This window comes from Pseudacidovorax sp. RU35E (assembly GCF_900156165.1).
In the GTDB taxonomy this organism is placed as follows: Bacteria; Pseudomonadota; Gammaproteobacteria; order Burkholderiales; family Burkholderiaceae_C; genus Xenophilus.
This window is the reverse complement of the sequence record NZ_FTMY01000008.1, coordinates 57,672-167,239: the sequence shown is the minus strand read 5'-3', so window position 1 is coordinate 167,239 and position 109,568 is coordinate 57,672. Positions and strand designations below refer to the sequence as shown.

The following is a 109,568-nucleotide window of genomic DNA, read 5'->3' as shown; positions in this document are numbered from 1 at the left end:
GCGTAAGCCGAAAGATCCCAGCCTCACCGGGGGCTGATGTCTCGCAAGCAGTACGTAAGACCGGTTGCTGCGTCCATCTTTGATCTGTCCCCAATTATGGTCCGGTAAGAAATGGCCGACGTCGAAATGGAGTCTGACCCCAATTAAAACGTTTGGCATTCTTCGTGCAAGTCCCTATGCTCCCCGAATTCCCCACGATATCTCCGAGGAGCGTGCCATGACCCTGGCAGCAGAAATCGAACACCTCCAACAAAAAGGCCTGTACGCCACCGCCAACGAGCACGACGCCTGTGGCGTGGGTTTCGTGGCCCACATCAAGGGTGAGAAGCGCCACGACATCGTCACCCAGGCGCTGAAGATCCTCGAGAACATCGACCACCGCGGCGCCGTCGGCGCCGACAAGCTGATGGGCGACGGCGCGGGCATCCTGATCCAGATCCCCGACGCGCTCTACCGCGAAGAAATGGCGAAGCAGGGCGTCACCCTGCCGCCGGCCGGCGAGTACGGCGTCGGCATGATCTTCCTGCCCAAGGAACACGCCTCGCGCCTGGCCTGCGAACAGGAGATGGAGCGCGCCATCAAGGCCGAAGGCCAAGTGCTGCTGGGCTGGCGCGACGTGCCGGTCAACCGCGAGATGCCCATGTCGCCCACCGTGCGCGACAAGGAGCCGGTGATGCGCCAGGTCTTCATCGGCCGTGGCGCCGATGTGATCGTGCAGGACGCGCTGGAGCGCAAGCTCTACGTCATCCGCAAGACGGCCAGCGCCAACATCCAGGCGCTCAAGCTCAAGCACAGCAAGGAATACTACGTTCCGAGCATGAGCAGCCGCACGGTGGTCTACAAGGGCCTGCTGCTGGCCGACCAGGTCGGCACCTACTACCTCGACCTGCAGGACGCCCGCTGCATCTCGGCCATCGGCCTGGTGCACCAGCGCTTCTCCACCAACACCTTCCCCGAGTGGCCGCTGGCTCACCCCTACCGCTACGTCGCCCACAACGGCGAGATCAACACGGTCAAGGGCAACTACAACTGGATGCGCGCCCGCGAAGGCGTGATGAGCTCGCCCGTGCTGGGCGCCGACCTGGCCAAGCTCTACCCGATCAGCTTCGCCGGCCAGTCCGACACCGCCACCTTCGACAACTGCCTCGAGCTGCTGACGATGGCCGGCTACCCGATCAGCCAGGCCGTGATGATGATGATCCCGGAGCCCTGGGAGCAGCACGCCACCATGGATCCGCGCCGCCGCGCCTTCTATGAGTACCACGCCGCCATGCTGGAGCCCTGGGACGGCCCGGCCGCCGTGGTGTTCACCGACGGCAAGCAGATCGGCGCCACGCTGGACCGCAACGGCCTGCGCCCCGCGCGCTACTGCGTGACCGACGACGACATGGTCATCATGGGTTCCGAGGCCGGCGTGCTGCCGATCCCCGAAGCCAAGATCGTGCGCAAGTGGCGCCTGCAGCCCGGCAAGATGTTCCTGATCGACCTCGACCAGGGCCGCATGATCGACGACGAGGAGGTCAAGGCCACCCTCGCCCACAGCAAGCCCTACAAGCAGTGGATCGAGAACCTGCGCATCAAGCTCGACGACGTCGAGGGCGCGGGCGAGGCCCCGGCCAGCCCCGTGTCGCTGCTGGACCGCCAGCAGGCCTTCGGCTACACGCAGGAAGACATCAAGTTCCTGATGAGCCCGATGGCCGTGGCCGGCGAGGAAGGCATCGGCTCCATGGGCAACGACAGCCCGCTGGCCGTGCTCTCCAGCAAGAACAAGCCGCTGTACAACTACTTCAAGCAGCTGTTCGCCCAGGTGACCAACCCGCCGATCGACCCGATCCGCGAGGCCATCGTCATGTCGCTGGTCAGCTTCGTGGGCCCCAAGCCCAACCTGCTCGACATCAACCAGGTCAACCCGCCCATGCGTCTCGAAGTGAGCCAGCCCGTGCTCGACTTCAACGACATGGCCAAGCTGCGCGACATCGGCACCTTCACGCAGGGCAAATTCAAGAGCTACACGCTCGACATCACCTACCCGCTCGCCTGGGGCGAAGAGGGCGTGGAAGCCAAGCTGGCCTCGCTGTGTGCGGAGGCGGTGGACGCCATCAAGGGCGGCCACAACATCCTGATCGTGAGCGACCGCGCCATGAGCGCCGAGCAACTGCCGATCCCGGCCGTGCTGGCCCTGTCGGCCATCCATCAGCATCTGATCCGCGAAGGCGTGCGCACCAGCGCCGGCCTGGTGGTGGAGACCGGCTCGGCCCGCGAGGTGCACCACTTCGCCGTGCTGGCCGGCTACGGCGCCGAGGCCGTGCACCCCTATCTGGCCATGGAGACCCTGGCCGCGATGCACCAGGACCTGCCGGTCGACATGTCGGCCGAGAAGGCCATCTACAACTACGTCAAGGCGATCGGCAAGGGCCTGTCTAAGATCATGTCCAAGATGGGCGTGAGCACGTACATGAGCTACTGCGGCGCCCAACTGTTCGAGGCCATCGGCCTGAACACCGAGACGGTGAACAAGTACTTCACCGGCACCGCCAGCCGCGTGGAAGGCATCGGCGTGTTCGAGATCGCGCAGGAAGCCATCCGCATGCACAAGGCCGCCTTCGGCGACGACCCGGTGCTCGACTCGATGCTGGACGCCGGCGGCGAATACGCCTGGCGCACCCGCGGCGAAGACCACATGTGGACGCCCGACGCCATCGCCAAGCTGCAGCATTCCACCCGCGCGAACAACTTCAACACCTACAAGGAATACGCGCAGATCATCAACGACCAGAGCCGCCGCCACCTCACGCTGCGCGGCCTGTTCGAGTTCAAGTTCGACACCGCGAAGGCGATTCCCGTCGACGAGGTCGAGTCCGCGGCCGAGATCGTCAAGCGCTTCGCCACGGGCGCCATGTCGCTCGGCTCGATCAGCACCGAGGCCCACTCGACGCTGGCCATTGCCATGAACCGCATCGGCGGCAAGAGCAACACCGGCGAGGGCGGTGAGGACCCGGCGCGCTATCGCAACGAGCTCAAGGGCATCCCGATCAAGCAGGGCGCCACGCTCAAGAGCGAGATCGGCGCGCAGAACGTCGAGGTCGACCTGCCCCTGAAGGAAGGCGATTCGCTTCGCTCGCGCATCAAGCAGGTGGCCTCGGGCCGCTTCGGCGTGACGGCGGAGTACCTGTCCTCGTCCGACCAGATCCAGATCAAGATGGCCCAGGGCGCCAAGCCGGGCGAGGGCGGCCAGCTGCCCGGCGGCAAGGTCACCGAGTACATCGGCAAGCAGCGCTATTCGGTGCCCGGCGTGGGCCTGATCAGCCCGCCGCCGCACCACGACATCTACTCCATCGAGGACCTGGCCCAGCTGATCCACGATCTGAAGAACGTGGCGCCGCACGCCTCCATCAGCGTCAAGCTGGTGTCGGAGATCGGCGTGGGCACCATCGCGGCTGGCGTGGCCAAGTGCAAGAGCGACCACGTCGTGATCGCCGGCCATGACGGCGGCACGGGCGCCTCGCCTTGGTCGTCCATCAAGCATGCCGGCAGCCCGTGGGAAATCGGCCTGGCCGAGACCCAGCAGACGCTGGTGCTCAACCGCCTGCGCGGCCGCATCCGCGTGCAGGCCGACGGCCAGATGAAGACCGGCCGCGACGTCGTGATCGGCGCGCTGCTGGGCGCCGACGAATTCGGCTTCGCCACCGCGCCGCTGGTGGTCGAGGGCTGCATCATGATGCGCAAGTGCCACCTCAACACCTGCCCGGTGGGCGTGGCCACGCAGGACCCGGTGCTGCGCCAGAAGTTCGCCGGCAAGCCCGAGCATGTCGTCAACTACTTCTTCTTCGTCGCCGAGGAAGTGCGCCAGATCATGGCCCAGTTGGGCCTGCGCAAGTTCGACGAGCTGATCGGCCGCGCCGACCTGCTCGACATGCGCAAGGGCATCGCCCACTGGAAGGCCCGCGGCCTGGACTTCAGCCGCCTGTTCGCGCAGCCCCAGGTGCCGGCCGAAGTGCCGCGCCTGCATGTCGACAGCCAGGAGCACGGCCTCGAGAAGAGCCTGGACAACAAGCTGATCGAGAAGTCGCGCCCGGCCATCGACCGCGGCGAGAAGGTGCAGTTCATCGAGACGGTGCGCAACGTCAATCGCTCGGTGGGCGCCATGCTCTCCGGCGCGCTGACCAAGGTGCACCCCGAAGGCCTGCCCGACGACTCGGTCCGCATCCAGCTGGAAGGCACGGGCGGCCAGTCCTTCGGCGCCTTCCTGGCGCGTGGCATCACGCTGTACCTGATCGGCGAGGCCAACGACTACACCGGCAAGGGCCTGTCGGGCGGCCGTGTGGTGGTGCGCCCCAGCCTGGACTTCCGCGGCGAGGCGGCGCGCAACATCATCGTGGGCAACACGGCGCTGTACGGTGCCACCACGGGCGAGGCCTTCCTGGCCGGCGTGGCGGGCGAGCGCTTCGCGGTGCGCCTGTCGGGCGCCACGGCGGTGGTCGAAGGCACGGGTGACCACGGCTGCGAATACATGACCGGCGGCACGGTGGTCGTGCTGGGCAAGACGGGCCGCAACTTCGCGGCCGGCATGAGCGGCGGCGTCGCCTTCGTCTATGACGAGGACGGCCAGTTCGCCTCGCGCTGCAACCTGGCCATGGTCACGCTCGACAAGGTGTTGACCACCGGCGAGCAGACCGCCGGCGTCGACCGCAAGTTCTGGCACAACGCCCAGACCGACGAGGCCCAACTGCGCAAGCTGCTCGAAGAGCACCACCGCTGGACCGGCAGCAAGCGCGCCCGCGACCTGCTGGACGACTGGGCCCTGTCGCGCACGAAGTTCGTGAAGGTCTTCCCGAACGAATACAAGCGCGCCCTGGGCGAGATCCACGACCGCAGGATGATGCTAGCCAGCACCGGCAACGATGCCAAGGCCGGCCTGGAGCCGCATGCCGTCTCCGCCGCCGCAGCGGGCTGAGCCGACGCGCCACGAACGAGAACGAGGAACACACGATGGGAAAAGTCACCGGCTTCATGGAATTCGAGCGGCTCGAGGAGGGCTACCGCCCGGTCGATGAGCGTCTGAAGCACTACAAGGAATTCGTCGTCGCGCTCGACGACGAGCAGGCCAAGGTGCAGGGCGCGCGCTGCATGGACTGCGGCACGCCCTTCTGCAACAACGGCTGCCCGGTCAACAACATCATTCCGGACTTCAACGACCTGGTGTACCGCCAGGACTGGAAGAACGCCTTCGCGGTGCTGGATTCGACCAACAACTTCCCCGAGTTCACCGGCCGCATCTGCCCCGCGCCCTGCGAGGCGGCCTGCGTGCTGAACGTGAACGACGACGCGGTCGGCATCAAGTCGCTGGAGCACGCGATCATCGACCGCGCCTGGGCCGAAGGCTGGGTCAAGCCCCGCCCGGCCAAGCACAAGACCGGCAAGAAGGTCGCCGTTGTCGGCGCCGGTCCGGCCGGCCTGGCCGCGGCGCAGCAACTGGCGCGCGCCGGCCACGACGTCACGCTGTTCGAGAAGAACGACCGTGTCGGCGGCCTGCTGCGCTACGGCATCCCCGACTTCAAGATGGAGAAGTCGCACATCGACCGCCGCGTCGAGCAGATGAAGGCCGAAGGCGTGGTCTTCCGCACCGGCGTGGTCGTCGGTGCCGCCAAGGACACGCTGGGCAAGGGCTCCAAGGTCACCAACCTGGCCAAGGAGACCGTCACGCCCGAGCAGCTGCAGGGCGAGTTCGATGCCGTGCTGCTGACCGGCGGCGCCGAGCAGTCGCGCGACCTGCCCGCGCCCGGCCGCGATCTGGACGGCATCCATTTCGCGATGGAGTTCCTCCCGCAGCAGAACCGCGTGAACGCCGGCGACAAGGTCAAGGGCCAGTTGCGCGCGGACGGCAAGCACGTCATCGTGATCGGCGGCGGCGACACCGGCTCCGACTGCGTGGGCACCAGCAACCGCCATGGCGCGGCCAGCGTGACCCAGTTCGAGCTGATGCCCATGCCGCCCGAAGCGGAGAACAAGCCGCTGGTCTGGCCCTACTGGCCGTACAAGCTGCGCACCTCCTCCAGCCACGAGGAAGGCTGCGAGCGCGAGTTCGCCATCTCGACCAAGGAATTCATCGGCGAGAAGGGCAAGGTCACCGGCCTGAAGACGGCGCAGGTGGAATTCAAGGACGGCAAGTTCGTCGAGGTGCCCGGCACCGAGAAGATCCACAAGGCCGACCTGGTGCTGCTGGCCATGGGCTTCGTGAGTCCGGTCTCGCCGGTGCTCGAGGCCTTCGGCATCGAGAAGGACGCGCGCGGCAACGCCAAGGCCACCGTCGACTTCAACGGCGGCTACGCCACCAACGTGCCCAAGGTGTTCGCCGCGGGCGACATGCGCCGCGGCCAGTCGCTGGTGGTGTGGGCCATCCGCGAGGGCCGACAGGCCGCGCGGGCGGTGGACGAATTCCTGATGGGATTCAGCGACCTGCCCCGCTGAAGAAAAGGTACACCCCCCATGCCGCTTCGCGGCTCCCCCCTCCCTTGCGCCTTCGGCTTGGAGGGGGGCGCACCCGCAGGCCTGGCGGAGCCAGTTCCCGGGGTGCCCTGGCGTGGCCTGATCCGCGGCCATTCGATCTTTGATGCTGTGCCGGTTTTCCGGCGTGACCGCCTGCCGGGCGCGGGCCTGGGCGCCGACAACGCCGCGTACGTGCTTTCCCTTATCATCGGTCGCCCAAGCCGGGATGCCAGTCAGGCGCCCGGCTTGCTCTTTTTTTGAGAATCCAGCTCTTCCCTGCCTTACCGACCCATCCATCTTGTCCACCGCCGACACCGCCCCTTTCGTCGAGTTCCGTGATGTGCGCTTCGGCTACGGCGAGCGCGCCATCCTGGACGGCGTCTCCTTCGCCGTGCCGCGTGGACGGGTGACGGCGCTGATGGGCGCCTCGGGCGGAGGCAAGACCACGGTGCTGCGCCTGATCGGCGGGCAGGTGCGGTCCAGCGCGGGTGAGGTGCGCTTCGACGGCCAGGACGTCGGCCACATGGATTCCGCCGCGCTGTACGGCGCGCGGCGTCGCATGGGCATGTTGTTCCAGTTCGGCGCGCTCTTCACCGACATGACGGTGTTCGACAACGTCGCGTTCCCGCTGCGTGAGCACACGCAGTTGGCCGAGGCGCTGATTCGCGACATCGTGCTCATGAAGCTGGATGCGGTCGGCCTGCGCGGTGCGCGGGGGCTGATGCCCAGCGAGGTGTCGGGTGGCATGGCGCGCCGGGTGGCGCTGGCGCGGGCCATCGCACTCGACCCCGAGCTCGTCATGTACGACGAGCCCTTCGCCGGGCTCGATCCGATCTCCCTGGGCACGTCCGCGCGCCTGATCCGCCGCCTCAACGATGCGCTGGGGCTCACCAGCGTGATCGTCTCGCACGATCTGGACGAAACCTTCCGTATCGCCGACCACGTGGTCATCCTCGCCAACGGCAAGGTGGCGGCGCAGGGCACGCCGGACGAAGTGCGCGCCAGCACCGATCCACTCGTGCACCAGTTCGTCAACGCGGAGGCGGAAGGCCCGGTGCGCTTCCACTATCCCGGTCCATCGGTCGACGAGGACTTCGGCCACATGCAGGGAGGCCGGCCATGAGGTGGTGGCATCCGTCGGACGTCGGCTTCGCCGCGCGTCGCAAGCTGGCAGACCTCGGACACGGCGCCCGCCTGTTCGTGCGCCTGGTGGCCGATCTGGGCGCCTGTCTGCGCCGCTTCGGGCTCGTGCGCGACCAGATTCACTTCCTGGGCAACTATTCGCTCGCGATCATCGCGGTGTCCGGTCTGTTCGTGGGTTTCGTGCTGGGCCTGCAGGGCTACTACACGTTGCAACGCTACGGTGCCTCCGATGCCCTGGGGTTGCTGGTCACCCTCTCCCTGGTGCGCGAACTGGGGCCCGTGGTTGCGGCGCTGCTGTTCGCCGGCCGTGCGGGCACTTCCCTCACGGCCGAGGTCGGCCTGATGAAGGCCGGCGAGCAGCTCAGCGCCATGGAAATGATGGCCGTGGATCCGGTGCGTCGGGTTCTTGCGCCGCGCTTCTGGGCCGGCGTGATCACGCTGCCGCTGCTGTCGGCCGTGTTCAGCGCAGTCGGCGTGCTGGGCGGCTGGGTGGTCGGCGTGCTGATGCTCGGCGTGGATTCCGGCGCCTTCTGGGGGCAGATGCAGAGCGGCGTCGACGTGCTTCGCGACGTCGGCAATGGTGTGATCAAGAGCGTGGTCTTCGGCTTCACCGTGAGCTTCGTCGCGCTGCTCCAGGGTTTCGAGGCCCTGCCGACGCCAGAGGGCGTCTCCCGCGCCACCACACGCACGGTGGTGGTCGCTTCATTGGCGGTGCTGGGACTCGACTTCCTGCTCACCGCCATGATGTTCAGCCTCTGAGGTAAACCAATGCAACGTTCCCGCAGCGATCTCTGGGTCGGCCTGTTCGTGCTCATCGGCGCGGCAGCACTGCTCTTCCTGGCCCTGCAATCGGCCAATCTGCTGAGCCTGAATTTCCAGAAGACCTACAAGGTCACCGCCCGCTTCGACAACATCGGCGGACTCAAGCCGCAGACGGCCGTCAAGAGCGCTGGGGTGGTGGTGGGCCGGGTCGAGTCCATCGGCTTCGACGACAAGAGCTTCCAGGCCCGCGTGACGCTCGCGCTTCAGGATCGCTATCACTTCCCCAAGGACAGCTCGCTGAAGATCCTGACGAGCGGCCTGCTGGGCGAGCAGTACATCGGCATCGAGGCGGGTGCGGACGACAAGAACCTCGAGGCAGGCGACACCATCTCGTCGACCCAGTCCGCCGTCGTGCTCGAGAACCTCATCAGCCAGTTCCTCTACAGCAAGGCCTCGGACGGCAATTCGTCCAGCGGCGATTCGAACAAGTCAGCAGAAGGGAGCAAAAAATGAAGACCGATCTCGTGGTGATGGCCAGGCCGTTGCGCATCTGGATGTTGGCGGGGAGCCTGACCGCCTTCAGTGCCTGCGCGCTGGCCCAGGCCCCCACCGACACGTCGCCCGCATCGACCACCGGACGCAGCGCCGACAGCAGCATGGCCGGGCCTGCGCCCGTGGCGCGCAACCCGGTCGATCCCTTCGAACCGTTCAATCGTGGGGTGTTCCGCTTCAACAAGGCGGTGGACGACGCCGTCCTCAAGCCCGTGGCCACCACCTATCGCGATGTGGTGCCTTCGCTCATGCGAAGCGGCGTGACGAACTTCTTCAGCAACCTCGGTGATGTCTGGAACTTTGCCAACAACGTCCTGCAGCTGAAGGGGCAGAACAGCGCCGAGACCTTCATGCGGCTCAACGTCAACACCTTCTTCGGATTGGGAGGGTTGCTGGATGTGGCGAGTGACCTGGGCATCGAGCGGCACAGCGCGGATTTCGGCCAGACCTTGGGTTACTGGGGCGTGCCGGCCGGGCCTTATGTGATGCTGCCCCTGCTGGGGCCCTCGACCGTGCGCGACACGGCAGCCCTGCCGCTCGACTGGAAGGGCGACCCCGTGTCGTACGTCGATGACTCCGGCGCGGGCGTCGCCTTGTCCGGCTTGCGCATCGTCGACAAGCGTGCACGCTATCTGCGCACCACCAGCCTGCTCGAGGATGCGGCGCTCGATCCGTACAGCTTCGTTCGCGATGCCTACCTGCAGCGCCGCAAGGCGGAGATCGGCGGCGTCCGCGGCCGACAGGACGACGAAGAATGACGTCTCGCCCGCCGGACTTGCAGTTGGTTGCATGTGCCTAGCGGGCATCGGAACCGGTGTGCTGCCGGCATCTCCAACGGCGATCTGCGGACGCCGCACAATGATTGAAGGGAACCTCATGACTTTCGCCATTCAACGACGCACCTTGGGCCGCTGGGCCAGCCTCGGTGCCTTCGTGTTCGCATTGGGTGCCGCCAGCGTGCCGGCCATGGCCGCGGACGAAGCGCCGGACGCGCTCGTCAAGCGTCTGTCCACCGAAGTGCTCGACACCATCAAGGCCGACAGCTCCATCAAGGCCGGCGACATTCCGAAGATCATGGCCTTGGTCGACGCCAAGATCATGCCCAACGTGAACTTCCAGCGCATGACGGCTTCGGCCGTGGGGCCTGCCTGGCGTCAGGCGACACCCGAGCAGCGCAACCGCCTCCAGCAGGAATTCAAGACCTTGCTGGTGCGTACGTATGCGGGCGCGCTGGACCAGGTGAGCGACCAGACCGTCAACATCAAGCCTCTGCGTGGGTCGCCGGACGACAAGGAAGTGCTGGTCCGTACCGAGGTGCGCGGCTCGGGCGACCCGGTGCAGATCGACTACCGCCTGGAGAAGACGCCCGGCGAAGGGTACGGCTGGAAGGTCTTCAACCTGAATGTGATGGGTGTGTGGCTGGTCGACACCTACCGCACCCAGTTCGCTCAGGAAATCAATGCCAAGGGCATCGACGGGCTGATCGCGACGCTGGCCGCGCGCAACAAGTCCAACGCCCGCAGCTGAGTCGCTGCCGATGGCGCTCGATGCCCTCACTCTGATGTTGCCGCCGCGGCTGACGCATGACGAGGCGCCTGCCTGCATGCGGATGCTGCAGCAGGGACTGACGGCGCAGGTTGGCTCGTCGGCGGTCGTGGATGCCAGTGCCTTGAGCCAGTTCGACTCGTCAGCGCTCGCGGTTCTGCTGGAGTGCCGCCGGGAGGCGGCTGCCCTGGGTCGCGGCTTCGCGGTCAAGGGGCTGCCGGCTCGCCTGCGGGAGCTGGCGATGCTGTACGGCGTCGCGGGCCTTCTGCCGTCGGCGCCCTGAGCGCGCAGGGCCGGGCCCGCCAGTTTTGTCGCCGGCCGGCGTAGCGGGCCGATGCCCTGCCTGGGGCAGGTGCCAAGGGCAAGCACCTAGAATCCCGTCCCCCATGGCCGCCGTCTCCTTCCAATCCGTCTCCAAGACTTACCCCGCCTCGCGTTCTCAGCGGGCCCACGGCCAATCGGGGCTTCGGGCGCTGGAAGATGTCAGCTTCGACATCGAGGAAGGCGAATTCTTTGGCCTCCTGGGCCCCAATGGCGCGGGCAAGACCACCCTCATCAGCATCCTCGCGGGCCTGTCGCGCGCCACCGCGGGGCAGGTGAGCGTGCATGGTTTCGACGTGCACACGCACTTTGCCGAAGCCCGCCGCCAGTTGGGAATCGTGCCGCAGGAGCTGGTCTTCGATCCGTTCTTCAACGTGCGCGAGACACTGCGGCTGCAGTCCGGCTACTTCGGCATCGCCCGAAATGACGACTGGATCGACGAGCTGCTCACCAGCCTGGGTCTGGCCGACAAGGCCGATGCCAACATGCGCCAGCTCTCCGGCGGCATGAAGCGCCGCGTGCTGGTGGCGCAGGCGCTGGTTCATAAGCCGCCGGTGATCGTGCTCGACGAGCCCACCGCCGGCGTGGACGTGGAGCTGCGCCAGACCCTGTGGCAGTTCGTCGCGCGTCTCAACCGTGAAGGCAGCACCGTGCTGCTGACCACCCACTATCTCGAAGAAGCCGAGGCGCTGTGCAACCGCATCGCGATGCTCAAGAAGGGCAGAGTGGTGGCACTCGACCGCACCAGTGAGCTCCTCAAGGCAGCAGCCAGCAATGTGCTGCGCTTCAAGACCGATGCCGAGCTGCCCTGGGAACTGGCCCGCCATGCGCGTATCACGGGCCGGATCGTCCAGTTGCCCGCGCAGAACGCGCTGGAGGTGGAGCAGCTTCTGTCCAACCTGCGCGAGGCCGGCGTGCCCGTCGAGGACGTCGAAATGCGCAAGGCCGACCTGGAGGACGTCTTCATCGACCTGATGGCCGGCGAGCAGACGCCGCTGGAGGTGGCGCGATGAGAGAGATGCTGCTGTCGCGCGCCATGGGCTGGCGCGCCTTGCTGGCCAAGGAGGTGCTGCGCTTCTGGAAGGTCGCCGGCCAGACCGTCGGGGCGCCGGTGCTGACCTCGGTGCTCTACCTCATGGTCTTCGGCCATGTGCTGGAGGACCACGTCCAGGTCTACGGCCGCTTCAGCTACACCGCCTTCCTGATTCCCGGTTTGGTGATGATGAGCGTGCTGCAGAACGCCTTCGCGAACAGCTCCTCGTCCATCATCCAGAGCAAGATCATGGGCAACCTGGTCTTCGTGCTGCTCACGCCGCTGTCGCACTGGGGCTGGTTTTTCGCCTACGTGGGCTCGTCGGTGGTGCGCGGGCTGGTGGTCGGCACGGGGGTGCTGTTGGTCACCCTGTTCTTCGCTGTGCCGCCTTTCGTGCATCCGCTGTGGATCGTGCTCTTCGCCCTGATGGGCGCCGGCCTCCTGGGCACGCTGGGTCTCATTGCCGGCCTCTGGGCCGAGAAGTTCGACCAGATGGCCGTGTTCCAGAACTTCCTGATCATGCCCATGACCTTCCTGTCGGGCGTGTTCTATTCCATCGGCTCGCTGCCGCCCTTCTGGCAGGCGGTGAGCCACCTCAATCCCTTCTTCTACATGATCGACGGCTTCCGCTATGGCTTCTTCGGCATGTCGGACGTGTCGCCGTGGCTGAGCCTGGGCGTCGTGGCCGGCGCGCTGGCGTTGACGAGCACCGTGGCGGTGCACCTGCTGCGCACCGGCTACAAGATCCGAGGCTGAAGAAGGCCTGCCACTTCGCGGTTGCGACTGCCCTGCAGGCCACCGCCGCACCCAACGACAGCTCCGCGCAACCATGATGACCGCCCAAGAACTCCAGGCTCTGATCGAGGCCGGCCTGCCCTGCCAGTACATCACGGTGGAGGGTGACGGCCGCCACTGGTTCGCCACCATCGCCTCGGCCGAGTTCGAGGGCAAGCGTCTCATCCAACGCCACCAGCGGGTCTACGCCACCCTCGGTGAGAAAATGCACACCGACGAGGTGCATGCGCTGTCGATGAAGACCTACACGCCTGCCGAGTGGGCCAAGCAGAGCGCCTGACCCGTTGACCGAACGGCGAGGCCGCCGTTCCAAGGAATCTTGATGGACAAACTCCTCATTCGCGGCGGGCGCCAGCTCGGCGGCGAAGTCACCATTTCTGGCGCCAAGAACGCGGCGTTGCCGCAACTGTGCGCCGCGCTGCTGACCACCGACCCGGTGGTCGTTCACAACGTGCCGCGCCTGCAGGACGTCTCCACCATGCTCAAGCTGGTGCGTCACATGGGCGTGACCGCCGAGCGCGACGACAACGGCACGGTGAGCCTCAACGCCGCCGACCTCACGCAGCCCGAGGCGCCCTACGAACTGGTCAAGACCATGCGCGCCTCCGTGCTGGCGCTCGGCCCGCTGGTGGCGCGCTTCGGCCATGCCAAGGTGTCGCTGCCGGGCGGCTGCGGCATCGGCTCGCGGCCGGTGGATCAGCACATCAAGGGCCTTCGTGCCATGGGCGCAGAGATCGACGTCGAGCACGGCTACATGATGGCCCGGCTGCAGCCCGGCCTCACGCGGCTGCGCGGCGCGCGCATCACCACCGACATGGTCACCGTGACCGGCACCGAGAACCTCCTGATGGCCGCCGCGCTGGCCGAAGGCGAGACGGTGCTCGAGAACGCGGCGCAAGAGCCGGAGATCCCCGACCTGGCCGAGATGCTCATCAAGATGGGCGCGAGGATCGAAGGCCATGGCACCAGCCGCATCCGCATCCAGGGCGTGGAACGCCTGCACGGCTGCGAGCATGCGACGGTGGCCGACCGCATCGAGGCCGGCACCTTCCTGTGCGCCGTGGCCGCGACCGGGGGCGACGTGCTGCTTCGCGGTGCCCGGGCCGACCATCTGGATGCCGTGGTCGAGAAGCTGCGCGACGCCGGGGCGCAGATCACCGAGGAGCCCGCCGGCCTGCGCATCCGTTCGCAGGGCCGCCTCAAGGGCCAGAGCTTCCGCACCACCGAATACCCGGGCTTCCCGACCGACATGCAGGCGCAGTTCATGGCGCTGAACGTGATCTCGGAAGGTGCCTCGACGGTGACCGAGACCATCTTCGAGAACCGCATGATGCACGTCAACGAGCTGCTGCGGCTCGGTGCCCGCATCCAGACCGACGGCCGCACGGCCGTGATCGAGGGCGTGCCGCGCCTGTCGGGCGCCTCGGTGATGGCGACGGACCTGCGCGCTTCGGCGTGCCTGGTCATCGCCGGCCTGGTGGCCGAGGGCGAGACGCTGGTGGACCGCATCTACCACCTGGACCGCGGCTACGACCGCATCGAACGCAAGCTCGGCAGCCTGGGCGCCGACATCGAACGCATTTCCACCGGAGCCGCCGCGTGATCACGCTCGCCTTGTCCAAGGGACGCATCTTCGAAGAGACCCTGCCGCTGCTGGCCGCCGCTGGCATCGAGGTGACCGAGGACCCCGAGAAGTCGCGCAAGCTGATCCTGCCGACGACGCGGCCCGATGTTCGCGTGGTGCTGGTGCGTGCATCGGACGTGCCCACCTATGTGCAGTACGGCGGTGCCGACCTCGGCGTGACCGGCCTGGACGTGCTGCTGGAGCACGGCAGCGAAGGCCTGTACCAGCCGCTGGACCTGCGAATCGCCAAGTGCCGTCTGAGTGTGGCCGTGCGCGCCGACTACGACTATGCCCACGCGGTGCGCCAGGGCGCGCGGCTGGCCGTGGCCACCAAGTACGTGGGCCTGGCCCGCGAGTTCTTCGCCCGCAAGGGCGTGCACGTGGACCTGATCAAGCTCTACGGCAGCATGGAACTGGCGCCGCTCACCGGCCTGGCCGATGCCATCGTCGACTTGGTTTCCACCGGCAACACGCTGCGTGCCAACCATCTGGTGGAGGTCGAGCGCATCATGGACATCAGCGCCCGTCTGGTCGTCAACCAGGCCGCGCTCAAGCTCAAGCGCGAGCCCATCCGCCGCATCATCGACGCCTTCGCGTCGGCCCTTCCGCAGAACTGACCGATCCCTTCCCACCCCGCCGCTGCCATGACCCTGCAAGCCACCCCCCTGCGTCTCGCCACCTCCGCGCCCGATTTCGAGGCCGCGTTCAAGGCGCGTCTGCATTGGGCGGCGGAAACCGATGCGGCCATCGAGCAGCGTGTGGCGGACATCCTGGCCGACGTGCAGCAGCGCGGTGATGCGGCGGTGCTGGAATACACGCGCCGCTTCGACGGCCTGGAAGCGGACTCGCTGGCCGCGCTGGCGCTGGACCCGGTGGAACTCAAGGCCGCCTTCGACGCGCTGCCGGATGCGCAGCGCCGAGCCCTCGAAGCCGCTGCCCGCCGGGTGCGCAGCTACCACGAGGCCCAGAAGAAGGCCAGTGGCGAGAGCTGGACCTACCGCGACGAGGACGGCACGCTGCTGGGCCAGAAGGTCACGCCGTTGGACCGCGTCGGCATCTATGTGCCGGGCGGCAAGGCGGCCTATCCGTCCAGCGTGCTGATGAACGCCATTCCCGCCCATGTGGCCGGCGTCGGCGAGATCGTGATGGTCGTGCCCACGCCGCGCGGCGAGAAGAACCCGCTGGTGCTCGCCGCCGCGCACGTGGCCGGCGTCACGCGCGCCTTCACCATCGGGGGCGCACAGGCCGTGGCCGCGCTGGCCTACGGCACCGCCACCGTGCCGGCCGTGGACAAGATCACCGGCCCCGGCAATGCCTACGTGGCCGCCGCCAAGCGCCGCGTGTTCGGCACCGTGGGCATCGACATGATCGCGGGCCCCAGCGAGATCCTGGTGCTGGCCGATGGCACGACGCCGCCCGACTGGGTGGCCATGGATCTGTTCAGCCAGGCCGAGCACGACGAGCTGGCCCAGAGCATCCTGCTGTGCCCCGACGCCGCCTACATCGACGCCGTGCAGCGCGAGATCGACCGCCTGCTGCCCACCATGCCGCGGCGCGAGATCATCGCGGCCAGCCTGAACGGTCGCGGCGCGCTGATCCACACGCGCGACATGGAAGAAGCCTGTGCCATCAGCAACCGCATCGCGCCCGAGCACCTGGAGGTGTCCAGCCGCGAGCCGCAACGTTGGGAGCCGTTGCTCAAGCACGCCGGCGCCATCTTCCTGGGCGCCTTCACCAGCGAGAGCCTGGGCGACTACTGCGCGGGGCCCAACCACGTGCTGCCCACCTCGGGCACGGCCCGTTTCTCGTCGCCACTGGGCGTGTACGACTTCCAAAAGCGCAGCAGCCTGATCGAGGTGAGCGAGGCCGGTGCGCGCGCGCTCGGCCCCATTGCCGCCGAGCTGGCCTATGGCGAGGGCCTGCAGGCGCATGCGCGCGCTGCCGAACTGCGGCTGGAAGGCCGATCGTGACCGCGCTGCGGCGGTCGTTGATCGCGCTGGCGCTGCTGGTCGCTGCCACGGCGGCGCCAGCCATGAGCCTTCGCGAGTTCCGCACGCTGGAGGCCGCCGGCAAAGAGGGGCCCAACTACGCCAGCTACTACCTGGTCGGCGTGGTCGAGGGCCTGCGCGAATCCGCCGAGGCGACCCAGCGCAGCGGCCAGAAGCCACCCTTCTGCGTCGCGGGCCGGCGGCTGGAGCCTGCGATGGCGCGTTCGCTGTTCCAGGGCGAACTGGCGCGCAACGCCCAGCTCTACGAGGCCGACATGCCGGTGCAACTGGTGCTGTCGGCGGCGCTGCAGAGCGCCTACCGCTGCGCGCCCTGAGCGACGAAAGGCGCCCCACTCATGACCATGCCCCCGATGTCCGACTTGACCCGCCGCGCCCTCGAGCGCATCCGCCCCGATGTCCGCGACATGCATGCCTACGTCGTGCAGTCCGCCGAAGGCCTGCTCAAGCTCGACGCGATGGAGAACCCCTACGGCTTGCCGCCCGCGCTGCAAGCCGAACTGGGCGCCCGCCTCGGGGCGCTGGCCGTCAATCGCTATCCTGGCGACGAGGCGCAGCGGCTCAAGGCGGCCATCACCGCCCATGTGGACCTGCCCGCGGGCCAGTCGCTGGTTCTGGGCAACGGCTCCGACGAGCTGATCTCGCTGCTGGCCATCGCCTGCGATCAGCCGGGCGCCACCATCCTGGCGCCCCTGCCCGGCTTCGTGATGTACGCGCTCAGCGCGCAGCTCCAGGGCTTGAAATTCGTCGGCGTGCCGCTGGATGCCGATTTCCAGCTCGACGAGGCCGCCATGCTCGCCGCCATCGCCGAGCACAAGCCGGCGCTGCTGTACCTGGCCTATCCCAACAACCCGACCGCCAACCTGTTCGACGCCGCCGTCATGCGCCGGCTCATCGCCGCCCAGGGCGAGCAGGGCGGCCTGGTGGTGATCGACGAGGCCTACCAGCCCTTCGCCGCCCACAGCTGGCTGGACGAGATCCGCCGTGACCCGACCGCGCACGGCCATGTCGTGCTGATGCGCACCCTGAGCAAGTTCGGCCTGGCCGGCGTGCGCCTCGGCTACCTGCTGGCGCCCGAGGCGCTGGCCGCCGAGATCGACAAGGTGCGCCCGCCTTACAACATCAGCGTGCTCAATGCCGAATGCGCGCTCTTCGCGCTCGCGCATGCTGAAGTATTCGAGGCGCAGGCCCGCGCGATCCGCGACGAGCGCAGGCGGCTGATGGATGCGCTCGTGGCGCTGCCCGGCGTGAAGGTGTGGCCCAGCGAAGCCAACATGGTCCTGCTGCGCGTGCCCGATGCCGACGGCGCCTTCGCAGGCATGAAGGCGCGCGGGGTCCTGATCAAGAACGTTTCTAGAATGCACCCGCTGCTGGCGAACTGCCTGCGTCTGACGGTCGGCACCCCCGACGACAACGCGCGCATGCTGGCGGCCCTCCAAGCCTCCCTATGAACACCCCCACGGCTCCCGACGCCATCGTTGCCGCCGCCAGCGGCGCTACGCCCCCGGCGCGCATCGCCGAGGTCGCCCGCAACACGGCCGAGACGAAGATCCGCGTGCGCGTCGACCTCGACGGCAGTGGCAAGGCCCAACTGGCCACCGGCATCGGCTTCTTCGACCACATGCTCGACCAGATTGCCCGCCACGGCCTGATCGACCTGGACGTGCAGTGCGAGGGCGACCTCCACATCGACGGCCACCACACGGTGGAAGACGTCGGCATCACTCTGGGCCAGGCCGTCGCCCGCGCCGTGGGCGACAAGAAGGGCATCCGCCGTTACGGCCATGCCTACGTGCCGTTGGACGAGGCGCTGTCGCGCGTGGTGGTCGACTTCTCGGGCCGCCCGGGTCTGCACATGGACGTGCGCTTCACCAGCGGCATGGTCGGCGGCTTCGACACCCAGCTGGCCTTCGAGTTCTTCCAGGGCTTCGTCAACCATGCCGGCGTGACGCTGCACATCGACAACCTCAAGGGCGTCAATGCGCACCACCAGTGCGAGACGATCTTCAAGGCCTTCGCCCGCGCCGTTCGCGCCGCGCTCGAGCTCGACCCGCGCTCGGCGGGCGTGATTCCCTCTACCAAGGGCTCCCTGTAAAACTCCTGGCGCACCGTCGCCCGACCGGTCCTATCCGACCCGAATGACTCCGATGAAGAACAGCGTCGCCGTGGTGGACTACGGCATGGGCAACCTGTGGTCCGTGTCGCAGGCCGTGCGTCATGCGGCCGATGCCGCGGGCGTGGAGGTGCACGTGACGGCCGACCCCGATGTCGTGCGTGCCGCCACCCGTGTGGTGCTGCCCGGCCAGGGTGCCATGCCCGACTGCATGCGCGAGCTGCGCGAGTCGGGCCTGCTGGCCTCGGTGCTCGAAGCCGCGGCCAGCAAACCGCTGTTCGGCGTGTGCGTCGGCATGCAGATGCTGCTGGGGCGCAGCGAGGAAGGGCCCAGCAACGGCCTGGACCTGATTCCCGGCGAGGTGCTGCGCTTCCAGCTGGCCGGCCGCCTTCAGCCCGACGGCAGCCATTTCAAGGTGCCGCAGATGGGCTGGAACCAAGTGCAGCAGGCGCGGCCGCATGCGATGTGGCAAGGCATTCCCGACAACGAATGGTTCTATTTCGTCCACAGCTTCTACGCCCGGCCGCAGGATGCGGCGCACAGTGTGGGCGAGGCGGACTATGGGGGCCGCTTTACCGCTGCGGTGGCCCGCGATAACATTTTTGCGACCCAATTTCACCCGGAGAAGAGCGCCGACCACGGTCTGCAGCTCTACCGGAACTTCCTCCACTGGACTCCCTGAGACGGCCAAGCCCACTGCCCCGGTTGCGGTGCGCGACTGCGTGCTCTGCATCGCAGTCCCCGGCGGCCGGATCGAAGCCGATCGCTTCCGCCTCTCTTCTCGTTTGTTCCCGGCACTCCTCAGCGCCTCATCATGCTCCTCATTCCCGCCATCGATCTCAAGGACGGCCATTGCGTTCGGCTCAAGCAGGGCGACATGGACCAATCGACCGTCTTCAGCGAAGACCCCGCGGCCATGGCGCGCAAATGGGTGGAGGCCGGCGCCCGCCGCCTGCACCTGGTCGACCTGAACGGCGCCTTCGCCGGCAAGCCGCAGAACCATGCGGCCATCAAGGCGATCCTGCGCGAGGTCGGTGATGACATCCCGGTGCAGCTGGGCGGCGGCATCCGCGACCTGGACACCATCGAGCGCTACATCGACGACGGCCTGCGCTACGTGATCATCGGCACGGCGGCGGTGAAGAACCCCGGCTTTCTCAAGGACGCCTGCGTGGCCTTCGGCGGCCACATCATCGTGGGCCTGGACGCCAAGGACGGCAAGGTGGCCACCGACGGCTGGAGCAAGCTCACCGGCCACGAGGTGGTGGACCTGGGCAAGAAGTTCGAAGACTACGGCGTCGAGTCCATCATCTACACCGACATCGGCCGCGACGGCATGCTTTCGGGCATCAACATCGACGCGACAGTGCGACTGGCGCAGGCGCTGACCATTCCGGTGATCGCGTCGGGCGGTCTGTCCAACATGGCCGACATCGAGCAGCTGTGCGCGGTCGAAGGCGAGGGCGTCGAAGGCGTGATCTGCGGTCGCGCGATCTACTCTGGCGATCTGGATTTCGCGCGGGCGCAGGCACGCGCCGACGAGCTGGCCAATGCGGCCTAAGGCTACGGCGCTTTCCACCTCCGTCACGGCAGCCCGCCTCAGGATCGTCGGATGAGCCTGCGCGAGATCACCGTTCACGGCCAGCCGGCCATCGAGCTGTTGGCGGCCACGGGAGACCAGGTGACCGTGGCGCTGCATGGCGGCCATGTGCTGTCGTGGCGCAGCGCGGACGGCACGGAGCGGCTCTATCTGAGTCCCAGGGCGGTGTTCGATAGCCATGCCGCCATCCGCGGCGGCGTACCGGTCTGTTTTCCGCAATTCAATCAACGCGGTCCACTGGTCAAGCATGGCTTCGCGCGCAACCTGCCCTGGCAGGTGCTCCCCGACGCGGCCCCCGACACCGTCGTCGTTGGCCTCACGGACAGCGACCAAACCCGGGCCGCGTGGCCGCAGCGCTTCGCGCTGCGCCTGAGCGTGCATGTGCCCGAGGCCAACGTCCTGCGCATCGAGCTGCAGGTGCACAACACCGGTACGACGCCCTGGTCCTTCACGGTGGCGCTCCACAGCTACCTGCAGGTGGACGACCTGGCGGACGTGCATCTCCGAGGGCTGCAGGGCGCCGCCCGGTGGGACGCCGTGCGAGACGAGCATTCGACCGAATCCCGCGAAGCACTGCGCTTCGGCGACGAATTCGACAGCGTCTATGCGGCGCCTGTCCATCCCCTGGTGCTCCACACGCCGACCGGCGATCTGCAGATTTCTTCATCGTCCTCCTGTCCCGAAACAGTGGTGTGGAATCCCGGCCCGGAACTGTGCGCGCGCCTGGCGGACATGCCGGCCGATGGTTGGCGCCACATGCTCTGCGTCGAGGCTGCGGCCATCGACACGCCCGTCGAACTCGCGCCCGGCACCGAAGTGCGGCTGTGGCAGCAACTCGACGCCCGGCCTTCCTCCTCCTCTTCGATTTCCTGATCCCGCCATGCTCGCCAAACGCATCATTCCCTGCCTGGACGTCACCGGGGGCCGGGTGGTCAAGGGCGTCAATTTCCTGGAACTGCGCGACGCGGGCGATCCGGTGGAAATCGCCGCGCGCTACAACGCGCAGGGCGCCGACGAGCTGACCTTCCTGGACATCACGGCCACCAGCGACGGCCGCGACCTGATCCTGCCGATCATCGAAGCCGTGGCTTCGCAGGTCTTCATTCCGCTGACGGTGGGCGGCGGCGTGCGCACGGTGGAAGACGTGCGCCGGCTGCTCAATGCCGGTGCCGACAAGACCAGCTTCAATTCCGCCGCCATCGCCAATCCCCAGGTGATCGAGGATGCCTCGACCAAATACGGCGCCCAGTGCATCGTGGTGGCCATCGACGCCAAGCGGCGGACGCCCGAAGAAGCGGCGAAGCGCGGCGATGGCTGGGACGTCTACAGCCACGGCGGGCGCAAGAACACCGGCCTGGACGCGGTGCAGTGGGCCACCGAGATGGCACGTCGTGGCGCGGGCGAAATCCTTCTGACCAGCATGGACCGCGACGGCACCAAGAGCGGCTTCGACCTCGCACTCACCCGCGCCGTGAGCGATGCGGTCAGCGTGCCGGTGATTGCTTCCGGCGGCGTCGGCTCGCTGGCGGATCTCGCCGACGGCGTACAGCAGGGTGGTGCCGACGCAGTGCTCGCCGCCAGCATCTTCCATTACGGCCAGCACACGGTTGACGAGGCCAAGGCGCATATGGCCGGGCGGGGCATCGTTGTGCGTCGTTGACATTTTGGCGTCGTTGCCGTTTCAAAGCCGAATATCATCGGTCGCCAGCCTTGCGCCCTGCCGCACGCTGGCGCGTGTGCGGTCTTTGCGGCCTGTCGAAGGCCGCCTCCATTGATCCATTTAGGGTAGTTGACTTGAAATTTCCAGCGAATGTGCCGGCCTGGACGGTGTTGGCGGCTGCCGCAGCTCTCCAGGGTTGCACGGTGATCCCAGGGCCGGGATCGGTGGGTCCTTACTCGGACCAGAGCGAGCTGCCGCCGAAGTTCCAGTACGTGCCCGATGAAGCGCCGGAAGGTCGCATCACCCCGATCACGACGGCGCTGGTGCGCACACTGCAGCAGCTCACGCCCACCGGCGTGCCCTCTGACGTCCGCGCCCTGTTCGGCAAGCCGGATCCCTACACGATCGGGCCGGGCGATGTGATCGGCGTCATCGTGTACGACCACCCGGAACTGCTGCCCAATGCGGGCGCCGTGATCACGCAGTCGGTCGATCCGACGGGTGTGAGCGTGGCGCCGGGCTTCATCGTCGGCGCCAATGGCGAAATCTCTTTTCCCTATGTGGGGCGCGTCAAGATCGAGGGCATGACCGAGTCGGAAGCCGGCGACCTGATCGCCCGCCGTCTGGCCCGCAACATCCAGAGTCCGCAGGTCACCGTCCGCATCCAGTCCTTCCGCAGCCGCCGCGCCTACGTTGAAGGCCAGGTGCGAACACCCGGTTCGCAGATCTTCACCGACCTGCCGATGACCATGGCGGAAGCCATCAACCGTGCAGGCGGCATCACCGATGCGGGCGACCGGTCCTCGATCGTGCTGACGCGCGGTGGGCGCTCGGTGCGCGTCGACCTGCCGGCGCTTCGCGAGGCTGGCTACGACCTCAACGACATCCCCCTGCGAGCGAACGACACGATCACCGTCGGTACGCGCGAGGACACGAAGGTCTACATCATGGGCGAGGTGCTGCGGCCGACGGCGCTTGCCTTGCGCGGCTCAGGCCGCCTGACGCTCAACGAAGCGCTGGGCGAGGCAGGCGGACCGACCCTCGACACGTCCAACCCGTCCCAGATCTACGTGATCCGCAAGGGTGCGACCGGCTCGCCGGCGATCTTCCAGCTGGACGCCAAGAACCCCGCTGCCTTTGCGCTCGCCAGCCAGTTTCCGATGCGACCTCAGGACGTGATCTATATCGATCCGGTGCCGCTCGTGCGCTGGAACCGCGTGATCAGCCTCATCCTGCCGTCTGCGGCCGCCGTCAACACGGGCAGCGAAACCATCGACCGCGCTCGCGGTTGGTAAGTCGGCGGAGGCGGCGCCGAGCCGCTTCTCTTTCGCCAATGACAAGGGCCGCCCTCAGGCGGCCCTTGTCGTTTCTGCTGGCGCCAGAAGCGCCGTGGCGGCCTTGCCGCACGAGGCGGCAAGGTGATCTTCAGGACTTGTACTTGTATTCGGTGTAGCGATAGCCGCCGTAGCGGTAGCCCTGGCTGCCGTAGTGGCGACGGGTCATGTCCATGGCGTTGAACACGACGCCCGCTGGCGCGACATTGGCTTGACGCAGGCGCTTGTTGCTCTCCACCAGCTCGCCCATCTGTGTCTGATCGGCACGGGCCACCATCAGCACCACGGCAGCATGCGCTCCGGCTGCAGCCGCGTCTGCGGCCACCAGCACCGGTGGGGCGTCCATCACCACGAGATCGTATTGGGCCGACAAGGTGTCCAACAGCCGTGCGAAGGTGTCGGACATCAGCATGTCCGAAGGATTGGGCGGATAGCGGCCGGTCGTCATCACGTCCAGATTCGGCACCACCTGGGTGTGTGTCGCCTGCTCGAGCGTCAGGTCGCCCAGCAGCAGTTCGGACAGGCCGCCTTCCCGCTTGAGGCCGAACTGCTTGTTGATGTAGCCCTTGCGCATGTCGGCATCGAGCAGCAGCACCCGCTTGCCTGCGGCCGCCATGACGGCCGCGAAGTTCGCAGACACGAAGCTCTTGCCGATGCCAGGCGTTGGACCGGTGATCAGCACGCGGTTGTTGCCAGCCTCCAGCAGCGCGAACTGCAGCGCGATGCGCAGGCTGCGCACGCTTTCGACGGCGGTGCTCTCCGGGTTGGTGGTGGTGAGGACGTGCACACCCTTCTGGCCTGCCGCCATCCGCGCTTCCAGCACGCCCTGCTCGAGCGTGTATGGAATGACCGACATCACACTCATGCCGGTGTGGTTCTCGATCTCCTGGGGATTGCGGATACCGCTGAAGAACATGCTGCGCACGAAAGCCAGGGCAATGCCGGCAAGCAGCCCGAGGACGCCAGCGAGCGCCACGATCAAGCCCTTTTGGGGCTTGACCGGCAAGCGAGGCGAAGCGGCGGAGTCGAGCAGTCGGACGTTTCCGGTCTTGCCTTCCTTGACCAGCCGCAGTTGCAGCGAGTTGTTGAGCAGCGACTGGTAGAGCTGGCTGCCAACTCGTACGTCCCGCTCGAAGCGGAAGGTGTCCTGCTGGATGGTGGGCATACGGCCCACGCGGCTATTGAGGGCGTTGATGTCCTTCTGGATCAGGCCGATCTGCTGGTCGATCGTCTGGATGCGCGGGTGATTCCCGGTGTAGAGCGCAGCCAGCTCGCGGCGTTTCTGCTGCGCTTCGAGCAGCTTGCCTTGCAGTTCGACGATCTGCGTGAGCGTGGCCTTGGCCTCTTCGTCGAACGCCACGGTCGAGTTCTGGTTGCGGAAGCGCGTGTAGGCGTCCTCCGATCGCTCGAGCTGGCGCTTGAACTCGGGCAGCTGCTGGTCCAGGAAGCCCAGCGTGCGCTCGGCTTCGGCTGCCTTGCGCTCGCGGTTCTGGTCGACGTAGGTGGCGGCGATGGCGTTCAGGATTGAGGTGAGTCGCGTGCGGTTGCTGTCTTCCAGCGCCACGCTGATCACGTTCGACTGGCGGCCCTGCTCGCCAGCCTGCAGGCGGCGCTGCAGCTCTTCGATCGTGCGCAGGCGCGAGTAGCGGTGCACGACGAACTTGGCACCGGCCTCACCGTCGAGCGTGTCGATCTTGAGTTCGAGTTCGCCAAAGGGCGTCTTCTGTTCGAGCTGTTCACCCACGCGGCCGTTGATGGGCTGATCGAGGTCGGGATGCTCGACCTGAAAACGGCCCCCGCCCTGTGCGGTGATGGTGAAAGGCTTTTGGTCCTCCAGTTCAGGGGGAACAATGAAACGGCTGACGTCGATCTTTTCTGTGCCGTAGACCCGGCCACCCAGCCCGGGGAGCGACATGGGCGTGGACAGTGACTTCGCCCGGCGCGACAGCCATTCGCCCACCACGGGCACGTAGTCGGGCCGCGCATCGATGTAGAAGCGCGTGGCATCGACCGCACCGCCGATCACCAGGCGAGAGCGCAGCACCTGGATTTCGCCAGTGGCAGGCGTCTTGACCTCGAAGAGGCTGGATGCGTCGCCCAGGAAGCCCTTGGCATCCGGCGCTGCATCCTCGACCTGGATCAGCAGATTCGACTGGTAGATGGGCGTGGCGAGCAGCGCATAGGCGGCGCCGATGAGCAGTGCCAGGGCTGTGATGGTGACCACGAGCCAGCGGTTGTCCACCAGGATGTCGAAATACTCGGCCAGATGTATCTCGTCATCGTCTTTCTCTGGCGGCGGAACGTGGGCGGGGGAAGTTTGCATGGGGCTGGCCGCTGGGGCTGAAGACTTTATGAAAGTTTGCGGATCCGCTCTGCCCAGACCTGGACACCGGCGTCGATGAGCTGCAAAGCGTTCTCGAACGCATCGCGGCCTTCCTTGTAGGGGTCGGGCACGTTCACCTTGGCGGCTTCGCCGATGCGGTAGATCCGGCCTCGCGTGAAGGGGTAGCTCTGTTCGATGAAACGCTTCTGGGCGTCGTCCATGGCGAGCACGAGGTCGACCTCCTGGCACATCGCCCGGGTCACCTGCCGGGCGCGGTGCGCGGCGATGTCGATGCCGCGCTCGGCCATGAGGGTCTGCGCTATGGGATCGGCCGCATGGCCGATGAGAGCGCCGGTGCCGGCGGACCGTACCTGCACGGCCGGCAGTTCACGGGCAAGCAAGGCCTCGGCCATGGGACTGCGACAAATATTCCCGACGCAGATGACGAGGATGGACTTCATTCAGGGGCAGGGAGAAAAGGGCCGTTCGACTGCAGCGAGGCCTTTCGGTGCCATGCTGCAGAAGCGGATACGTGCCGGGACAAACCCTGGATGCTAACTGGGCGGACGGCGCTCATCGTTTGGCGTCGAAGTCCAGAATGTTGTCACCCGCCCGGGGCTTGCCATCCGGCGGAGGCCCGAAGCGGAAGGCCTCGGGATCGCGGATGTAGGTCATGTCGTAGAGCGACACGGCGCGGCCCAGTCGGGCACCACCGTCCCGCGTCAGTGGAGACCAGTTGAAGCCGATCAGCGAGCGGCTGGACCGTGGAAGCAGCGCGTCGAGCGGGATGGACAGGTAGATGCCCTTGTCGAAACTGCCCTCGCCGAACTGTGCCGACGATACGTTGGTCTTGGTGGCATAGGCGCCCACGGTGAGGCCGTTGTCGAAGCGTCGCGCAACGTCGACCGACACTCCGCGGTCCCCTGCCAGATACTGCCCGGCACTGACGCGCACCAGCACGCCGTTCCAGCCGGTGTTCCAGTACAGCGACGCGTGGCCGGTGTTCACTTGGTAATCGCGCAGTGCGAAATGCTGCGAATACTCGCGCTGGCGCACATGGTTGACGTCGATGCCGAACGCCACGCTGCTGCCCCACGGGCGGTACAGCCATTCGGCGCCCACGCCCGCGAACATCGGCTCGAGGTAGCCGCCGTACACACTGTAGAACTGGTTCTCCGTGAGCTGGCCGACGTGGGTGAGCTGCAGGTTGGGAATCGTGACCCGACTGGTCGTGAGATAGAGGCGCTGATCCGTCCGAACTCGTGGCAGGCCGCTGGGCGCGTCATAGGTGAAGCTGCCGTAATTGTCGGCCAGCCGCAGATTGACCTGCCCCTGCAGCCACGTCTGCCGGCTGATGTTGTACTGGGCGTTCGCCTTCATGCCGAGTTCGACCAGCGCGAAATTGTTCGGACCGCCGATGATCTGATTGAAGTTCGGCGAAAAACCGAAATCGAATGTGTCGGGCTGGCGTCGCCAAGGGGCGCGCGCCTCGTCCGCACTGGCGGGAGCGGCTGCAGGCGCGGAAGTGGCGGTCACTGTGCCCGGTGGCGCGGCCGTCACGGGCGGCAGGTCGGCCTCCGCCACATCATTGGGCGCATAGTCGCTGCGCGTCACGTCACGAGCCAAGTGGGGCGGCAAGGGCTGGGCTCTGGCGCGCACCCACTCGTCGCGAACGAAGGCCTGCGCATGCAGCGGCAGGCCATGTTCCTCGTAATGGATCACGAATGAGCGAATTTCGGCAGGCGCCGTCGCATGCAGCACGGCGACCGCGCGTTCGGTCCGTGTCGTCCGGTAGACCGTGTTGGCGCCGGTCACCCACAGATGAAGCACATCGTCTTTGGGAGCGATGCGCAGCACGCGCCAGCCGGTCTGCATTTCGATCTGGGCGGCGGTGTCGCGCCACCCGGGCGGCGTCGATGGGGCGTCGGGGATGAAGTTGGGCTGCGGGGGATCCAACAGCTTCGGCATCTGGGCAGTGGACAGATTGCCGCCCACCGTGAAGCCCACCATGAATTTTTCACCGCGCTCCACGCCGGCGGACAAAGTGACACCCGGGGTGAGCCGGTAAGCCAGTCCCACGTTGATGGGCGAGCGTCGGGGCAGGGGATTGGCGAGCGGCTCGTTCTGGTAATTGTTGCCGTCGAATTCGATCTTCAGCGTCAGAGGATCCCAGGGCGTTCTCCATTGGATGCCGCCGAACAGCGCCGCAGGGCCACGGAAGTAGCTACTGAAGTTGGCGTTGCCCGTGCTGTCCGATGTGGGGCGCGTGGCAAAGCGGCTTCCCAGCAGCCGGAAGGGATTGCTGATGTTGCCACTGGCGCCCATGTAACCCCAGCCGATGCCAAGACTCAGGTCGAAGTCGCCAAACCGCTTGTTGGCCACGAAGTACTCGCTCGAAAACAGGCCGGTGCCACCAATGTCGCGGAAGCCGAGCGCCAACTCGGGCCAGTAGGTGGATTCGCGCAGCAGCTTGAACTTGACGTCGATGCTCTTGTCTTTGAAGCTCTGGTTCGTGAACTGCGGACCATAGTCGCGGTTGGAGATGCTGGTGTAACGAAAGCCAGCCTCCATCCATTCGAAGGGTTGGAACATGACGTTCACGCGGCTGTAGGGCCACACCGAGCTGTAGGACGCGCGTATTTCGCCGGCCGGGCTCATGCGTGCCGTGGGCGTCTGCAGAAGCCCGATTTCGCCCCAATCGTTGGCACTGATGTCCAGCGGACGAGGCGGCTTTGCTGCGACGAGAGGCAGCATGCCGTTGGTGGCGAACAGGGGGAGCCGGTCGGGTCGAGGCTCGCGAATTCCCGCTGCTGTCGCAGCCAGGTCGGGGGGCGCGGGTGGTGCCGCTCCTTGCGTGGCCAGGAAGCGGATCAGACCTTCCGACGCGGCCACCAGGTCGTCCATGGCACGCGGGGGCGCCCAGATCCAGGCGCCAGGCACGGGCTCCACCCCCTCCGTGCGGTTCCAGAGCGCCACGCCCGTCCGTGCAGTCCGGCCGTCCGGCTGCGCGATCCAGGCCCAATCCACGCCTTCCAGTGCGCCGCAGGCTCGAAGGTAGTCACCGATCCAGCGCCCGCCTTCATGGGGGACGTGGCACAAGCTGCCATCCGGTTGCACCACAACGACGTCCCTGGCGGCAGCACCAGGCAGAACGAACCGCGTCCTGTCGCCGGCGATCGGATCCTGGCCAGGGTTCACCTCCAGCCATCGCGGATCGACGTTGCCAAGGGCAACGCGTCCGGTCGCGGGTAGACCGTGCAGCCACGACAGCAGGCGCACGCGAATTGCCCGATCAGCGCCAGAGCGTTGGGCTGCAGAACGCTCCAGATGGATCAGCAATACATTGCGAAGATACTGCTGAGGCAGTTTTTCCTGCGGCACCAGCCAGGCAAGGCCAGGATCAGCCGGTGCCGTGGAACGCTGAAGCAGCCACTGGCTGAGCCGTTCGCCCTCGACGGGCGCAGGCGATGCGTCGCCTGAAGGGTCAGTCAAAGGTTGCGCCACTGCGTATCCCACCCATCCCAGGGCAAGCATGGCAGCAAGGCGAGAGGTGAGGGGGCGGAGACGGAAGGCGCAGGAGTGAAGATTCATGAGCCGGCCGCCGTGGACGGTGCGGTCGCAGTAGGCGCCTTCCAGCGTTCGAAGGTGTAGCACACGTCGGGGCTCAGACACTGTTCAGAATAAACAACAGACGCGAGGCCATTCGCGTCACGGGCGACGCCGAATCTGGCGGGGGGCAAGGCGGCAACTCCCGCGGTGCGAGCGACATCCCGTTCCTCGAACCATGCAAGGCTGTCCGGGGACCGACCCTTCAGCGCCAAGGGGTTGTAGGAGGACAGTCGAACGACCTTGACCTGTTCCTCAATGCCGAAATGGTACCCGGGCATCACATCGCGCAATCGACGGTACTGGGTCACTTCGCCGCTACGGAGCAAGGCGTCCCATGAGGGTGCATCTTGAATCCGGACTTCGCGCCAGTCCGAGGGGAGGCCGGAGGTTCCGAGGATGCGGCCATTGCCCAGGCGAATCACCTCACGCTTGCCGCTGTACCAGACCTCTACAGGCCCCCCCTGAATCGAGTCCACATAGCCGAGCACCATGTAGGCTTCCGCGTTTTCGTACGTCACGCGGAGGTAGTTATACGCAGGGTTGAACACCCGCGCGGACTCAGTGGTGCGGCCGGCAACACGCTCAAAGAGGTAGCGGGTCGTGTCGTAGGTGGCTCCGCTCCCTGTTCCTGTGCTGCATGCGGCAAGAAAGAGCGTCGTCATGACGCAACAAAGCGACCTGAGATTCAACATCAAAGGCCGCTTTGAAGCGTCGCTTCGCACCCCCCCGCCGGGGAGGATGCGCAAACTCACCGAGTGCCGGTCGTGCCAGTGGTTCCGGTGCCGGGCAACAGCACGTTGCCGTCGTTGCCACCGCCGCCGCCGCTGACAGCGGCGCCGACCACCACGATACCCAGCACACCTGCTGCCACGACGCCTGCGCTCACGCCAGCGATGCCAGCGGTCGTAGCGGCCGTGCCACCAGCGCCGCCGCCAGCAGTGGCCGCAGGAGCGGTCTGGGCACCCGCCATCAGCGGGGCAGAAACGAGAGCCGCCGCGGCGACCGAAGAGACGAGACGAGCAAAGTTCATGAAGTTCCCCTTGAAACCTGCGGCCCAGCCAGAACACCCGGCGCGAGACCAATTGGCGTTGAGTTTAATGGCGGCCCACAATAACGCAACATTTTTCTCGTGCGCCGGCTGAGTAACAATCCGCCAATGACAACTTGGTTGGACGAAGTGAGATGGGACGCCGCCGGGCTCGTTCCGGTGATCGCGCAGGAGCGAGGCAGCAACGACGTGTTGATGTTCGCCTGGATGAACCGGGACGCGCTGGCAAAGACGATCGAGACGGGGTGCGCGGTGTATTTCAGCCGCTCCCGCGGAAAACTCTGGTTCAAGGGCGAGGAATCAGGTCATGTGCAGCTGGTCCATGAGGTCCGTCTTGACTGTGACAATGATGTGATTCTTCTGGTCGTCACGCAGCAGGGCCACGATCCCGGCATCGCGTGTCACACCGGCCGCCACAGCTGCTTCTTTCAGACCTATGCCGATGGGCGCTGGGTAGCGGTCGACCCCGTGCTCAAGGATCCATCTTCCATCTACAAGTGACGACCCCCTCCCATTCCTTTGCTGTGACTGAGATCGCCTCCACTTCCGACACCTTCGCCCGTCTCGCGGCCGTGATAGAGAGCCGACGACCTGCCGAGGGTGGAGACCCCACCCGCAGCTATGTGGCCCGGCTTCTCCAGAAGGGGCCGGATGGCTTCCTCAAGAAGATCGGAGAGGAGGCGACCGAAGTGGTCATGGCGTGCAAGGATGCCGACCACGGTGGCGCGCGCGAAAAAATAGTGAACGAAGTTGCTGACCTGTGGTTCCACTGCATGGTCGCCCTTGCGCATTACGGGCTTTCCCCCGGTGATGTGGCGGTTGAACTCGCGCGCCGCGAAGGAATGAGCGGCATCGAGGAGAAGGCCCTGCGCAAGGCTGAGGCCCGCGACGCGGCAGGCGATTGACGCCCCGGGAGTTCGGGTGCCTCTGAATCCAGCAGGAGGATGCAATGAACAAGGACATCATCGAAGTAGGAAGCAGCGATTCGCTGCGCGCTGTCGGTTGGGTGAGCTATGTGCTGCACCTCATCGTCGCCATTGCTGCGGTCGTGCCGGGCGCCCAGGTGTCGGTGCTGCTGTTGCTCATTGCCCTGCTGATCGACTTCGTCAAGCGCGATGATGCTGCGGGCACCTGGCAGGCGTCACACTTCGGTTGGCGCATTCGTTCCGTGCTTTGGGCCGGCCTGCTCTATGTCCTGACTTCCTGGCTCTGGCTGCTGTTTGTCGTTCCAGGGTGGATCGCGTGGAGCCTGATCTCCCTGTGGTTCCTGTATCGCATCGTCAAAGGCATGGTCAGGATGAATGCCGGCCGCCCCATGGACACTGGCGCTGCGGTCTGATCTGCGTCAGCACCCTGAATTTCCCGACCTCCGAGACAACACCGAATGGCCGATCCCGACTGCATCTTCTGCAAGATCGTCGAGGGGAAGATCCCCTCGCGCAAGGTGTACGAAGACGACGACCTGTATGCGTTCCACGACATCGCGCCATGGGCGCCGGTGCACTTTCTGATCGTGCCGAAGCGGCACATCGCGTCGATGGCACAACTCACGCCCGAGGACGAATCGTTGATGGGCCGAATCATGACCCTGGCGCCGCGGCTGGCGCTGGAGCAGGGGTGCAGCGCCTATCCCGAGGGCGGCTTCCGCGTGGTCGTGAACACCGGCGCCGAAGGCGGGCAGGAGGTGCACCATCTCCATGTCCATGTCATGGGCGGTCCGCGCCCCTGGCTCAAGGGCTGAGCGCGTCGCCGGTCTAAAATTTCTACATTCTTAGGAGTCTTCCATGGGTTCGTTTTCCATCTGGCACTGGTTGATCGTGCTGCTCATCGTGGTCATGGTGTTCGGCACCAAGAAGTTGAAGAACATGGGTTCCGATCTCGGCGGGGCCGTCAAGGGTTTCAAGGACGGCATGAAGGACGGCTCGTCCGATGCGCCCGCCGCGGGTGGTACGCCGCCGCAGCAAGTGACCGGCCAGCCCTCCGCTGACAAGTCCACCATTGACGTCGAGGCGCGTCAGAAGTCCTGAGTGCCGCAAGCATTTCCTGAGCGAGGGGCACGACGGTGATCGATCTGGGCATTTCTAAGATGGCGCTGATTGGCGCTGTCGCACTGGTCGTGATCGGCCCCGAGAAGTTGCCGCGTGTCGCGCGCACGGTCGGCACGCTGCTGGGCAAGGCCCAGCGCTATGTCAATGACGTCAAGGCTGAAGTCAATCGCTCCATGGAGCTGGATGAACTGCGCAAGATGAAGGACAACGTCGAGGGTGCAGCGCGTGATGTCGAGCAAAGCATTCGCGAAGGAGCCCAGGACGTGCACAACGACCTCTCGGGCCTCGACACCGTCACGCCGGCAACGTCGTTCGAAGCAGCTCCGGTCTATCCGGTCTACCGCCATCCGAAGAAGAACTGGCGTCTGAAGCAGGGCGCGGTTCCGAGCTGGTACAAGGCGCGCAACAAGGTCCGCTCCCGCGCACAGTCCGGCGCTGCGCGAGTGGCCCGGCATCGGCCTCGGGCGGGCGGCTGAGTCGCGCGAGCGCAAACCGTCGAGACTCGGGCGCGCAGCTTTTTTCTTTTCCGTTCATTTGTGCGCCCGATCGCGGCCACGCGGTGACCTCTGATGGCTGACTCTCCCTCACACAACAACAAAGAAGACGAGCTCGCAGGCACAGAGCAGCCCTTCGTCGCCCATCTGACCGAGTTGCGCGACCGGCTTCTCTATTGCATCTACGGTATTGCGGTGGCGGGTGCGCTGCTGGCGTTCTGGCCGGGGCCAGGCGGCTTGATCGACTGGATCGCGATGCCGATCAAGGCGCACATGCCACCCGACGCCAAGCTGATCGCGGTCGGAGTGTTCTCGCCCTTCTTCGTGCCGTTGAAGGTGTTGGCCATGGCGGCTGTCCTGCTGGCGCTGCCCTGGCTCATGTATCAGGTCTGGGCCTTCGTCGCCCCGGGGCTCTACAGCCACGAGAAGCGCTTTGCCCTGCCGCTGATCATCTTTGGCAGCTTCCTGGCTTACACCGGCATTGCGTTCGTCCAGTTTTTCGTGCTGGACAAGATGTTCGCCTTCATCCAGCGCTTCACGCCGGCATCGGTGGCGGCAACGCCGGATATTTCGTCGTACGTGGAGTCGATCCTCTCGCTGTACATCGCGTTCGGTCTGGCATTCCAAGTGCCGATCGTGGTGATGCTGCTGGTGCGGTTCCAGATGGTGACGATCGAGAAGTTGCGCAGTTTCCGCGGCTATTTCATCGTGCTTTCGTTCGTGGTGGCAGCGGTGGTGACGCCGCCCGATGTCATCTCGCAGCTGGCGCTGGCAGTGCCGATGTGTCTGCTGTATGAGATCGGCATCGTCGCGGCGCGCTATTTTTCGAACACGACGAGAGCCCCCGAAGAGGCCGCAGCCGACGACACCAAGTCGGCTGGACATTAGGCGCCACCCTCTGCGTCGGCGTGCGCGCCACTGTCCGCTGATCCGACGGCTGCAGGGCAGAAGGTCCGATCCTCTCAACCGGGGCGCCGCCGCTCTTGGTGCAGCGCGGGTCGAGCTGTAAGGGCCGCGTCGCCTTTTGCCGGCTTCTACTCGGCCTGGCGGCGGCGAGCGGGCGTGGCCGGCCGCGTGCCAGCCGTGACGTCGAGTTCGATCCTGTCGTTGCCACGCTGCACCTGGAAGCGGCTGGCGCTGCCAGGTTTGAGTCCCGCAACGGCAGTCAGCAGTTCCTGCACGTTGCCGATGGACTTGTCCCCCACCCCGGTGATGACATCGCCCGGCCGGATGCCCGCCTGGGCTGCGGGTGCGTTCTGCAGGACGCCGGTGATGATCACGCCGGCCGTCGCCTTGACGCCGAAGGTGTCGGCCATCTCCGGGGTGAGCGTGGCGGGTTCCACGCCGATCCAGCCGCGCGTGACGCGGCCGTCCTTCACGATGCCTTCGAGAACCTGCTTGGCGGTCGAGACGGGGATGGCGAAGCCGATGCCCATGCTGCCGCCCGAGCGCGAATAGATTGCTGTGTTGATGCCCTGCAGGTTTCCTTCGGTGTCGATCAGCGCGCCGCCGGAATTGCCGGGGTTGATGGCGGCGTCGGTCTGAATGAAGTTCTCGAAGGTGTTGATGCCCAGCTGGTTGCGGCCCAGGGCGGAGACGATGCCGCTGGTCACGGTCTGTCCGACGCCAAATGGATTGCCGATGGCCAGCACCTGGTCGCCCACGAGCAATGCGTCAGAGTTGCCGAGCACGATCACCGGCAGCTTCTCCAGGCTGATGCGGATGACTGCCAGGTCGGTATCGGGGTCGGTGCCGATCAGGCGGCCACTTGCGTGACGGCCGTCGTTGAGCGTCACCTCGATCTCGTCGGCGCCCTCGACCACATGGTTGTTGGTCAAGATGTAGCCGTCCGCACTCACGATCACGCCGCTGCCGAGGCCCACCTGCGGCTGCTCGTTGTCCTGATCCCCGAAGAAGAAGCGAAACCAGGGGTCGTTGGAGCGCGGATGCCGGGGTGCCGCCTTGCTGGTGTTGATGCTGACCACTGCAGGCGCCGCCTTCTGCGCCGCAGCGGCAAAGCTTCCGGGCGCCGGTGCGGCGGGTGCTGACGCAGGCGCCTCGATGATCGAAACCACCCCGCCCAGAGAGGTGCTGCCTCGCCGCACCCATTCGGGCTTGAGGGTGGCAACGACGAAATAGCCGGCGAGCAGAACGGTCACGGCCTGGGCAAAGAGCAGCCAGATGCGCTTCATGGAAAAGAGAGAAAGGATGCGGTGACGGAAGAAAGGCGGAAGGGTTCCGCAGGGGCGGAATTGTCTCCGAAGCGATGTAGCCGGGACTGGTGCGCCACGTCGGACAAGACCCCGTGGGCCTCGCAAACAGAGGGGAAACCCTAAAATCGCGCGTTCGGCCTATCCGGCCACCCACGAAGGCGCCTTGCGCGGCTCACCCGGTCGCCTGCGGCTCACGCCTTTCGAAGCCCCCGCTGTCTCCTTCTTTCGCGCGCTGCGTCTGTCGCGCCGGCCGGCGGCCGTCTCCGCTGTATTGCCTTTCCATGTCCTCAGCTTCACCTTCCGCCGGCCAGCAGGCCGGTCCGCGCACGCTCAACGCGCGTGACTACAAGACGCTCGCCCTGTCCGCCCTGGGTGGCACGCTCGAGTTCTACGACTTCGTGATCTACGTTTTTTTCGCCACGGTCATCGGGGCGCTGTTCTTCCCGACGGAGATGCCCGACTGGCTGCGCCAGCTGCAGACTTTCGGCATCTTTGCGGCCGGTTATCTGGCCCGTCCGGTCGGCGGCATCGTCATCGCCCATTTCGGTGACCTGCTGGGCCGTAAGCGCATGTTCTCGCTGTCGATCTTTCTGATGGCCGTGCCCACCCTCGTGATCGGCCTGCTGCCCACCTACGCCGCCATCGGCGTGGCGGCGCCGCTGCTGCTGCTGCTCATGCGTGTACTGCAGGGCGCGGCCATCGGCGGAGAGATGCCGGGCGCCTGGGTGTTCATCGGCGAGCATGTCCCGGCGCAGCGCTACGGGCTGGGTGTGGGCACACTCACGGCCGGCATCACCGGCGGCATCCTTCTTGGTTCGCTGGTGGCTGTCGCCATCAACACCCACTATGCGCCCGCCGAGGTCAGCGACTTCGCTTGGCGCATTCCTTTCATCCTGGGGGGTGTGTTCGGCCTGGTCTCGGTGTATCTGCGCCGCTTTCTGCACGAGACGCCGGTGTTCCAGGAGCTGGCCCAGCGGCGTAACGTGGCCGCCGAGCTGCCGCTCAAGACCATCGTGCGTGATCACCGAGGCCCGGTCTTCTTTGTGGCGCTGCTGACCTGGGTGCTGTCCGCTGCCATCGTGGTGGTGGTGCTGTACACGCCCACCTACCTCCAGAAGGTGCACCACATTCCCGCTGCCGTCGCGCTGGAGGCGAATGCGCTGGCAACATTGACTTTGACCCTGGGTTGCGTGGCCGTCGGCTGGGCCTGTGATCGCTTCGGCACGCGCCCGACCATGCTGGTCGGGTGGGCAGGCCTGTTCATCACGTCCTATCTGTTCTACACGGGCCTGCCGGGCACCACGGCATCGCTGTTCTGGCACTACGGCCTGGTCGGCCTGTTCGTGGGGACGATCGCTACCGTGCCGATCGCCGGGGTGCGGGCCTTTCCGGCGCCCGTGCGCTTCTCGGGCCTGTCGTTTGCCTACAACATGGCCTATGCCATCTTCGGCGGGCTGACGCCTGTGATCCTCACGCTCTGGCTGCAGCGCGACTCGATGGCCCCGGCCCACTATGTTGGCGCCCTTGCGGTGCTGGGCTTCGTACTGGCCTGGCTGCCCCTGGCGGCGCGCGGGCATGCCATGCGCCCCGCGACAATGCGCGCATGAGCATTACGCGATCCGCCCTGCTGCAGGCATTCGACCAGCTGTTGTCCCCCGAACGGTTCAAAGACTATGGTCCCAACGGCCTCCAGGTGGAAGGGCGAGGCGAGGTCCGAAAGATCGTTTCAGGCGTGACTGCCAGCCGTGCCTTCATCGAGGCGGCTGTCGCTGCGGGCGCGGATGCCTTGTTCGTCCACCACGGGCTGTTCTGGCGCGGCCAGGATGCGCGGGTCACCGGCTGGATGCGCCAGCGGCTCGGGCTGCTGATTGGTCATGATGTCAATCTGTTCGCCTACCACCTGCCGTTGGATGCCCATGCGGAACTGGGCAACAACGCGCAGCTGGGCTGGCAACTGGGCCTGGTGGTGCAGCCGCAGCGATTTGGTGAGCAGGAGTTGGGCTGGCTTGGTGGTCCCGGCGAGGGCCTGCAATTCGGGAGCGTAGAGCCGCTTGCCCGCCACGTTGAAGCGCGGCTGGGCCGGCGCGTCACGGCCATTCCCGGTGACGGCCGTCCCCTGAAGCGCATCGCCTGGTGTACCGGGGGCGCACAGGGCTTCTTCGAAGCCGCCATCGCAGCGGGTGCCGATGCCTTCATCACCGGCGAGATCTCCGAGCCCCAGGCCCATTACGCGAGAGAGTCGGGCGTGGCCTTCCTGGCCTGTGGCCACCATGCCACGGAGCGGTACGGAGCTCCCGCCGTCGCCGCCCATGTCGCCGGGCAACTCGGTCTGGTGCATGAGTTCATCGACATCGACAATCCAGCCTGAGCAGACGGCCATGGCTACGTCCGCCCCTTCTTCCGTGCTGGCGATCACCCAGGGTGACCCGGCGGGCATCGGACCGGAAATCATCGTGCGTGCCTGGCAGGAGGCGCCGGATGTGCTGCGCGATTGCTTCGTTGCCGGCGATGTCGGGGTGATGCGTCGGGCCGCCGCGTTGATGGCCGGTCCGCAGGGCATGGCCTGGCCCGTGGCACAGATCGACGGCCCGGCAGAGGCATTGGCGGTGCCGCCTCGTTGCATCCCGGTACTGCAGGTGGGCACGCCGCTGGTGCCGCCTGAGCATGGCCGCATCACGGCCGAAGCGGGTCGCAGTGCCGGCGCAGCGGTCGAATGGGCGGCGCGTGCGGCGCTGCGCCAGGAAATCGCCGCCATGGTGACGGCCCCTCTGCACAAGGAGGCGCTGTCCGCCGCCGGCTACGGTTTTCCGGGTCATACCGAACTGCTACAGGCCGAGGCCGCGGCCTTCCGCGGCGTGGGCATTGAGGAGCTTCCAGTGCGGATGATGCTAGCCAACGACGAACTGCGCACCGTGCTCGTCAGCATCCATGTGTCGCTGCGTGAAGCCATCGATCGCCTGAGCCATGTGGGTGTGCTGCAGACGCTGCGCATCACGCATGCCTCGCTGTCGCGGATGCTCGGCCGGGTGCCGCGCATTGCCGTTGCCGGGCTCAATCCGCATGCGGGGGAGGGCGGACTGTTCGGGCGGGAAGAGATCGAGCTGATCGCGCCGGCCGTGGTCGACGCGCGTGCCGAAGGGATCGAGGCGTTGGGACCTTTTGCGCCGGACACGGTCTTCATGCGGGCGCGTCGGCAGCCGGGACAGCCCGCAGGCGAATTCGACGTCGTGATCGCGATGTACCACGACCAAGGCCTCATCCCGGTCAAGTACCTTGGGGTGGAGACCGGCGTCAACGTGACGTTGGGGCTGCCGTTCGTGCGCACCAGTCCCGACCACGGGACAGCATTCGACATCGCCGGCCGGGGCATCGCGAAGGCCGACAGCCTGATCGCCGCCGTGCGCGTGGCGCGCAGCCTGGCGTGCTCCTGAGGAGGCAGCCACCTCCCGGCCTGGCCAGCCCAACGCCCCTGCGCTGTAGGGGTGGCCGGACAGCCGGGGCTCGTCAGCGACTTGCCAGGCTGTCGCGGATCTCGCGCAGCAGCACGATGTCTTCCGGCGGCGCGGCAGACGCGGCTGCGGCCGGCTCCGCTTTTTCGCGCCGCAGGCGGTTGATCTGCTTGACCATCAAGAAGATCACGAAGGCCAGGATCAGGAAATTGACGACGATCGTCAGGAAGTTGCCGTAGGCAAGCACGGGAACACCGGCTTTCTTGAGATCGGCCAAGGTATTGGCGACGCCGGCAGGTATCGTGCCGAGCACGACGTAGAGGTTGGAGAAATCGAGTCGGCCGAAGACCAGCCCCACCAGCGGCATGATGACGTCGCCGACCAGCGAATCGACGATCTTCCCGAATGCGCCCCCGATGATCACGCCCACGGCCAGATCGACCACATTGCCCTTAACCGCAAACTCGCGGAACTCGCTGAAAAAGCTCATGAACCGTTTCTCCTTTCCCATGTGTGTTAACACTTTGGATGAAAGTATAGAGAGTCGACTGCGGGCAAATACGGAGATGATCGGCGCGTGCGACCCGCTTCCGCGTCGTCGGGTGCGCCCTTGCGGGGACGCGCTCCCAGGCTTGGATATCGGGGGTGTCCCGCGTTGAAGCGTGCAAAACCCCTCCGCTAAAATTGTTTGTTGACCCGGCACAGCCCACAAGTACATCGAGGAACCCCATGAGTGATATCCCGGTCGGCCCGAAACGGGTCGATGCCAGCAAGCGGACCTGGCTGATTGCATCCGGCTGTGCCGGCGCTGTGGGTGGGGTTGCCACAGCGATCCCTTTCGTGAGCACCTTTCAGCCGTCTGAGAAAGCCAAGGCAGCCGGTGCGCCGGTCGAGGTCGACATCGGCGGCCTGCAGGTGGGCGAGAAGATCACCGTCGAATGGCGTGGCAAGCCGGTCTGGATCCTCAAGCGTTCGTCCACGCAGATCGCAGAGTTGCCCAAGCTCGATCCGCAACTCGCAGATCCGCAGTCCAAACGCAATCCTTCCGAATTCACGCCCAAGTACGCCCAGAACGAGAACCGCTCGATCAAGCCGGAAGTGCTGGTCGTGGTCGGCATCTGCACCCACCTGGGCTGCTCGCCCACCGACAAGCTGCAGGCGGGCCCGCAGCCTTCGCTGCCCGACGACTGGCAAGGCGGTTTCCTCTGTCCCTGCCACGGCTCGACCTTCGACCTGGCCGGCCGCGTTTTCAAGAACAAGCCCGCGCCCGACAACCTGCCCGTTCCTCCGCACAAGTACCTGTCGGACACGCGCCTGTTGATCGGCGAAGACGGCAACGCCTGAGCGGGAGGAGACACCATGGCCGAATTCAAGGACATCTCACCCAACGCGCCCGCGGGCGCCAAGCTGGGTAACTGGCTTCACAACCGCTTCCCGACGGCCTTCGACGCCTACCGCGTCCACATGTCGGAGTACTACGCGCCGAAGAACTTCAACTTCTGGTACATCTTCGGCTCGCTGGCGCTTCTGGTGCTCGTCATCCAGATCGTCACCGGCATCTTCCTGGTGATGCACTACAAGCCGGATGCGACGCAGGCCTTCGCCTCGGTCGAATACATCATGCGCGACGTGCCCTGGGGCTGGCTGATCCGCTACATGCACTCCACCGGCGCCTCGGCCTTCTTCGTGGTGGTGTACCTGCACATGTTCCGAGGCCTGCTCTACGGCAGCTACCGCAAGCCGCGGGAACTGGTCTGGATCTTCGGCTGCGCGATCTTCCTGTGCCTGATGGCCGAGGCCTTCATGGGCTACCTGCTGCCCTGGGGCCAGATGTCCTACTGGGGCGCGCAGGTGATCGTGAACCTGTTCTCCGCGATCCCGTTCATCGGTCCCGACCTGGCACTGTTGATCCGCGGTGACTATGTGGTGAGCGACGCCACCCTCAACCGTTTCTTCAGCTTCCACGTGATCGCCGTACCGCTGGTGCTGCTGGGCCTGGTGGTGGCCCACCTGTTGGCGCTGCATGACGTGGGTTCCAACAACCCCGACGGCATCGAGATCAAGGCCAACAAGGACGCGCAGGGCCGGCCGCTGGACGGCATCCCGTTCCACCCGTACTACACGGTGCACGACATCTTTGCGGTCGTGATGTTCCTGATCGTGTTCACGGCGGTCATCTTCTTTGCGCCGGAGATGGGCGGCTACTTCCTGGAGTACAACAACTTCATCCCGGCCGACCCGCTCAAGACGCCCAACCACATCGCCCCGGTCTGGTACTTCACGCCCTTCTATTCGATGCTGCGCGCCATCACCAGCGAGATGATGTACGCGCTCATCGCCTGCGTCGTCGGTGCCGCGGTGTTCGGCGTCTGGAAGACGCGCATGGCCCGCGTCGGCAAGATCGCCGTGGTTGTGGCCGCCGTCATCGCCTGCGCCATGATGCTGTCGATCGACGCCAAGTTCTGGGGCGTGGTCGTGATGGGCGGCGCCGTGATCATCCTGTTCTTCCTGCCCTGGTTGGACAAGAGCCCGGTCAAATCGATCCGCTATCGTCCTTCCTGGCACAAGTACCTCTATGGCGTGTTCGTCGTCGTCTTCGTGGTGCTGGCCTACCTGGGTGTGCAGCCGCCGTCTCCCATCGGCGAGCGTGTATCGCAGGTCGGTACCCTGTTCTATTTCGGCTTCTTCCTGCTCATGCCGTGGTGGACCCGCCTGGGCGAGTTCAAGCCCGTGCCCGAGCGCGTGACCTTTGCCGCGCACTGACCGAGCCGCCGGAGAAGCATCCCCATGAAGAAACTGATCCTCTCGCTGATGATGGCGCTGGGCATCGCCACGGGCGCCCTGGCGGCCGAAGGCGGCATCGCCTGGGACAAGGCGCCGGTGCGCACCAACGATCTCGCGTCACTGCAGAACGGCGCCAAGCTCTTCGTCAATTACTGCCTCAACTGCCACTCGGCTGCCTTCATGCGGTACAACCGCCTGCAGGACATCGGCCTCTCCGAACAGCAGATCAAGGACAATCTGTTGTTCTCCACCGAAAAGGTGGGTGACACGATGAAGGCCAACATCGATGCCAGACAGGCCAAGGAATGGTTCGGCGGCAATCCGCCCGACCTCACTTTGGTGGCGCGTTCGCGCGCAGGTCACAATGGCACCGGCGCCGACTACCTCTATACCTACCTGCGCACCTACTACCGCGACGACACCAAGGCAACCGGCTGGAACAACCTGGCCTTCCCGAGCGTGGGCATGCCCAACGTGCTTTGGGAACTGCAAGGCGAGCGCCGCCCGGTCTATGACAAGGTGGAGCAGCACGGTCACGAGACCGAGGTGCTCAAGGGCTGGGAGCAGGTCAAGCCGGGCAAGATGACGCCCCTGCAGTTCGATCAGGCCGTTGGCGATCTCGTCAATTACCTGCAGTGGATGGCCGAGCCCGCGCAGAACACGCGTGTACGCGTGGGGGTGTGGGTGTTGCTGTTCCTCGTGGTGTCGCTGGTCTTTGCTTGGCGTCTCAATGCGGCGTTCTGGAAAGACGTGAAGTAGAGAGAACGCGAACGGCGCTGCCCGGGCATGCCGGGTGCGTGAACGTACAGAGTGGGCTGCTGGAGCGGCCCACTCTTTTTTGATTTTTTGGAGCCTTTCGCCATGATGGTGCTGTATTCCGGAACGACCTGCCCTTTCTCCCACCGCTGCCGCTTCGTGCTGTTCGAAAAGGGCATGGACTTCGAAATCCGTGACGTCGACCTCTACAACAAGCCCGAAGACATCAGCGTGATGAATCCGTACGGCCAGGTGCCGATCCTGGTCGAGCGCGACCTGATCCTGTACGAGTCGAACATCATCAACGAGTACATCGACGAGCGCTTCCCGCATCCCCAGCTGATGCCCGGCGACCCGGTCGACCGCGCCCGTGTGCGGCTGTTCCTGCTGAACTTCGAGAAGGAACTGTTCGTCCATGTGTCCACGCTCGAGAACCGCAGTGCCAAGGGCAACGACAAGGCCATCGAGAAGGCGCGCTCGCACATCCGCGACCGCCTGACGCAACTCGCGCCCGTGTTCCTCAAGAACAAGTACATGCTGGGCGAGAACTTCTCCATGCTCGACGTGGCCATCGCGCCGCTGCTCTGGCGCCTGGACTACTACGGCATCGACCTGAGCAAGAACGCCGCGCCGCTGCTGAAGTACGCTGAGCGCATCTTCTCGCGTCCCGCGTACATCGAAGCGCTGACGCCTTCCGAGAAGGTGATGCGCAAGTAAGCGCAGCGCGGCTGGAAGAGAAAGACGCGCGATTCATGATCAGCGCCCTCGAATCCACGACGCTGCGGCCGTACCTGCTGCGTGCGCTGTACGAATGGTGTACCGATCACGGCTTCACGCCGTATATCGCCGTGGTGGTGGACGAGACCGTCCAGGTGCCGCGCGAATACGTCAAGAATGGCGAGATCGTGCTGAACATCAGCTACGACGCGACGAGTTCGCTCAAGATCGGCAACGAGTTCATCGAGTTCAAGGCCCGCTTCGCCGGCACGGCACGCGACATCATCGTGCCCCTTGGGCGCGTGGTTGCCATCTATGCGCGGGAGAACGGCCAGGGCATGGCCTTCCCGCCCCTTGACGCGCAGGCCTCCGAGGCGGGCGAGGTGGTGGCACCGACATCGGGGCAGTCCACACCGGAGCCGCGTCCTGGCATGCATCTGGTAGGCGAGGCTGCGGAGTCCGAGCCTGGGATGCTCGCGGGCGCCGAATCGCCCGACGGCGAGCCGCCACGGCCGCCGAACGGCGGTCGTCCAGCGCTCAAGCGCGTGAAGTGACCGACATCACCCTTCCGATAGAATCGCGCCCCTTGCCGCTTTAGCTCAGTTGGTAGAGCACCCGCCTTGTAAGCGGTAGGTCGTCAGTTCGATTCCGACAAGCGGCACCATTCGACCTCGGCGTACCGCCTCTCGCGGGCCGCCTTCATAAAGCCCCTGAACCGTCCCCTCGGTCAGGGGCTTTCTTCATGGTGCATCCGGATCAGCCTGCCCGATAAATGGGCAATCTGTCGCGAAGGCACGGCGGAGCATGCCTTGGCGTTGTCCTCCCCGACCTATGCCCAGGTTTATCCACAGAAAGCCGGGACAACCTGGACCCACGACAGCCGCGCATTGGTCTTCGCGCGACTTGTCGTTCGATGTGCGTAAACGCACCGACGGCGGCGACCGCGAGGCGGAGACTCCAGTCCATCGATCGCTGCACGGCCTCTCGCGCGGGATCGACTTTCCAACCCGACCCTCGAAAGGATTCGCCATGAACAAGACCGCCCTTCTCGCTGCCGCCCTGCTGACGCTCGCCGCCGGTGCCGCGTCCGCCGAGACGCAGGACGACTACATCCAGCAGAACCGCACCCCGGTGCACAGCACCCTGTCGCGTGCCGCCGCGCAGCAGCAACTCGTCGCCGCCGAGCGCAACGGCGATGTGGCCGCCATCGGCGAGGCCAGCAGCTTCGGCCAGCAGCCAGTGTTCGTCAGCGCCCGCACGCGCGCCCAAGTGCAGGCCGAGGCAGTGGCTGCGGCCCATGCCGCCAACCAGAACCTGGATCCGCGCGCCTTCGTCGACAGCCGTCTGCCCGCCAACATGCGCCGCGAACCGCAGCCGCAGCAGGCATCGGGCGGCGCACAACCCGCCCTGTGAGGCCCTCCATGTCCTACGCTTCATCCAAGACGACCGACACAGTGATCGCGCGGCATGACGACGCCGGCAAGCTGGTGCTGCGCGTTGCAGTCGGCATGCTTGTGCTGCTTCACGGCATTTCCAAACTGAGCACGGGTCCAGGCTTCATCGTGAAGATGCTGCAGGCCCACGGCCTGCCCGGGGCGATCGGTTACCTGGTCTACATCGGCGAGGTGCTGGCGCCGGCGCTGATGATTCTGGGTCTGTGGACGCGCCCGGCCGCAGCAGTGGTCGTGATCAACATGATCGTGGCCCTGCTTCTGGTGCATACCGGCCAGTTCTTTGCCATGACCAGCCAGGGTGGCTGGGCACTGGAACTGCAGGGCCTGTACCTGTTCGGCGCCCTGGCGGTGATGTTGCTGGGCGCGGGGCGCTACGCTGTCGCCGGCCCGCAGCGCGGGCTGAACTGATCGCGCGTCGCCTCAGGCGCCGCTGTCGCCCATCACCTCGGCGACCACGCGCGCCAGACGCTCGACGTCGGTGACGACGAGGGCGTCGCCGTCCTTGCGCAGCAGGCCGGCACGCACCAGCGCGTTGAGTTCCCGGGTCACCTGCTCGCGGTTGGTGCTGATGCGGCTGGCCAGCTCGGCATGGCGTGGCGCCGGCGCCAGCCGAACCTCGCCGGTGGCCGCATCGGGGCAGGCCGTGCGGGCCAGCCGGAGCAGTTCAGCGTGAAGCCGGTTCTGCACGCCCAGCGTACTCAGCTCGATCACCCGCTGCGACAGTTGGCGCACCAGGGTCGTCAGGCGCTGCATCTGACGTCGGGCCACCGTCGGTTCCTGCTGCAACAGCTCGAGGAAGGTTTCGCGCTCGAGCACCGCCACGAGGCTGTCCTCCACCGTCATCACGTCGGCCGAGCGCGGCTGACCGTCCAGGGCAGCGAGGTCGCCGACGACCTCGCCCGCCCCCAGGTCGCGGAAGGTGACCTGCCGGCCGTTGGCACCGTAGGTGGTCACCCGCACCGTGCCATCGATCACGAGGTAGACGTCGGCGCGACGCTGGCGCCGCAGCAGCAGCGGTTGCCCGGCCGTCACACGGCGCCAGCTGCAGCGCGCCGCAATGGCATCCAGCCGTGCTGGCGGCAGGTCGTCGAACAGGGCGAAGCGCCGAAGCGCAAGACTGGAGGGCCGGTCACTCATGGGCGCGCGATTATGCTCAGCCGCCCATGAGTCCGCCTCCGCCGGTCGCCGCGCCGGCCTTCCCCGTCTCGTTGTCCCTGCGCTCACGGCGCGATCTGCGTTGGGCCAGCGGCCTGGTGCTGATGGCGTACGTGACACTGCATCTGCTCAACCATGCGTTGGGGCTTGTATCGCTTCAGGTGGCCGAGGCGGTGCTGAGGCCGCTGCGTTCCTTCTGGCATTCCTGGCCCGGCACGCTGCTGCTCTATGGCGCGGTGGTCGTCCATCTGGTGCTGGCCTTCGTCGCGCTGTGGGAGCGGCGCAGCCTTCGCATGCCGCCGTCGCAGGGGCTGCGCATCGTGCTTGGCTTCGCTCTTCCGCTGCTGCTGGCTTCACACCTGGCGTCGATGCGCGGCGGCTACACGCTCTTCGGCTTGAATGGCAGCTATGCCCGTGTGGTGGAAGGCCTGTGGGGCGCGGCGGGCGGCGTCTTCCAGATCATCGCCCTGGCCGCGGCCTGGACGCACGGCTGCATGGGCCTGCACTTTGCCCTGCGCGCGAATGTGCGCTGGCGTCGGGCTCAGCCGCTGTTGCTGACTGTGGCCGTGCTGTTGCCTACGCTCGCGGCGCTGGGTTTCGTGGCCATGGGACGCGAATGGCAGGTCGCGCCCGGGCCGGTCGACGCGCCCGGTGCCGCTCAGGGGCGTCGACTCGGAGGATTGTCCGAGCATGGACAGGACCTCTACATGACTTTGCTCGCGGCCTTGTTGCTGGCTCGTTTGGCGCGCGGCCGGATGTACCGGTTTCCCGGCGTCCGGATGCTGACGCTGCGCTATCCCGACCGCAGTGTCCAGGTGCCTGTCGGCTGGAGCGTGCTGGAGGCCAGCCGGGCGCACGGCATCGCACACCTGTCGCTGTGCGGCGGGCGGGCCCGTTGTTCCACCTGTCGGATCCGCGTCGCAGGGCCGGCCGCTCACTGTCCGCCGCCCGGGCTCGACGAACAGCGTACGCTGGCCCGCGTGCGCGCGGGTGCCCAGGTGCGGCTGGCCTGCCAGTTGCGGCCGACGGGCGACCTCGAGGTCTCTCCCTTGCTGGGCGGCGGCACCGTCGCCGAAGGCCAGCGCCCGCGGCTGGAGGGCGAGCGCGAGGTTGCCGTGCTCTTCGTCGACCTGCGCCGCTGGTCAGGCCTCGCCGAGCGTCAATGGCCCTTCGACCTCGTCTACGTGCTCGACCGCTACTTTGCGCTCGTGGGGCAGGCGGTGCGGGAGTCGGGCGGCGTGCCGAACCAGTTCATCGGCGACAGTGTGATGGCGATCTTCGGCCTGGAAGAAGGCCTGGACCTGGCCTGCCGCCGGGCTTTCCAGGCGGCTGCGCTGATCAGCGCCCGTATGCGCGACTGGAGCGATGGCTTCGAGCGCGAATTCGGCCAGCCCCTCGATTTCGGCATGGGCCTGCATGCGGGCTCGGCCGCGGTCGGCGAGGTCGGTCACCTGGAGGTGCAGAGCTTCACCGCGGTCGGCGAGGTCGTGAACACTGCCAGCCGGTTGCAGGAGCAGACCAAGGCGGTGGGTGCGGCGCTCGTGGCCTCGCGCTTCGCGGCCCGGCAGGCAGGCCTCCTGCCGCTTGCCACGCAAATGCGGCGCATTGAGGTGCGGGGCCGTCGCGAGCCCCTCGACGTGGTGGCCTGGTCGGCGGAGGCACTGGCCGTGGCCGTGCAAAGCCCGGGTCCATCGCCGCTTTTGTAGAATCCGTGCAACCGAGGAGCGTTGCAGCGCCGTCAGGCGTGAGGCTCGGAATCCACTCGCAACCACGCTCACCCGCATCGCGCCGTGGTGAGTGCTTTCTTTCCCTCCCCGACGCGCAGCGGAAACCCTGAAACCCGTGTTCTGGAGCATTGCATGAGCGCCGTTCTCAAAGCCGACCTGACCGCCGATATGGCGATCGCCGACATCTCGCTGGCCGACTGGGGCCGCAAGGAAATCAAGATTGCCGAGACCGAGATGCCCGGTCTCATGGCCATCCGCGAGGAATTCGCTGCAGCGCAGCCTCTGAAGGGCGCCCGCATCACCGGTTCGCTGCACATGACCATCCAGACGGCGGTGCTGATCGAGACCCTCAAGGCCCTGGGCGCCGACGTGCGCTGGGCCTCGTGCAACATCTTCTCGACGCAGGACCACGCCGCCGCCGCCATCGCCGCGGGTGGCACGCCGGTGTTCGCCATCAAAGGCGAGTCGCTCGAAGACTACTGGGACTACACCCATCGCATCTTCGACTTCGGCCCCAAGGGCTCGAAGGGCGAGGGCCCCAACATGATCCTGGACGACGGCGGCGATGCCACGCTGTTGATGCACCTGGGCCAGCGCGCCGAGAAGGACCTGTCCGTGGTGGCCAACCCCTCCAGCGAGGAAGAGCGCATCCTCTTCGCCGCCATCAAGACCAAGATCGCGCAGGACCCGACCTGGTACAGCCGCAAGTCGGCCGAGATCATCGGCGTGACCGAAGAGACGACCACCGGCGTGCACCGCCTGAACGAGATGTCCGCCAAGGGCACGCTGCTGTTCCGCGCGATCAACGTGAACGACTCGGTGACCAAGAGCAAGTTCGACAACCTCTACGGCTGCCGTGAGTCGCTGGTGGACGGCATCAAGCGCGCCACCGACGTGATGATCGCCGGCAAGGTCGCCGTGGTGGCCGGCTACGGCGACGTGGGCAAGGGCTGTGCCCAGGCCCTGGCCGCCCTGCGCGCCCAGGTGTGGGTGACCGAGATCGACCCGATCAACGCCCTGCAGGCCGCCATGGAAGGCTTCAAGGTCGTCACCATGGAATACGCCGCCGACAAGGCCGACATCTTCGTGACCACCACCGGCAACAAGGACGTGATCCGCCACGAGCACATGCTGGCGATGAAGAACGAATCCATCGTTTGCAACATCGGCCACTTCGACAACGAGATCGACGTCGCCTCGATCGAGAAGTACCAGTGGGAAGAGGTCAAGCCCCAGGTCGATCACGTGATCTTCCCGGACGGCAAGCGCATCACGCTGCTCGCCAAGGGCCGGCTGGTCAACCTGGGCTGCGCCACGGGCCACCCCAGCTTCGTGATGTCGTCGTCCTTCGCCAACCAGACCATCGCGCAGATCGAGCTGTTCACCAAGCCGGACGCCTACGAGGCCGGCAAGGTCTACGTGCTGCCCAAGGTGCTGGACGAGAAGGTCGCGCGCCTGCACCTGAAGAAGGTCGGCGCCCAGCTCACCGAGCTGACCGACGCCCAGGCCGCCTACATCGGCGTCGCCAAGACCGGGCCCTACAAGCCCGACACCTACCGCTACTGAGCATTCGCCGGGCTTCGTGCCGCCGCCTCGGGCGCCCGTGCAGGGCGCTCGCAGGCGGCGCGCCGGAGCCGGTGGCCGCGGCGCCTCGCACGGGGCGGCCCGGCCTGCTCTCCGTCTCCTCCCATGCGCGCTGACCAGCTGCTCGTCGAACGCGGCCTGGCCGCTTCACGCTCGCAGGCGGCGCGCCTGATCGCGGGGGGCCTGCGCTGGCGCCTGCATGCCGGCCAGCCCTGGCGCTCGGCCGCCAAGAATGGCGACGAGGTGCCGCCCACCGCCGAGCTCGAACTGGCGGACGCGGCCGAGGCCCGCTACGTCTCGCGCGGCGGCCTCAAGCTCGAAGGCGCGCTCGATGCGGCGGGGCTCGATGTCGCCGGACTTCGCTGCCTGGACGTGGGCCAGTCCACCGGCGGCTTCACCGACTGCCTGCTGCAGCGCGGCGCCGCGGCGGTGGTTGGCGTGGACGTCGGCCATGGGCAGCTGCATGAACGGCTGCGGGCCGATGCGCGCGTGCAGACGCTGGAGAAGGTCAACGCGCGCCATCTGCAGACGGTGCAGTTCGCGGCGATGGGTGGCGCGGATTTCGGCCTCGTCGTCGGCGATCTGTCCTTCATCTCGCTCACCCTGGTGTTGCCGGCACTGGTGCCGCTGATGGCATCGAACGGGCGTCTGCTGATGCTGGTCAAGCCGCAGTTCGAGCTGCAGCCGGCGCAGATCGGCAAGGGCGGCATCGTCCGCGATCCGGCGCTGTACGCCGAGGTCGAGGCCCGGCTGCGGCATGGCTGTGTCGATGCCGGCCTGCGGCTGCTCCAATGGCTGGACAGCCCCATTGCCGGCGGCGATGGCAATCGCGAGTTTTTCATCCACGCGGCGCTTTCGGTGGCCGCGCACGACAACTAGACAAAGAAAGGGATTCCCGATGCGCCTTCCGATCAGTTTCGAGTTCTTCCCGCCCAAGACGCCCGAAGGCGCGGTCAAGCTGCGGGCCGTGCGGGCGCAGTTGCGTGCCCGCGCGCCGCAGTTCTGCTCGGTGACCTACGGCGCGGGCGGTTCCACCCAGGCGGGCACCTTCGCCACGGTGAAGGAGCTCCTGGAAGAAGGCACCGACGCGGCCTCGCACTTCTCGTGCATCGGCGCGACGCGCGAGACGGTGCGCGAGCAACTGCATCAGCTCAAGGCCATGGGCGTGCGCCGCCTTGTGGCACTGCGTGGCGATCTGCCCAGTGGCTACGGCATCGGCGGCGAGTTCCAGTATGCGAGCGACCTGGTGGCCTTCATTCGTACCGAGACCGGTCGTGACTTCCACCTGGAGGTGGCCTGCTACCCCGAGGTCCACCCCCAGGCACGCACGCCCCAGGCCGACATGCAGGCCTTCGCGACCAAGGTGCGTGCTGGGGCCGATTCGGCCATCACGCAGTACTTCTTCACGCCCGAGGCCTACTTCCGCTTCGTCGACGAGGCCCGCGCGGCCGGTGCCGACGTGCCGATCGTGCCGGGCATCATGCCCATCACCAGCTCCACGCAGCTGATGCGCTTCTCGGATGCCTGCGGCGCCGAGATCCCCCGTTGGGTGCGACTGCGGCTGCAGTCCTTCGGCGACGACACGGCGTCGATCAAGGCCTTCGGCCTCGACGTGGTCGCGGCCTTGTGCGAGCGGCTGGTCGCGGGCGGCGCCCCGGCGCTGCACTTCTACACGATGAACCAGGCCGCGCCCACGCTGGCGCTGCTGGATCGGCTGGGCCTGGGCGAATGAGCGTCTGGGCGACGGCGCGGGCCGCATGTGCGGCACTCGCGACGCTGCTGGCCGTGGCCTGTGCGCCGCTGCCGACGACGCCGGACGCAGGTGCCGGCGGTGCCGAGCCAACATCTGGCGCCACCGCCGTCAGCGGAGCGGCAACTTCCGCAGCCAAACCGCCGCGGCCCCATCTGCTGCCCTTGGATCGGCAGGCGCCGGCGGCTGCAGAGGCACCGCGGTCGCGCGTGGTCCAGATCTTTCCCGACCTGAGCGAAACGCCGGACGGTCCCCCCGACGATTTGCAGGTCGAGGAATTCGAACGGGGCGGGGGCTCCTGGTATGGCGTGCAGTTCCACCGTCGGCGCACCGCCAGCGGTGAGCTGTTCGACATGACCGGCTTCACCGCCGCCCACAAGACGCTGCCCTTCGGCACCAAGGTGTGCGTGCGCAGCCTGGTCAATGGGCGCGAGGTGCTGGTCTACATCAACGATCGCGGGCCTTTCACACCGGGGCGCATCATCGACTTGAGCCAGGCCGCGGCCGAGCAGATCCAGCTGACCACCATCGGCTTCAAGCAGGTGTCGCTGACGGTGATTCCGGAGGAGGGTGGCCGTTGCGCGGGCGAGCGCGTCGAAGGCGGCCTGGCTCCCATCAACATGGCGGCGGCGCCGCGCCCCGCGCCGGCGCGCCGTGCGCCAGCACGTGTAGTCAACAAGCGCCGGCGCTGAGGTGCGGACGACCACGGCGGGTGGCGCCCACCCGGCCGCAGCGGGGGTGGTCAGCCGCCGTGCTCCAGCGTGAAGGCGGCGTTGGCGTCCTGCGCCAGCACCTGCGCCATGCGGGCCAGGCTGGGCCGCAGGCGAGCGGCCAGGGTGTGCGGCGGATTGATGATGAACATGCCGCTGGCGGGCAGGCCGGGCCGGCGGCTGGTCTCGCCCGGTAGCGCAACGGCCATGCGGCTGGACTTGACCGTGAGGCTGGCATTGAGCCAAGGCTTGCCTGCCTTGGTCGCCAGGGTCCTGAGCCGGCGCGGCAGCTCGTGCGCCTCCGGCCGGGGAATGATCGGATACCAGACCGCATAGACGCCCGTGGCGAAGCGCTTGAGCGCCTCGCCCACGTAGGCGGCGGTGCGGCTGTAATCGGTCTTCATCTCGTAGCTCGGGTCGGTGAGCACGAGTGCGCGGCGCGAGGGGGGCGGCAGGAACTTGGTGGCGCTGCCGAAGCCGTCTTCGCGCAGCACGGCGATGCGCCGGCCGGCGTCGAGCTGGGCCACATTGCCGTCCAGTGTCTTGGCATCCGTGGGATGCAACTCGTAGAGCTTGAGGCGGTCGTGCTCGCGCAGCAGCTGATGGGCGACGAAAGGCGAGCCGGGGTACACGCGCAGCGCCTCACCGCGGTTGAATTCGCGCACCATCGCCAGGTAGCGGCCGAGCGCGTCGGGCAATGGGGTATCGGAGGCGGCGGCCGCCTCGGCCAACCGCAGCACGCCCTCGGCGGCCTCGCCGCTCTTGCCGGCATAGTCACCGTCCAGGCGATAGAGGCCGGCACCGGCATGGGTGTCGACCATCGTCAGGGCGGTTTCCTTCTCCAGCAGGTAGTCGAGCACGGCGATCAGCACCGTGTGTTTGAGCACGTCGGCGTGGTTGCCGGCGTGGAAGGCATGGCGGTAGCTGAACATGGAGCAATGCTAACCGCGGCAGCCTCCAGGTGGCGCCTATCTGAAGGCTGTGCATATAATGGAAGGCTTCGCAGCGTTTTACCGAGCCCCGCGGCGAAGCTCGACACCCGCCTAAGAGCTTTCCTTCAGAGAAAGACCGACCGCGGAAAAGGGCTCACTCCAAACCTCCTTTTCTCAAGGAAATCTCATGTCTACGTTCAGCGCCAAGCCCGCTGACGTGAAGCACGAGTGGTTTGTGATTGACGCAACCGATAAGGTTCTCGGACGGGTCGCCAGCGAAGTGGCCCTCCGTCTGCGCGGCAAGCACAAAGCCATCTACACGCCTCACGTCGACACCGGTGACTTCATCGTCATCGTCAACGCGTCCAAGCTCAAGGTCACCGGCACCAAGAGCATCGACAAGGTCTACTACCGTCACTCCGGCTTCCCGGGTGGCATCACCGCCACCAACTTCCGCGACATGCAGGCCAAACACCCCGGCCGCGCGCTCGAGAAGGCCGTCAAGGGCATGCTGCCCAAGGGTCCTCTGGGCTACGCCATGATCAAGAAGCTGAAGGTCTACGGCGGCGCTGAGCATCCGCACAGCGCCCAGCAGCCGCAGCCGCTGGAAATCTGAGGAGTCCCGAGATGATTGGTGATTGGAACAACGGCACCGGCCGTCGCAAGTCCAGCGTCGCCCGCGTGTTCCTCAAGAAGGGCAGCGGCAAGATCACGGTGAATGGCAAGCCGATCGAGCAGTTCTTCGGCCGCCAGACCTCGATCATGATCGCGAAGCAACCGCTCGCGCTGACCGAGAACCTGGAAGCCTTCGACATTCAGGTGAACGTGCACGGCGGCGGTGAATCCGGCCAGGCCGGCGCGACCCGCCACGGCATCACCCGTGCGCTGATCGACTACGACGCGACCCTCAAGCCGGTGCTGAGCCAGGCTGGCTTCGTCACCCGCGACGCGCGTGAAGTCGAGCGTAAGAAGGTCGGTCTGCACTCTGCACGCCGCCGCAAGCAGTTTTCGAAGCGCTGAGCGTTTCGCACTTGCCAGAGAAAAACCGCCCTCGGGGCGGTTTTTCTTTGCCTGCGTTAGCATTCTTTCCCTTGGTCGCGCCCGCCGGGTTCGGCTCTCACGGAGATTTCCCCATGACCACCGCAGTTGCCGAAACCACCGCGTCCGCCGTGCAGGCGATGCCCGAACCGATCGTGTTCACCGATTCCGCCGCCGCCAAGGTGGCGGACCTGATCGCCGAGGAAGGCAATCCCGACCTGAAGCTGCGTGTGTTCGTCCAGGGTGGCGGCTGCTCCGGCTTCCAGTACGGTTTCACCTTCGACGAGGTGACCAACGAGGACGACACGGCCATGACCAAGAACGGCGTGTCACTGCTGATCGATGCCATGAGCTACCAGTACCTCGTCGGCGCCGAGATCGACTACAAGGAAGATCTGCAAGGCGCCCAGTTCGTGATCAAGAACCCCAACGCGACCACCACCTGCGGCTGCGGTTCGAGCTTCTCGGTCTGATCCGCTGTACCGTGCGGCAACCACGTCTGTCGCCGCCATGAAAGCCGCCTTCGGGCGGCTTTTTGTTTTCATTCGCGCCGAGCCCGCCCTTGACTGCCTCCCGACCTGAAGCCGCCGCCGCGGCCACCGACACCCCGCAACGCATCCTGCTGTGGCTGGTGGCCATCGGCTTCTTCATGCAGACGCTGGATGCCACCATCATCAACACGGCCCTACCGTCGATGGCGCGTGCGCTGGGCGAAAGCCCGCTGCGCATGCAGTCCGTGGTGGTGTCCTATTCGCTCACGATGGCCTTGCTCATCCCGGCCTCGGGCTGGCTGGCCGACCGCTTCGGTACGCGGCGGATGTTCATGGTGGCGATTGCACTGTTCACCCTCGGTTCGCTGGCGTGCGCGGCATCGCGTCACCTGGGCGAGCTGGTGGCGGCGCGGGTGCTCCAAGGGCTGGGCGGCGCGCTGCTCCTGCCGGTGGGGCGGCTGTCGGTGTTGCGCACCTTTCCTCGCGCGCAGTTCCTGCAGGCGATGAGCTTCGTGGCGATCCCTGGTCTGATCGGCCCGCTGCTCGGCCCCACGCTCGGCGGCTGGCTGGTCGAGTACGCATCGTGGCACTGGGTCTTCCTGATCAACCTGCCCGTAGGCCTGATCGGCTTGGCGGCCACCCAGCGCTTCATGCCCGATGTCCGGTCCGAGGCGCCTGGCCGCTTCGATCTGTTGGGCTATGTGCTGCTCGCCTTCGGCATGGCCGGCCTCTCGCTCGCCATCGAGGGCGGCAAGGGCATGGGCCACGCCGGCGCTCTGGTGTTGGCCGTGTTCGGTTTCTCGGCCGTCGTGGCCTACTGGCTGCACGCGGTCCGGCACCCGGCGCCGCTGTTTTCCACCCATCTGTTCCGGGTACGAACCCTCTCGGTCGGTTTGCTTGGGAACCTGTTCTGCCGGCTGGGCAGCGGCGCCATGCCGTTCCTGATTCCTCTGTCGCTGCAGGTGTCGCTGGACTATTCGCCCATGCAGGCCGGGATGATGATGCTGCCGACGGCGCTGGCCGGCATGGGCATGAAGCGGGTGGCCGCGCAACTGATTCTGCGCTTCGGCTACCGCAATCTGCTGACGGTCAACACCTGCATCATCGGACTGCTCATGACCAGCTTTGCGCTGGCCTCGCCTGGCGAGCCGCTCTGGCTGCGGCTGCTGCAGTTCGCGCTGTTTGGCGCCTTCAACTCGCTGCAGTTCACCGCCATGAACACGCTGACACTGAAGGACCTGGACGGGGCCAGTGCCAGCAGCGGCAACAGCCTTTTCTCGATGGTGCAGATGCTGGCCATGAGTCTGGGCGTGGCCATGGCCGGGGCGGTGCTGTCTGGCTTCAGCGGCGCCTTCGGCGATCACGCCCTGCCGGCGTTCCAGGCCACCTTCGTCACCGTGGGACTGGTGACCGTGGCCTCAGCCTTCATCTTCTGGCAGGTGCCGCCAGAGGCGCGTTCGCCCCAGCTCGAAGAGCCGGACGCGGCCGGTCGTCACTGAGGCGGCGCAGGCAGGCGTCTTCAGCGGCCGAGCCCAGCGGCTTGGAGTGCGACTTTGTGACGGGCGCCGCTGCCGTGTCGAAAGATTTTCAGGCGGGGTAGAGGGCGCCCAGCACCCGCATCCCGCGGGCGCCTGTGACAGCTGGCAGATTGCCGGGCTCTCCCGCCAGCAGCCGCTGGGCCAGCCAGGCGAAGGCCGTGGCCTCGACCTGCTGCGGCGGCAGTCCGTGCGAAGCAGAGCTGTCAATGGCGACGCCGGGCAGGTGCAGCACAAGGCGCTCCATCAGATCCGCATTGGCGGCGCCGCCGCCGCAGACGATCAGCCGCTGGACCTCTGGCGCATGCAGGCGCAGCGCCTCGGCACAGCTCTGGGCCGTCAGTTCCGCCAGCGTGGCCTGCACGTCTCGCGGGTCGGCCGACAAGTCTTCGGGCCGCAGGTGCTGCGCGAGCCACTGCGGATGGAACAGGTCGCGTCCGGTGCTCTTGGGAATCGGTTGGGCGAAGTAGGGTTCGGCCAGCAGGCGTTGCAGCAACTCAGGCCGGACGGTCCCGGACGCTGCCCAGGCGCCGCCGGCGTCGAAGGGGGTGCCGCGGTGCTGCTGACACCAGTGGTCCAGCAGCGCGTTGGCCGGTCCGCAGTCGAAGCCGCGGATCGGGCTGTGGTCGCCCGGGAGGAGGCTCAGGTTGGCGATGCCTCCCAGGTTGAGGGCGGCACGGGCCTCATCGGGTCGGCCGAACAGTGCCGCATGAAAAGCCGGCACCAGCGGGGCACCCTGGCCGCCGGCGGCAACGTCCCGCGAACGGAAGTCGCAGGCCACGGGCATGCCGGTCAGTTCGGCCAACAGTGCCGGATTGTTCAGCTGAAGGGTGTAGCCGGTGCCGTCGACCGCGCCGGGTTGGTGGCGCACGGTCTGGCCATGCGCACCGACGGCGCGGATCGACGACACCGCAAGGCCAGTCTGACTCAGCAGTTGACGCACCACTTCGGCGTAGTGCCGCGAAAGGCCGTTGGCAGCAAGCGCTGCGCGGTGCAGTTCGTCCACCCCCTGCGGCTGATTCAGGGCCAGCAGTTCGGCGCGCAACGCCGGGTCGAAGCCGGCGCTTGCATGGGCATGCACCGTCACGCCGCCATCGAATGAAGCGACCACGCCGTCCACGCCGTCGAGGGAGGTGCCCGACATCAGGCCGATGAAAAGCTCGGTCATGCGCAAGCCTCGGAATTCGCCAAGAAAAAAGCGCCGGAGGACCGGCGCTGGGTGGTTTGCAGGGGTTGATCGCCCGCCAGATGGTGGCGGGGCGAGCGCTCAGTCCGCCCGGGCCTGCAGTACTGCGCTGGCCGACGCCAACTCGGTGCGGGCAGCGACCATCACCTTGGCGAAGGCCGCGCGAGCCGAGGCCGGAATCGGCGTGCCGCCATCCTGTTCGGCCAACATCCGCTGCGGATCGAAGTACTGGCCGTCGATCCGGAACTCGAAATGCAGGTGGGGGCCGGTGGCCCAGCCCGTGGAGCCCACGGCGCCGACCTTCTGGCCTTGGCTCAATGACTGGCCGACCTTGACGTCGATGCGGCTCAGATGCGCATAGGCTGTCTGCTGGCGATTACGGTGGTTGACGATGACGATGTTGCCGTAGCCGTTCTGCCAGCCGGCGAAATCGACCGTGCCATCGCCGACCGTGCGCACGGGCGTGCCGGGGGGGGCGGCGAAGTCCGTACCGGTGTGCTGGCGCCAGCTGTTGAGGATCGGATGCAGCCGCATCGCGAAGCCGCTGGACACGCGGGTGAACTCGACGGGCGAGGCGAGGTACGCGCGGCGCAGGCTCTCGCCGTCGAAGCGGTAATAGCCGCCCTTCTGGCCGGTCGGCTCGAACCATAGGGCTTGGTGCACCTTCCCACCGGTCTCGAACTCGGCGGCCAGCACGCGGCCGCTGCGCATCGCCTGACCGTCGGCTTCCAGGCTCTCGTACTGCACGGCGAAGCGATCGCCTTTGCGCAACTGACGGAAGTCGACGTCGCCAGAGAAGATGTCCGCCAACTGGGTGGCGATGGCGTCAGGGATGCCGGCGGCGTCGGTGGCGGCGAAGAGCGAACTCTGGATCGTGCCGCCAGCGACGCGTTGGTTGACGTCCAGGGTCTCGACCTCGCTGCGCACGGCGAAGCCGGCGCCTTCGGGCTGGACGGTGATGCGGCGGAAGCCGCCCGCGCTGTCAGGCACCCAGCGGGCCGACAGGCGTTGCAGGCGACCATCCTGGCCGAGTTCGGCCGCGATCATGCGGCCCACACGGCTTAGCATCGCCGCCCGGGCTTCGCCATTGCTGCGCACGAAGGCGGCAGCGGCCGGATCGTTCACACCCAGGCGCCCCAGCAGGGCGTCGGCCGTGTCGCTGGCGCGGGTGGACTCGGTGCGGAACAGAGTGAAGCTGTAGCCGTCAAGGGCCTCGCTCTGGCTTTCGACAGCCAGGGGGGTGACGGCTTCGAGCACTTGGCGGATCGGCAGATCCGCCGCGTCGGGGCCCAGGGAAGCGACGGCGAAGGCGCCGCCGCCGGTCGTCATCAGCAGCGCGGCGACGGCGGCGGTGAGATGGCGGGGATGGGTCCGGATGACAAAGGCGACACGAGAGGCAAACGCTTCCTCGGCGGCCAGAATGCCGTTGATCAATTTCGACAACGTAGGAATCCAGGGCTCGGGTTCGGCGGCCGCCCTGAGGCGCTGTAGGTGAGCGCTGATGCCGGGCGGGGCGAAAAGAGGCGCTGCGTAGAATGATCCGCGGCGCAAAAGCCGACGGAGTATAGCGGCGTGTGTTGTTTCCGCCCCTCAAAATCGCAATGAATCCCCAGTCTCCTATTGGTCAAACACTATCGGATGGTGTAGGACAAGCACTCGAAATCTCGCTACGGGGCGCCGACGAACTGCTTCCCCAGGACGAGTGGATCCGCAAGCTGCAGCGCGCCGAGAGGACCGGCCAGCCCCTGCGCATCAAGCTGGGTTTGGACCCGACTGCGCCCGACATCCACATCGGCCACACGGTGGTGCTCAACAAGATGCGCCAACTGCAGGACCTGGGCCACCAGGTGATCTTCCTGATCGGCGACTTCACCACCCTGATCGGCGACCCTTCGGGTCGCAACAGCACGCGCCCGCCGCTGACGCGCGAGCAGATCGAAGAAAACGCGCAGACCTATTACCGCCAGGCCAGCCTGGTGCTGGATCCGGCCCGTACCGAGATCCGCTACAACTCGGAATGGAGTGACCCGCTGGGCGCGCGCGGGATGATCCAGCTGGCGGCCAAGTACACGGTGGCGCGCATGATGGAGCGCGACGACTTCACCAAGCGCTTCAAGGCGGGCCAGTCGATCTCGGTGCATGAGTTCTTGTACCCGTTGATGCAGGGCTACGACTCGGTGGCACTCAAGAGCGACCTGGAGCTCGGCGGCACCGACCAGAAGTTCAACCTGCTCGTGGGCCGGCATCTGCAGCAGGAATATGGCCAGGAGCCGCAGTGCATCCTGACCATGCCGCTGCTCGAAGGCCTCGATGGCGTCGAGAAGATGTCCAAGAGCAAGAACAACTACATCGGCATCAGCGAGGCGCCGAACACCATGTTCGCCAAGGTGCTGTCGATCTCGGACGCGCTGATGTGGAAGTGGTTCACGCTGCTGAGCTTCCGCTCGCTGAAGGAGATCGCCGCGCTCAAGGCCGAGGTCGAAGGTGGTCGCAATCCCAAGGACGCGAAGGTGATGCTGGCCAAGGAGATCACGGCCCGCTTCCACAGCGTCCAGGCGGCCGACGCGGCCGAGCAGGACTTCATCAACCGCAGCCGCGGAGGCGTGCCGGACGAGATCCCCGAGGTGCAGATCAGCGGTGCGCCGCTGGGCATCGCCCATGTGCTCAAGGCGGCTGGCCTGGCCGCGTCGACCTCTGAAGGCAACCGACTCATCGACGGCGGCGGCGTGCGGGTGGATTCCAGTGTGGTGAGCGACAAGGGGCTCAGGTTGGAGGCCGGCAGCTACGTGGTGCAGGTGGGCAAGCGCAAGTTTGCACGGGTGCTGTTGGCCTGAAGAGCGCAGGGCGCCAACCTGCCCCAGCGGCCCTCTCCACTAAACGCTTCCTCCGCGCCTGGAGGAGGTGAGATGTATGGCCGGTGGCCGATGGCCGCCCTGCCGACACTGCTCAGCGCAGATCGACCACCACCCGCCGGTTGCGCGGCTCGTCCACCTCGTCCGCCGTCGGAACGGCCGGCTCGCGCTCGCCGCGGCCCGCCGCCTCGATGCGCTCCGGGGCAAAGCCGCGCTGGATGAGCATCTGTCGCACCATCTGGGCTCGCGCCAGAGACAGCGCGTCATTGGGCGCGGTGGCTCCGCGCGTGTCGGTATGGCCGGTGATGACGAGGTCCGCACCCGGGCGGGCGGCGGCCTCGCTCAGTAAGGCGTCGAGGTCGCGTTGCGATTGCGTCGCCAACCGTGTTCCGCCCGTGTCGAAGAAAAGCACGAAGCGCCGGGGCCGTGGTGGCCGCAGCGAGAAAAGCGCGGGGTTCTGGGCCTGCACCGCGGCCGCGTCGGTGTTGTCGAGTCGGGGCGGTTGGTTGGGGGCGACCACCGAAGCGCGTTCGTATGGCTTGTCCAGGCGTTGCTGGCCAGCCGCCGTGCTGATGACCACCGCGGAGGGTGAGCCGTCATCCTGCGGCAATAGCACGACGCGGGTCGACGGCGGCGGCGCCGCGCACGCGGCCAGGAGCAGCGCCGCAGCGGGCACGGCCCAGCGCAGCAGATCGAGCAGGCGGCGCGTCATGGCGCGTCGGCGGACACGATGAAGTCCGTTCCACGAATGCCGATGGTGGCCGTCTGCGTCTCGACGCGCACGGCCTCGGGGTGGGACCGGCCCAGCAGGCCAGAAATCATGCGCAGTGAGCCACGAAGCAAACCGACCAGCAGGTTGCCATCCTGCGTGGTGCTGTCGAAGCGGTAATCGCGGATGTCCACGTGGGTAGACGGACCCACGACCAGCGTGGTGCCGTCGCGCAGCACGAAGCCTGCGGCGCCCTGGGCGTCCGTCTCGATGCGATCGGTGGTCCGCAGCAGGCTGCCGACCTGCGCAGCCTGCGACTGGCCGGCTGCGTCCACGATCCGGACCTGGCCCTGGACCGACTTGATGAAGCCGGCATGACCGCCGTTCACGGCATCCTGCGCGTGGGCCGGGCCCACAATGCCGGCCCAGAGGGCGGCGGTGACGAAAAGGCCTGGGAGCGTGATCTGTCTCATGACCTTAATCTGGCGCTAAAGCAAAACCGCGCATGATAGGAGCCGCCCCTGCAGCGGCCCGTGACCCGCTGGCTGCCCGCGAAGTTTCTGACGAATAGCATGAAATATTTCTCAATCGCCAACGATTCGCCGCTTTGGCAGCCGCGCAACCTGCTCAAGCTGTCCATTGGCGTCGCGCTGCTCACCATCCTGCTCAAGAGCATCGCCGGCTATGTGACCCATTCCATGGGCCTGATCTCGGATGCGATGGAGTCCTTCGTCAACCTGGCCAGTGCCGTTTTCGCCCTGAGCATGGTGACAGTGGCGGCACGCCCGGCGGATGACGACCATCCCTACGGCCACCACAAGGCCGAGTACTTCTCCTCCGGCTTCGAAGGCGTGCTGATCGTCGGTGCCGCGCTGGCCATCGCCGGTGCGGCGGTGCACCGCTTGCTCAATCCGCAGCCGCTGGAGCAGCTGAGCTGGGGTCTGCTGCTCTCGGCCGTCAGTTCTGCCTTCAATGGCGGGCTGGCATGGCTCTTGTTCCGGGCCGCCAAGAAGCACAGCTCCATCGCGCTGGAGGCCGATGGCCGCCACCTGATGACCGACGTCTGGACCTCCGTGGCGGTGATCGTCGGCGTGATCGCAGTGGGCTTCACCGGCTGGCTCTGGCTGGACCCGCTGCTGGCCATCGGCGTGGCGATCAACATCATCTGGGAGGGCGGGCAGCTGGTCTGGCGCTCGGCCCAGGGCCTGATGGACGAGGCGCTGGCGCCGGCCGATCAGGCGCTGCTGCAGTCGGTGCTCGACCGCATCGCGGCCGAGACGCCCGCCGAGACCGAGCTGCGCTTCGACCACCTCGTGACGCGCCGCGCCGGCCGCCGCTGTTTTGCCGACTTGCACATGCACCTGCCCGGCGGCTGGACGCTGCGCCGCGCCGCGCTGATGCGCGACGACGTGGAGCGTGCGCTGATGGGCGTGTTGCCCAATCTGCGGGTGACCATTCAGCTGCTGCCGCTCAAATTCGAGTCGCGGGCCGCGCTGGCGCAGGACCGCGATCCGGTCGGCCGGGTGCTGCCATGAAGGCGCTGCTGCAGCGGGTGCGCGAGGCGCGCGTGGAGATCGGCGGCGAGCTGACTGGCGCCATCGGCCCGGGCCTGCTGGTGCTGGTGTGCGCCGAGCCGGACGACACCGAGACCGTGGGCGAGCGCCTGCTGGCCAAGGTCCTCAAGCTGCGCATCTTCTCGGACGAGGCCGGGAAGATGAACCGCAGCGTGCAGGACGTGGGTGGCGGGCTGCTGATCGTCAGCCAGTTCACGCTGGCGGCGGATGTGCGTGGCGGCAACCGGCCGAGCTTCACGGGCGCCGCGCCGCCGGATGAGGGACGGCGGCTCTACGACGCCTTCGTCGCGCAGGCCCGCAGCCTGCATCCCGAGGTGGCCACCGGGCGCTTCGGCGCCGACATGCAGGTGCACCTGGTCAACGACGGTCCGGTCACGATCCCGATCGACATGCGCTGAACGCCGGGATTGCTAACGGGCTGCACGCCGTGGTGCAGCGGGTCCGTGAAAGCCGCGCGCTCAGCGGCCCCGATACGGATTGCGCACGCCCAGCCCGGCCAGGATCTCGATCTCGCGCGCCTCCATGGCTTCGGCATCCTCGTCGCCCGTCTCGTGGTCCCAGCCCTGCGCATGCAGCGTGCCGTGCACCAGCAGGTGCGCGTAGTGGGCGGCCAGGGTCACGCCCAGCTCCTTCGCTTCGCGGGCCACGACGGGCGCACACAGCACCAGGTCGGCCATCACCATCGGTGACTGCGCATAGTCGAAGGTGAGCACGTTGGTCGCGTAGTCCTTGCCGCGGAACTCGCGGTTGAGCTGCTGCCCTTCCTCGGCGTCCACGATGCGCACGGTGATCTCGCCGGGCGCCTCCAGCGCATGCCGGATGCAGCGGGCCACGCGGTGACGGGGCAGGGCGGCGCGGTGGCGCGCCAGGGCGTCGATGCGGCCGAACTGCAGCGACAGGGCAAGGGGCGGCATCGCCATCACTCGGCCTTCGCGCTGCTGCTGCGCTTGCGGGAGGCGTCGTAGGCATCGACGATGCGCGCCACCAGCGGATGGCGCACCACGTCGCCGGTGTCGAAGCGGGTGAAGGCCAGGCCCTGCACCCGGCGCAGCACGCGCTCAGCTTCCACCAGGCCGCTGGTCTGCGTCTTGGGCAGGTCGATCTGGCTGATGTCGCCCGTCACCACGCACTTGCTGCCGAAGCCGATGCGGGTCAGGAACATCTTCATCTGCTCGGGCGTGGTGTTCTGCGCCTCGTCGAGGATGACGAAGGCGTTGTTGAGCGTGCGCCCCCGCATGAAGGCCAGGGGCGCGATCTCCAGCGCGTTGCGCTCGAAGGCCTTGGTGACCTTTTCGAAGCCCATCAGGTCGTACAGCGCGTCGTAGAGGGGGCGCAGGTAGGGGTCGACCTTCTGCGACAGGTCGCCGGGCAGGAAGCCCAGGCGCTCGCCGGCCTCCACCGCCGGGCGGGTGAGCACGATGCGCTGCACGCTGCTGCGCTCCAGCGCATCGACCGCGCAGGCCACCGCGAGGTAGGTCTTGCCGGTGCCCGCCGGGCCGATGCCGAAGGTGATGTCGTGGTTGGCGATGTTGTCGAGGTACACGCTCTGGTTGGGCGTGCGCGCACGCAGGTCGCCGCGGCGGGTGGCGAGCGTGAGGCCGCCGTCCTCGGCCTCGGCCATCTGGCCGTCGCCGGCCAGGGTGAGCTGCACCATGGCGGCGTCGAGCGGATGACGGGCGATCTCGTACAGGGCCTGCAGCACCTCCAGTGCGCGTTCGGCGCGGGCCTTGGGACCGTCGATCTTGAACAGCTCGTGGCGGTGGGCGATCTTGACCTCCAGCGCCTCCTCGATGCGGCGCAGGTGCGCGTCCATGGGGCCGCACAGGTGGGCCAGGCGGGTGTTGTTCGCGGGGGTGAAGCTGTGGCGGAGAATCACTCGGCTTTTTTCTCTGGCAGATGGAATCGAAGGATCGGCAAGCAAGTCATGATAGGAAAACTCACCGGAACCCTGGCCGAACGCAACCCGCCGCAGATCGTGATCGACTGTGGCGGCGTGGGCTATGAGGTGGACGTGCCGATGAGCACCTTCTACAACCTGCCGCAGGTGGGCGCGAAGGTCTCGCTGCTCACGCATTTCATCGTGCGCGAGGATGCCCAGATTCTCTACGGCTTCGCCTCGGCGGAAGAACGTGCGGCCTTTAGGCAGCTGATCAAGATCGCCGGCGTGGGGCCGCGCACGGCACTGGGCATCCTGTCGGGCCTGAGCGTGGGCGAGTTGGTGCAGGCCATCGCGCTGCAGGAGCCGGGTCGGCTGGTGAAGATTCCCGGCATCGGCAAGAAGACTGCCGAGCGCCTGCTGCTCGAGCTCAAGGGCAAGCTGGGCGACGCCGTGGGCACCGCCGGCGCCGCCGCCCAGCCCGCCAGCGACGCCCAGGCCGACATCCTGCAGGCCCTGCTGGCGCTGGGCTACAACGACAAGGAAGGCGCCGCCGCGCTCAAGGCCCTGCCCAAGGACGTGGGCGTGAGCGAGGGCATCAAGATGGCGCTGAAGGCGCTGGCGAAGTAGGCGCTCAGGTTCCGCTGACTTTTGCTCGAAAGGGCGCGGAGCAGGCCACGCGTGGACATCCGCGGAACCGGCTTTGCCGGGCCGCTGGATGTGCCCCCTTGAGGGGGGAGGCGGAGCGCGAAGTGCGAAGCCTGGGGGTGGGTCAAGGAACCCACCAATAGTGCAGTGCGTGGAAGTACATGGGCGCGGCAAAGATCACCGAATCCAGCCGGTCCAGCATGCCGCCATGGCCCTCGATCATGGTGCCCCAGTCCTTCACGCCGCGGTCGCGCTTGATGGCGGACATCACCAGCCCGCCGAAGAAGCCCATCATGCAGATCATGAAGGCCATGAGCGCGGCCTGCCAGGGCGCGAAGGGCGTGGCCCACCATAGCGCGGCGCCCAGCAGCGTGGCGCTGGCCACGCCGCCGATGAGCCCTTCCCAGGTCTTGGAGGGCGACAGCTCCGGCGCCACCTTGCGCTTGCCCATGAGCTTGCCCCATACGTACTGCAGCACGTCGCTGCCCTGCACCACGATCACCAGGAAGGCGATCAGCAGCAGGTTGCGCCCCTCGAAGCCGGGGATGTTCAGCGTCAGCAGCGCCGGCACATGGCTGATGCAGAACACGCAGACCATCAGGCCCCACTGCACCTTGGACGTGCGCTCCAGGAAGCGCTGCGTGTCGCCGCCCAGGGCCGACAGGATCGGCAGGATCAGGAACACCTCCACCGGAATGAAGATGGCGAACATGCCGTACCACTCGATCCACACCAGGAAGTACTGCACCGGCAGCGCCACGTAGAAGGCGGCGGCCATGGCCAGGTGGTCGCCGCGCCGGGTGTAGGTCAGGCTCAGGAACTCCCGCAGCGCATAGAACGACACCAGGTAGAAAAGCACGATTACGCCCAGCTTGCCGAAGGCGAAGGCCAGGCCGATCACGGCCACCATCACCCACCAGGCATTGACCCGGGCGTTGAGGTTGTCGATGACGGCATGCGGCCCGCCCTGCGCCACGCGCCACTTGAGCAGTACGCCGATGGCCGAGGCCAGCACCAGCACGCCGGCCACGCCGCCGAAGAGCATCAGGGTGGTATGGGTGGATGGACTCATGGCGCCTCCGCCTTGTCGTGGTCGGGCCGCAGATCCAGCATGGCCTGCTGGGCGCGGGCCAGGAAGGACGCCTTATCCTCCCCTGGCGCCAGCAGGAGGGGCGTGCCATACCGAACCGAGCAGGCCAGCGGCACGGGCACCAGTTGCCCCTTGGGCAGCACGCGCTTGAGGTTCTCGATCCACACCGGAACCAGTCGCACCTGCGGGCAGGCACGGGCGATGTGGAAGAGCCCGCTCTTGAGTGGCAGCATCACCGCGTCGCCCGTGTTGCGCGTGCCCTCGGGGAACATGATGAGCGAGTCGCCCGCCTCCAATGCCTGCACCATCTGCCCCACGGGATTGGCGGCGTCACCCCCCGCTGCACCGCTGCCGTCGCGGCGGATCATCAGCGCATTGAACACATCCTGGCCGATGAAGCGGCGCAGCCGCGAGGCCAGCCAGTAGTCCTGCCCCGCGACGGGCCGGGTGATGGCCCGCAGGTCGGGCGGCAACGTCGCCCAGACCAGCACGAAGTCGCCATGACTGGAATGGTTGGCGAAATAGAGCGTGGTGTCGGCCACGGGTGTCGTGCCGGTCCAGATCGCACGCACGCCCGTGAGCAGGTTGGCGACCAGCACGATGGCGCGGGCGGCCATGAAGGCGCCGGCCTGCCGCAGCAGGACGCGCGGGTGGGGTGTATCGGAATCGAGGATGTCGTTCATGGAGAAGGCAGGCCGGCGCAGAGTCCGGCAGTCAGGGCGATCAGGACGCAGAGGCTCTGCAGCAGCACCACGCCCAGATGCCGGCGCATCAGGGTCTGCGTGCCGCGCCGGCGCTCGTCCAATGGGCGTGGGGTGCCTGGCGACGAGGGGCGCAGGCCCAACCAGGCCAGAGCGTCATCCAGCGCGGCCAGGTCGGGCAGGGTGCCCAGTGCAAGGGCGTTGAAAAGGCCCTCGTCCAGACGCAGGCGCAGCGCCAGGTAGCGCTCGGCCAGGCCCAGCAGCCCACCCACGGCCCAGGCGAAAGAGACGGGTTTGCTGACCAGCAGACCCCATCCGCAGGCCGCCGCGGCGAGGGCGAGGATGCAGACGGCGGACAGCACCAGGCTCCAGGCGGCCACGGGCCGCTGGGCGTCGAGTCGTGCGGCCAGGGCGGCACAACGGCTGCGTATGTGCGCGTCGGGGAGGAGCAGCGGCGAGGTCATGCGCTGCGTTCCGAGGGCGGCTCGTGCTGCAGCGCCGCCAACGCGCCGCGCCAGGGCGCGCGCAGCACGATCTGGGGGCGTGCGCGCCGGACCGCCGCCTCGGCGGCGCCCAACTCCGGCATGGCCCCGTGTCGCAGCAGCCAGCCCACGACCGTCGCAGCACTGCGCGAAAAGCCCAGTGCGCAGCAGACCCACACCGCGCCATCACCGGCGCGCCGCTGGCCCTCCAGCACCGCGATGGCGCGACCCAGCCGGGCGCGCGAGGGCGTGACCAGGTCCAGCATGGGCACGCAACGGGCACCCGGCACGGGCGGCAGTTGCAGTTCGGCGCACAGGCTCAGCAGCCGCGGCCGGCCTGCGGCCTGCCACTGTGCCTGGGAGGGCAGGCGTCCCAGCCACAGGCCCGGGGCCACCTCCACGCGGGCCGGCAGCGTGCGTGTCCAGGCCCACGCGTTGACGGCGGCTGCGGCCTGGTAGGGGCCCAGGAGCCAGCGCGCGGCGTAGTGCATGCGACCGTGCCGGTCCATGCGGAAGCCGCGGGCACCGAAGCCGGCGTAGTTCAGCGCCACCAGAGCCAGCGACGCGGCGGGCCAGCCCAGCCACAGGAGCCATCCGCCGCCCTGCAGAGCCAGCGCCAAGCAGAGCAGGGCCCCGACCGCGTAGGCCCCGGCCAGCCGCAAGCGCCCGCCATCCCGCGCCAGCCGCCAGGCGCGGGGCAGCGCCACCTGGCGCTCCAGCGGCCACAGCCACACGCACAGCAGGCCCAGCAGCGCGCCGGTCGGGATGTCGATGAAATGGTGCTGATAAGTGGTCAGGACCGAGGCGCAGATCAGCAGTGTCCAGCCATGCAGCACGGCGCGCGCCCAGCGCGGGCGGATGAGCTGCCGGTACCAGTCCCACAGGATCACGGCCAGCGCGATGTGCAGCGAGGGCGCCTGGTTGAAAGGCTTGTCGAAGCCGCGCAGCGCCTCGAACAGGAAGGCGGGCGCGCCTTGGACCGCCGGTTGCCCGAAGCTGAAGCCCAGCGGCCAGAGTACGAAGCAGGTGACGGCCGCCACCTGCGCCGTCAGCAGCCGCGCCGCATGCCGGTCGACGAGATGCCGCGTGCGGCCCAGGAACAGCGACAGCGCGTAGAAGGCATTGATCGACCAGTAGGGAAAGATGGTCCATGCCCAGAAGGGCAGGCCCCGTTCCCAGTCGAACACCACCGAGGGCACCTGCGCCAGCGTGCCGGCCCACCAGTTGGCCAGGCCGTAGCTCAGGTAGAAGAAAGGCCCCAGCAGGGCCAGCCAGGCCAGCGCGCGCTTCCAGGGCCGCTTCATGCCTTCTGCGCGAGCGAGACGGTGAAGATGCCCCAGCGGTCCACGCGCTGGGCGACCTTGCGAAAGCCCGCGGCCTCCACCAGCTGGTCCATCTCGGCCTGCGTGCGGCGGCGCATCACCCAGGCCTGGCCCTGCCGATGGCTGGTGAGTGCCCGCGCGATCATCTCCAGCTGCGGATGCCAGGGCTGGCCGGTGTAGACCAGGTAGCCGCCGGCCTCCACGGCGTCGGCCACGCCGGCGAGCGAGCGGGCGACCATGTCGTTGTCGGCGAACAGCTCGTAGAGCCCCGACACCACCGCCAGTGTCGGTCGCGGGGTCACGGCCGCCAGGCTTGCGCGGTCGAAGGCATCGGCCTGGACGAATTGGGCTACCGCCTGGAGGCCGCGCTCGGCGATGAGGCGCTTTCCATCGCGGACGTTGATGTCGCTGTAGTCGCGCAGCAGGATCGATGCAGGCGCGCCCGGACTGTTCGACACCGCGTCGAGCACGTAGCGACCATGACCGGCGGCAATGTCCATCACGCGGATGTCGCGGCCTTCGTGGGCCAGCCGCGTGATGGCGTCGCGCAGCAGCTCTTCCACATGCAGCTTGCGCTGGCGGATGCCGCGCCAGCCGATGGAATCGAGGTAGGTCCTGTCGACCATCCGGCCCACCACGGGCGCGCCCGCCGGCGCGTTGCGGTAGACGTAGTCCAGCGTGCTGCCGGAGTCGAAGCCGGTGGCGTGGCCCAGAGCGATGCCTTGCGACAGATGGCCGCCCAGCCGGAGGCCGGCGCGCGTGGCGGCCCAGTAGAGCCCGCGTGGCGACAGGGGCGCCAGCGGCTGGGCCAGCGCGCGGGCCTCGTCTGCGGTGAAGCCCTGGCGGTCGGCCGTGCGCAGGTCGACTGGGTCGGGTGGCGCATCGAACAGGCGCAGCACGAAGCTGCGCACGGCGGCCACGGCCCCTGCCCGGTCGCGTTCGCCCAGCGTGTCGTGGAAGAAGCCGGGCAGTTCCAGCTTCTCCTTGATACGGCTGCCCAGCCGGTCGAAGAAGCGGTGCTGCGGCCCATGGTGCACCACCCAGTCGGCGCCGGAGATCAGCAACTGCGTCGGCAGCACGATGGCCTGCGCGTCATCGACCACGCGCTCGGCGGCCTCGTACAGGTCGAGCAGGATGTTGACGGCGATGGGACGCGTGATGAGTGGATCGGCCTGGTAGCTGGCGATGCGCGCCGGGTCGTGCGTGAGGAACTTCGGCTTGACGTAGCTGTTGACGAAGAACAGCCCGCGCAGCCTGTGCATGAGCGCGAGGCCGGGCCGCGCGAAGGGCACGTAGAGCTTGACCTTGAAGGCCGGCGAGGCGAGCGTGAGGCCGCGGACCTTGGGCGCGTAGTCGTGTGCCCAGGTCGAGATCAGCACGGCGCCCACGCTCTGGGCCACGACGTGCATGTCCTGCTCGGCCACGCCGTGCTGCGCGGCGATGTGCTCGACGAAGGTCTGCACGTCGCGCACCGAATGCGCGAAGCTGGGGCTGTGGCCGCGCTGGCCCGGCGAGCGGCCATGGCCGCGAGCATCCCAGGCGAAGAAGTCGAAGTCGGGCAGGTCCAGCTCGTCCACCAGGTGTGCCATGCGGGCACCATGCTCGTGGCCGCGGTGGAAGAGCAGCACCGCACCACGGCGCCTGCCGGTGGCAGGCCAATGGCGGTAGAAGAGCGATTCGCCGTCGTGCGTCTGGAAGTGCAGTTCCTCGGCGGTGCGTGGTGGGGCCGTCATGCGTGTTCTTCTCCCTGCGGTTGTTGTGGATCCTGTCGGCGCTGGTTCATGGTGCGGTGCGCTCGATCAGGGCGGCGCGCACGCGGCGCATCACCGTCCAGCCCACGGCCAAGGCCAGCAACGGCATCAGCCAGGCCGCCGCGGCCGGCAGCGGCCAGCCCAGGGCCACGTACAGCCCCAGCGCGCCGAACACGAAGGCCCGGTCGCTCTTGCCCATCGGCCCGTCGTAGCGGCGGCTGGCGCCGACCGTCGGCCCCAGCGCGCCCGCAAATTCGGACAGGCCCGCCAGCACGATCACCATGCCCACCCAGAAGCCCGAAAAAGGCATCACCGCGGCAAAGGGCAGGTACAGCGCCGCGTCGGACACCACGTCCGTCAGCTCGTTGAGGAAGGCGCCCAGGGCGCTCTGCTGGCCATGCTCGCGCGCCAGCATGCCGTCGACGGCATTGAAGGCCATGCGCACCAGCATCCACAGCGGCACGAGCGCGAAGGCCGCGCGGGTGGGCGCGGCCCAGAACAGCCACAGGCCGAGCGCCACGGAGACGACGCAGGCCGCCATCGTGACCTGGTTGGCGGTCACGCCGGCCTGGGCCAGACGACGGACGCCTGGCCGCAACAGGGCCTGGAAGCGGGGCTTGAGCTGGTAGATGGACAAGGTGATGCCAAAGGTCGGTGAAGCGGCCGATTCTGCCGCCTGAACCGGTGCTGAACGCGTCTCGGCCGCGGCAGGCGCCGCCTACAATCGCACGCTCCTTCCCGCGACATGTCCATCCACACCGACGACTTCGCCCCGGTACCGCAGCGTGTGGTGTCCGCGGCCCCCGCCTCGCCCAACGAAGAAGCCATCGAACGTGCCCTGCGGCCCAAGCTGCTGCAGGAATACGTGGGCCAGGCCAAGGTGCGCGAGCAGCTCGAGATCTTCATCGGCGCGGCCCGCAAGCGGCGCGAGGCGCTTGACCATGTGCTGCTCTTCGGCCCGCCGGGCCTGGGCAAGACCACGCTGTCGCACATCGTCGCGGCCGAACTGGGCGTCAACCTGCGCCAGACCAGCGGCCCAGTGCTCGAAAAGCCCAAGGACCTGGCCGCGCTGCTGACCAACCTCGAGCCCAACGACGTGCTGTTCATCGACGAGATCCACCGGCTCTCGCCGGTCGTCGAGGAAATCCTGTACCCCGCGCTCGAGGACTACCAGATCGACATCATGATCGGCGAAGGGCCGGCGGCGCGCAGCATCAAGCTCGACCTGCAGCCCTTCACGCTGGTGGGTGCCACCACGCGCGCGGGCATGCTGACCAACCCGCTGCGCGATCGCTTCGGCATCGTCGCGCGGCTGGAGTTCTACACCGCCGATGAGCTCACGCTCATCGTCACCCGCAGTGCCGGCCTGCTCAACGCGCCCATCGACCCCGAGGGCGCCTTCGAGATCGCCCGTCGTTCGCGCGGCACGCCCCGCATCGCCAACCGGCTGCTGCGCCGGGTGCGCGACTATGCCGATGTGAAGGGCGATGGCCGCATCACCCAGTCCATCGCCCACAAGGCGCTGGCCATGCTCGACGTGGACCCGGAAGGCTTCGACCTGATGGACCGCAAGCTGCTGGAGGCGGTGATCCACCGCTTCGACGGCGGTCCGGTGGGCCTGGACAACATTGGCGCGAGCATCGGCGAGGAGTCCGGCACCATCGAGGACGTGATCGAGCCCTACCTGATCCAGCAGGGCTACCTGCAGCGCACGCCGCGCGGTCGCATCGCCACGCTGGCGGCCTATCGCCATCTCGGCGTGGCGGCGCCCAGCAGCCGCAGCGCCGACGGGGACTTGTTCGGCGGCTAGCCGGACGGCGGGGCGGCTGCCAGAATCGCCGCCGCCATGCACACCCACGACATCAGCCCCTGGCAGCACAGCCACCAGTTCGACACTGGCAACCCCGCCGCCGAGCGCAGCACCCGCTGGGTGCTCGCCATCACCGCCGCCGCGATGGTCATGGAGATCGCCGCCGGCTGGTGGTTCAACTCCATGGCCCTGCTGGCCGACGGCTGGCACATGAGCTCTCACTCGGTGGCCATCGGCGTCAGTGCCTTCGCCTACACCGCGGCGCGCCGCCTGGCGCGCGACCGGCGCTTCGCCTTCGGCACCTGGAAGATCGAGGTGCTGGGCGGCTTTGCCAGCGCGGTCTTCCTGCTGGTGGTCGCGGGCCTGATGGTCTTCGGCTCGCTGGAGCGGCTGTGGTCGCCGGAGCCGATCCATTACCGCGAGGCGGTGATCGTGGCCGCGCTGGGCCTGGCGGTGAACCTGCTGTGCGCCTGGCTGCTGGCCGGGGCGCACGGGCATGACCACGGACACGGACACGGACACGGACACGGCCATGGCCATGGCCACGCGCACGGCGGGCATGGGCACGGTCACGACCATGGCCATGACCACGGTCACCACCACGACCTGAACCTGCGCTCGGCCTACCTGCACGTGCTGGCCGACGCCGCCACCTCGGTGCTGGCCATCGTCGCGCTGCTGGGCGGCTGGTTCCTGGGCTGGGCCTGGCTCGACCCGGTGATGGGCGTGGTCGGCGCGGTGCTGGTGGCCAACTGGGCGCGCAGCCTGCTGCGCCAGACCAGCGCCGTGCTGCTGGACCGCGAGATGGACCATCCCGTCACCGAGGAGATCCGCGAGGGCATCGAGACCGGACTGGCCGATTCCCACACCCGCGTGGCCGACCTGCATGTCTGGCGCGTGGGCCGCGGCGCCTACGCCTGCGCGGTGACGGTCGTCACGCATTCGCCCACGCTGGATGCGGATGGCGTGCGCGCCTGCTTCTCCATGCACGAGGAGATCCGGCACTCCACCGTGGAAGTGCAGCGCTGCAGCGCCTGAGCCGCGCATCGGCGGGTCCGGTCGCGCCGCCGCTTCGCATCACGCCGGGCGACGGTGACCTGGCACCTGCCGTTGGCATTGAAACGGCTGGCCCCGACGTCACATCGTCGTCACGCCACCGCCATGCTGCCGTCATGCGCCGCGCCGATGCTGCCGGTCCATGCAACGCGACGACGCCTTCCTGCGCGCCTGGCAAGACAACGCCGGCCGCCTGTCCGATGCCGGCGAGGACGAAGGCGGGGGCGATCGCCCCATGCTGCGCTTTCGCACGCTGTGGATCTCCGACCTGCACCTGGGCACGCCCGGCTGCCAGGCCAACGCCCTGCTCGACTTCCTGAAGAACACCGAGTGCGAGACGCTGTACCTGGTCGGCGACATCGTCGACGGCTGGCAGCTCAAGCGGCACTGGTACTGGCCGCAGGCCCACAATGACGTCGTGCAGAAACTGCTGCGCAAGGCGCGCAAGGGCACGCGGGTGATCTTCATCCCGGGCAACCACGACGAGTTCGCGCGCAAGTACCTGCACCACAACTTCGGCGGCATCGAGGTGGCCGACGAATGGGTGCACGAGACGGCCGACGGCCGCAAGCTGTGGGTGATCCACGGCGACCTGTTCGACGGCGTCATCCAGTGTGCCAAGTGGCTGGCCTACGTGGGCGACTCGCTCTACGAATTCACGCTGCGCCTGAACCGGCACTTCAACTCGCTGCGCGCGCGCATCGGCCTGCCCTACTGGTCGCTGTCCAAGTACCTCAAGCACAAGGTCAAGCGCGCCGTGAGCTACATGGGCGACTTCGAGCAGGCGGTGGCCCGCGAGGCCGAGCGCCGCGGCATGCAGGGCGTGGTCTGCGGCCACATCCACCATGCCGAGATGCGCGAGATCGACGGCATCCTGTACTGCAACGACGGCGACTGGGTCGAGAGCCTGACGGCGCTGGCCGAGCATGCCGACGGCCGGCTGGAGCTGGTCGACTGGACGCCTCGCGTGCGCCAGCAGGGCCGCCGCGCGGCGCAGCCCGTGCCGGCCCTGGGCTGACCGCCCGGCGCGAGCGCTGCGCCAAAAGCCCCGGCCCGCACGGCGGGCGCGCTGCCGTCTGCGAAAATGGCGGGTTGCCCTGGAGCCCGCCTGTGTCCTCTCCCTACGCCGCCGAAACGCGCCGCCGCCGCACCTTCGCCATCATTTCCCACCCCGATGCGGGCAAGACCACGCTGACGGAAAAGCTGCTGCTGTTTTCGGGCGCGATCCAGATCGCCGGCGCCGTCAAGGGCCGCAAGGCCAGCCGCCACGCCACTTCCGACTGGATGGAGATCGAGAAGCAGCGCGGCATCTCGGTGGCCAGCTCGGTGATGCAGATGAGCTACCGCGAGCACGTGGTCAACCTGCTCGACACGCCCGGCCACAAGGACTTCTCCGAAGACACCTACCGCGTGCTCACCGCCGTGGACTCGGCCCTGATGGTCATCGACGCCGCCAACGGCGTGGAATCGCAGACCCGCCGGCTGATCGAGGTCTGCCGCCAGCGCGACACGCCCATCATCACCTTCGTCAACAAGATGGACCGCGAGGTGCGCGAGCCGCTGGACATCCTCGACGAGGTGGAGCGCGAGCTGGGCATGCCCTGCGTGCCCATGACCTGGCCCGTGGGCCAGGGCAAGAGCTTCGGCGGCATCATCAACCTGCGCACGCAGGCCATGACGGTGTTCGAGTCGGGAAGCGAGCGCCGCCCGCAGGACTTCGAGACCATTCCGCTCAGCGACACCGACAGGCTGCGCGCCCGCTTCGGCGCCGAGTTCGACAGTGCCCTGGAGAGCATGGAGCTGGCCACCGGCGCCTCGCCCGAGTGGGACCACGAGGCCTTCCTCGCCGGCAAGCAGACGCCCGTTTTCTTCGGCTCCGGCGTCAACAACTTCGGGGTGATGGAGGTCCTAGACGCGCTTGTGGATCTGGCCCCCTCGCCGCGCGCCCGCACCAGCACCACGCTGGTCAACCGCCAGCCGGTGGTCAAGGAGATCCAGCCCCAGGACAAGGACTTCGCCGGCGTGGTCTTCAAGGTGCAGGCTAACATGGACGCCAACCACCGCGACCGCATCGCCTTCGTGCGCATCGCCTCCGGCAAGTACGAGCCGGGCATGAAGCTGCGCGTGCAGCGCACCGCCAAGGAGTTGCGCCCCACCAGCGTCGTCACCTTCATGAGTCAGCGCCGCGAGGCGGTGGAAGAGGCCTATGCCGGCGACATCGTGGGCTTCACCACCCACGGCGGCGTGCAGTTGGGCGACACCCTCACCGACGGCGCCAGCCTGCAGTTCACCGGCCTGCCCTTCTTTGCGCCCGAGATGTTCATGACCGTGGTGCTCAAGAACCCGCTGCGCACCAAGCAGCTGCAGCAGGGCCTGATGCAGCTGGGTGAGGAGGGCGCCATCCAGGTCTTCAAGCCCGAGGCCGGCGGCAACATGCTGCTGGGCGCCGTGGGCCAACTGCAGTTCGAAGTGGTGCAGCACCGCCTGAACACCGAATACGACTGCGACATCCGCCTCGAAGGCTGCCAGTACACCGGCGCGCGCTGGATCACCGCCGACACGCCGGCCGAGCTGCGCGAGTTCGAGAACGCCTACCCCCTGCGCATGGCACGTGACGCGGCCGACACGCTGGCCTTCCTCTGCACCAGCCCCTACGACGTGCGGCTGGCGCAGGAGCGCTTTCCCAAGATCCATTTCCATCCGCTGCGCGAGCACGCCGGCCTGGCGCTGCAGACGGCCGGCTGATGGGCCACGAGACGATGCGGCCGTTGGCCGACTGGTCCGAAGCCGCCCGCCGCGGCCTGGTGGGCGTGTTCACCGACATCGACGACACGCTGACCACCGAGGGCGCCATCACGCCCGACGCGCTGGATGCGCTGGCCGCCCTGCAGGCCGCCGGCCTGCAGGTGGTGGCCATCACCGGCCGGCCCGTGGGCTGGAGTGAGCCCTTCGCCGCCCGCTGGCCGCTCGACGCCATCGTGGCGGAGAACGGCGCCGTGGCGCTGGTGCCCGAAGGCATCTGGCAGCCGGGCGGTGTGCGCCTGCTGCACAAGCGCTACCAGCAGGACGCCGCCACCCGCGCCGCCAACTTCGCGCGCATGCAGGCCGTGCTGGCGCACATCGAGGCCAGCATCCCAGGCGCGCGCCGCGCTACCGACAGCGCCGGCCGCGAATGCGACATCGCCATCGACCACAGCGAGTTCACGCAGCTGTCCGAGGCGCAGATCGACAAGGTGGTGATGGCCATGCGGCACGAGGGCATGCACGCCACCGTCAGCAGCATCCACATCAACGGCTGGTACGGCGAGCACAACAAGCTGTCGGGTGCGCGCTGGATCGTGCGCGAACTCTGGGGCCGCGCGCTGGACGCCGAGATGGGCCGCTGGGCCTACGTGGGTGACTCGACCAACGACGCGCTGATGTTCCAGGCCTTCGACCACAGCATCGGCGTGGCCAACGTGGCCCGCTTCGTGCCGCACCTCTCGCACCTGCCGCATTACGTGGCCGAGGGCGAGCGCGGCGCCGGCTTCGCGCAGGCGGCGCACGCCGTGCTGGCGGCCCGGCGCTGAGGCTGCAGGGCCGCGCCCGTCGCGGTAGGATCATGGGCTCCGCCCGGCGCGTACGGCTTTGCCCGCCGCGCCCGACATGCCTGTCTGCCTTCCATTCCAGCGAAAGACGACCATGACCGCCTCCTATCCCAACACCCAGCTCCTGATCGCCAACGAATGGGTCGATGCCGCCAGCGGCAAGACCCTGGACGTGATCAACCCCGCCACCGGCCAGCCCATCGGCAAGGTGGCCCATGCGGGCAAGGAGGACCTGGACCGCGCGCTGGCCGCGGCGCAGAAGGGCTTCGAGGCCTGGCGCTTCACGCCCGCACACGAGCGCGCCGCCCTCATGCGCAAGGCCGCGGGCCTGGTGCGCGAGCGCGCCAACGAGATCGCGCCGCTGCTGACGCAGGAACAGGGCAAGCCGCTGGCCGAGGCCCGCATCGAAGTCGTGGCCGCCGCCGACATCGTCGAATGGTTCGCCGACGAAGGCCGCCGCGTGTACGGCCGCATCGTGCCCTCGCGCAACCTGGCCGCGCAGTCGCTGGTCATCAAGGAGCCGGTCGGCCCCGTCGCTGCCTTCACGCCCTGGAACTTCCCTATCAACCAGGTGGTGCGCAAGTTGGGCGCCGCGCTGGCTGCCGGCTGCTCCTTCCTGGTGAAGGCACCCGAAGAGACGCCCGCCTCGCCCGCTGCCCTGATCAAGGCCTTCGTCGACGCCGGCGTGCCGGCTGGCGTGGTCGGCCTGGTGTTCGGTGATCCGGCCGAGATCTCCAGCTACCTGATCCCGCATCCGGTGATCCGCAAGATCACCTTCACCGGCTCCACGCCGGTGGGCAAGCAACTGGCCGCCATGGCTGGCCAGCACATGAAGCGTGCCACCATGGAACTGGGCGGCCATGCGCCGGTGATCGTGGCAGACGACGCCGACATCGCCCTGGCCGTCAAGGCTGCCGGTGCCGCCAAGTTCCGCAACGCCGGCCAGGTCTGCATCTCGCCCACGCGCTTCCTGGTTCACAACAGCATTAAGGCCGAGTTCACCGCCGCGTTGGTCAAGCATGCGCAGGGCCTGAAGGTCGGCGACGGCCTGGCCGAAGGCACGTCGATGGGCCCGCTGGCCAATTCGCGTCGCCTGACGGCCATGGCCAACGTGGTGCAGGACGCCCGTGCCAAGGGTGCCAAGGTGGTGGCGGGCGGCGAGCGCATCGGCAGCGAAGGCAACTTCTTCGCACCCACCGTGCTGGACGACGTGCCGCTGGACGCCTCGGTGTTCAACGACGAGCCCTTCGGTCCCGTGGCGGCCATCCGCGGCTTCGACCAGCTCGAAGACGCCATCGCCGAGGCCAACCGCCTGCCCTTCGGCCTGTCTTCGTATGCGTACACGCGCTCGATCAAGAACGCGCATCTGCTGTCGCAGCGCATCGAGGCCGGCATGGTCTGGATCAACCAGCCCGCCACGCCCACGCCAGAGATGCCCTTCGGTGGCGTCAAGGATTCCGGCTATGGCTCCGAGGGCGGCCCGGAGGCCATCGAGGCCTACCTCAACACCAAGTCCGTGACCATCATGGCGGCCTGAGCGTTCCCATCGCTCAAAACAGAAAGGGCCGCATCGCGGCCCTTTCTGTTCATGGCGTCACGCTCACTGCGGCTTGCCCAGCCCCAGCTTGTCGATCACGGCCTTCTCACGCTCCACCGTCTCGCGGGCGAAGCGGGTGTAGTCGGCGCTGCCCATGTAGATCGGCACCATGTCGTACTTGCCCAGCGAGGCGAGGTAGCTGGGTTCTTCCATCGCCTGCTTGAAGGCGTCGTGCAGCTTCTTGACCACCTCGGGCGGCGTGCCGCGCGGGGCGCCGATGCCGAAGGGCGAGTTCTGCACGATGTCGTAGCCCAGCTCCTTGAGGGTGGGCGCGTCCGGGAAGCGTTGCAGCCGCTTGTCGCCCCAGGTGTTGAGCACGCGCATCTTGCCGGACTCCACGTAGGGCGCCCAGCCGGTGCTGTCGGCGCCGGCCATCAGCTGGCCGCTCATCAGCGCCAGCGTGAGGTCGGCGCTGCCCTTGTAGGGCACGTGCTGCAGCTGGATGCCGGCGCGCTGCGCCACCAGCTCGGTGGTCAGGTGCGGGCTGGTGAGCGTGCCGGTGGAGCCGTAGGTGAGCTTGCCCGGGTTGGCCTTGGCATAGGCCACGAAGTCGGCCCAGTTCTTGAACGGGCTGTCGGCCGGCACGACGATGCCGAAGGCGTAGCCGGTGACGTTCAGCACGTAGCTGATGTCCTTGATCGGGTCCCAGTTGATCTTGGTCGTATAGCCCAGCCGGAACACGCCGAGCGGGATCTGCGCCAGCGTGTAGCCGTCGGGCTGCACGGTCTGCAGCTGCTGCGCGGGCAGCGTGCCGCCGGCGCCGGGCTTGTTGTCGATGATGACCGGCTGGCCCAGCACCTTGCTGGCGTTTTCGGCCAGCTGGCGCATGGTGATGTCGGTGGGGCCGCCGGCCGGGAAGGCGATGACGAGGCGGATGGGTTTCTCGGGAAAGGCGCGTGCAGCCTGCTGGGCCTGTGCACTCATGGCGGCAGTGCCGAGGGCGGCGATCATCAGGGCGCCGAGGAGGGGGCGACGGTGCATGGAAGGGGTCTCCGGATCTTGCTTCGTAAGGCCGGCCATTAGGCGTGAGGCCGGGCGACGCGGCAATCGGTAGCGGCCCGGTCGAAGGGGCTTTGCTGTAGCCAAGGTGACGCTCGCGCGCCTGGAATGGAGCTGTGCCGCCCGCGGGCGGATTCATCAAGAGTTCACTGCGCCTGCGTCCAATGCGCAGCGCTTGTTCACACCACGATGAAGATGATCCCGAACCCGCCGCGGCGCTCCCGCGCGCCGATGGCACGACAGCAACGGGGAGGCCGCTGGCTCAGCGGTACGCCCACGGCCCTGACCCTCCTGGCCATGGCACTGCCCCTGCATGCCATGCAGCCCCTGATCACCGACGACACCGGCACGCAGGGCATCGGCGTGCAGCAGATCGAGATGGCCGCTGCGCGGGCGCGCCAGGCCACGGGCCCGGCGCGCCAGACCGGCGACAACCTTTCGGCCACCTATACCTATGGCGTCGCCGACACGGTCGATGTCTATGTCGCGCCGACCTACCTGCGCATGCAGGCCGATGGCAGCCGTGTGAGCGGCTGGGGCAACACCGCCCTCGGACTCAAGTGGCGCTTGTATGAGAACGAGGCCACCGGCACCAGCCTCGGCATCAAGCCCGAGTTGCAGGCGCCCGTGAGCAGCGCCCGCGAGGGGCGGGGCCTGGGCGACGGCCGCAGCTCGGGGCAGGTGACGCTGCTGCTGAGCCAGCAGTTGCCCTTCGGCGCCCTGCACGCCAACTATGCGTGGGGCCGTCAGCGCGACATCGATCCGGCGGCCGGCGCCATCAACCGGCGCCTGTCCACCGCGCTGGTCTGGAACATCGCCGAGGACTGGAAGCTGGCCGCGGATGTGGGCCTGCAGCAGCGCCAGGGCCGCGACGCGACGCGCCAGCGCACGCGCTATGCCGAGCTGGGCGTGGTCTACAGCCTGAGCCCGCGTTGGGACCTGGCGGCCGGGTTGATCCGCGCGCGGGACGACCAGCAGCCGGCCGTCCGCACCACCACCGGCACGCTGGGCCTCACGGGCCATTTCTGAGTCATCCACCGGTCAGGAAAAGGGCGCGAAAGACCGGCTCGCACTTAATTTGGCGTTAAGCGCGTCCGCAGACCATCAGGCCATCCGTCAACCTGCGCAGGGGCTTCGTGCCGCTGCGACATGGACCACCCATGCGCCTGTTCTCTCCCCAGGGCGATGCCATGCCGACATCGCCGATACCGTCCGCCTTTCCCGTGGCGGGCCACCTCACGCGGCATCCTGAGGCCGACCCGCATCGCGCAGCCGTCGAGCAGAGCATCCGCGAGATGTATGCCCAGCGCTATGGCGCCCTGGTGCCGGCCTTTGCCCCCATGCTGCTGGCGCTGCGCGAAGGCAGCCATGTGCTCGCGGCGGTGGGCTACCGACGTGCGGACGAAGGTGCGCTGTTCCTGGAGCAGTACCTCGATGCGCCCGTCGAGGCGTTGATCGCCGCACATGCCGGGCGTCCGGTGGACCGGGCCGGCATCGTGGAGGTCGGCAATCTAGCGGCGCCGCGCGGCGGCGAAGGCCGGCGGCTGGTGCAACTGCTCGGTCCCTACCTGATCGGCGAAGGCTTCGACTGGGTGGTCGGCACCGTCACGCAGGAGCTGCGCGCAATGCTGGTGCGCCTGGGTGTGGCCCCGCTCACCCTGGGCCGTGCCGTGCCCGATGCGCTGGGCGACCAGGCCCGCTGCTGGGGCAGCTACTACGAGCATGAGCCGGTGGTCATGGCCATCCACCTGCGCCGCGCCCTGCGGCATTTCATGACCCGCCGCGCGCGGCTCGCTGCAGGAGGCCGCCCATGAGCGCCGACCTCATCGCCCTCGACGATGGGGTGCGCACCTGGCGTGCCGCCGATATCGAACTGCAGGCCATGGCACTCGCACAGCAGCTCACCGCGCAAGGCACGCGCGTGCTGGCCACGCTCATGGACAACTCACCCGTCTGGGTGATCGCCGACCGCGCCGCGCTGCAGGCCGGCATCGTGCATGTGCCGCTGCCCGCCTTCTTCACGCCCGAACAGATCGCCCATGCCCTCGGCGCGGCGGGCGTGGACACCGTGCTCACCCTGCCGCCCGTGGCCGCCCGTTGGCCGCAGGCGCCTGCGGTGCCGTGCGAGGTCGCGGGCCAGCCGTTCACGCTGCTGCGCCTGCCCGCGCGCGCCGTTCCCATGCCGCCCGGCACGGCCAAGATCACCTTCACCTCCGGCACCACCGGTGCGCCCAAGGGCGTGTGCCTGACGGCCGCTGCCATGCAGCGCGTGGCCGACGGCCTGGTGGCGGCCATGGCGCCGCTGCAGGTGCAACGCCATCTGTGCGCACTGCCCTTCGCCGTGCTGCTGGAGAACATCGCCGGTCTGATGGCACCCCTCACGGCTGGCGCCACCTGCATCGTGCTGTCCCTGCAGGACGTGGGGCTGACAGGCTCATCCAGTTTCGATGTGGCGCGCTTCCATGCCGCCGTGGTGCGGCATCGGCCGAACAGCCTGATCCTGCTGCCCCAGATGCTGCGCGCCTGGACGGGCTACCTGGCGCAGACGCGCCAGCGCGCGCCGGACTCACTCAAGCTGGTCGCCGTCGGCGGCGCTGCGGTCGGCATGGGCCTGGTGCAAGCGGCGCGTTCGCTGGGCATCCCGGCCTACGAGGGCTACGGCCTGTCGGAAGGTGCCTCGGTCCAGACGCTCAATCTGCCGGGGCGAGACCGGCCTGGCAGCGCCGGCGCTGCGCTGCCGCATGCGCGCCTGCGCATTGCGTCCGATGGCGAGATCGAAGTGGCCGGAAGCCTGTTCGCCGGCTACCTGGGCGATGCCCATGCACCTGGCGACTGGTGGCCCACGGGCGATCTGGGCCATGTGGACACCGACGGCTTCTTGCATGTGGATGGCCGCAAGAAGAACCTGCTGATCACGGCCTTCGGCCGCAACGTCTCGCCCGAGTGGGTGGAGACCGCGCTGCGTGGCCATCCTGCGATCGGCCAGGCCGTGGTCTTCGGCGATGCGCAGCCGACACTGTCGGCGGTGCTCTGGCCGCTGGCGGCCGATGCCGACGAAGCGCAACTGCAGGCGGCCGTCGATGCCGCCAACGCCCAGTTGCCCGATTACGCGCGCGTGCAGCGCTGGGCGCGGGCCACGGCCCCTTTCACCGCCGATGCAGGCATGGCCACGGCCAACGGCCGGCCGCAGCGCGCGGCCGTGCTGGCGCGCCATGCGCAGGCGCTGGGCATCCCGGCGCCCGCCGTTGCCTGAGCCTCACCTGCTTTCCCCTTCTTTCTCCACGGAGCTTCCGATGAGTTTCCATGCCCGCCTTGTCGCCGAGACCGCTGCCGAGCGTGCCGGCCTGCTCGGCACCCCCATCATCCAGGGCTGCCTGCGCGGCAACGTGTCCCTGCCCAGCTACCTGGCCTTCCTGCGCGAGGCGTATCACCACGTCAGCCACACCGTGCCGCTGATGCGCGCCTTCAAGGCCAGGCTGGACGCCGGCCATGCCTGGCTCGAAGGTGCGCTCAACGAGTACATCGAGGAAGAGCAGGGCCACGACGAGTGGATCCTGGACGACATCCGCGCCTGCGGCGGGGATGCCGAGGCCGTCCGCCGCGGCCCGCCTGGCCATGCCACCGAGGTCATGGTGGCCTATGCCTACGACACCATCGCCCGACGCAATCCGCTGGGCTTCTTCGGCATGGTGCATGTGCTCGAAGGCACCAGCGTCTCCATCGCGCTGATGGCCGCCGACCAGATCCAGAAGCCGCTGGGCCTGCCCGACGCGGCCTTCAGCTACCTGCGCTCGCACGGCACGCTGGACCAGGAGCACACCGCCCATTTCGAGATGCTGATGGAGCAGGTCGAGGACCCGGCCGATCAGGACGCCATCGTCCATGCGGCCAAGGCCTTCTACCGGCTCTACGGCGATGTCTTCCGCAGCCTGCCGCTGCCGCAGGGCCAGACGGCGGCAACGTCCGCCGCAGGAGTGGCGGCATGAAGGCGGTCGACAGCCGGGTACTGCTCACAGGGGCCAGCGGCGGCATCGGTTCCGCCGCCGCGCGTCGGCTGATCCAGGCGGGCGCCAGCGTGATGCTGGCCGGCCGCTCGCCCGCGCGGCTGGCGGCCCAGGCCCGTGCCCTGGTGCGCGAGCTGGGCGTGGAACGCCACCGCGTCGAGTGGTATGCCGCCGACCTGACACGCGTGGGCAGCCTCGACCCGCTGGCCCAGGTGGCGGCGCAGTGGCAGTGCAACGCCGTCGTCCATGGCGCCGGCACGCCCGCGTTCGGCCGCCTGGAATCCTTCGATGCCGGCGCCGTCGCCCAGGTGCTGCAGTTGAACCTGTTCACGCCCATGCTGCTGACGCAGGCGCTGCTGCCGCACCTGCGCCAGCAGAAGCAGGCCAGCGTGCTGTTCGTCGGCTCGGTGCTCGGTCGACTGGGGCTGCCGGGGTTCAGCGTCTACAGCGCCGGCAAGTTCGGCCTGCGCGGCTTTGCCGAATCGCTGCGCCGGGAGCTGGCCGACACGTCGGTCAAGGTGCAGTACCTCGGCCCGCGCAGCACCAAGACGGAGTTCAACAGCGAAGCCGTCGAACGCTACAACCAGGCCACCAAGACCGCCATGGACGATGCCGACACGGTGGCCCAGGCCCTGGTGCAACTGCTGGAGCGCGGCACGGCCGAGCGCTTCCTGGGCTTCCCCGAAAAGCTGGCCGTGCGCCTGAACGGCATGGCGCCTGCCCTACTGGATGGCGCCTTCGCCGCGCATCGCAACAGCCTGCCGTCCGTGCAGCCGCCCGCGCCGCTCACGCTCGAGCATTTCGAATCGCAGCGGCCCGAGTCGGCCGATGCGCATTCGCTGCAGGCGCCGCAGCTCTGAGGCTGCAGGCCCTGCAGCTTTGAGCCCCGGATCCCGGCTTGCCTTCGACCCCCTCCACATTCCTTGCGAACTCCATGAAGTCCACTCCTGCCACCTTCTCCACCCCCGCCGTTGCTGCCGCCAGGCCCGCCCATGAAGGGCCGCGCCGCCGCGTCTGGCTGTCGATGGCCCTGCTGGCCAGCGCCGGCGTGCTGGCAGCAGTCACGCCGCTGATCAGCCGCGCCGCGCCGGTCGACGACGGCGTCGCCGAGCTGCAGCGCGACTGGGAAGTGATCCGCTACCAGGCGCCGCCGGCCGAGCGCGAGAAGCGTTTCGAGGCGCTGGCCGTCAAGGCTCACAAGCTGAGCGAAGCCAATCCCGGCCGGGCCGAGCCGCTGGTGTGGGAAGGCATCATCGTGAGCTCCGTGGCCGGCGAGAAGGGCGGCCTGGGCGCGCTGGGCCTGGTCAAGCAGGCCAAGGCGCTGTACGAGTCGGCCATCGCCATCAACGGCGACGTGCTCGAAGGCTCGGCCTACAACAGCCTGGGTGTGCTTTATTACAAGGTGCCCGGCTGGCCCGTTGGCTTCGGCGACAAGGCCAAGGCCAAGGAGCTGCTGCAGAAGGCGCTGGCGCTCAATCCCAAGGGCATCGACCCCAACTTCTTCTATGGCGAATACCTGGTCGAGACCAAGCAGCCCGATCAGGCCATGACCTACCTGGAGCGTGCCCTGCAGGCGCCCGCACGGCCGGGCCGGCAGATCGCCGACGCCGGCCGCCGCGAGGAGGTCAAGGCGTTGATGGACAAGATCAAGGCGCGCTGAGCGGCGTCTTGGGCCGCGCGGTGCCGCTCAACGGTGGGCGGCGTCGAACTGGAGCACCGCGCGCACCCCACGGCCGTCGGCGCGCGGGCCCAGCTGCAGCTCCAGCCCGTGCAGCTGCGCAATGCGTCGGACGATCGAGACGCCCAGTCCGCTGCCCACCTCGTGGTGGCCTTCGGGTCGGTAGAAGCGCTCGCCCAGGCGCGCGAGCTGCTCGGGCGACAGCGGCGGCCCGTCGTTCTCCACCTCCAGCTGCTCGCGGCCGATGCGCAGCAGCACGCTGCTGCCTTCCGGCGCGTAACGCACGGCGTTGTCCAGCAGGTTGCGCACCAGCACCGTCAACAGGTGGCCATCGCCCAGCAGCGGCATCGGATGTGCCCCTCCGGCTGGCCATTCGCAGGCCAGGTCGATGCGGCGGCGCTCGGCCAGCGGCAGGCAGTCGCTCATCGCCTGCTCGACGATGGGCGGCCATTCGATCTCGGCATCCAGCGAGGGCAATACGCCCGACTCCACGCGCGACAGCGACAGCATCTGCGTCACCAGCCTTTCCATGCGGCGCAGGCCGGCGCTGAGCTTGTCCTCGGCCTGGCGGCGTTCATCGGGGCTGCCGGCATGGCGCACCACATCCCACTGCGCTGCGAGCACGGCCAGCGGCGTGCGCAGCTCGTGCGCGGCATCGGCGGTGAATCGGCGCTCGCGCACCAGCAACTGTTCGATGCGCTGGAACAGCCCGTTCATGGCGACCAGCAGCGGCTTGAGTTCGACCGGGGCCCGGGCGCTGGGCACGGGCCGCAGGTCCTGCGCATCGCGATGGGACAGCTCGCGCGTCAGCCGACGCATGGGCGCGAGGGCGGCGCGAACCGCCCAGGCCATCACGGCCAGCAGCACCGGCAGCACCAGCAGCCAGGGCACCACCTGCGTGACGGTGAGGCCATACACCAGCTCGTCGCGCTCGTAGGCGCCCTGGCCGGCCGCCACCAGCCACTGGCCATCGGCCGAGCGCATGTAATAAACGCGCCAGGGCCGGCCCTCCACCTCGTCGTCGATGAAGCCCTGGGCACCCGAGCGGAAGTTCAGGTCCACGCCTTCACGATCGGACAGGGCCAGCGCGCCATCGGCCGACCACACGGCGATGGCGAGGTCGCGCACATCCGAGTCGCCGGCGTCCGGCGCGCCCTCCTTGGGCGCGGGTGGCAGCATGCTGGACGGGCCGGGGTATCCGTGGCCCAGCGTGGCCTGCACCTGCCTGGCCAGGCGCACCAGCTCGGTGTCGAACATCTCGTTGACCTCGTGCCGGGCGCGCTGGATCGAGAAGAACAGCGCGAGGCCCCACACCAGCGGAGCGCAGATCAGCAGGTACAGCAGCAGGCGGCGCTGAAGGCTCATCGTGCGGGGCTCACGCGCTGCTATCGCCCGCGCCCAGCGCGTAGCCGACACCGCGCACTGTGCGCACGATGCCGGGATCGATCTTGCGGCGCAGGTGATGGATGTGGACCTCGAGCGAATTGCCCTCGGGTTCGCCGCCGCTCCAGTCGTAGAGCTTTTCGAGCAGCGTGGCCTTGGACAGAACGCGCTGCGGCTGACTCAGGAAGATCTCCAGCAGCGCCAGCTCGCGGCCGGTGAGTTCCACCGGTGCGCCGCGCCAGTGCACCCGTTTGCTGGCCGGGTCGTAGCGCAGCTCGCCGTGCTGCCACACGGCCTGCGCGTGGCCGGCGGTGCGCCTCACCAGGGCGCGAAGGCGCGCGGCCAGTTCGTCGATGGTGATCGGCTTGATCAGGTAGTCGTCGGCGCCGGCATCGAGGCCGTCGATGCGCTGCTCCACGCCGTCGCGCGCTGTCAGCACCACGATCGGCAGGACCCGGCCCGCCTGCCGCCAGCGCTGCAGCCAGCTCATGCCGTCGCCGCCGGGCAGGCCCAGGTCGAGCACCACGGCATCGAAGGGCGCTCCTGCGAGGGCGGCGTCCGCCTGCATGCCGTCGCGAAACCAGTCGACTGCGTGGCCGCGCTGGCGCAGGCCCTGGGCAAGGGCGTCGCCGAGCAGGGCGTCGTCTTCGACGATCAGGAGGCGCATGGCGGACGAAGACAGCGGCAGCACGGGGGCGCGCTCGCCGGCGGGAAGCGCTGCCTGCCGATCGAGCCATTGCCGAGGGTTGTTCAGGTGGAAGTCAGGATATCGCACCCTGCCTCGCGCAAAACAAAAGGGGACCCCGTTTGCACGGGGTCCCCTCTGAGGTTTTGGTGGCGCTTCACGGACTCGAACCGCGGACCTGTGGATTATGATTCCATCGCTCTAACCGACTGAGCTAAAGCGCCGAAGCCCGCGATTATAAAGCGCAAAATTCGCAGGCTGCAAGCCCTTCGTCACTGGTTCTTGAACTCGGCCTTGCGCTTGTTCAGGAAGGCGTCCATGCCTTCCTTTTGGTCGGCGGTGGCAAAGAGGGCGTGGAACAGCCGGCGCTCGAACATCACGCCGTCCGCGAGGGTGCCCTCGAACGCGCGGTTGACCGACTCCTTGGCGGCCATCACCGCGATCTGCGAGAAGTCGGCGATGGTCAGCGCGGCGCCCAGGGCCTCGTCCATCAGCTTGTCGTAGGGCACCACGCGGCTCACCAGGCCCGCGCGCTCGGCCTCGGCGGCGTCCATCATGCGGCCGGTCAGGGCCATGTCCATGGCCTTGGCCTTGCCGACGGCGCGGGGCAGGCGCTGGGTGCCGCCGGCACCGGGAATCACGCCCAGCTTGATCTCGGGCTGGCCGAACCGGGCGTTGTCGGCGGCGATGATGAAGTCGCACATCATGGCCAGTTCGCAGCCGCCGCCCAGGGCGAAGCCGCTGACGGCCGCGATCACCGGCTTGCGGATGGAGCGCACCGACTCCCAGTTGCGCGTGATGTAGTCGCCCTTGTAGGTGTCGACGAAACTGTACTTGGCCATCAGCGCGATGTCGGCGCCCGCCGCGAAGGCACGCTCGCTGCCGGTGATGATCATGCAGCCGATGGCCTCGTCGGCATCGAAGGCCTTGAGCGCGGCACCCAGTTCGTCCATGAGCGCATCGTTGAGCGCGTTGAGGGCCTTGGGACGGTTGAGCGTGACGATGCCGACCTTGCCGGCTTCGACGCGCACTTCGATGTTCTCGTAGCTCACGGGGGTCTCCTGGAATGAACGGACAGGGCGGGCCGGCGAGGCCCTCGCGCACTATACCGAGGGCCATCCGGCCGGCGCGGTGGGCGGCTGTCCGCCCGGAGACGTCGATGCCGTCAGGCCGACCGGCCGCCGCTCAGCCCTGAAGCCAGCGCTTGAGCCGCTCGGCGTCGCTGCCGGCCAGGCGCCAGGTGCGCGTGTCGCCCGACGGCCAGGCCAGCGGCAGGCGCATCAGACGGCGGTCGCGGGCCAGAAGGGCCACGCATTTCCTGGCGGCGCCGAGGTACAGCGGGATGTCGTCGAGCTTGCCGATGCGCCAGCCTTCCGCGGCCTTGGCGCTGCGGGTGGCGGCCTCGACGGCCAGCCATTCGTCGCCGGCCGCGAAGCCGGCCTTCTCGGCCACGCCGCCGCGCAGCACCATCTTCACCTTGACGGTGCCGCCGTTCTCGTCGACCCGCAGCCCCAGGGCCTGCGCCAGCTGCGCCGGGTCGTCGTGGATGGCCACGCCGTGCGCCGGCAGCAGGTCGCGCAGCGGCAATTTAGCCGTGCCATTCGCCCACCGCGACAGCTCGTTCGTGTAGGCCCGGCCGCCGACATGGGCCAGCGCCGCGGCGATCGCGGCCTCGTCGATGGGGCCGCCCTCGCTTGTGCGCCACAGCTCGCGCATCACCGCATCCAGCGAGCCCTGGCCCTCGCGCCGCAGCGTCAGGTCCAGGCACAGCGCCACCAGCGCGCCCTTGGTGTAGTAGCTCACCGTGGTGTTGGGTGTCTGCTCGTCCGGGCGGTAATAGCGGATCCAGGCGTCGAAGCTGGCATCGCCCACCGACTGCACGGCAGCCCCGGGCGTCTGCTGCACCTGGTTAATGGTCTTGTTCAGCAGCTTGAGGTAGGTGGCGTCGTCGATACAGCCGGCACGGCGCAGCAGCAGGTCGTCGTAGTAGCTGGTGAAGCCTTCGAAGAACCACAGCAGCCGGGTGTAGTTCTCGCGCGTGTAGTCGTAGCGGGCGAATTCCGCCGGCCGCAGGCGCTTGACGTTCCAGGTGTGGAAGTACTCGTGGCTGATCAGGCCCAGCAGCGTGGTGTAGCCCTCGGGCTGCCTGGCCGCGCCGCGGCGGGGCAGGTCGCGGCGGGTGCAGATGAGCGCGGTGCTGTGTCGGTGCTCCAGGCCGCCGTAGCCGTCGTCGGTGGCGTTGAGCATGAACACATAGCGGTCGTGGGGTAGCGCGTGCGGGCCCTTGCCCGCTTTGGCCTTGTCGCCATGCCAGAAGCGCATCTGCGTCTCGCAGATGGCGCGGGTGTCGGCGATCAGCTTGTCGCCGTCGAAGGAGGGCGGGGCGCCTGCCACCACGAAGCGGTGCGGCACGCCCAGCACGTCGAACTCGGCGCTCCAGAAGGCGCCCATCTCGACGGGGCTGTCGGCCACCTCGTCATAGTGGGCGGCCTGGTAGGTGCCGAAACCGCGGCGGTCGATCTTGACCGGGCGCAGTGCCGTGGCCAGTTCCCAGGGCGCGTCGCCCTCGGGCAGGGCGGGCGGCACGATCTCGATCTGGCAGGGCGATTCGTCCTGGCCGTCCACGCGCAGGCACAGGCTGGTGCCGTTGAAGAAGCCGCGGGTCCGGTCCAGCCACGCGGTGCGCACCGAGTTGTCGTAGGCACACACCACGTAGCGCACGACGAGCGCTTGGCCTGCCTTCGTAGCGATGCGCCAGCTGGCCTTGTCCAGCTGCGTGACGGCCACGGCGCGTCGCCCTTGCGTGGCCCTGGGCGCGCCCTGCAGGTTGCGCGCGAATTCACGCACCAGGTAGCTGCCCGGGATCCACACCGGCAGCGAGACGACCTGTTCCGCTGCGGGCTCGTCGATGCTCAGCGTGACTTCGTAGAGGTGGGCGTTCAGGTCCGCCACCGCGATGCGGTAGCGCAGGCCAGGTGCAGCGGCGCCCGCCATCAATTGCCGGCGGCGGAGAGTTGCTGCTCCACCTGCGCAGCCGGCACGGCACCCGGCGTGCGCGTGCCGTTGGCATACAGCAGGGTCGGCGTGCCGGTGATGTTGTACTTGCGGCCGAACTCCACGTTGCGCTTGAGCGCCTGGGTGTCGCATTCGCCGGTGGTGGGCTTCACGCCGTCCATCATCCAGTCGCTCCAGACCTTGGCCTTGTCCTTGGCGCACCAGATGTCGCGCGACTTCACGGCCGAATCCGGGCCCAGCACCGGGTACAGGAAGAGGTGGATCGTCACGTTGTCCACCTTGCGCAGCTCGCGCTCGAACTGCTTGCAGTAGCCGCAGTTCGGGTCTTCGAAGATGGCCAGCTTGCGCTTGCCGTTGCCGCGCACGATCTTGATGGCGTCCTGCACCGGCAGCTTGTCGAAGTCGACGGCGGTGAGCTTGTCCACGCGCTCTTCGGTGAGGTTGCGGCGGTTCTTCACGTCGATCAGGTTGCCCTGGATGAGGAAGTTGCCCTGCTCGTCGGTGTAGTACAGCTCGAAGCCCTGGCGCACTTCCCACAGGCCGGGCATGGCCGCCTTGCGCACCTCGTCGATCTGCGCGAGCTGCGGAAAGCTGCCGCCGAGGTTCTTGCGGATCTCGGCTTCGCCGGCGTGGGCGCCAGCCAGCGTGGCGGCGAGGAGGAGGGGGACGAAGTACTTCATGGTGTGGAGCTGTGGTGGGTTGCGCCTCTGCCGGTGGGGGAGGCGGAAATAGCGGAAGCCAGGCCCATGGCATGGCGCGCCACCCAGCCCTTGAGGAAATGGGTGCGGTCGAAGCCGAGCATGCCCCAGTTGCGCAGCCGCGCGAGGGGCTCGATGCCCTGGGAGAAGAGCTGTTGCAGGCCGTCCGTGGCCAGGCCCATGGCCAGCACGTCGGCGCGGCGGGCGCGCTCGTAGCGGCGCAGCAGGCGGGCGTCGCCCACGCTGCGCCAGTAGTCGCGTTCGCGGATCACGCCGGCCAGTTCGGCTGCATCGGCCAGGCCCAGGTTGAGTCCCTGGCCGGCCAGCGGATGCACGGTATGGGCGGCATCGCCGGCCAGCACCCAGGCGCCGCCTTCGGCCAAACGGCCAGCCCAGCGGTCGGCCGTGGCGCGCTGCAGCGGCCAGGCGGCCCGCTCGCTGGCCAGCGTGAAGCCGCCCAGCACCTCGTGGCTGGCTTCGCGCAGGCGGGCGCAGAAGGCGTCGGCATCCAGCTCCAGCAGTTCGGGCGCGCGCAGCTGGCCCACGGACCACACCAGGGCCAGCTGCCGCCCTTCGGCACCGCCCATGGGCAGCAGGGCTAGCACGTCGCCCTGGGCATTGAACCACTGGCGCGCCACGCCGCCATGCGGGCGTTCGGCCTCCAGCCGCGCGGCGATGGCGATCTGCGGATAGCGGGTCACCTCGTACTGCACGCCGAGCGTCTCGCGCGTGAGGCTGGCCTTGCCCTCGCACACCACGGTGAGCGCGGCCTTGACCGGTGCGGTCACCACCTCGACCTGGGGCGAGAAGCGGACGGCGGCCGCCAGCTGTTCTTCCAGTGCCGGCACGTCGACGATCCAGGCCAGGGCGTCGACCTTCTGCTCGGCGGCGTCGAAGCGCACCCGGCCGTCCTCGTCGCCAAACACCTGCATCTCGCGCACCGGCGTGGCCTGCGCCGCGTCGGGCCAGGCCCGCAGCGATTCGAGCAGGGTGCGCGAGGCCGCGTTGAGCGCATAGGCGCGCACGTCCGGGCGGTCGGGGGAGGGGGCCGAAGGGGCTTCGGCCACCAGGGCCACGCGGACCCGTTCTCGGGCCAGCAGCAACGCCAGCGTGCGGCCGACGATGCCGGCGCCGCGAATGCAAACCTCGGGGGGAAGAGCCATCGAAACATTGTAGGGAGCGCCCCTGCGCCCTCACTGGAGCCCCGACAATGCGCCCCGCCGCCGCGGGCGGCCTGCTTCGTGCTCGTGAAGCGTGCGGCGCACCGTGACCGGCCGCCTCTTCCTTCTCCCCTGCCCAGCCCTTCTCGTCCATTCCTCGCCGTGACCGCTGCAGCCACCTCCGACCTCTCGCGCTTCGACCTCCAGGCCCGCATCGCGCGGTTGATCGTCTACCCCGTCAAGTCCTGCGCCGGCGTGGAAGTCGAGGAGGCCCTGCTCACCGAGACCGGCCTCGAATTCGACCGTGCCTGGATGCTGGTGGACGAGGCCGGGCGCTTCGTCAGCCAGCGCGAGCTGCCGCGCATGGCGCTGATCCGGCCGCAGATGAAGCACTACGAGATGATCCTGCGCGCCCCCGGCATGCTGGCGCTGCACATCGCCTACGACCGCGTCGAGGAACCGGTCCGCGCCACCATCTGGAAGGACGAGGTGGCGGCCTACGACATGGGCGACGTGGCGGCCCAGTGGTTCAGCGACTTCCTCTCCGAACCCGGTCGCACGCAGCGGCTGCGCATGGTGCGCTTCGACCCTGAGCACAAGCGCCTGTCCAGCCTCAAGTGGACCGGCGCCATCGAGGCCCAGACGCAGTTCTCCGATGGCTATGCGCTGCTGGTCGTCAGCCAGGCGGCAGTGGATGACTTCAACGCTCGTCTTGCTGCGGGGGGCCATGCGGCCGTGGACGCCATCCGTTTCCGGCCCAACCTGGTACTCGACGGCCTGGCGGCCCATGACGAGGACCGGGTGGCGATGCTGCACATCCCCACCGCCGAGGGCGAGGCGCAGCTGCAGCCCGTCAAGCCCTGCGTGCGCTGCAGCATCCCCGACGTCGACCCGGCCACCGCGCAATCGCAACCCGTCGTGGGCGAGACGCTGCGCAGCTACCGCGCCGATCCGCGCATGGAGGGCGCCACCACCTTCGGCATGAACCTGATCGTGCGCCAGGGCATCGACCACCTGCTCAAGGTGGGCCAGCCGGTGGGTGCGGACCTGCGCTTCGACTGAAGCCGCGGTGCGTCGGTCGGCGCGGGTTCAGATCTCGAAGCTGACGCCGGCGATCAGCAGGATGTTGGCGTAAGGCGTGCACTCGCCTGTGCGCACGATGGCACGGGCCTTGGCACTGCGTTGCTTGAAGTCCTCGTGCGAGACGGCCAGCGGCGCCGCGGGCAGCGCGGCGGGGTACCAGGCAGGCCGGTCCTGGTCCGCGGGCAGGGCCTCGCAGGCGACGACGGCGCTTTCCACCGTCAGCTCGCTCAGCACGGCGGCCAGCACGTCGTCCAGGCGCGGCACGCCGCGCGCCACCGCCAGGTCGATGCGGCGGGGGCCGTCGGGAATGGGCAGACCGGCATCGCCGATCACCAGCATGTCGCCATGGCCCATGGCGGCGATGACCTGGGAGAGTTCGGCGTGCAGGAGGTGGGTGCGTTTCATGGCAGGACGATCGGTGCTGGCGGGACGGGGCTGGCGAGCACCTCGTCGCGCGAAGGAATGGCGGGCTGGGCGCCAGGGCGGCCGATGCACAGGGCCGCAGCGCGGATGCCCAGCTGCACAGCGGCATCGAAGGGCTCGCCGCGCGCCAGCGAGACGGCCAGCGCACCCAGGAAGGTGTCGCCGGCGGCGGTGGTGTCCACCGCCTTCACGCGCAGCGCGGGGTGATGGCGGCAGCCGTCGGCATCGGCGGCCACCGCGCCTTCGCCGCCCAGCGTGACGACGACGCGCACCGGGCCGCGGGAGAGCAGGGCGCGTGCGGCCACGGCCGCCTCGACGACGCCCGTGACCGGCAGGCCCGAGAGCATCTGCGCCTCCAGCTCGTTGACCACCAGCGTGTCGATGCGTGGCCAGAAGGCCTCGGGCAGCGCCTGCATGGGCGAGGGATTCAGCAGCACCTTGCAGCCGGCCTGCGCCGCGACGTCCATCGCCAGGCCGACCTGGTCCAGCGGCGTCTCGAACTGCAGCACGAGGAAGGCGGCGCCCCCGAGTTGGGTGCGCAGCGCGGCCGGGTCCACGTGCACCGCGGCATTGGCGCCGGGGATCACGACGATGCGGTTCTGGCCGCTGTCCTCCACCATCACCAGCGCGACGCCCGTGGGCGTGGCCGCCTCGACGTGCACGCCACAGGTGTCGATGCCATCGCGGGCCAGCGCATCGCGCAGCGCGGTGCCGTGCGCATCGGCGCCCACGCAGCCCAGCATCCGCACCGCGCCGCCCTGGCGGGCGCAGCCCACGGCCTGGTTGCCGCCCTTGCCCCCGGGCAGGTGGTCGATGGAGCGGCCATGCAGCGTCTCGCCGGCGGCGGGCGCCCGCGGCACGCGCACCACCACGTCCATGTTGAGGCTGCCGAGCACGACCAGCAGTGGGGCGTCGGCGGGGGCGGGAGAGCGGTTCACGGCGTCGGACTCGGGCACGGGACGGAAATGGAGAGAGAGGGCAATATCAGGCGAAGACGCGGGCAAGGCGATGGGGTGGCAACGCGGTGGAGCGCGATCACGGCGTGCGGTGCAAGCTTCACGCCGGCCCGAAGCGCGCGGTCGAATCGCGCACCCGCAGCTCCGGCTGCAGCAGCACCTTGCGGCCGATCTGCCGCCGGCCGTCGATGCGCTCCAGCAGCATGTCCACCGCCAGCGCGCCGATGCGGGCCTTGGGCTGGGCCACCGTGGTCAGCGGCGGGCTGGCATAGGCGCTCAGCTCGATGTCGTCGAAGCCCACCAGCGACATGTCGTCGGGCACGCGCAGCCCGCATTCATGGGCGGCACGCAGCGCGCCCATGGCCATCAGGTCGTTGCCCACGAACACGGCCGACGGCCGCTCGGCCGTGCGCAGGATGGCATGCATGGCCTCGTAGCCGCCCTGCGGCGTGAAGCCGCCGTGCCACAGCAGCGCGGCGCTGGTCGCGGAATGGCCGGCCTCGGCCAGCGCCATGCGCCAGCCGTCGATGCGCTGCTCGCTGGGCGTGAGGCCGGCCGGCCCGCCGATGCAGGCGATGCGCCGGTGGCCCAGCGACAGCAGATGCCGCGTGGCCAGCAGGCCGCCCTGCATGTGGGCCGTCTCGACCAGGTCGCAGGCCGGGTCTTCCACCTCGCGGTCCACCAGCACGGTGGGCATGCGCAGGCCTGCCAGCAGCGCCGGCAGCGAGGCATCACCGCCGCTGGAGACCACGATCAGCCCGTCGATGCGCCGCTGCGCCAGCACCTGCAGGTAGACGCTCTGGCGCTGCGGCTCGTCGTCGGTGTTGCACAGCACCAGCGCATAGCCGGCGCCGAAACAGCGGTCTTCCACCACCCGCACGATCTCGGCGAAGTAGGGGTTGGAGCTGTTCGGGATCAGCATGCCCACCGTGCGCGTGCTGTTGCTCTTGAGGCTGCGCGCCACGGCGCTGGGCACGTAGCCCAGGGCTCGGATGGCGTCTTCCACCCGGGCGCGGCCTTCGGGGCTGACGGTGCGCGTGCCGTTGACCACGTGCGACACGGTGGTCACCGACACACCGGCACGCAGGGCGACGTCCTTGATGGTGGCCATGGCAGCAGTGCGAAGGCGCTGGCGCCGGTCAGGCCGCGCCGGCGCGCCGCTGGCGCACGGTGTCGATGATCACGGCGGCCACGATCACGGCGCCGGTGATGATGCGCTTGGCGGGCTCGCTGGCGCCCACCTGAGCCAGGCCGGCTTCGAGCACCGCGATGATCAGCACGCCGAAGAAGGTGTTGACGACCGAGCCGCGCCCGCCCATCAGGCTGGTGCCGCCGATGACCACGGCGGCGATCACCTGCAGCTCGATGCCGGCACCGGCATTGGGGTCGGCGGCCTCCAGCCGGGCCGACTGCATCAGCCCGCCCAGGCCCGCCAGCAGGCCGGTGACGGCGAACACGGCGATGCGGATCGGCCGCGGGTCGATGCCCGCCAGCCGCATGGCTTCCTCATTGGTGCCGATGCCCACCACATGGCGGCCGAACACGGTGCGCGTGAGCACCAGGTGGCCGATGATGACGATGACCACCGCCAGCACGAAGGCCGACGAGACGCCGCCGATCCACGGCGCCGCCAGCCCGGCGATGGCATCGCCCACGTACTGCGTGCGCGAATCCGTCACCAGGTAGGCGCCGCCGCGCACGGCCTCCAGCATGCCCAGCGAAACGATGAAACTGGGCAGTCGCCAAGCCACCGACACCGCGCCGGTGACGGCGCCGCACAGCAGCCCGGTGGCCAGGCCCAGCGCCGCGGCGGCAGGCACGGCCAGCTTCCATTGCAGGATGGCGGCGGCAGTCACCGCGGCGCTCAGCGCCAGCACCGAGCCCACCGACAGGTCGATGCCCGCGATGATCAACACGAAGGTCATGCCCACGGCCATCACGGTCAGCGCCGGCACCTCGTTGGCGATGGTGATGAAGGTCTCGGCCGTGAAGAAGTATTCGGACAGGCTGCTGAACAGCACGACCATGCCGATCAGCACCGCGGCCAGGCCGAGGTAGGTGCCAAGCTGGCCGCGCAACGGCCGGGTGGTGGGCGCAGGCGCGGCGGCAGCGGGAGATTGGGCGGGCGGGTTCATGCGGAAACAGGGGAAGAGGTGGGCGCGGCAGCCTCTGCGGCCGGCGCATTGCCGAAGGCGGCAGCCAGCAGCGACTGCTCGCTCCAGGCGCCGCGCTCGAAGACGGCGACCAGTCGACCGGCATGCATCACGCCGATGCGGTCGCACATGGCCATCAGCTCGCGCAGGTCGCTGGAGACCATCAGCATGGCGTGGCCGGCGGCGGCCATGCGGTCGAGTTCGGCGTACAGGTCGGCGCGGGCACCGACGTCCACGCCGCGCGTGGGTTCGTCCAGCAGCAGCACCTTGCATTCGCGGTGCAGCCAGCGGGCGAACACCACCTTCTGCTGGTTGCCGCCGCTCAGGGTCGAGACGGCCTGCTCCTCGCTGCGCGAGCGGATGCGCAGGGTCTGCACCAGCCGGCGGGCGATGCCACGCTCGTGCGCAAAGCGCAGCCAGCCGCCGCGCGAGATGGCGCCCAGGTCGCTCAGCGTGGCGTTGACGCGGATCGACTGCGGCATCAGCAGACCCTGCGACTTGCGGTCTTCCGTCACCAGACCGATGCCGGCGCGGATGGCCTGCATGGGCGAGCGCCAGCGCCCGCCGGGCGGCGAGGCGGCGCCGGGCCAGTGCAGGTCGATGCGCCCGCGGTCGGCCCGGTCGGCGCCGAAGAGCAGGCGGATGAGTTCGGTGCGGCCCGCGCCCACCAGGCCGGCGATGCCCATGACCTCGCCGGCATGCAGGTCCAGGTCCACGTCCTGCACCACCGGGCCGCGGCCCAGGCCGCGGGCGCTCAACAGTCGCGCGCCCGCGGTGCGGCGCGGCCGGCCTTCGTGCTCGTGCACCGCGCGGCCCACCATGCGCTCGACCAGCTCGGACTCGCGCACGCCGGCCATGGGCCGCACGTCCACCAGCCGGCCGTCGCGCAGCACGGCCACCGTGTCGGCGATGCGCTGCAGCTCTTCGAGCCGGTGCGACACGTAGACGATGGCCACGCCGCGCGCCTTGAGCCGCTCGATCTGCGCGAACAGGTGCGCCGTCTCGCGCGGCGTCAGCATGGCGGTCGGCTCGTCCAGGATCAGCACCCGGGTGTCGTCCTGCAGGTTGCGGGCGATCTCCACCATCTGCTGCTGGCCGATGCCCAGGGCCGAGACCGGCAGCGCGGGGTCGATGCCGTCCATGCCGATCTTGGCCAGCTGCGCCCGCGCCGCCTCGTGCAGCGCGCCGCGGCGCAGCCAGCCCAGGCGCTGCGGCAGGCGGTCCAGCAGCAGGTTCTCGGCCACGGTGAGCGTGGGCACCAGGCCCAGCTCCTGCATCACCATGCGCACGCCCTGCGCCTCGGCGTCGCGGCGCGAGGTCGGCGCGAAGGGCTGGCCGCCCAGCTGCATGCGCCCGCGCGTGGGCGAGACCAGGCCGCAGACGATCTTCGACAGCGTGCTCTTGCCCGCGCCGTTCTCGCCCGTCAGCGCCAGCACCTCGCCCGGCGCCAGCGTGAGGCTCACGCCGTCCAGCACCGTGGCGGCGTAGTCCTTGCCGATGTCGTCGAGCGAGAGCAGGGCAGTGGGCATGGCTGCGCGGGTTCGCTTACTTGCTGTCCTTGGTGACCAGGACCACGTCGGTCTTGATCTCCGCGGGCATCTGCGCCTGGCTCTTCTTCTCGGCCAGGGCCTTCAGCGCGGTCTCGATGCCGAACACGGCCTGCTTGGCGCCGAACTGGTCGGCGGTGGCCAGCACGCGGCCGTCGGCCAGCATGGGCTTGATGGCGCCGATGTTGTCGTAGCCCACCACCTGCACCTGGCCGGTCTTGCCGGCGGCCTTGACGGCGGCCACGGCGCCCAGGGCCATGCTGTCGTTGCCGGCCAGCAGGGCCTTCAGGTCCGGGTGCTCGCGCAGCATGCCGGCGGCCACCGTGTTGCCCTTGTCGATTTCCCACTGGCCGGACTGCACGCCGACCACGTTGGCGCCAACGGCCTTCATGGCGTCCTGGTAGCCCAGGGTGCGCTGCTGCGCATTGAAGGTGGTGGAGACGCCTTCGATGATGCCGACCTTGTCGCCGGACTTGAGGCTCTTGCCCAGGTAGTCGCCCACCAGCTTGGCGCCGGCGCGGTTGTCGGGGCCGACGAAGGTGACCTGGAGGTTCTTTTCCTTCAGCGCGCCGGCGTCCAGGCGGTTGTCGATGTTGACGACCAGGATGCCCTTGTCGACGGCCGCCTTGAGGGCCGGCACCAGCGCCTTGGAATCGGCCGGTGCGATCACCAGCGCATTGACCTTCTGGGCCACCATCTGCTCGACCATCTTGATCTGGGCGGCGGTGTCGGTCTCGTTCTTGATGCCGTTGGCCACCAGGGTGTACTGGCTGGCGTTCGCCTTCTGGTGCGCCTTGGCACCGTCTTCCATCGTGGCGAAGAACTCGTTGGCCAGCGACTTCATCACCAGCGCCACCTTGGGCTTGTCCTGGGCATGGGCGGGCACAAGGGCGAAGGCGCCCAGAACGGCGAGGGCGGCGGCGGCCTGGGCCGTGCGGCGGGTGAAGGTCATGACGGTGTCTCCGGATGGATGGATGGATCGGGGCGGCCTCAGGGCGTGCCCAGTGCGAAGCGGGGCGGATGATAGTGGGGTCGCAAACGTTTGCGCAAACGTTTGCGGGGTGGTTTGGCCTAGGTTTTTCCCTGAGGTTGGCTCGCACGGCAGGGCCATGGGGGCCCGTTTTCCGGCGGGCAGGGTGCCCGCCTAAAATCCCGCCCCTAATCCAGAGGACCCCCATGAGCTTGAAATGCGGCATCGTCGGCCTGCCCAACGTCGGTAAATCCACCCTGTTCAACGCGCTGACCAAGGCCGGCATCGCCGCCGAGAACTATCCCTTCTGCACCATCGAGCCCAATGTGGGCGTGGTCGAGGTGCCCGATCCCCGCCTGGCGCAACTGGCGCAGATCGTCCAGCCCGAGCGCATCCTGCCGGCCATCGTCGAGTTCGTTGACATCGCCGGCCTAGTGGCGGGTGCCAGCCAGGGCGAAGGCCTGGGCAACCAGTTCCTGGCCCACATCCGCGAGACCGATGCCATCGTCAACGTGGTGCGCTGCTTCGAGGACGAGAACGTCATCCACGTGGCCGGCAAGGTCGACCCCATCGCCGACATCGAGGTCATCCAGACCGAGCTGTGCCTGGCCGACCTGGGCACGGTGGACAAGGCCCTGCAGCGCTACACCAAGGCGGCCAAGAGCGGCAACGACAAGGAAGCCATCGCCATGGTCAAGCTGCTGGGCCCGGTGCAGGCGGCGCTGAACGAAGGCAAGCCGGCACGGGCGCTGGGCCTGTCGGCGGACGACCAGCTGCTGCTCAAGCCCCTGTGCCTGATCACCGCCAAGCCGGCCATGTTCGTCGGCAACGTGAGCGAGGACGGCTTCGAGAACAACCCGCTGCTGGACCGCCTCAAGGACTACGCCGCCAGCCAGAACGCGCCCGTGGTGGCCATCTGCGCCAAGATGGAAGCGGACATGGCCGACATGGACGACGAGGACAAGAAGATGTTCCTCGAAGAGATCGGCCAGGAGGAGCCGGGCCTGAACCGCCTGATCCGCGCCGCCTTCAAGCTGCTGGGCCTGCAGACCTATTTCACCGCCGGCGTGAAGGAAGTGCGGGCCTGGACCATCCACATCGGCGACACCGCGCCGCAGGCGGCCGGCGTGATCCACGGCGACTTCGAGCGCGGCTTCATCCGCGCCCAGACCATCGCCTTCGACGACTACATCGCCTTCAAGGGCGAGCAGGGCGCCAAGGACGCGGGCAAGATGCGCAGCGAAGGCAAGGAATACGTCGTCAAGGACGGCGACGTGATGAACTTCCTGTTCAACGTCTGAGCGTCGCGGCAGTGGCCGCGGACAAGACCAGCACAAGGGCCTGCTCCGGCGACGGGGCAGGCCCTTTTGCCGGGCGCCTTCAATGGTTCGGCCAGATGTACAGCAGCGCCACCGTCATGCACAGGTAGCGCATGAACTTGCCGATGGACATGTAGAGCACGCAGGGCCAGAAGGGCATGCGCAGCCAGCCCGCCACGGCGCACAGCGGATCCCCCACCAGCGGCAGCCAGCTCAGCAGGCAGGCCTTGGGGCCCAGGCGTTCCAGCCAGGCGAGGGCGCGCAGGTGATGGCTCGAATGGCTGTACTTGTCGGCCACCTTGTGGGCGCCGTAGCCCATCCACCAGGTGAGCGCGCCGCCCAGGGTGTTGCCGGCGGTGGCGACGATGATGGCCGGCCAGAACAGGTCGGGATTGAGCTTGAGCAGGCCGAAGAGCGCGGGCTCCGAGCCCAGGGGCAACAGCGTGGCCGAGACGAAGGCGACGACGAACAGCGTCGACAGCCCGAATTGCGGCAGTGCCAGTGCCGCCATCGCGGCAGCCATCACAGACTCGAACCAGGCTTCCATGTGGGCGGGAGTATAGGAAGGGCATGCGGGCCCCACGTCGGCGCGCAGGCCGTGCGCATGCCCGCTGAGTGCCGCAGGCAGGACCGGCGTCGCGGGCGTCGGGCTGCGAGCGCGCCGGCGTTTCAGCCGCTGAAATCGCGCATGGCTAGAATCCGTGCCTCATTTTTCAGCAGCGCCAGCGGCGTTGCGCGCTTTCCCTCCCCACCTCATGCAGATCAGCCACATCACGCTGGAGAACCGCCTGTTCGTCGCCCCCATGGCGGGTGTGACGGACCGGCCTTTCCGCATGCTGTGCCGCTCGCTCGGTGCGGGCTATGCGGTGAGCGAGATGGTCACCTCCCGCAAGGACCTGTGGAGTTCGCTCAAGACCTCGCGCCGGGCCAACCATGACGGCGAGCCCGGGCCCATCGCCGTGCAGATCGCCGGCACCGATGCGGCCATGATGGCCGAGGCGGCCCAGTACAACATCGACCGCGGCGCCCAGATCATCGACATCAACATGGGCTGCCCGGCCAAGAAGGTCTGCAACAAGTGGGCAGGCTCGGCGCTGATGCGCGACGAGCCGCTGGCCCTGGCGATCGCCGAGGCGGTGGTGGCCGCCGCCGCGCCGCATGGCGTGCCGGTGACGCTCAAGATGCGCACCGGCTGGAGCACCGAGCACCGCAATGCCGTGGCGCTGGCGCGCTGCTTCGAGGCGGCCGGCATCCGCATGCTGACGGTGCACGGTCGCACGCGCGAGCAGGGCTACAAGGGCTTCGCCGAGTACGACACCATCGCGGCCGTCAAGGCGGCGGTGGGCGTTCCGGTGGTGGCCAACGGCGACATCGACTCGCCGCAGAAGGCCCGCGATGTGCTGGCCGCAACCGGCGCCGACGCCGTGATGATCGGCCGTGCCGCGCAGGGCCGGCCGTGGATCTTCCGCGAGGTAGGCCACTTCCTGGCCACCGGCGAGACCATGGCGCCGCCGCTGGTGGCCGAGGTGCGCCGGCTGCTGCTCGCGCACCTGCACGAGCACTACGCGCTGTATGGCGAGGTGACCGGCGTGCGCACCGCCCGCAAGCACATCGGCTGGTACGTGCGTGCGCTGCCGGGCGGCGAGGACTTCCGCCAGCGCATGAACCGGCTGGAGGATTCCGCCACGCAGTGGCAGGCCGTCGCCGACTATTTCGAGGCGCTGGGCGAGCGGATGGACCGCATGCCCGAGGCCGCCGCCGGGCCGGGTGCCCTGCAGGAAGAAGACGAAGAAGACAGCGGCTGCCTCACCTGCTGAACGCAGGCGGCGGTCGCTCGGCGCGCGGGGGATCGGGCGCCGTCACAAGAAACATCGAACGAACAACGACATGAGCAAACACACGATCGAGGAGTGCGTGAAATCCAGCCTCGAAGACTATTTCCGCGACCTGCGCGGCACCGAGCCCGACGGCCTGCACGACATGCTGGTGCGTGCCGTCGAGAAGCCGCTGCTGGAGGTGGTCATGGACCGCGCCGAGGGCAACCAGTCGCGCGCCGCCCAGTGGCTGGGCCTGAACCGCAACACCCTGCGCAAGAAGCTGCTCGAGCACAAGCTCGCCAAGTGACCCCCATTCCAACGAAGCCCCAGACCCGACTGGCATCCCCATGGCACTGACCGCACTCATTTCCGTTTCCGACAAGACCGGCGTCCTCGACCTGGCCCAGGGCCTCCACGCGCTGGGCGTGCAGCTGCTGTCCACCGGCGGCACCGCCAAGCTGCTGGCCGAGGCCGGCCTGCCCGTGACCGAGGTGGCCGACCACACCGGCTTTCCCGAGATGCTCGACGGCCGCGTGAAGACGCTGCACCCGAAGATCCACGGCGGCCTGCTGGCCCGCCGCGACCTGCCGGCCCACATGGCCGCGCTGGCCGAGCACGGCATCGCCACCATCGACCTGCTGGTGGTCAACCTCTATCCCTTCGAGGCCACCGTGGCCAAGGCCGGCTGCACGCTGGAGGACGCCATCGAGAACATCGACATCGGCGGCCCGGCCATGGTGCGCAGCGCCGCCAAGAACTGGAAGGACGTCGCCGTGCTCACCGACGCCAGCCAGTACGGCGCGGCGCTGGAAGAACTCAAGGCCCACGGCCGCATCAGCGACAAGACCAAGTTCGGCTTCTCCGTCGCAGCCTTCAACCGCATCAGCAACTACGACGCCGCCATCAGCGACTGGCTGTCGTCGGTCGACTTCGAGGCCAGCGCCGGCCAGCCCGTGCCGCAGCGCAGCGGCTTCCCGGCGCAGAGCAACGGCCGCTTCGTCAAGGTGCAGGACCTGCGCTACGGCGAGAACCCGCACCAGGCCGCGGCCTTCTACCGCGACCTGTTCCCGGCTCCCGGCTCGCTGGTCACGGCCAAGCAGCTGCAGGGCAAGGAGCTGAGCTACAACAACATCGCCGACGCCGACGCCGCCTGGGAATGCGTCAAGAGCTTCGACATGCCCGCCTGCGTGATCGTCAAGCACGCCAACCCCTGCGGCGTGGCCATCGGCGCCGACGCGGGCGAGGCCTACGGCAAGGCCTTCAAGACCGACCCCACCTCGGCCTTCGGCGGCATCATCGCCTTCAACACGCCGGTGGACGCCGGCACGGCGCAGGCCGTGGGCAAGCAGTTCGTCGAGGTGCTGATGGCGCCCGCCTTCAGCGCCGACGCACTGGAGCTGCTCAAGACCAAGCCCAATGTGCGCGTGCTGCAGATCTCGCTGGACGGCATCAAGCGCGACGGCGCCAGCGCCTGGGCGCGCGGCCTCAACGCACAGGACGTCAAGCGCGTGGGCTCGGGCCTCTTGATCCAGACCGCCGACAACCATGAGCTGCAGCTGTCCGACCTCAAGGTCGTGACCAAGAAGCAGCCCACCGAGGCCGAGCTGCAGGACCTGCTCTTCGCCTGGAAGGTGGCCAAGTTCGTCAAGAGCAACGCCATCGTCTTCTGCCAGGGCGGCATGACGCTGGGCGTGGGCGCCGGCCAGATGAGCCGCCTCGACTCGGCCCGGATCGCCAGCATCAAGGCCGAGCATGCCGGCCTGTCGCTGGCCGGCTCGGCGGTGGCGAGCGATGCCTTCTTCCCCTTCCGCGACGGCCTGGACGTGGTGATCGACCACGGCGCCACTTGCGTCATCCAGCCCGGCGGATCGATGCGCGACAAGGAAGTGATCGACGCCGCCGACGAGCGTGGCGTGGCCATGGTGTTCAGCGGCGTGCGCCACTTCCGCCACTGATGGGCTCGCCCGACGGTCGTTCGACCCCGCCCGGGGGCGAGCCGGCGCCCCGGCGCCCGCGCTGGCTGCTGGTGGTGCTGGCGCTCTTCGTGGTGATGTCCGCGGTCGGCATGCTGGCCACGGGCTGGTTCATCCTGCGCGGCTTCGTCTTCAAGCCGCCGGCGGCGGCAGCGGGCCCCGTGGCCGCGGGCTTTGCGCTGGTGCAGGCCAGCGACTGCATGCGCTGCCACCTGGCCGAGCGCAAGGCCGTCGGGCCGGGCTGGCAGGCAATTGCAGAGCGTCATGCCGCCAATCCGGAGGCTGTCGCGCTGCTGGCCCGCAAGATCCGCGAGGGCAGCGTCGGCGACTGGGGCCGGGTCATCATGCCGCGGCATCCGCAGATCGGCGAAGCCGATGCGCGGCTGATGGCGCAGTGGGTGCTGGCGCAGCGGCCAGCCAGTCGCTGACGCCGCGCCGCGGGCTGCGGGCGCTCAGCCCAGCGTCTTGAACACCTCGCGCGCCGCCTCGATGGTGGCGGAGATGTCCTCGGCCGCATGGGCCGAGCTCACGAAGCCGGCTTCGTACAAGGCCGGCGCAATATAGACGCCGCGGTCCAGAAGACCGTGGAACAGCGCGTTGAACTTCGCGCCGTCGCTGGTCATCACCGTGCCGTAGTTCTGCGGCAGCTCGGGCAGCAGGAAGAAACCGAACATGCCGCCTTCGCAGTCGGCGCTGAAGGGCACGCCGGCATCGGCCGCCGCGTGGCGCAGACCTTCGGCCAGGGCGCGCGTCTTGGCCGACAGCGTCTCGTAGAAGCCGGGTCGGGCGATCTCCTTGAGCGTGGCCAGGCCGCAGGCGGTGGCCACCGGGTTGCCCGACAGCGTGCCGGCCTGGTAGACCGGACCGAGCGGCGCCAGTTGTTCCATGATGGCGCGCGGCCCGCCGAAGGCGGCCAGCGGCATGCCGCCGCCGATCACCTTGCCCAGCACCGTGAGGTCGGGCTTGATGCCCAGCACGCCCTGCGCGCCATGCAGGCCGACGCGAAAGCCCGTCATCACCTCGTCGAACACCAGCAGCGCGCCATGCTGCGTGCACAGCTCGCGGCAGCGGCGGGCGAACTCGGGCGTGGCCCGCAGGAAGTTCATGTTGCCGGCGATGGCTTCGATCATCACGCAGGCGATGTCATGGCCATGCAGCGCGAAGGCTTCTTCGAGCTGGGCGATGTTGTTGTATTCGAGCACCAGCGTGTGCTGCACCACCTCGGCCGGCACGCCGGCGGAGGTGGGGTTGCCGAAGGTGGCCAGGCCAGAGCCGGCCTTGACCAGCAGCGCATCGGCATGGCCGTGGTAGCAGCCCTCGAACTTGACGATGTGGCGCCGGCCGGTGGCGCCGCGCGCCAGGCGCAGGGCGCTCATCGCGGCCTCCGTGCCGGAGCTCACCAGCCGCACCATCTCCATCGACGGCATCAGCGCCAGGATGGCCTCGGCCAGCTCGATCTCGCGCTCGGTCGGCGCGCCGAAGGAGAAGCCCTCGGCCACCGCGCGCTGCACGGCCTCCACCACGGCGGGGTGGCCGTGGCCCAGGATCATCGGTCCCCAGGAGCCGATGTAGTCGATGTAGCGCTGGCCGGCAGCGTCCCACATGTAGGGCCCTTGCGCGCGGGCGATGAAGCGCGGTGTGCCGCCGACGGCGCGGAAGGCGCGCACGGGCGAATTGACGCCGCCGGGGATCACGGCGCGCGCACGGTCGAAGAGTTGTTGATTGGTGTCGGTCATGTCGGGCGGGGTCAATGCCGGGTGTCGTGCGGCGGCAGGGCGAAGTCGGTGGAGGCCAGCGGATCGGTGCCCTCGTCCTCTTCGTCCTCGGGCTGGGCCCAGAACAGGCGATCGGGCAGCACCTGCCCCATGCCGGGGCGGAAGCCCGCGTCCAGGCTGCGGTCCATGTAGGCCAGGGCTTCCGATGCGGCCGAACCGAGGTCGGCGCCGGTGGCCAGCAGCGCGGCCAGGGCGGCCGACAGCGTCTCGCCGGCGCCGGCGAAGACGGCTTCGAGCCGCTCGTACTTCTCGCTCAGCACGGTGGACTGGGGTGAGGTGAGCACGTTCTCCAGCCAGCCGTCCGGCCGCAGGATGCCCGTCACCAGGGTGTAGGAGACGCCGAGTTCGCCGGCCGCACGGGCGATGTCGCGCGGGGTGGGCGGACGGTCGCCGTCCCACTCGGGCAGCAGCCACCGGCGCAGCGTGCCCTGGTTGCCCACCAGCACGGCGGTCTGGGGCAGCACGAGGTCGCGGAAGGCGTCCAGGTAGCTGTCGATGGGCTCGTCCTCCCACCAGGACAGATTGGGCATGTAGGCCACCACCGGCACCTCGGGGTAGTCGGAGGCGATCTCGGCCACCAGGCTCAGGTTGTCGGGGCTGCCGGCGAACCCGACCTTGATGGCCTGTACCGGCACGTCCTCCAGGATGGCGCGGGCCTGCTCGGCCACATGCTCCTCGTCGATGGCGACATGGTCGAACACCTCGGCCGTGTCGCGCACGTAGATGCCGGTTGTCACGCCCAGCATGTGGGCGCCGACGGAGGCCACGGAGAGCGCGTCCGCGCTCAGGCCCGTGGCACCGCTGGCATCGCCGGCGTTGAAGACCAGCACGCAGGGCTGGCGCAGTTCCTCGCCGTCCAGGAGATCGGCTTGCGCGGGGTCATCGCCGGCTGCGTCACCTTCGTTAACATCGCCGGCTTGCGCCGCTGCAAGGGCCTGGTTTCCGGGTCTTGGCATGGGATGGCGGGCGCTGTGCGTCTGCATGTCACGAGTCCTTTTGACAACGTCAAAAGGGGTGACGTCTAGATACAATTGTTGCATTATTTGAACGAGGCCCGTAAGCTGCGATGAATACGAAAACCTGGATGTGCCTGATTTGCGGGTGGATCTACGACGAAGCGGCAGGTTGGCCCGACGATGGTATTGCCCCCGGCACCGCCTGGGCCGATGTTCCGATGAACTGGACCTGTCCGGAGTGCGGCGCGCGCAAGGAAGATTTCGAGATGGTCGAGATCTGATCCCCGCGGGGCCGGCACCGTCCGGGCGCCGCCGCCGCCCAGTATGGCCGGCAGCCAAGACGAGAGGATGGCGATGAGTGCGAACGGATCGGGTTTCAAGGTGCTGGTGATCGACGACAGCAACACGATCCGGCGCAGTGCCGAGATCTTCCTCAAGCAGGGTGGCCACGAGGTGCTGCTGGCCGAGGATGGCTACGACGCGCTCTCGAAGGTCAACGACCACCAGCCGCAGCTGATCTTCTGCGACATCCTCATGCCTCGGCTGGACGGCTACCAGACCTGCGCCATCATCAAGCGCAATGCCCAGTTCAGCCACGTGCCCGTGGTCATGCTGTCGTCGCGCGACGGCGTCTTCGACAAGGCCCGCGGCCGCATGGTGGGCTCGCAGGACTACCTGACCAAACCCTTCACCAAGGACCAGCTGCTGCAGGCCGTGCGGCAGTTCGGCGGCGACGGGGCCGCACCGGCGCCCGCTGCCTCATGAACGTCTGCGCCCCTGTGCGCGCAGGCAGGAGAGAACCCCGCCCATGACCATCCGCAGCGTGCTCGTCGTCGACGACTCCCGCACCGAGCTGGTGTTTCTGACCGACCTGCTGCAGCGCCACGGCTTTGCCGTGCGCACCGCCGAGAGCGCCGAGGCCGCCATGCGGCATCTGGAGGTCGGCCTGCCCGACCTGATCCTGATGGACATCGTCATGCCGGGGCAGAACGGCTTCCAGTTCACCCGCAGCCTGATGCGCGACCCGCGTTTCGCCCAGGTGCCCGTGATCCTGTGCAGCAGCAAGGGCCAGGAGACCGACCGCGTTTGGGGACTGCGCCAGGGCGCGCGCGACTACATCGTCAAGCCGGTGCAGGCCGACGAGCTGCTGGCCAAGATCCACGCGCTGGACTGAGTCCGCCCTCCTCACCGAACTCCGCCATGCGCCTCGCCCGCCCCGCCGCCGCCGTCCATGCCGCTTCCCGCGTGGGCGAGTCAGGGGGGCGCCTGCCTGCGACCGAAGGGGTAGGCCATGGCGCAGCGTGAATCCCTGCGCGCCTTCCAGGCCCGCCTGGCCGAACGGCTGCAGGCGGCGCAGGCGCGGCCGCTGGCTGCCCAGTGGCTGGCCGTCCACGCTGGCGGCCGCCCCTGCCTGCTGCCGCTGCCGCAGGCCGGCGAGATCTTCCCGGCCACCACGCCGCAGCCCGTTCCCTACGTCAAACCCTGGTTCCTGGGCGTGGCCAACCTGCGCGGCCGGCTGTGCGGCGTGATCCGCCTCGCGCATTGGCTCGCCGATTCGCCGTTGCCCGCGGATGCGGGCGCCCAGGCGCCGGAGGGTTCGCATTTCGTGGCGCTGGGCGAGGGCCTGGGCGTGAACGCCGCCGTGCGGGTGGACGCCCTGGTGGGGCTGCGCGCCGCCAGCGCATTCACCGCCGTACAGCACGCCGACGCCGTGCGCCCGCCCTGGCTGGGCGCCTGCCTCACCGACAGCGACGGCCGGGCCTGGCAGGTGCTCGACCTGCAGGCGCTGGCCGCCGACCCCGGCTTCCTGCACATCGCGGCGTGACGACCCGCGCCGCCGTCTCCGTTTCGAAGGACCGCCCGTGACCCCGATCGTCGACACGCTCAAGAAGTACATGCCCAGCCGTGAATCCGGTGCGGCCGATCTGGACCAGCCGACCACGGTGATCGGCGCGGATGCGCCGGCGCCTGCGCCCCGGCGCGCCGAAACCCGGCCCGCCGGCCTGGAAGCGCTCTCGACGCGCGAGCAGCGCGCCGACGCCGCCCCGGTCGCCGCTCCGGCCCCTGCCGCCGCCCCGATCCCGGCGGCTGCTGTGCGCGACGTGCCCGCCGTGCGCCAGCGCTGGCTCATCGCATTGCTCGCCGTGCTCGTGCTGATGCTGCTGGCCGCCGCCGGCTGGACGGCCGTGCGCGCCGACCGCGTGTCGCAGCAACTCGCCTCCGCCGGCCAGGCGCTGATGCAGTCGCAGCGGCTGGCCAAGTCGGTGTCGCAGGCGCTGGTGGGCACGGTGCCGGCCTTTGCCGAACTGCGCGACAGCACCGACGACCTGACGCGCCGCATCGCCGGGCTGGCCCGGGGCGACGACGACCTGGGGCTGGCGCCCCTCGGCACCGACGACGCGCCCGTGCTGGCCCGCATCCAGCCCCTGGCCGGCCGTGCCGAGGCGGGGGCCAAGGTGGTGCTCGGCCAGCAGAAGGTGCTGATCGAAGTCGGCGCCGGCCTGCGTGCCATCGCGCGCCAGTCGGCCGACCAGCTGGACGCGGCGCAGACGGTGGCGGCTGCCGGCCTGCGCAGCGGATCGCCCGCCGAGGCGCAGGCGGCCAGCCAGTTGCCGATGCTCACGCAGCGCATCGGCAAGTCGGCCAGCGAATTCCTGACCGTCGAGGGCGTGAGCCCGGACGCCGTGTTCCTGCTCGGCAAGGACATGACGCGCTTCGAGGAACTCGTGCGCGGCCTCCAGGACGGCAGCGCATCGTTGGGTCTGACGCCGCTGCGCGAGCCCGCTGCGCGCGAGGCGCTGACCGCGCTGCTCAACAGCCATCGCCAGAACCAGACCCAGGCGCGCGCCGTGCTCGAGAACCTGCAGGGCGTGGTGGCCGCGCGCGAGGCGCAGGCGGCCGTGCTGGCCGACAGCGAGCCGCTGCGCCGTGCGCTGGGTGAGCTGCAGACGCGGCTGCAGTCGCGCACGGGGCTGGGCTTCGAAGAGCTGGCGCTGCTGGTGATGCTGTCGCTGGCCGCGCTGGGCCTGGCGGCGGTCATCGGCTGGTTGCAGGTGCGTGAAGGCCGGGTGCGCGCCGTCGCGGCCGAGCGCGAGCGCCAGCAGGCCGAGGAACAGGCCCGCGAGTCCAACCGGGTCAACAGCGCCAACCAGAGCGCCATCCTGCGGCTGATGAACGAGCTGCAGACCGTGGCCGAGGGCGACCTGACCCAGCAGGCCACGGTGACCGAGGACATCACCGGCGCCATCGCCGACTCGGTGAACTACACGGTGGAGGAACTGCGCCTGCTGGTGGGCAACGTGCAGAACACGGCCACCCGCGTGGCCCACACCACGGGCCAGGTGGACCAGACCTCGACCGAGCTGCTGGCCGCCTCGACCGAGCAGCTGCGCGAGATCCGCGAGACGGGCCAGTCCGTGCTGAGCATGGCCGCCCGCATCAACGGCGTATCGGCCCAGGCCCAGGAATCGGCTTCGGTGGCGCGCCAGTCGCTGCAGGCGGCCGAGTCCGGCCTGTCGGCGGTCCAGAACGCGATCGGCGGCATGAACGCGATCCGCGACCAGATCCAGGACACGGCCAAGCGCATCAAACGCCTGGGCGAGTCCTCGCAGGAGATCGGCGAGATCACCGAGCTGATCTCGGACATCACCGAGCAGACCAACGTGCTGGCGCTCAACGCGGCCATCCAGGCGGCCTCGGCGGGCGAAGCGGGCCGGGGCTTCTCGGTGGTGGCCGAGGAAGTGCAGCGCCTGGCCGAACGCTCGGGCGACGCCACGCGCCAGATCGCCGCGCTGGTCAAGGCCATCCAGACCGACACGCAGGACGCCGTGGGCGCCATGGAGCGTTCCACGCAGGGCGTGGTCGATGGCGCGCGGCTGTCCGACAACGCGGGCACGGCACTGTCCGAGATCGACCGCGTGTCGCGCCGCCTGGCCGAGCTGA

The 109,568-nt window shown here is 68.2% G+C and carries 113 protein-coding genes, 2 tRNA genes and 1 riboswitch (2 of these 116 cut by a window edge); of the genes, 77 read left to right on the top strand and 38 right to left on the bottom strand.

Annotation, left to right across the window (positions count from 1 at the left end; all coding sequences use genetic code 11):
- The 23 genes from BXA03_RS16030 to BXA03_RS15920 form a co-directional block, all read left to right on the top strand.
- Positions 1–37, top strand: partial view of a transposase gene (locus BXA03_RS16030; RefSeq protein ID WP_076509615.1) — the 3' portion only. Its footprint begins 668 nt before the window's first position; only the last 37 of its 705 coding nucleotides appear in the window; its start codon lies beyond the left edge, outside the window; its stop codon occupies positions 35–37.
- Positions 38–217: 180 nt separating this feature from the next.
- On the top strand, positions 218–4,954 hold the full coding sequence (locus BXA03_RS16025) for a glutamate synthase-related protein (protein WP_076509613.1): 4,737 nt from the start codon (positions 218–220) through the stop codon (positions 4,952–4,954).
- A gap of 35 nt (positions 4,955–4,989) precedes the next feature.
- Positions 4,990–6,468: a glutamate synthase subunit beta gene (locus BXA03_RS16020; protein ID WP_076509611.1), complete on the top strand. Its 1,479-nt coding sequence runs from the start codon at positions 4,990–4,992 to the stop codon at positions 6,466–6,468.
- A 244-nt stretch (positions 6,469–6,712) separates the two neighbouring features.
- Positions 6,713–7,609, top strand: coding sequence for an ABC transporter ATP-binding protein (locus tag BXA03_RS16015; protein WP_083716119.1), 897 nt, complete (start codon positions 6,713–6,715; stop codon positions 7,607–7,609).
- Complete coding sequence (mlaE, locus tag BXA03_RS16010) at positions 7,606–8,388, top strand: lipid asymmetry maintenance ABC transporter permease subunit MlaE (protein ID WP_076509609.1); 783 nt, start codon at positions 7,606–7,608, stop codon at positions 8,386–8,388. The genes BXA03_RS16015 and mlaE overlap by 4 nt, the downstream gene beginning before the upstream one ends.
- A 9-nt stretch (positions 8,389–8,397) precedes the next feature.
- Positions 8,398–8,904: an outer membrane lipid asymmetry maintenance protein MlaD gene (gene mlaD / locus BXA03_RS16005; protein WP_076509607.1), complete on the top strand. Its 507-nt coding sequence runs from the start codon at positions 8,398–8,400 to the stop codon at positions 8,902–8,904.
- A 143-nt stretch (positions 8,905–9,047) separates the two neighbouring features.
- Complete coding sequence (locus BXA03_RS16000) at positions 9,048–9,701, top strand: MlaA family lipoprotein (RefSeq protein WP_143476342.1); 654 nt, start codon at positions 9,048–9,050, stop codon at positions 9,699–9,701.
- Between the two features lie 118 nt (positions 9,702–9,819).
- Positions 9,820–10,470: an MlaC/ttg2D family ABC transporter substrate-binding protein gene (locus BXA03_RS15995; RefSeq protein ID WP_076509605.1), complete on the top strand. Its 651-nt coding sequence runs from the start codon at positions 9,820–9,822 to the stop codon at positions 10,468–10,470.
- A gap of 10 nt (positions 10,471–10,480) precedes the next feature.
- A complete protein-coding gene (locus tag BXA03_RS15990) occupies positions 10,481–10,771 on the top strand; it encodes an STAS domain-containing protein (protein ID WP_076509603.1) in 291 nt (96 codons plus the stop codon).
- A gap of 103 nt (positions 10,772–10,874) precedes the next feature.
- Entirely contained in the window at positions 10,875–11,822 is a 948-nt protein-coding gene (locus BXA03_RS15985) for an ABC transporter ATP-binding protein (protein WP_076509601.1), read from the top strand.
- Between the two features lie 5 nt (positions 11,823–11,827).
- The gene (locus BXA03_RS15980) at positions 11,828–12,598 is read left to right on the top strand and encodes an ABC transporter permease (RefSeq protein WP_234983716.1); all 771 of its coding nucleotides are present in this window, start codon (positions 11,828–11,830) and stop codon (positions 12,596–12,598) included.
- 76 nt (positions 12,599–12,674) lie between these two features.
- Positions 12,675–12,917: a BolA family protein gene (locus BXA03_RS15975; RefSeq protein ID WP_076509850.1), complete on the top strand. Its 243-nt coding sequence runs from the start codon at positions 12,675–12,677 to the stop codon at positions 12,915–12,917.
- Positions 12,918–12,959: 42 nt separating this feature from the next.
- Entirely contained in the window at positions 12,960–14,240 is a 1,281-nt protein-coding gene (gene murA / locus BXA03_RS15970) for a UDP-N-acetylglucosamine 1-carboxyvinyltransferase (protein ID WP_076509598.1), read from the top strand.
- A complete protein-coding gene (gene hisG / locus BXA03_RS15965) occupies positions 14,237–14,878 on the top strand; it encodes an ATP phosphoribosyltransferase (RefSeq protein ID WP_076509596.1) in 642 nt (213 codons plus the stop codon). Before murA ends, hisG begins: the two co-directional genes overlap by 4 nt.
- 27 nt (positions 14,879–14,905) lie before the next feature.
- Entirely contained in the window at positions 14,906–16,231 is a 1,326-nt protein-coding gene (gene hisD, locus BXA03_RS15960) for a histidinol dehydrogenase (RefSeq protein WP_076509594.1), read from the top strand.
- A complete protein-coding gene (locus BXA03_RS15955) occupies positions 16,228–16,584 on the top strand; it encodes a hypothetical protein (protein WP_234983707.1) in 357 nt (118 codons plus the stop codon). Before hisD ends, BXA03_RS15955 begins: the two co-directional genes overlap by 4 nt.
- Positions 16,585–16,605: 21 nt before the next feature.
- Positions 16,606–17,718 carry a histidinol-phosphate transaminase gene (hisC, locus tag BXA03_RS15950; RefSeq protein WP_076509592.1) on the top strand — a complete coding sequence of 371 codons (1,113 nt, stop codon included), beginning with the start codon at positions 16,606–16,608 and terminating at the stop codon, positions 17,716–17,718.
- The gene (gene hisB, locus BXA03_RS15945) at positions 17,715–18,362 is read left to right on the top strand and encodes an imidazoleglycerol-phosphate dehydratase HisB (protein WP_076509590.1); all 648 of its coding nucleotides are present in this window, start codon (positions 17,715–17,717) and stop codon (positions 18,360–18,362) included. Before hisC ends, hisB begins: the two co-directional genes overlap by 4 nt.
- A gap of 52 nt (positions 18,363–18,414) precedes the next feature.
- Positions 18,415–19,062 (top strand): imidazole glycerol phosphate synthase subunit HisH, encoded by a 648-nt coding sequence (gene hisH, locus BXA03_RS15940; protein WP_083716118.1) that lies wholly within the window; start codon positions 18,415–18,417, stop codon positions 19,060–19,062.
- A 132-nt stretch (positions 19,063–19,194) separates the two neighbouring features.
- Entirely contained in the window at positions 19,195–19,941 is a 747-nt protein-coding gene (gene hisA, locus BXA03_RS15935; protein ID WP_076509586.1) for a 1-(5-phosphoribosyl)-5-[(5-phosphoribosylamino)methylideneamino]imidazole-4-carboxamide isomerase, read from the top strand.
- A gap of 51 nt (positions 19,942–19,992) precedes the next feature.
- Positions 19,993–20,853 carry a D-hexose-6-phosphate mutarotase gene (locus tag BXA03_RS15930; protein WP_076509584.1) on the top strand — a complete coding sequence of 287 codons (861 nt, stop codon included), beginning with the start codon at positions 19,993–19,995 and terminating at the stop codon, positions 20,851–20,853.
- A 7-nt stretch (positions 20,854–20,860) separates the two neighbouring features.
- Positions 20,861–21,640 carry an imidazole glycerol phosphate synthase subunit HisF gene (gene hisF / locus BXA03_RS15925; RefSeq protein WP_076509582.1) on the top strand — a complete coding sequence of 260 codons (780 nt, stop codon included), beginning with the start codon at positions 20,861–20,863 and terminating at the stop codon, positions 21,638–21,640.
- 167 nt (positions 21,641–21,807) lie between these two features.
- The gene (locus BXA03_RS15920) at positions 21,808–22,935 is read left to right on the top strand and encodes a polysaccharide biosynthesis/export family protein (protein ID WP_369822434.1); all 1,128 of its coding nucleotides are present in this window, start codon (positions 21,808–21,810) and stop codon (positions 22,933–22,935) included.
- 130 nt (positions 22,936–23,065) lie between these two features.
- Here BXA03_RS15920 and BXA03_RS15915 read toward each other — a convergent pair whose 3' ends face one another.
- From BXA03_RS15915 to BXA03_RS15895, 5 genes are all read right to left on the bottom strand, one after another.
- Positions 23,066–25,297, bottom strand: a complete 2,232-nt coding sequence (locus tag BXA03_RS15915) for a polysaccharide biosynthesis tyrosine autokinase (RefSeq protein ID WP_143476334.1) — start codon at positions 25,295–25,297, stop codon at positions 23,066–23,068.
- 26 nt (positions 25,298–25,323) lie between these two features.
- A complete protein-coding gene (locus BXA03_RS15910) occupies positions 25,324–25,758 on the bottom strand; it encodes a low molecular weight protein-tyrosine-phosphatase (protein WP_076509581.1) in 435 nt (144 codons plus the stop codon).
- 112 nt (positions 25,759–25,870) lie between these two features.
- The gene (locus tag BXA03_RS15905; RefSeq protein ID WP_234983706.1) at positions 25,871–28,831 is read right to left on the bottom strand and encodes a YjbH domain-containing protein; all 2,961 of its coding nucleotides are present in this window, start codon (positions 28,829–28,831) and stop codon (positions 25,871–25,873) included.
- Positions 28,832–28,884: 53 nt separating this feature from the next.
- Positions 28,885–29,568 (bottom strand): YjbF family lipoprotein, encoded by a 684-nt coding sequence (locus BXA03_RS15900; RefSeq protein ID WP_076509579.1) that lies wholly within the window; start codon positions 29,566–29,568, stop codon positions 28,885–28,887.
- 86 nt (positions 29,569–29,654) lie between these two features.
- Positions 29,655–29,936: a hypothetical protein gene (locus BXA03_RS15895; protein WP_076509577.1), complete on the bottom strand. Its 282-nt coding sequence runs from the start codon at positions 29,934–29,936 to the stop codon at positions 29,655–29,657.
- A gap of 126 nt (positions 29,937–30,062) precedes the next feature.
- Here BXA03_RS15895 and hisI point away from each other — a divergent pair, with 126 nt between their 5' ends.
- From hisI to tatC, 7 genes are all read left to right on the top strand, one after another.
- Entirely contained in the window at positions 30,063–30,455 is a 393-nt protein-coding gene (hisI, locus tag BXA03_RS15890) for a phosphoribosyl-AMP cyclohydrolase (protein WP_076509575.1), read from the top strand.
- Positions 30,456–30,478: 23 nt separating this feature from the next.
- Positions 30,479–30,859, top strand: a complete 381-nt coding sequence (locus BXA03_RS15885; protein ID WP_076509840.1) for a phosphoribosyl-ATP diphosphatase — start codon at positions 30,479–30,481, stop codon at positions 30,857–30,859.
- Positions 30,860–30,903: 44 nt separating this feature from the next.
- A complete protein-coding gene (locus BXA03_RS15880) occupies positions 30,904–31,293 on the top strand; it encodes a DUF4870 family protein (RefSeq protein ID WP_076509573.1) in 390 nt (129 codons plus the stop codon).
- A gap of 45 nt (positions 31,294–31,338) precedes the next feature.
- Positions 31,339–31,695 (top strand): histidine triad nucleotide-binding protein, encoded by a 357-nt coding sequence (locus BXA03_RS15875; protein WP_076509571.1) that lies wholly within the window; start codon positions 31,339–31,341, stop codon positions 31,693–31,695.
- Positions 31,696–31,738: 43 nt separating this feature from the next.
- Positions 31,739–31,981 (top strand): Sec-independent protein translocase subunit TatA, encoded by a 243-nt coding sequence (tatA, locus tag BXA03_RS15870; RefSeq protein WP_076509569.1) that lies wholly within the window; start codon positions 31,739–31,741, stop codon positions 31,979–31,981.
- A gap of 35 nt (positions 31,982–32,016) precedes the next feature.
- On the top strand, positions 32,017–32,478 hold the full coding sequence (gene tatB / locus BXA03_RS15865) for a Sec-independent protein translocase protein TatB (protein ID WP_076509567.1): 462 nt from the start codon (positions 32,017–32,019) through the stop codon (positions 32,476–32,478).
- A 93-nt stretch (positions 32,479–32,571) separates the two neighbouring features.
- Positions 32,572–33,384, top strand: a complete 813-nt coding sequence (gene tatC / locus BXA03_RS15860) for a twin-arginine translocase subunit TatC (RefSeq protein ID WP_076509565.1) — start codon at positions 32,572–32,574, stop codon at positions 33,382–33,384.
- 146 nt (positions 33,385–33,530) lie between these two features.
- Here tatC and BXA03_RS15855 read toward each other — a convergent pair whose 3' ends face one another.
- Positions 33,531–34,688: a S1C family serine protease gene (locus BXA03_RS15855; RefSeq protein WP_076509563.1), complete on the bottom strand. Its 1,158-nt coding sequence runs from the start codon at positions 34,686–34,688 to the stop codon at positions 33,531–33,533.
- A gap of 302 nt (positions 34,689–34,990) precedes the next feature.
- Between BXA03_RS15855 and BXA03_RS15850 the strand changes: the two genes are divergently transcribed.
- Genes BXA03_RS15850 through pdxA form a run of 3 tightly spaced genes read left to right on the top strand, consistent with a single transcriptional unit; the run spans position 34,991 to position 38,140 of the window.
- Positions 34,991–36,316, top strand: a complete 1,326-nt coding sequence (locus tag BXA03_RS15850) for an MFS transporter (RefSeq protein ID WP_076509561.1) — start codon at positions 34,991–34,993, stop codon at positions 36,314–36,316.
- Positions 36,313–37,077, top strand: coding sequence for a Nif3-like dinuclear metal center hexameric protein (locus BXA03_RS15845; RefSeq protein ID WP_076509559.1), 765 nt, complete (start codon positions 36,313–36,315; stop codon positions 37,075–37,077). The genes BXA03_RS15850 and BXA03_RS15845 overlap by 4 nt, the downstream gene beginning before the upstream one ends.
- A gap of 10 nt (positions 37,078–37,087) precedes the next feature.
- The gene (gene pdxA, locus BXA03_RS15840; RefSeq protein WP_076509557.1) at positions 37,088–38,140 is read left to right on the top strand and encodes a 4-hydroxythreonine-4-phosphate dehydrogenase PdxA; all 1,053 of its coding nucleotides are present in this window, start codon (positions 37,088–37,090) and stop codon (positions 38,138–38,140) included.
- Between the two features lie 73 nt (positions 38,141–38,213).
- Here pdxA and mscL read toward each other — a convergent pair whose 3' ends face one another.
- On the bottom strand, positions 38,214–38,648 hold the full coding sequence (mscL, locus tag BXA03_RS15835; protein WP_076509555.1) for a large conductance mechanosensitive channel protein MscL: 435 nt from the start codon (positions 38,646–38,648) through the stop codon (positions 38,214–38,216).
- A gap of 239 nt (positions 38,649–38,887) precedes the next feature.
- On the opposite strand from mscL, the gene petA reads away from it, so the two are divergent.
- The 8 genes from petA (at position 38,888) to BXA03_RS15795 (ending at position 44,277) form a co-directional block, all read left to right on the top strand.
- Positions 38,888–39,502: a ubiquinol-cytochrome c reductase iron-sulfur subunit gene (gene petA, locus BXA03_RS15830; protein WP_076509552.1), complete on the top strand. Its 615-nt coding sequence runs from the start codon at positions 38,888–38,890 to the stop codon at positions 39,500–39,502.
- A 15-nt stretch (positions 39,503–39,517) separates the two neighbouring features.
- On the top strand, positions 39,518–40,921 hold the full coding sequence (locus BXA03_RS15825; protein WP_076509550.1) for a cytochrome b: 1,404 nt from the start codon (positions 39,518–39,520) through the stop codon (positions 40,919–40,921).
- 24 nt (positions 40,922–40,945) lie between these two features.
- On the top strand, positions 40,946–41,701 hold the full coding sequence (locus tag BXA03_RS15820) for a cytochrome c1 (protein ID WP_076509548.1): 756 nt from the start codon (positions 40,946–40,948) through the stop codon (positions 41,699–41,701).
- A gap of 102 nt (positions 41,702–41,803) precedes the next feature.
- Positions 41,804–42,415, top strand: coding sequence for a glutathione S-transferase N-terminal domain-containing protein (locus BXA03_RS15815; RefSeq protein WP_058640407.1), 612 nt, complete (start codon positions 41,804–41,806; stop codon positions 42,413–42,415).
- A gap of 35 nt (positions 42,416–42,450) precedes the next feature.
- Positions 42,451–42,969: a ClpXP protease specificity-enhancing factor gene (locus tag BXA03_RS15810; protein WP_076509546.1), complete on the top strand. Its 519-nt coding sequence runs from the start codon at positions 42,451–42,453 to the stop codon at positions 42,967–42,969.
- A 34-nt stretch (positions 42,970–43,003) separates the two neighbouring features.
- Positions 43,004–43,079, top strand: a tRNA-Thr gene (locus BXA03_RS15805).
- A 365-nt stretch (positions 43,080–43,444) separates the two neighbouring features.
- On the top strand, positions 43,445–43,828 hold the full coding sequence (locus BXA03_RS15800; RefSeq protein ID WP_076509544.1) for a hypothetical protein: 384 nt from the start codon (positions 43,445–43,447) through the stop codon (positions 43,826–43,828).
- A gap of 8 nt (positions 43,829–43,836) precedes the next feature.
- On the top strand, positions 43,837–44,277 hold the full coding sequence (locus tag BXA03_RS15795) for a DoxX family protein (protein WP_083716114.1): 441 nt from the start codon (positions 43,837–43,839) through the stop codon (positions 44,275–44,277).
- 12 nt (positions 44,278–44,289) lie between these two features.
- On the opposite strand, the gene BXA03_RS15790 is transcribed toward BXA03_RS15795, so the two are convergent.
- The gene (locus BXA03_RS15790; RefSeq protein WP_076509542.1) at positions 44,290–45,006 is read right to left on the bottom strand and encodes a Crp/Fnr family transcriptional regulator; all 717 of its coding nucleotides are present in this window, start codon (positions 45,004–45,006) and stop codon (positions 44,290–44,292) included.
- Between the two features lie 26 nt (positions 45,007–45,032).
- Here BXA03_RS15790 and BXA03_RS15785 point away from each other — a divergent pair, with 26 nt between their 5' ends.
- The 5 genes from BXA03_RS15785 to BXA03_RS27250 all read left to right on the top strand — a co-directional run bounded on the left by BXA03_RS15785 (position 45,033) and on the right by BXA03_RS27250 (position 50,777).
- Positions 45,033–46,730 carry an adenylate/guanylate cyclase domain-containing protein gene (locus BXA03_RS15785; protein ID WP_076509539.1) on the top strand — a complete coding sequence of 566 codons (1,698 nt, stop codon included), beginning with the start codon at positions 45,033–45,035 and terminating at the stop codon, positions 46,728–46,730.
- An 8-nt stretch (positions 46,731–46,738) separates the two neighbouring features.
- A riboswitch (S-adenosyl-L-homocysteine riboswitch) is annotated at positions 46,739–46,807 on the top strand.
- Between the two features lie 76 nt (positions 46,808–46,883).
- Entirely contained in the window at positions 46,884–48,317 is a 1,434-nt protein-coding gene (gene ahcY, locus BXA03_RS15780; protein ID WP_076509536.1) for an adenosylhomocysteinase, read from the top strand.
- Between the two features lie 123 nt (positions 48,318–48,440).
- Entirely contained in the window at positions 48,441–49,214 is a 774-nt protein-coding gene (locus BXA03_RS15775) for a TlyA family RNA methyltransferase (protein WP_076509534.1), read from the top strand.
- Positions 49,215–49,233: 19 nt separating this feature from the next.
- Positions 49,234–50,067 carry a methylenetetrahydrofolate reductase [NAD(P)H] gene (metF, locus tag BXA03_RS15770; RefSeq protein ID WP_076509532.1) on the top strand — a complete coding sequence of 278 codons (834 nt, stop codon included), beginning with the start codon at positions 49,234–49,236 and terminating at the stop codon, positions 50,065–50,067.
- A gap of 227 nt (positions 50,068–50,294) precedes the next feature.
- Positions 50,295–50,777, top strand: a complete 483-nt coding sequence (locus BXA03_RS27250; protein WP_076509530.1) for a septal ring lytic transglycosylase RlpA family protein — start codon at positions 50,295–50,297, stop codon at positions 50,775–50,777.
- A gap of 50 nt (positions 50,778–50,827) precedes the next feature.
- On the opposite strand, the gene BXA03_RS15760 is transcribed toward BXA03_RS27250, so the two are convergent.
- A complete protein-coding gene (locus BXA03_RS15760; RefSeq protein WP_076509528.1) occupies positions 50,828–51,727 on the bottom strand; it encodes a 23S rRNA (adenine(2030)-N(6))-methyltransferase RlmJ in 900 nt (299 codons plus the stop codon).
- A 187-nt stretch (positions 51,728–51,914) separates the two neighbouring features.
- Here BXA03_RS15760 and rplM point away from each other — a divergent pair, with 187 nt between their 5' ends.
- From rplM to mdtD, 4 genes are all read left to right on the top strand, one after another.
- Positions 51,915–52,343, top strand: a complete 429-nt coding sequence (gene rplM / locus BXA03_RS15755) for a 50S ribosomal protein L13 (RefSeq protein WP_058640397.1) — start codon at positions 51,915–51,917, stop codon at positions 52,341–52,343.
- An 11-nt stretch (positions 52,344–52,354) separates the two neighbouring features.
- Positions 52,355–52,747, top strand: coding sequence for a 30S ribosomal protein S9 (rpsI, locus tag BXA03_RS15750; RefSeq protein ID WP_017761458.1), 393 nt, complete (start codon positions 52,355–52,357; stop codon positions 52,745–52,747).
- 113 nt (positions 52,748–52,860) lie between these two features.
- Complete coding sequence (gene erpA / locus BXA03_RS15745; protein WP_076509526.1) at positions 52,861–53,238, top strand: iron-sulfur cluster insertion protein ErpA; 378 nt, start codon at positions 52,861–52,863, stop codon at positions 53,236–53,238.
- A gap of 176 nt (positions 53,239–53,414) precedes the next feature.
- Positions 53,415–54,755, top strand: a complete 1,341-nt coding sequence (gene mdtD / locus BXA03_RS15740) for a multidrug transporter subunit MdtD (protein WP_234983715.1) — start codon at positions 53,415–53,417, stop codon at positions 54,753–54,755.
- A gap of 88 nt (positions 54,756–54,843) precedes the next feature.
- Here the strand turns inward: mdtD and BXA03_RS15735 are convergent, their stop codons facing one another.
- Both BXA03_RS15735 and BXA03_RS15730 read right to left on the bottom strand, forming a co-directional pair.
- Positions 54,844–55,959: an anhydro-N-acetylmuramic acid kinase gene (locus BXA03_RS15735; protein WP_076509522.1), complete on the bottom strand. Its 1,116-nt coding sequence runs from the start codon at positions 55,957–55,959 to the stop codon at positions 54,844–54,846.
- Between the two features lie 99 nt (positions 55,960–56,058).
- Positions 56,059–57,411 carry a M23 family metallopeptidase gene (locus BXA03_RS15730; RefSeq protein WP_083716111.1) on the bottom strand — a complete coding sequence of 451 codons (1,353 nt, stop codon included), beginning with the start codon at positions 57,409–57,411 and terminating at the stop codon, positions 56,059–56,061.
- 167 nt (positions 57,412–57,578) lie between these two features.
- On the opposite strand from BXA03_RS15730, the gene tyrS reads away from it, so the two are divergent.
- The gene (tyrS, locus tag BXA03_RS15725; protein ID WP_076509520.1) at positions 57,579–58,811 is read left to right on the top strand and encodes a tyrosine--tRNA ligase; all 1,233 of its coding nucleotides are present in this window, start codon (positions 57,579–57,581) and stop codon (positions 58,809–58,811) included.
- Between the two features lie 112 nt (positions 58,812–58,923).
- Here tyrS and BXA03_RS15720 read toward each other — a convergent pair whose 3' ends face one another.
- Positions 58,924–59,541, bottom strand: a complete 618-nt coding sequence (locus BXA03_RS15720; RefSeq protein ID WP_076509518.1) for an OmpA family protein — start codon at positions 59,539–59,541, stop codon at positions 58,924–58,926.
- The gene (locus BXA03_RS15715) at positions 59,538–60,011 is read right to left on the bottom strand and encodes a FecR family protein (RefSeq protein WP_076509516.1); all 474 of its coding nucleotides are present in this window, start codon (positions 60,009–60,011) and stop codon (positions 59,538–59,540) included. The genes BXA03_RS15720 and BXA03_RS15715 overlap by 4 nt, the downstream gene beginning before the upstream one ends.
- 99 nt (positions 60,012–60,110) lie before the next feature.
- Here BXA03_RS15715 and BXA03_RS15710 point away from each other — a divergent pair, with 99 nt between their 5' ends.
- Both BXA03_RS15710 and dtd read left to right on the top strand, forming a co-directional pair.
- Positions 60,111–61,073 (top strand): cation diffusion facilitator family transporter, encoded by a 963-nt coding sequence (locus BXA03_RS15710; RefSeq protein ID WP_076509515.1) that lies wholly within the window; start codon positions 60,111–60,113, stop codon positions 61,071–61,073.
- Complete coding sequence (gene dtd / locus BXA03_RS15705; RefSeq protein ID WP_076509513.1) at positions 61,070–61,510, top strand: D-aminoacyl-tRNA deacylase; 441 nt, start codon at positions 61,070–61,072, stop codon at positions 61,508–61,510. Before BXA03_RS15710 ends, dtd begins: the two co-directional genes overlap by 4 nt.
- A 60-nt stretch (positions 61,511–61,570) precedes the next feature.
- Here dtd and ybeY read toward each other — a convergent pair whose 3' ends face one another.
- Both ybeY and BXA03_RS15695 read right to left on the bottom strand, forming a co-directional pair.
- Complete coding sequence (gene ybeY / locus BXA03_RS15700) at positions 61,571–62,032, bottom strand: rRNA maturation RNase YbeY (RefSeq protein WP_076509510.1); 462 nt, start codon at positions 62,030–62,032, stop codon at positions 61,571–61,573.
- Positions 62,032–62,988 carry a PhoH family protein gene (locus BXA03_RS15695; protein ID WP_076509508.1) on the bottom strand — a complete coding sequence of 319 codons (957 nt, stop codon included), beginning with the start codon at positions 62,986–62,988 and terminating at the stop codon, positions 62,032–62,034. Before BXA03_RS15695 ends, ybeY begins: the two co-directional genes overlap by 1 nt.
- Before the next feature lie 48 nt (positions 62,989–63,036).
- On the opposite strand from BXA03_RS15695, the gene ruvA reads away from it, so the two are divergent.
- A complete protein-coding gene (gene ruvA / locus BXA03_RS15690; RefSeq protein WP_017761470.1) occupies positions 63,037–63,618 on the top strand; it encodes a Holliday junction branch migration protein RuvA in 582 nt (193 codons plus the stop codon).
- A 142-nt stretch (positions 63,619–63,760) separates the two neighbouring features.
- On the opposite strand, the gene BXA03_RS15685 is transcribed toward ruvA, so the two are convergent.
- The 6 genes from BXA03_RS15685 to BXA03_RS15660 form a co-directional block, all read right to left on the bottom strand.
- Positions 63,761–64,708 carry a phosphatidate cytidylyltransferase gene (locus BXA03_RS15685; protein ID WP_076509505.1) on the bottom strand — a complete coding sequence of 316 codons (948 nt, stop codon included), beginning with the start codon at positions 64,706–64,708 and terminating at the stop codon, positions 63,761–63,763.
- The gene (locus BXA03_RS15680) at positions 64,705–65,343 is read right to left on the bottom strand and encodes a lysophospholipid acyltransferase family protein (protein ID WP_076509835.1); all 639 of its coding nucleotides are present in this window, start codon (positions 65,341–65,343) and stop codon (positions 64,705–64,707) included. Before BXA03_RS15680 ends, BXA03_RS15685 begins: the two co-directional genes overlap by 4 nt.
- A 62-nt stretch (positions 65,344–65,405) precedes the next feature.
- Positions 65,406–65,891, bottom strand: a complete 486-nt coding sequence (locus BXA03_RS15675) for a hypothetical protein (protein ID WP_076509504.1) — start codon at positions 65,889–65,891, stop codon at positions 65,406–65,408.
- Complete coding sequence (locus BXA03_RS15670) at positions 65,888–67,213, bottom strand: phosphatase PAP2/dual specificity phosphatase family protein (RefSeq protein ID WP_076509502.1); 1,326 nt, start codon at positions 67,211–67,213, stop codon at positions 65,888–65,890. Before BXA03_RS15670 ends, BXA03_RS15675 begins: the two co-directional genes overlap by 4 nt.
- Positions 67,210–68,964: a bifunctional alpha/beta hydrolase/class I SAM-dependent methyltransferase gene (locus BXA03_RS15665; protein WP_076509500.1), complete on the bottom strand. Its 1,755-nt coding sequence runs from the start codon at positions 68,962–68,964 to the stop codon at positions 67,210–67,212. The genes BXA03_RS15670 and BXA03_RS15665 overlap by 4 nt, the downstream gene beginning before the upstream one ends.
- A 46-nt stretch (positions 68,965–69,010) precedes the next feature.
- The gene (locus BXA03_RS15660) at positions 69,011–69,619 is read right to left on the bottom strand and encodes a CDP-alcohol phosphatidyltransferase family protein (RefSeq protein WP_076509498.1); all 609 of its coding nucleotides are present in this window, start codon (positions 69,617–69,619) and stop codon (positions 69,011–69,013) included.
- Positions 69,620–69,727: 108 nt separating this feature from the next.
- Between BXA03_RS15660 and ruvB the strand changes: the two genes are divergently transcribed.
- The 6 genes from ruvB (at position 69,728) to BXA03_RS15630 (ending at position 76,972) form a co-directional block, all read left to right on the top strand.
- Entirely contained in the window at positions 69,728–70,792 is a 1,065-nt protein-coding gene (gene ruvB, locus BXA03_RS15655; protein ID WP_076509496.1) for a Holliday junction branch migration DNA helicase RuvB, read from the top strand.
- A 36-nt stretch (positions 70,793–70,828) separates the two neighbouring features.
- Positions 70,829–71,830, top strand: a complete 1,002-nt coding sequence (gene dmeF / locus BXA03_RS15650; protein ID WP_076509493.1) for a CDF family Co(II)/Ni(II) efflux transporter DmeF — start codon at positions 70,829–70,831, stop codon at positions 71,828–71,830.
- A gap of 160 nt (positions 71,831–71,990) precedes the next feature.
- Positions 71,991–72,866 (top strand): UDP-2,3-diacylglucosamine diphosphatase, encoded by an 876-nt coding sequence (locus tag BXA03_RS15645; RefSeq protein WP_076509490.1) that lies wholly within the window; start codon positions 71,991–71,993, stop codon positions 72,864–72,866.
- A 92-nt stretch (positions 72,867–72,958) separates the two neighbouring features.
- Positions 72,959–74,593, top strand: coding sequence for a peptide chain release factor 3 (locus BXA03_RS15640; protein ID WP_143476332.1), 1,635 nt, complete (start codon positions 72,959–72,961; stop codon positions 74,591–74,593).
- Positions 74,593–75,417 (top strand): HAD-IIB family hydrolase, encoded by an 825-nt coding sequence (locus BXA03_RS15635; protein WP_234983705.1) that lies wholly within the window; start codon positions 74,593–74,595, stop codon positions 75,415–75,417. Before BXA03_RS15640 ends, BXA03_RS15635 begins: the two co-directional genes overlap by 1 nt.
- Before the next feature lie 112 nt (positions 75,418–75,529).
- Positions 75,530–76,972: an NAD-dependent succinate-semialdehyde dehydrogenase gene (locus tag BXA03_RS15630; protein ID WP_076509486.1), complete on the top strand. Its 1,443-nt coding sequence runs from the start codon at positions 75,530–75,532 to the stop codon at positions 76,970–76,972.
- A gap of 63 nt (positions 76,973–77,035) precedes the next feature.
- Here the strand turns inward: BXA03_RS15630 and BXA03_RS15625 are convergent, their stop codons facing one another.
- A complete protein-coding gene (locus BXA03_RS15625; RefSeq protein ID WP_076509484.1) occupies positions 77,036–78,013 on the bottom strand; it encodes a tripartite tricarboxylate transporter substrate binding protein in 978 nt (325 codons plus the stop codon).
- 207 nt (positions 78,014–78,220) lie between these two features.
- On the opposite strand from BXA03_RS15625, the gene BXA03_RS15620 reads away from it, so the two are divergent.
- The 6 genes from BXA03_RS15620 to BXA03_RS15595 all read left to right on the top strand — a co-directional run bounded on the left by BXA03_RS15620 (position 78,221) and on the right by BXA03_RS15595 (position 83,695).
- Positions 78,221–79,060, top strand: coding sequence for a transporter (locus BXA03_RS15620; protein WP_076509482.1), 840 nt, complete (start codon positions 78,221–78,223; stop codon positions 79,058–79,060).
- Positions 79,061–79,191: 131 nt separating this feature from the next.
- Positions 79,192–79,845: a thermostable hemolysin gene (locus tag BXA03_RS15615; RefSeq protein WP_076509480.1), complete on the top strand. Its 654-nt coding sequence runs from the start codon at positions 79,192–79,194 to the stop codon at positions 79,843–79,845.
- Positions 79,842–81,284 (top strand): AMP-binding protein, encoded by a 1,443-nt coding sequence (locus BXA03_RS15610; protein WP_076509475.1) that lies wholly within the window; start codon positions 79,842–79,844, stop codon positions 81,282–81,284. Before BXA03_RS15615 ends, BXA03_RS15610 begins: the two co-directional genes overlap by 4 nt.
- A gap of 40 nt (positions 81,285–81,324) precedes the next feature.
- Positions 81,325–82,017 (top strand): TenA family transcriptional regulator, encoded by a 693-nt coding sequence (locus tag BXA03_RS15605; RefSeq protein WP_076509472.1) that lies wholly within the window; start codon positions 81,325–81,327, stop codon positions 82,015–82,017.
- Positions 82,014–82,895 (top strand): SDR family oxidoreductase, encoded by an 882-nt coding sequence (locus BXA03_RS15600; protein ID WP_076509470.1) that lies wholly within the window; start codon positions 82,014–82,016, stop codon positions 82,893–82,895. The genes BXA03_RS15605 and BXA03_RS15600 overlap by 4 nt, the downstream gene beginning before the upstream one ends.
- 164 nt (positions 82,896–83,059) lie before the next feature.
- Positions 83,060–83,695, top strand: coding sequence for a tetratricopeptide repeat protein (locus BXA03_RS15595; RefSeq protein ID WP_076509468.1), 636 nt, complete (start codon positions 83,060–83,062; stop codon positions 83,693–83,695).
- A gap of 27 nt (positions 83,696–83,722) precedes the next feature.
- Here BXA03_RS15595 and BXA03_RS15590 read toward each other — a convergent pair whose 3' ends face one another.
- The 7 genes from BXA03_RS15590 to BXA03_RS15560 all read right to left on the bottom strand — a co-directional run bounded on the left by BXA03_RS15590 (position 83,723) and on the right by BXA03_RS15560 (position 90,657).
- Positions 83,723–85,078, bottom strand: a complete 1,356-nt coding sequence (locus BXA03_RS15590) for an ATP-binding protein (protein ID WP_076509466.1) — start codon at positions 85,076–85,078, stop codon at positions 83,723–83,725.
- 10 nt (positions 85,079–85,088) lie between these two features.
- Complete coding sequence (locus tag BXA03_RS15585; RefSeq protein WP_076509832.1) at positions 85,089–85,763, bottom strand: response regulator; 675 nt, start codon at positions 85,761–85,763, stop codon at positions 85,089–85,091.
- 165 nt (positions 85,764–85,928) lie between these two features.
- Positions 85,929–86,005 (bottom strand) — tRNA-Met (locus tag BXA03_RS15580).
- A 48-nt stretch (positions 86,006–86,053) separates the two neighbouring features.
- Positions 86,054–86,833, bottom strand: a complete 780-nt coding sequence (locus BXA03_RS15575) for an enoyl-CoA hydratase (RefSeq protein WP_076509465.1) — start codon at positions 86,831–86,833, stop codon at positions 86,054–86,056.
- A gap of 133 nt (positions 86,834–86,966) precedes the next feature.
- A complete protein-coding gene (locus BXA03_RS15570) occupies positions 86,967–88,775 on the bottom strand; it encodes a M61 family metallopeptidase (protein WP_076509463.1) in 1,809 nt (602 codons plus the stop codon).
- A complete protein-coding gene (locus BXA03_RS15565; protein WP_076509462.1) occupies positions 88,775–89,476 on the bottom strand; it encodes a DsbC family protein in 702 nt (233 codons plus the stop codon). The genes BXA03_RS15570 and BXA03_RS15565 overlap by 1 nt, the downstream gene beginning before the upstream one ends.
- The gene (locus BXA03_RS15560; RefSeq protein WP_076509459.1) at positions 89,473–90,657 is read right to left on the bottom strand and encodes an FAD-dependent monooxygenase; all 1,185 of its coding nucleotides are present in this window, start codon (positions 90,655–90,657) and stop codon (positions 89,473–89,475) included. Before BXA03_RS15560 ends, BXA03_RS15565 begins: the two co-directional genes overlap by 4 nt.
- Before the next feature lie 159 nt (positions 90,658–90,816).
- Between BXA03_RS15560 and BXA03_RS15555 the strand changes: the two genes are divergently transcribed.
- Positions 90,817–91,716, top strand: a complete 900-nt coding sequence (locus BXA03_RS15555; protein WP_076509457.1) for an MOSC domain-containing protein — start codon at positions 90,817–90,819, stop codon at positions 91,714–91,716.
- Positions 91,717–91,743: 27 nt separating this feature from the next.
- Here BXA03_RS15555 and rbsD read toward each other — a convergent pair whose 3' ends face one another.
- The 6 genes from rbsD to BXA03_RS15525 all read right to left on the bottom strand — a co-directional run bounded on the left by rbsD (position 91,744) and on the right by BXA03_RS15525 (position 97,768).
- Positions 91,744–92,142: a D-ribose pyranase gene (rbsD, locus tag BXA03_RS15550; protein ID WP_076509455.1), complete on the bottom strand. Its 399-nt coding sequence runs from the start codon at positions 92,140–92,142 to the stop codon at positions 91,744–91,746.
- Entirely contained in the window at positions 92,139–93,116 is a 978-nt protein-coding gene (rbsK, locus tag BXA03_RS15545; protein ID WP_076509453.1) for a ribokinase, read from the bottom strand. Before rbsK ends, rbsD begins: the two co-directional genes overlap by 4 nt.
- Positions 93,117–93,216: 100 nt before the next feature.
- Positions 93,217–94,227: a LacI family DNA-binding transcriptional regulator gene (locus tag BXA03_RS15540; RefSeq protein WP_076509451.1), complete on the bottom strand. Its 1,011-nt coding sequence runs from the start codon at positions 94,225–94,227 to the stop codon at positions 93,217–93,219.
- A gap of 28 nt (positions 94,228–94,255) precedes the next feature.
- Positions 94,256–95,251, bottom strand: coding sequence for an ABC transporter permease (locus tag BXA03_RS15535; RefSeq protein ID WP_076509450.1), 996 nt, complete (start codon positions 95,249–95,251; stop codon positions 94,256–94,258).
- Entirely contained in the window at positions 95,248–96,798 is a 1,551-nt protein-coding gene (locus BXA03_RS15530; protein ID WP_076509449.1) for a sugar ABC transporter ATP-binding protein, read from the bottom strand. Before BXA03_RS15530 ends, BXA03_RS15535 begins: the two co-directional genes overlap by 4 nt.
- A 16-nt stretch (positions 96,799–96,814) precedes the next feature.
- Positions 96,815–97,768, bottom strand: a complete 954-nt coding sequence (locus tag BXA03_RS15525; RefSeq protein WP_076509447.1) for a sugar ABC transporter substrate-binding protein — start codon at positions 97,766–97,768, stop codon at positions 96,815–96,817.
- Positions 97,769–97,992: 224 nt separating this feature from the next.
- Here BXA03_RS15525 and ychF point away from each other — a divergent pair, with 224 nt between their 5' ends.
- Complete coding sequence (gene ychF / locus BXA03_RS15520) at positions 97,993–99,087, top strand: redox-regulated ATPase YchF (protein ID WP_076509445.1); 1,095 nt, start codon at positions 97,993–97,995, stop codon at positions 99,085–99,087.
- Positions 99,088–99,166: 79 nt separating this feature from the next.
- On the opposite strand, the gene BXA03_RS15515 is transcribed toward ychF, so the two are convergent.
- Positions 99,167–99,652, bottom strand: a complete 486-nt coding sequence (locus BXA03_RS15515) for a YqaA family protein (RefSeq protein WP_076509443.1) — start codon at positions 99,650–99,652, stop codon at positions 99,167–99,169.
- 208 nt (positions 99,653–99,860) lie between these two features.
- Between BXA03_RS15515 and dusB the strand changes: the two genes are divergently transcribed.
- From dusB to BXA03_RS15495, 4 genes are all read left to right on the top strand, one after another.
- Complete coding sequence (dusB, locus tag BXA03_RS15510; protein ID WP_076509441.1) at positions 99,861–100,922, top strand: tRNA dihydrouridine synthase DusB; 1,062 nt, start codon at positions 99,861–99,863, stop codon at positions 100,920–100,922.
- A gap of 70 nt (positions 100,923–100,992) precedes the next feature.
- Positions 100,993–101,229 carry a helix-turn-helix domain-containing protein gene (locus BXA03_RS15505; RefSeq protein ID WP_076509440.1) on the top strand — a complete coding sequence of 79 codons (237 nt, stop codon included), beginning with the start codon at positions 100,993–100,995 and terminating at the stop codon, positions 101,227–101,229.
- Between the two features lie 40 nt (positions 101,230–101,269).
- Entirely contained in the window at positions 101,270–102,877 is a 1,608-nt protein-coding gene (purH, locus tag BXA03_RS15500; protein ID WP_076509438.1) for a bifunctional phosphoribosylaminoimidazolecarboxamide formyltransferase/IMP cyclohydrolase, read from the top strand.
- Entirely contained in the window at positions 102,877–103,323 is a 447-nt protein-coding gene (locus BXA03_RS15495) for a c-type cytochrome (RefSeq protein ID WP_076509436.1), read from the top strand. Before purH ends, BXA03_RS15495 begins: the two co-directional genes overlap by 1 nt.
- A 24-nt stretch (positions 103,324–103,347) precedes the next feature.
- Here BXA03_RS15495 and hemL read toward each other — a convergent pair whose 3' ends face one another.
- Both hemL and BXA03_RS15485 read right to left on the bottom strand, forming a co-directional pair.
- A complete protein-coding gene (hemL, locus tag BXA03_RS15490; protein ID WP_076509434.1) occupies positions 103,348–104,631 on the bottom strand; it encodes a glutamate-1-semialdehyde 2,1-aminomutase in 1,284 nt (427 codons plus the stop codon).
- 11 nt (positions 104,632–104,642) lie between these two features.
- Positions 104,643–105,626 (bottom strand): bifunctional hydroxymethylpyrimidine kinase/phosphomethylpyrimidine kinase, encoded by a 984-nt coding sequence (locus BXA03_RS15485; protein WP_076509830.1) that lies wholly within the window; start codon positions 105,624–105,626, stop codon positions 104,643–104,645.
- Positions 105,627–105,736: 110 nt separating this feature from the next.
- Here BXA03_RS15485 and BXA03_RS15480 point away from each other — a divergent pair, with 110 nt between their 5' ends.
- From BXA03_RS15480 to BXA03_RS15460, 5 genes are all read left to right on the top strand, one after another.
- The gene (locus tag BXA03_RS15480) at positions 105,737–105,907 is read left to right on the top strand and encodes a rubredoxin (protein ID WP_043113757.1); all 171 of its coding nucleotides are present in this window, start codon (positions 105,737–105,739) and stop codon (positions 105,905–105,907) included.
- A 73-nt stretch (positions 105,908–105,980) separates the two neighbouring features.
- On the top strand, positions 105,981–106,391 hold the full coding sequence (locus tag BXA03_RS15475) for a response regulator (protein WP_076509828.1): 411 nt from the start codon (positions 105,981–105,983) through the stop codon (positions 106,389–106,391).
- Between the two features lie 43 nt (positions 106,392–106,434).
- On the top strand, positions 106,435–106,800 hold the full coding sequence (locus BXA03_RS15470) for a response regulator (RefSeq protein WP_076509432.1): 366 nt from the start codon (positions 106,435–106,437) through the stop codon (positions 106,798–106,800).
- A gap of 117 nt (positions 106,801–106,917) precedes the next feature.
- On the top strand, positions 106,918–107,451 hold the full coding sequence (locus BXA03_RS15465; protein WP_076509430.1) for a chemotaxis protein CheW: 534 nt from the start codon (positions 106,918–106,920) through the stop codon (positions 107,449–107,451).
- Between the two features lie 37 nt (positions 107,452–107,488).
- On the top strand, positions 107,489–109,568 hold the 5' portion of the coding sequence (locus BXA03_RS15460) for a methyl-accepting chemotaxis protein (protein ID WP_076509429.1). The gene runs 191 nt beyond the window's last position; the window shows 2,080 of its 2,271 coding nt (coding positions 1–2,080); its start codon is at positions 107,489–107,491; the stop codon falls past the right edge of the window.

Excerpts from the sequence above, each read along its gene's own strand:
- BXA03_RS15505 (WP_076509440.1), top strand. The coding sequence starts at position 100,993 with ATGAGCAAACACACGATCGAGGAGTGCGTGAAATCCAGCCTCGAAGAC.
- BXA03_RS15625 (WP_076509484.1), bottom strand. The coding sequence starts at position 78,013 with ATGCACCGTCGCCCCCTCCTCGGCGCCCTGATGATCGCCGCCCTCGGC.
- BXA03_RS15760 (WP_076509528.1), bottom strand. The coding sequence starts at position 51,727 with ATGTTCAGCTACCGCCATGCCTTCCACGCCGGCAACCACGCCGACGTG.
- BXA03_RS15570 (WP_076509463.1), bottom strand. The coding sequence starts at position 88,775 with ATGGCGGGCGCCGCTGCACCTGGCCTGCGCTACCGCATCGCGGTGGCG.
- BXA03_RS15470 (WP_076509432.1), top strand. The coding sequence starts at position 106,435 with ATGACCATCCGCAGCGTGCTCGTCGTCGACGACTCCCGCACCGAGCTG.
- erpA (WP_076509526.1), top strand. The coding sequence starts at position 52,861 with ATGACCACCGCAGTTGCCGAAACCACCGCGTCCGCCGTGCAGGCGATG.
- BXA03_RS15775 (WP_076509534.1), top strand. The coding sequence starts at position 48,441 with ATGCGCGCTGACCAGCTGCTCGTCGAACGCGGCCTGGCCGCTTCACGC.
- BXA03_RS16025 (WP_076509613.1), top strand. The coding sequence starts at position 218 with ATGACCCTGGCAGCAGAAATCGAACACCTCCAACAAAAAGGCCTGTAC.
- BXA03_RS15785 (WP_076509539.1), top strand. The coding sequence starts at position 45,033 with ATGAGTCCGCCTCCGCCGGTCGCCGCGCCGGCCTTCCCCGTCTCGTTG.
- BXA03_RS15600 (WP_076509470.1), top strand. The coding sequence starts at position 82,014 with ATGAAGGCGGTCGACAGCCGGGTACTGCTCACAGGGGCCAGCGGCGGC.
- BXA03_RS15495 (WP_076509436.1), top strand. The coding sequence starts at position 102,877 with ATGGGCTCGCCCGACGGTCGTTCGACCCCGCCCGGGGGCGAGCCGGCG.
- BXA03_RS15480 (WP_043113757.1), top strand. The coding sequence starts at position 105,737 with ATGAATACGAAAACCTGGATGTGCCTGATTTGCGGGTGGATCTACGAC.
- BXA03_RS15675 (WP_076509504.1), bottom strand. The coding sequence starts at position 65,891 with ATGACCTCGCCGCTGCTCCTCCCCGACGCGCACATACGCAGCCGTTGT.
- rbsD (WP_076509455.1), bottom strand. The coding sequence starts at position 92,142 with ATGAAACGCACCCACCTCCTGCACGCCGAACTCTCCCAGGTCATCGCC.
- hisH (WP_083716118.1), top strand. The coding sequence starts at position 18,415 with ATGAAGAACAGCGTCGCCGTGGTGGACTACGGCATGGGCAACCTGTGG.
- BXA03_RS15990 (WP_076509603.1), top strand. The coding sequence starts at position 10,481 with ATGGCGCTCGATGCCCTCACTCTGATGTTGCCGCCGCGGCTGACGCAT.
- mscL (WP_076509555.1), bottom strand. The coding sequence starts at position 38,648 with ATGAGCTTTTTCAGCGAGTTCCGCGAGTTTGCGGTTAAGGGCAATGTG.
- purH (WP_076509438.1), top strand. The coding sequence starts at position 101,270 with ATGGCACTGACCGCACTCATTTCCGTTTCCGACAAGACCGGCGTCCTC.
- BXA03_RS15630 (WP_076509486.1), top strand. The coding sequence starts at position 75,530 with ATGACCGCCTCCTATCCCAACACCCAGCTCCTGATCGCCAACGAATGG.
- hemL (WP_076509434.1), bottom strand. The coding sequence starts at position 104,631 with ATGACCGACACCAATCAACAACTCTTCGACCGTGCGCGCGCCGTGATC.
- BXA03_RS15605 (WP_076509472.1), top strand. The coding sequence starts at position 81,325 with ATGAGTTTCCATGCCCGCCTTGTCGCCGAGACCGCTGCCGAGCGTGCC.
- hisC (WP_076509592.1), top strand. The coding sequence starts at position 16,606 with ATGACCATGCCCCCGATGTCCGACTTGACCCGCCGCGCCCTCGAGCGC.
- BXA03_RS15465 (WP_076509430.1), top strand. The coding sequence starts at position 106,918 with ATGGCGCAGCGTGAATCCCTGCGCGCCTTCCAGGCCCGCCTGGCCGAA.
- BXA03_RS15715 (WP_076509516.1), bottom strand. The coding sequence starts at position 60,011 with ATGAGACAGATCACGCTCCCAGGCCTTTTCGTCACCGCCGCCCTCTGG.
- ybeY (WP_076509510.1), bottom strand. The coding sequence starts at position 62,032 with ATGGCGATGCCGCCCCTTGCCCTGTCGCTGCAGTTCGGCCGCATCGAC.
- hisF (WP_076509582.1), top strand. The coding sequence starts at position 20,861 with ATGCTCGCCAAACGCATCATTCCCTGCCTGGACGTCACCGGGGGCCGG.
- ruvB (WP_076509496.1), top strand. The coding sequence starts at position 69,728 with ATGTCCATCCACACCGACGACTTCGCCCCGGTACCGCAGCGTGTGGTG.
- dtd (WP_076509513.1), top strand. The coding sequence starts at position 61,070 with ATGAAGGCGCTGCTGCAGCGGGTGCGCGAGGCGCGCGTGGAGATCGGC.
- BXA03_RS15670 (WP_076509502.1), bottom strand. The coding sequence starts at position 67,213 with ATGAAGCGGCCCTGGAAGCGCGCGCTGGCCTGGCTGGCCCTGCTGGGG.
- BXA03_RS15900 (WP_076509579.1), bottom strand. The coding sequence starts at position 29,568 with ATGACGACGCTCTTTCTTGCCGCATGCAGCACAGGAACAGGGAGCGGA.
- BXA03_RS15845 (WP_076509559.1), top strand. The coding sequence starts at position 36,313 with ATGAGCATTACGCGATCCGCCCTGCTGCAGGCATTCGACCAGCTGTTG.
- BXA03_RS15825 (WP_076509550.1), top strand. The coding sequence starts at position 39,518 with ATGGCCGAATTCAAGGACATCTCACCCAACGCGCCCGCGGGCGCCAAG.
- BXA03_RS15930 (WP_076509584.1), top strand. The coding sequence starts at position 19,993 with ATGAGCCTGCGCGAGATCACCGTTCACGGCCAGCCGGCCATCGAGCTG.
- rpsI (WP_017761458.1), top strand. The coding sequence starts at position 52,355 with ATGATTGGTGATTGGAACAACGGCACCGGCCGTCGCAAGTCCAGCGTC.
- BXA03_RS15910 (WP_076509581.1), bottom strand. The coding sequence starts at position 25,758 with ATGAAGTCCATCCTCGTCATCTGCGTCGGGAATATTTGTCGCAGTCCC.
- BXA03_RS15850 (WP_076509561.1), top strand. The coding sequence starts at position 34,991 with ATGTCCTCAGCTTCACCTTCCGCCGGCCAGCAGGCCGGTCCGCGCACG.
- dmeF (WP_076509493.1), top strand. The coding sequence starts at position 70,829 with ATGCACACCCACGACATCAGCCCCTGGCAGCACAGCCACCAGTTCGAC.
- BXA03_RS15645 (WP_076509490.1), top strand. The coding sequence starts at position 71,991 with ATGCAACGCGACGACGCCTTCCTGCGCGCCTGGCAAGACAACGCCGGC.
- tatC (WP_076509565.1), top strand. The coding sequence starts at position 32,572 with ATGGCTGACTCTCCCTCACACAACAACAAAGAAGACGAGCTCGCAGGC.
- BXA03_RS15585 (WP_076509832.1), bottom strand. The coding sequence starts at position 85,763 with ATGCGCCTCCTGATCGTCGAAGACGACGCCCTGCTCGGCGACGCCCTT.
- hisA (WP_076509586.1), top strand. The coding sequence starts at position 19,195 with ATGCTCCTCATTCCCGCCATCGATCTCAAGGACGGCCATTGCGTTCGG.
- BXA03_RS15985 (WP_076509601.1), top strand. The coding sequence starts at position 10,875 with ATGGCCGCCGTCTCCTTCCAATCCGTCTCCAAGACTTACCCCGCCTCG.
- BXA03_RS15565 (WP_076509462.1), bottom strand. The coding sequence starts at position 89,476 with ATGAAGTACTTCGTCCCCCTCCTCCTCGCCGCCACGCTGGCTGGCGCC.
- BXA03_RS15795 (WP_083716114.1), top strand. The coding sequence starts at position 43,837 with ATGTCCTACGCTTCATCCAAGACGACCGACACAGTGATCGCGCGGCAT.
- BXA03_RS15665 (WP_076509500.1), bottom strand. The coding sequence starts at position 68,964 with ATGACGGCCCCACCACGCACCGCCGAGGAACTGCACTTCCAGACGCAC.
- BXA03_RS16020 (WP_076509611.1), top strand. The coding sequence starts at position 4,990 with ATGGGAAAAGTCACCGGCTTCATGGAATTCGAGCGGCTCGAGGAGGGC.
- dusB (WP_076509441.1), top strand. The coding sequence starts at position 99,861 with ATGCAGATCAGCCACATCACGCTGGAGAACCGCCTGTTCGTCGCCCCC.
- BXA03_RS15800 (WP_076509544.1), top strand. The coding sequence starts at position 43,445 with ATGAACAAGACCGCCCTTCTCGCTGCCGCCCTGCTGACGCTCGCCGCC.
- BXA03_RS15530 (WP_076509449.1), bottom strand. The coding sequence starts at position 96,798 with ATGCCCACTGCCCTGCTCTCGCTCGACGACATCGGCAAGGACTACGCC.
- BXA03_RS15975 (WP_076509850.1), top strand. The coding sequence starts at position 12,675 with ATGACCGCCCAAGAACTCCAGGCTCTGATCGAGGCCGGCCTGCCCTGC.
- BXA03_RS15710 (WP_076509515.1), top strand. The coding sequence starts at position 60,111 with ATGAAATATTTCTCAATCGCCAACGATTCGCCGCTTTGGCAGCCGCGC.
- BXA03_RS15635 (WP_234983705.1), top strand. The coding sequence starts at position 74,593 with ATGGGCCACGAGACGATGCGGCCGTTGGCCGACTGGTCCGAAGCCGCC.
- murA (WP_076509598.1), top strand. The coding sequence starts at position 12,960 with ATGGACAAACTCCTCATTCGCGGCGGGCGCCAGCTCGGCGGCGAAGTC.
- hisD (WP_076509594.1), top strand. The coding sequence starts at position 14,906 with ATGACCCTGCAAGCCACCCCCCTGCGTCTCGCCACCTCCGCGCCCGAT.
- BXA03_RS15995 (WP_076509605.1), top strand. The coding sequence starts at position 9,820 with ATGACTTTCGCCATTCAACGACGCACCTTGGGCCGCTGGGCCAGCCTC.
- tatA (WP_076509569.1), top strand. The coding sequence starts at position 31,739 with ATGGGTTCGTTTTCCATCTGGCACTGGTTGATCGTGCTGCTCATCGTG.
- BXA03_RS15680 (WP_076509835.1), bottom strand. The coding sequence starts at position 65,343 with ATGGCCGCCCGCGCCATCGTGCTGGTCGCCAACCTGCTCACGGGCGTG.
- mdtD (WP_234983715.1), top strand. The coding sequence starts at position 53,415 with ATGCAGACGCTGGATGCCACCATCATCAACACGGCCCTACCGTCGATG.
- BXA03_RS15475 (WP_076509828.1), top strand. The coding sequence starts at position 105,981 with ATGAGTGCGAACGGATCGGGTTTCAAGGTGCTGGTGATCGACGACAGC.
- hisB (WP_076509590.1), top strand. The coding sequence starts at position 17,715 with ATGAACACCCCCACGGCTCCCGACGCCATCGTTGCCGCCGCCAGCGGC.
- BXA03_RS15685 (WP_076509505.1), bottom strand. The coding sequence starts at position 64,708 with ATGAGTCCATCCACCCATACCACCCTGATGCTCTTCGGCGGCGTGGCC.
- BXA03_RS16000 (WP_143476342.1), top strand. The coding sequence starts at position 9,048 with ATGGCCGGGCCTGCGCCCGTGGCGCGCAACCCGGTCGATCCCTTCGAA.
- BXA03_RS15735 (WP_076509522.1), bottom strand. The coding sequence starts at position 55,959 with ATGACCGAGCTTTTCATCGGCCTGATGTCGGGCACCTCCCTCGACGGC.
- tyrS (WP_076509520.1), top strand. The coding sequence starts at position 57,579 with ATGAATCCCCAGTCTCCTATTGGTCAAACACTATCGGATGGTGTAGGA.
- hisI (WP_076509575.1), top strand. The coding sequence starts at position 30,063 with ATGACAACTTGGTTGGACGAAGTGAGATGGGACGCCGCCGGGCTCGTT.
- BXA03_RS15915 (WP_143476334.1), bottom strand. The coding sequence starts at position 25,297 with ATGCAAACTTCCCCCGCCCACGTTCCGCCGCCAGAGAAAGACGATGAC.
- BXA03_RS15875 (WP_076509571.1), top strand. The coding sequence starts at position 31,339 with ATGGCCGATCCCGACTGCATCTTCTGCAAGATCGTCGAGGGGAAGATC.
- BXA03_RS15540 (WP_076509451.1), bottom strand. The coding sequence starts at position 94,227 with ATGGCCACCATCAAGGACGTCGCCCTGCGTGCCGGTGTGTCGGTGACC.
- BXA03_RS15595 (WP_076509468.1), top strand. The coding sequence starts at position 83,060 with ATGGCCCTGCTGGCCAGCGCCGGCGTGCTGGCAGCAGTCACGCCGCTG.
- BXA03_RS15535 (WP_076509450.1), bottom strand. The coding sequence starts at position 95,251 with ATGAACCCGCCCGCCCAATCTCCCGCTGCCGCCGCGCCTGCGCCCACC.
- BXA03_RS15905 (WP_234983706.1), bottom strand. The coding sequence starts at position 28,831 with ATGCTTGCCCTGGGATGGGTGGGATACGCAGTGGCGCAACCTTTGACT.
- BXA03_RS15560 (WP_076509459.1), bottom strand. The coding sequence starts at position 90,657 with ATGGCTCTTCCCCCCGAGGTTTGCATTCGCGGCGCCGGCATCGTCGGC.
- BXA03_RS15855 (WP_076509563.1), bottom strand. The coding sequence starts at position 34,688 with ATGAAGCGCATCTGGCTGCTCTTTGCCCAGGCCGTGACCGTTCTGCTC.
- BXA03_RS15790 (WP_076509542.1), bottom strand. The coding sequence starts at position 45,006 with ATGAGTGACCGGCCCTCCAGTCTTGCGCTTCGGCGCTTCGCCCTGTTC.
- BXA03_RS15895 (WP_076509577.1), bottom strand. The coding sequence starts at position 29,936 with ATGAACTTTGCTCGTCTCGTCTCTTCGGTCGCCGCGGCGGCTCTCGTT.
- BXA03_RS15485 (WP_076509830.1), bottom strand. The coding sequence starts at position 105,626 with ATGCCAAGACCCGGAAACCAGGCCCTTGCAGCGGCGCAAGCCGGCGAT.
- BXA03_RS15525 (WP_076509447.1), bottom strand. The coding sequence starts at position 97,768 with ATGACCTTCACCCGCCGCACGGCCCAGGCCGCCGCCGCCCTCGCCGTT.
- petA (WP_076509552.1), top strand. The coding sequence starts at position 38,888 with ATGAGTGATATCCCGGTCGGCCCGAAACGGGTCGATGCCAGCAAGCGG.
- BXA03_RS15615 (WP_076509480.1), top strand. The coding sequence starts at position 79,192 with ATGCGCCTGTTCTCTCCCCAGGGCGATGCCATGCCGACATCGCCGATA.
- BXA03_RS15610 (WP_076509475.1), top strand. The coding sequence starts at position 79,842 with ATGAGCGCCGACCTCATCGCCCTCGACGATGGGGTGCGCACCTGGCGT.
- BXA03_RS16015 (WP_083716119.1), top strand. The coding sequence starts at position 6,713 with ATGCCAGTCAGGCGCCCGGCTTGCTCTTTTTTTGAGAATCCAGCTCTT.
- metF (WP_076509532.1), top strand. The coding sequence starts at position 49,234 with ATGCGCCTTCCGATCAGTTTCGAGTTCTTCCCGCCCAAGACGCCCGAA.
- BXA03_RS15880 (WP_076509573.1), top strand. The coding sequence starts at position 30,904 with ATGAACAAGGACATCATCGAAGTAGGAAGCAGCGATTCGCTGCGCGCT.
- rplM (WP_058640397.1), top strand. The coding sequence starts at position 51,915 with ATGTCTACGTTCAGCGCCAAGCCCGCTGACGTGAAGCACGAGTGGTTT.
- BXA03_RS15620 (WP_076509482.1), top strand. The coding sequence starts at position 78,221 with ATGAAGATGATCCCGAACCCGCCGCGGCGCTCCCGCGCGCCGATGGCA.
- pdxA (WP_076509557.1), top strand. The coding sequence starts at position 37,088 with ATGGCTACGTCCGCCCCTTCTTCCGTGCTGGCGATCACCCAGGGTGAC.
- mlaE (WP_076509609.1), top strand. The coding sequence starts at position 7,606 with ATGAGGTGGTGGCATCCGTCGGACGTCGGCTTCGCCGCGCGTCGCAAG.
- mlaD (WP_076509607.1), top strand. The coding sequence starts at position 8,398 with ATGCAACGTTCCCGCAGCGATCTCTGGGTCGGCCTGTTCGTGCTCATC.
- ruvA (WP_017761470.1), top strand. The coding sequence starts at position 63,037 with ATGATAGGAAAACTCACCGGAACCCTGGCCGAACGCAACCCGCCGCAG.
- ychF (WP_076509445.1), top strand. The coding sequence starts at position 97,993 with ATGAGCTTGAAATGCGGCATCGTCGGCCTGCCCAACGTCGGTAAATCC.
- ahcY (WP_076509536.1), top strand. The coding sequence starts at position 46,884 with ATGAGCGCCGTTCTCAAAGCCGACCTGACCGCCGATATGGCGATCGCC.
- BXA03_RS15720 (WP_076509518.1), bottom strand. The coding sequence starts at position 59,541 with ATGACGCGCCGCCTGCTCGATCTGCTGCGCTGGGCCGTGCCCGCTGCG.
- BXA03_RS15980 (WP_234983716.1), top strand. The coding sequence starts at position 11,828 with ATGCTGCTGTCGCGCGCCATGGGCTGGCGCGCCTTGCTGGCCAAGGAG.
- BXA03_RS15820 (WP_076509548.1), top strand. The coding sequence starts at position 40,946 with ATGAAGAAACTGATCCTCTCGCTGATGATGGCGCTGGGCATCGCCACG.
- BXA03_RS15815 (WP_058640407.1), top strand. The coding sequence starts at position 41,804 with ATGATGGTGCTGTATTCCGGAACGACCTGCCCTTTCTCCCACCGCTGC.
- BXA03_RS15515 (WP_076509443.1), bottom strand. The coding sequence starts at position 99,652 with ATGGAAGCCTGGTTCGAGTCTGTGATGGCTGCCGCGATGGCGGCACTG.
- BXA03_RS15590 (WP_076509466.1), bottom strand. The coding sequence starts at position 85,078 with ATGAGCCTTCAGCGCCGCCTGCTGCTGTACCTGCTGATCTGCGCTCCG.
- BXA03_RS15810 (WP_076509546.1), top strand. The coding sequence starts at position 42,451 with ATGATCAGCGCCCTCGAATCCACGACGCTGCGGCCGTACCTGCTGCGT.